Annotated in this window: 86 protein-coding genes, 1 tRNA gene, 1 rRNA gene and 2 pseudogenes (1 of these 90 running past the window's edge); 63 read left to right on the plus strand and 27 right to left on the minus strand. The window is 69.8% G+C overall.

Annotation, left to right across the window (positions count from 1 at the left end; translation table 11 throughout):
- The 3 genes from rrf to IEY95_RS23865 all read left to right on the plus strand — a co-directional run.
- Positions 1–65: ribosomal RNA gene (gene rrf, locus IEY95_RS51075) — 5S ribosomal RNA — on the plus strand; the annotation flags it as partial.
- Positions 66–179: 114 nt separating this feature from the next.
- Positions 180–842, plus strand: coding sequence for a DegT/DnrJ/EryC1/StrS family aminotransferase (locus tag IEY95_RS23860; RefSeq protein ID WP_229703348.1), 663 nt, complete (start codon positions 180–182; stop codon positions 840–842).
- Between the two features lie 84 nt (positions 843–926).
- Positions 927–1,002: transfer RNA gene (locus IEY95_RS23865), tRNA-Thr, on the plus strand.
- A 64-nt stretch (positions 1,003–1,066) separates the two neighbouring features.
- Here the strand turns inward: IEY95_RS23865 and IEY95_RS23870 are convergent.
- The gene (locus IEY95_RS23870; RefSeq protein ID WP_189188161.1) at positions 1,067–3,814 is read right to left on the minus strand and encodes a SpoIIE family protein phosphatase; all 2,748 of its coding nucleotides are present in this window, start codon (positions 3,812–3,814) and stop codon (positions 1,067–1,069) included.
- Positions 3,815–4,135: 321 nt separating this feature from the next.
- Here IEY95_RS23870 and IEY95_RS23875 point away from each other — a divergent pair, with 321 nt between their 5' ends.
- The 10 genes and pseudogenes from IEY95_RS23875 to IEY95_RS23920 form a co-directional block, all read left to right on the plus strand.
- Positions 4,136–9,634, plus strand: coding sequence for a HAMP domain-containing protein (locus tag IEY95_RS23875; RefSeq protein ID WP_189188162.1), 5,499 nt, complete (start codon positions 4,136–4,138; stop codon positions 9,632–9,634).
- A 341-nt stretch (positions 9,635–9,975) separates the two neighbouring features.
- Complete coding sequence (locus tag IEY95_RS23880; RefSeq protein ID WP_189188163.1) at positions 9,976–10,659, plus strand: response regulator; 684 nt, start codon at positions 9,976–9,978, stop codon at positions 10,657–10,659.
- Between the two features lie 229 nt (positions 10,660–10,888).
- Positions 10,889–13,618, plus strand: coding sequence for a DNA translocase FtsK (locus IEY95_RS23885; RefSeq protein WP_229703272.1), 2,730 nt, complete (start codon positions 10,889–10,891; stop codon positions 13,616–13,618).
- A gap of 265 nt (positions 13,619–13,883) precedes the next feature.
- Positions 13,884–14,741, plus strand: coding sequence for a helix-turn-helix domain-containing protein (locus tag IEY95_RS23890; RefSeq protein ID WP_189188165.1), 858 nt, complete (start codon positions 13,884–13,886; stop codon positions 14,739–14,741).
- A 91-nt stretch (positions 14,742–14,832) separates the two neighbouring features.
- On the plus strand, positions 14,833–16,308 hold the full coding sequence (gene rimO / locus IEY95_RS23895) for a 30S ribosomal protein S12 methylthiotransferase RimO (RefSeq protein WP_189188166.1): 1,476 nt from the start codon (positions 14,833–14,835) through the stop codon (positions 16,306–16,308).
- Positions 16,305–17,018, plus strand: coding sequence for a CDP-diacylglycerol--glycerol-3-phosphate 3-phosphatidyltransferase (gene pgsA, locus IEY95_RS23900; protein WP_189188167.1), 714 nt, complete (start codon positions 16,305–16,307; stop codon positions 17,016–17,018). Before rimO ends, pgsA begins: the two co-directional genes overlap by 4 nt.
- Entirely contained in the window at positions 17,015–17,560 is a 546-nt protein-coding gene (locus IEY95_RS23905; protein WP_189188168.1) for a CinA family protein, read from the plus strand. The genes pgsA and IEY95_RS23905 overlap by 4 nt, the downstream gene beginning before the upstream one ends.
- A gap of 109 nt (positions 17,561–17,669) precedes the next feature.
- Complete coding sequence (locus IEY95_RS23910; protein WP_028802355.1) at positions 17,670–18,047, plus strand: helix-turn-helix domain-containing protein; 378 nt, start codon at positions 17,670–17,672, stop codon at positions 18,045–18,047.
- 260 nt (positions 18,048–18,307) lie between these two features.
- A complete protein-coding gene (locus tag IEY95_RS23915; RefSeq protein ID WP_189188461.1) occupies positions 18,308–18,778 on the plus strand; it encodes a Dps family protein in 471 nt (156 codons plus the stop codon).
- 97 nt (positions 18,779–18,875) lie between these two features.
- Positions 18,876–19,073 (plus strand): annotated as a pseudogene (locus IEY95_RS23920) (hypothetical protein); the annotation flags it as partial.
- 248 nt (positions 19,074–19,321) lie between these two features.
- Here IEY95_RS23920 and IEY95_RS23925 read toward each other — a convergent pair.
- From IEY95_RS23925 to IEY95_RS23935, 3 genes are read right to left on the minus strand one after another with little or no spacing between them, the layout of a single operon-like run.
- Complete coding sequence (locus tag IEY95_RS23925) at positions 19,322–20,083, minus strand: SDR family NAD(P)-dependent oxidoreductase (RefSeq protein ID WP_189188169.1); 762 nt, start codon at positions 20,081–20,083, stop codon at positions 19,322–19,324.
- Positions 20,084–20,115: 32 nt separating this feature from the next.
- Positions 20,116–20,958, minus strand: a complete 843-nt coding sequence (locus IEY95_RS23930) for a DNA-formamidopyrimidine glycosylase family protein (protein ID WP_189188170.1) — start codon at positions 20,956–20,958, stop codon at positions 20,116–20,118.
- Between the two features lie 56 nt (positions 20,959–21,014).
- The gene (locus IEY95_RS23935) at positions 21,015–26,021 is read right to left on the minus strand and encodes an ATP-dependent helicase (protein WP_189188171.1); all 5,007 of its coding nucleotides are present in this window, start codon (positions 26,019–26,021) and stop codon (positions 21,015–21,017) included.
- Between the two features lie 331 nt (positions 26,022–26,352).
- Here IEY95_RS23935 and IEY95_RS23940 point away from each other — a divergent pair, with 331 nt between their 5' ends.
- From IEY95_RS23940 to IEY95_RS23955, 4 genes and pseudogenes are all read left to right on the plus strand, one after another.
- Positions 26,353–27,432, plus strand: a complete 1,080-nt coding sequence (locus tag IEY95_RS23940) for an AraC family transcriptional regulator (protein ID WP_189188172.1) — start codon at positions 26,353–26,355, stop codon at positions 27,430–27,432.
- A pseudogene (locus IEY95_RS23945) lies at positions 27,396–28,097 on the plus strand (AzlC family ABC transporter permease); the annotation flags it as partial. The gene IEY95_RS23940 and the pseudogene IEY95_RS23945, both read left to right, overlap by 37 nt.
- Entirely contained in the window at positions 28,094–28,402 is a 309-nt protein-coding gene (locus IEY95_RS23950) for an AzlD domain-containing protein (protein ID WP_189188173.1), read from the plus strand. The pseudogene IEY95_RS23945 and the gene IEY95_RS23950, both read left to right, overlap by 4 nt.
- A 153-nt stretch (positions 28,403–28,555) precedes the next feature.
- Entirely contained in the window at positions 28,556–29,767 is a 1,212-nt protein-coding gene (locus IEY95_RS23955) for a PucR family transcriptional regulator (protein WP_189188174.1), read from the plus strand.
- 3 nt (positions 29,768–29,770) lie between these two features.
- On the opposite strand, the gene IEY95_RS23960 is transcribed toward IEY95_RS23955, so the two are convergent.
- Complete coding sequence (locus IEY95_RS23960) at positions 29,771–30,715, minus strand: hypothetical protein (RefSeq protein ID WP_189188175.1); 945 nt, start codon at positions 30,713–30,715, stop codon at positions 29,771–29,773.
- 80 nt (positions 30,716–30,795) lie between these two features.
- Between IEY95_RS23960 and IEY95_RS23965 the strand changes: the two genes are divergently transcribed.
- Both IEY95_RS23965 and IEY95_RS23970 read left to right on the plus strand, forming a co-directional pair.
- Complete coding sequence (locus IEY95_RS23965) at positions 30,796–30,990, plus strand: DUF3046 domain-containing protein (RefSeq protein ID WP_189188176.1); 195 nt, start codon at positions 30,796–30,798, stop codon at positions 30,988–30,990.
- A 60-nt stretch (positions 30,991–31,050) separates the two neighbouring features.
- Positions 31,051–32,265, plus strand: coding sequence for an AI-2E family transporter (locus IEY95_RS23970; RefSeq protein WP_189188177.1), 1,215 nt, complete (start codon positions 31,051–31,053; stop codon positions 32,263–32,265).
- Positions 32,266–32,268: 3 nt separating this feature from the next.
- On the opposite strand, the gene IEY95_RS23975 is transcribed toward IEY95_RS23970, so the two are convergent.
- A complete protein-coding gene (locus IEY95_RS23975; RefSeq protein WP_229703274.1) occupies positions 32,269–33,069 on the minus strand; it encodes a hypothetical protein in 801 nt (266 codons plus the stop codon).
- Between the two features lie 346 nt (positions 33,070–33,415).
- On the opposite strand from IEY95_RS23975, the gene recA reads away from it, so the two are divergent.
- The 4 genes from recA (at position 33,416) to IEY95_RS23995 (ending at position 38,936) form a co-directional block, all read left to right on the plus strand.
- On the plus strand, positions 33,416–34,540 hold the full coding sequence (gene recA / locus IEY95_RS23980) for a recombinase RecA (protein WP_189188178.1): 1,125 nt from the start codon (positions 33,416–33,418) through the stop codon (positions 34,538–34,540).
- A 3-nt stretch (positions 34,541–34,543) separates the two neighbouring features.
- Positions 34,544–35,395, plus strand: a complete 852-nt coding sequence (gene recX, locus IEY95_RS23985; protein ID WP_189188179.1) for a recombination regulator RecX — start codon at positions 34,544–34,546, stop codon at positions 35,393–35,395.
- A 323-nt stretch (positions 35,396–35,718) separates the two neighbouring features.
- Positions 35,719–36,405 carry an ArsR/SmtB family transcription factor gene (locus IEY95_RS23990; RefSeq protein ID WP_189188180.1) on the plus strand — a complete coding sequence of 229 codons (687 nt, stop codon included), beginning with the start codon at positions 35,719–35,721 and terminating at the stop codon, positions 36,403–36,405.
- Positions 36,402–38,936 (plus strand): FtsX-like permease family protein, encoded by a 2,535-nt coding sequence (locus IEY95_RS23995; RefSeq protein WP_189188181.1) that lies wholly within the window; start codon positions 36,402–36,404, stop codon positions 38,934–38,936. The genes IEY95_RS23990 and IEY95_RS23995 overlap by 4 nt, the downstream gene beginning before the upstream one ends.
- Before the next feature lie 143 nt (positions 38,937–39,079).
- Here IEY95_RS23995 and IEY95_RS24000 read toward each other — a convergent pair whose 3' ends face one another.
- The 5 genes from IEY95_RS24000 to IEY95_RS24015 all read right to left on the minus strand — a co-directional run bounded on the left by IEY95_RS24000 (position 39,080) and on the right by IEY95_RS24015 (position 42,966).
- Complete coding sequence (locus tag IEY95_RS24000; protein WP_189188463.1) at positions 39,080–39,484, minus strand: rhodanese-like domain-containing protein; 405 nt, start codon at positions 39,482–39,484, stop codon at positions 39,080–39,082.
- The gene (locus tag IEY95_RS24005) at positions 39,475–40,002 is read right to left on the minus strand and encodes a cupin domain-containing protein (protein WP_189188182.1); all 528 of its coding nucleotides are present in this window, start codon (positions 40,000–40,002) and stop codon (positions 39,475–39,477) included. The genes IEY95_RS24000 and IEY95_RS24005 overlap by 10 nt, the downstream gene beginning before the upstream one ends.
- 75 nt (positions 40,003–40,077) lie before the next feature.
- Complete coding sequence (locus IEY95_RS50745) at positions 40,078–40,224, minus strand: putative leader peptide (RefSeq protein ID WP_373294527.1); 147 nt, start codon at positions 40,222–40,224, stop codon at positions 40,078–40,080.
- Positions 40,225–40,497: 273 nt separating this feature from the next.
- On the minus strand, positions 40,498–42,171 hold the full coding sequence (locus IEY95_RS24010) for an FAD-dependent monooxygenase (protein WP_189188183.1): 1,674 nt from the start codon (positions 42,169–42,171) through the stop codon (positions 40,498–40,500).
- Positions 42,172–42,336: 165 nt separating this feature from the next.
- The gene (locus IEY95_RS24015; RefSeq protein ID WP_189188184.1) at positions 42,337–42,966 is read right to left on the minus strand and encodes a response regulator transcription factor; all 630 of its coding nucleotides are present in this window, start codon (positions 42,964–42,966) and stop codon (positions 42,337–42,339) included.
- A gap of 395 nt (positions 42,967–43,361) precedes the next feature.
- Here IEY95_RS24015 and IEY95_RS24020 point away from each other — a divergent pair, with 395 nt between their 5' ends.
- Together IEY95_RS24020 and IEY95_RS24025 are read left to right on the plus strand one after the other, a co-directional pair.
- Positions 43,362–43,745 carry a hypothetical protein gene (locus tag IEY95_RS24020; RefSeq protein WP_189188185.1) on the plus strand — a complete coding sequence of 128 codons (384 nt, stop codon included), beginning with the start codon at positions 43,362–43,364 and terminating at the stop codon, positions 43,743–43,745.
- A 62-nt stretch (positions 43,746–43,807) separates the two neighbouring features.
- On the plus strand, positions 43,808–44,251 hold the full coding sequence (locus IEY95_RS24025) for a hypothetical protein (protein WP_189188186.1): 444 nt from the start codon (positions 43,808–43,810) through the stop codon (positions 44,249–44,251).
- A gap of 215 nt (positions 44,252–44,466) precedes the next feature.
- Here the strand turns inward: IEY95_RS24025 and IEY95_RS24030 are convergent, their stop codons facing one another.
- The 4 genes from IEY95_RS24030 to IEY95_RS24045 form a co-directional block, all read right to left on the minus strand.
- A complete protein-coding gene (locus IEY95_RS24030; protein WP_189188187.1) occupies positions 44,467–45,372 on the minus strand; it encodes an amino acid ABC transporter permease in 906 nt (301 codons plus the stop codon).
- Positions 45,369–46,034, minus strand: a complete 666-nt coding sequence (locus IEY95_RS24035; RefSeq protein WP_189188188.1) for an amino acid ABC transporter permease — start codon at positions 46,032–46,034, stop codon at positions 45,369–45,371. Before IEY95_RS24035 ends, IEY95_RS24030 begins: the two co-directional genes overlap by 4 nt.
- A 75-nt stretch (positions 46,035–46,109) precedes the next feature.
- Positions 46,110–46,952: a glutamate ABC transporter substrate-binding protein gene (locus IEY95_RS24040; RefSeq protein WP_189188189.1), complete on the minus strand. Its 843-nt coding sequence runs from the start codon at positions 46,950–46,952 to the stop codon at positions 46,110–46,112.
- An 81-nt stretch (positions 46,953–47,033) separates the two neighbouring features.
- Complete coding sequence (locus IEY95_RS24045) at positions 47,034–47,810, minus strand: amino acid ABC transporter ATP-binding protein (RefSeq protein WP_189188190.1); 777 nt, start codon at positions 47,808–47,810, stop codon at positions 47,034–47,036.
- 285 nt (positions 47,811–48,095) lie between these two features.
- Between IEY95_RS24045 and IEY95_RS24050 the strand changes: the two genes are divergently transcribed.
- On the plus strand, positions 48,096–48,782 hold the full coding sequence (locus IEY95_RS24050; RefSeq protein WP_189188191.1) for a response regulator transcription factor: 687 nt from the start codon (positions 48,096–48,098) through the stop codon (positions 48,780–48,782).
- 9 nt (positions 48,783–48,791) lie between these two features.
- Positions 48,792–50,198, plus strand: a complete 1,407-nt coding sequence (locus tag IEY95_RS24055) for a HAMP domain-containing sensor histidine kinase (protein WP_189188192.1) — start codon at positions 48,792–48,794, stop codon at positions 50,196–50,198.
- A 36-nt stretch (positions 50,199–50,234) separates the two neighbouring features.
- Here the strand turns inward: IEY95_RS24055 and IEY95_RS24060 are convergent, their stop codons facing one another.
- On the minus strand, positions 50,235–51,230 hold the full coding sequence (locus IEY95_RS24060) for a TAXI family TRAP transporter solute-binding subunit (protein WP_189188193.1): 996 nt from the start codon (positions 51,228–51,230) through the stop codon (positions 50,235–50,237).
- Between the two features lie 97 nt (positions 51,231–51,327).
- On the opposite strand from IEY95_RS24060, the gene IEY95_RS24065 reads away from it, so the two are divergent.
- Positions 51,328–51,732 (plus strand): pyrophosphohydrolase domain-containing protein, encoded by a 405-nt coding sequence (locus tag IEY95_RS24065; protein ID WP_189188194.1) that lies wholly within the window; start codon positions 51,328–51,330, stop codon positions 51,730–51,732.
- A 221-nt stretch (positions 51,733–51,953) separates the two neighbouring features.
- On the opposite strand, the gene IEY95_RS24070 is transcribed toward IEY95_RS24065, so the two are convergent.
- A complete protein-coding gene (locus IEY95_RS24070; protein WP_189188195.1) occupies positions 51,954–52,469 on the minus strand; it encodes a PaaI family thioesterase in 516 nt (171 codons plus the stop codon).
- Between the two features lie 72 nt (positions 52,470–52,541).
- On the opposite strand from IEY95_RS24070, the gene IEY95_RS24075 reads away from it, so the two are divergent.
- On the plus strand, positions 52,542–53,507 hold the full coding sequence (locus IEY95_RS24075; RefSeq protein ID WP_189188196.1) for a GlxA family transcriptional regulator: 966 nt from the start codon (positions 52,542–52,544) through the stop codon (positions 53,505–53,507).
- Between the two features lie 63 nt (positions 53,508–53,570).
- On the opposite strand, the gene IEY95_RS24080 is transcribed toward IEY95_RS24075, so the two are convergent.
- The gene (locus tag IEY95_RS24080) at positions 53,571–54,641 is read right to left on the minus strand and encodes a serine hydrolase domain-containing protein (protein ID WP_229703277.1); all 1,071 of its coding nucleotides are present in this window, start codon (positions 54,639–54,641) and stop codon (positions 53,571–53,573) included.
- Between the two features lie 243 nt (positions 54,642–54,884).
- Here IEY95_RS24080 and murC point away from each other — a divergent pair, with 243 nt between their 5' ends.
- From murC to IEY95_RS24120, 8 genes are all read left to right on the plus strand, one after another.
- Positions 54,885–56,333, plus strand: a complete 1,449-nt coding sequence (murC, locus tag IEY95_RS24085) for a UDP-N-acetylmuramate--L-alanine ligase (protein WP_268240503.1) — start codon at positions 54,885–54,887, stop codon at positions 56,331–56,333.
- 2 nt (positions 56,334–56,335) lie between these two features.
- Positions 56,336–57,811, plus strand: a complete 1,476-nt coding sequence (locus IEY95_RS24090; RefSeq protein WP_189188198.1) for a UDP-N-acetylmuramoyl-L-alanyl-D-glutamate--2,6-diaminopimelate ligase — start codon at positions 56,336–56,338, stop codon at positions 57,809–57,811.
- A gap of 147 nt (positions 57,812–57,958) precedes the next feature.
- A complete protein-coding gene (murD, locus tag IEY95_RS24095; protein ID WP_189188199.1) occupies positions 57,959–59,362 on the plus strand; it encodes a UDP-N-acetylmuramoyl-L-alanine--D-glutamate ligase in 1,404 nt (467 codons plus the stop codon).
- A gap of 20 nt (positions 59,363–59,382) precedes the next feature.
- Positions 59,383–60,519, plus strand: a complete 1,137-nt coding sequence (gene alr, locus IEY95_RS24100; RefSeq protein WP_189188200.1) for an alanine racemase — start codon at positions 59,383–59,385, stop codon at positions 60,517–60,519.
- Positions 60,516–62,927, plus strand: coding sequence for a PEP-utilizing enzyme (locus IEY95_RS24105; protein ID WP_189188201.1), 2,412 nt, complete (start codon positions 60,516–60,518; stop codon positions 62,925–62,927). The genes alr and IEY95_RS24105 overlap by 4 nt, the downstream gene beginning before the upstream one ends.
- 79 nt (positions 62,928–63,006) lie before the next feature.
- A complete protein-coding gene (gene miaB / locus IEY95_RS24110) occupies positions 63,007–64,536 on the plus strand; it encodes a tRNA (N6-isopentenyl adenosine(37)-C2)-methylthiotransferase MiaB (protein ID WP_189188202.1) in 1,530 nt (509 codons plus the stop codon).
- An 81-nt stretch (positions 64,537–64,617) separates the two neighbouring features.
- The gene (locus IEY95_RS24115) at positions 64,618–64,857 is read left to right on the plus strand and encodes a hypothetical protein (RefSeq protein WP_189188203.1); all 240 of its coding nucleotides are present in this window, start codon (positions 64,618–64,620) and stop codon (positions 64,855–64,857) included.
- Between the two features lie 19 nt (positions 64,858–64,876).
- Positions 64,877–65,605 carry a class III extradiol dioxygenase subunit B-like domain-containing protein gene (locus tag IEY95_RS24120; RefSeq protein ID WP_189188204.1) on the plus strand — a complete coding sequence of 243 codons (729 nt, stop codon included), beginning with the start codon at positions 64,877–64,879 and terminating at the stop codon, positions 65,603–65,605.
- 237 nt (positions 65,606–65,842) lie between these two features.
- Here the strand turns inward: IEY95_RS24120 and IEY95_RS24125 are convergent, their stop codons facing one another.
- Both IEY95_RS24125 and IEY95_RS24130 read right to left on the minus strand, forming a co-directional pair.
- Positions 65,843–66,106 (minus strand): antitoxin, encoded by a 264-nt coding sequence (locus IEY95_RS24125; RefSeq protein WP_189188205.1) that lies wholly within the window; start codon positions 66,104–66,106, stop codon positions 65,843–65,845.
- A gap of 24 nt (positions 66,107–66,130) precedes the next feature.
- Complete coding sequence (locus IEY95_RS24130) at positions 66,131–66,376, minus strand: hypothetical protein (protein WP_189188206.1); 246 nt, start codon at positions 66,374–66,376, stop codon at positions 66,131–66,133.
- A gap of 183 nt (positions 66,377–66,559) precedes the next feature.
- Between IEY95_RS24130 and miaA the strand changes: the two genes are divergently transcribed.
- The 6 genes from miaA to hflX all read left to right on the plus strand — a co-directional run bounded on the left by miaA (position 66,560) and on the right by hflX (position 75,207).
- A complete protein-coding gene (gene miaA, locus IEY95_RS24135; protein WP_189188207.1) occupies positions 66,560–67,498 on the plus strand; it encodes a tRNA (adenosine(37)-N6)-dimethylallyltransferase MiaA in 939 nt (312 codons plus the stop codon).
- A gap of 107 nt (positions 67,499–67,605) precedes the next feature.
- Positions 67,606–68,133, plus strand: coding sequence for a hypothetical protein (locus IEY95_RS24140; protein WP_189188465.1), 528 nt, complete (start codon positions 67,606–67,608; stop codon positions 68,131–68,133).
- 147 nt (positions 68,134–68,280) lie between these two features.
- Positions 68,281–69,150 (plus strand): diaminopimelate epimerase, encoded by an 870-nt coding sequence (gene dapF, locus IEY95_RS24145; protein WP_189188208.1) that lies wholly within the window; start codon positions 68,281–68,283, stop codon positions 69,148–69,150.
- Positions 69,151–69,722: 572 nt separating this feature from the next.
- Positions 69,723–71,900 (plus strand): RelA/SpoT family protein, encoded by a 2,178-nt coding sequence (locus IEY95_RS24150; protein WP_189188209.1) that lies wholly within the window; start codon positions 69,723–69,725, stop codon positions 71,898–71,900.
- Between the two features lie 118 nt (positions 71,901–72,018).
- A complete protein-coding gene (locus tag IEY95_RS24155; protein WP_189188210.1) occupies positions 72,019–73,515 on the plus strand; it encodes a M1 family metallopeptidase in 1,497 nt (498 codons plus the stop codon).
- A 195-nt stretch (positions 73,516–73,710) separates the two neighbouring features.
- Complete coding sequence (gene hflX / locus IEY95_RS24160) at positions 73,711–75,207, plus strand: GTPase HflX (protein ID WP_189188211.1); 1,497 nt, start codon at positions 73,711–73,713, stop codon at positions 75,205–75,207.
- A 112-nt stretch (positions 75,208–75,319) separates the two neighbouring features.
- Here hflX and IEY95_RS24165 read toward each other — a convergent pair whose 3' ends face one another.
- A complete protein-coding gene (locus IEY95_RS24165) occupies positions 75,320–76,495 on the minus strand; it encodes a trypsin-like serine peptidase (RefSeq protein ID WP_189188212.1) in 1,176 nt (391 codons plus the stop codon).
- 188 nt (positions 76,496–76,683) lie between these two features.
- Positions 76,684–77,913, minus strand: a complete 1,230-nt coding sequence (locus tag IEY95_RS24170; RefSeq protein WP_189188213.1) for a trypsin-like serine peptidase — start codon at positions 77,911–77,913, stop codon at positions 76,684–76,686.
- 295 nt (positions 77,914–78,208) lie between these two features.
- Here IEY95_RS24170 and IEY95_RS24175 point away from each other — a divergent pair, with 295 nt between their 5' ends.
- From IEY95_RS24175 to IEY95_RS24195, 5 genes are all read left to right on the plus strand, one after another.
- A complete protein-coding gene (locus IEY95_RS24175; protein ID WP_189188466.1) occupies positions 78,209–79,705 on the plus strand; it encodes a diaminobutyrate--2-oxoglutarate transaminase family protein in 1,497 nt (498 codons plus the stop codon).
- A 331-nt stretch (positions 79,706–80,036) separates the two neighbouring features.
- The gene (locus tag IEY95_RS24180) at positions 80,037–82,148 is read left to right on the plus strand and encodes an IucA/IucC family protein (protein ID WP_189188214.1); all 2,112 of its coding nucleotides are present in this window, start codon (positions 80,037–80,039) and stop codon (positions 82,146–82,148) included.
- Between the two features lie 39 nt (positions 82,149–82,187).
- Positions 82,188–83,099, plus strand: a complete 912-nt coding sequence (locus IEY95_RS24185) for a GNAT family N-acetyltransferase (protein WP_189188215.1) — start codon at positions 82,188–82,190, stop codon at positions 83,097–83,099.
- Positions 83,100–83,156: 57 nt separating this feature from the next.
- Positions 83,157–85,136 (plus strand): IucA/IucC family protein, encoded by a 1,980-nt coding sequence (locus tag IEY95_RS24190; protein ID WP_373294528.1) that lies wholly within the window; start codon positions 83,157–83,159, stop codon positions 85,134–85,136.
- 88 nt (positions 85,137–85,224) lie between these two features.
- On the plus strand, positions 85,225–87,201 hold the full coding sequence (locus tag IEY95_RS24195; protein WP_189188216.1) for an ATP-dependent DNA helicase: 1,977 nt from the start codon (positions 85,225–85,227) through the stop codon (positions 87,199–87,201).
- A gap of 620 nt (positions 87,202–87,821) precedes the next feature.
- On the opposite strand, the gene lexA is transcribed toward IEY95_RS24195, so the two are convergent.
- Positions 87,822–88,598 (minus strand): transcriptional repressor LexA, encoded by a 777-nt coding sequence (gene lexA, locus IEY95_RS24200; protein WP_189188217.1) that lies wholly within the window; start codon positions 88,596–88,598, stop codon positions 87,822–87,824.
- Positions 88,599–89,117: 519 nt separating this feature from the next.
- Here lexA and nrdR point away from each other — a divergent pair.
- Both nrdR and IEY95_RS24210 read left to right on the plus strand, forming a co-directional pair.
- On the plus strand, positions 89,118–89,681 hold the full coding sequence (gene nrdR / locus IEY95_RS24205; RefSeq protein ID WP_189188218.1) for a transcriptional regulator NrdR: 564 nt from the start codon (positions 89,118–89,120) through the stop codon (positions 89,679–89,681).
- 150 nt (positions 89,682–89,831) lie between these two features.
- Positions 89,832–92,726, plus strand: a complete 2,895-nt coding sequence (locus tag IEY95_RS24210) for a vitamin B12-dependent ribonucleotide reductase (protein ID WP_189188219.1) — start codon at positions 89,832–89,834, stop codon at positions 92,724–92,726.
- A gap of 137 nt (positions 92,727–92,863) precedes the next feature.
- On the opposite strand, the gene IEY95_RS24215 is transcribed toward IEY95_RS24210, so the two are convergent.
- The gene (locus IEY95_RS24215) at positions 92,864–93,397 is read right to left on the minus strand and encodes a TerD family protein (protein ID WP_189188220.1); all 534 of its coding nucleotides are present in this window, start codon (positions 93,395–93,397) and stop codon (positions 92,864–92,866) included.
- Positions 93,398–93,552: 155 nt separating this feature from the next.
- Between IEY95_RS24215 and IEY95_RS24220 the strand changes: the two genes are divergently transcribed.
- From IEY95_RS24220 to IEY95_RS24235, 4 genes are all read left to right on the plus strand, one after another.
- Positions 93,553–94,158 carry a DUF4937 domain-containing protein gene (locus IEY95_RS24220; RefSeq protein ID WP_189188221.1) on the plus strand — a complete coding sequence of 202 codons (606 nt, stop codon included), beginning with the start codon at positions 93,553–93,555 and terminating at the stop codon, positions 94,156–94,158.
- A gap of 104 nt (positions 94,159–94,262) precedes the next feature.
- The gene (locus tag IEY95_RS24225) at positions 94,263–94,922 is read left to right on the plus strand and encodes a histidine phosphatase family protein (RefSeq protein ID WP_189188222.1); all 660 of its coding nucleotides are present in this window, start codon (positions 94,263–94,265) and stop codon (positions 94,920–94,922) included.
- Positions 94,923–94,934: 12 nt separating this feature from the next.
- Positions 94,935–95,864, plus strand: a complete 930-nt coding sequence (locus IEY95_RS24230) for an ADP-ribosylglycohydrolase family protein (protein WP_189188223.1) — start codon at positions 94,935–94,937, stop codon at positions 95,862–95,864.
- Positions 95,865–96,431: 567 nt separating this feature from the next.
- Complete coding sequence (locus tag IEY95_RS24235; protein WP_229703279.1) at positions 96,432–97,904, plus strand: DUF4153 domain-containing protein; 1,473 nt, start codon at positions 96,432–96,434, stop codon at positions 97,902–97,904.
- 131 nt (positions 97,905–98,035) lie between these two features.
- Here IEY95_RS24235 and IEY95_RS24240 read toward each other — a convergent pair whose 3' ends face one another.
- On the minus strand, positions 98,036–99,583 hold the full coding sequence (locus tag IEY95_RS24240; protein WP_189188224.1) for an MFS transporter: 1,548 nt from the start codon (positions 99,581–99,583) through the stop codon (positions 98,036–98,038).
- A 174-nt stretch (positions 99,584–99,757) separates the two neighbouring features.
- Here IEY95_RS24240 and IEY95_RS24245 point away from each other — a divergent pair, with 174 nt between their 5' ends.
- From IEY95_RS24245 to IEY95_RS24255, 3 genes are all read left to right on the plus strand, one after another.
- Entirely contained in the window at positions 99,758–100,381 is a 624-nt protein-coding gene (locus IEY95_RS24245; RefSeq protein WP_189188225.1) for a TetR/AcrR family transcriptional regulator, read from the plus strand.
- An 82-nt stretch (positions 100,382–100,463) separates the two neighbouring features.
- A complete protein-coding gene (gene rnhB, locus IEY95_RS24250) occupies positions 100,464–101,165 on the plus strand; it encodes a ribonuclease HII (protein ID WP_189188226.1) in 702 nt (233 codons plus the stop codon).
- Positions 101,166–101,233: 68 nt separating this feature from the next.
- The gene (locus tag IEY95_RS24255) at positions 101,234–101,860 is read left to right on the plus strand and encodes a hypothetical protein (RefSeq protein ID WP_189188227.1); all 627 of its coding nucleotides are present in this window, start codon (positions 101,234–101,236) and stop codon (positions 101,858–101,860) included.
- Positions 101,861–102,222: 362 nt separating this feature from the next.
- Here the strand turns inward: IEY95_RS24255 and IEY95_RS24260 are convergent, their stop codons facing one another.
- Together IEY95_RS24260 and IEY95_RS24265 are read right to left on the minus strand one after the other, a co-directional pair.
- On the minus strand, positions 102,223–102,858 hold the full coding sequence (locus tag IEY95_RS24260) for a hypothetical protein (protein WP_189188228.1): 636 nt from the start codon (positions 102,856–102,858) through the stop codon (positions 102,223–102,225).
- A gap of 223 nt (positions 102,859–103,081) precedes the next feature.
- Entirely contained in the window at positions 103,082–105,262 is a 2,181-nt protein-coding gene (locus IEY95_RS24265) for a RecQ family ATP-dependent DNA helicase (protein WP_189188229.1), read from the minus strand.
- Positions 105,263–105,767: 505 nt separating this feature from the next.
- Between IEY95_RS24265 and IEY95_RS24270 the strand changes: the two genes are divergently transcribed.
- The 6 genes from IEY95_RS24270 to IEY95_RS24295 all read left to right on the plus strand — a co-directional run.
- On the plus strand, positions 105,768–107,156 hold the full coding sequence (locus tag IEY95_RS24270) for a DUF4192 domain-containing protein (protein WP_373294529.1): 1,389 nt from the start codon (positions 105,768–105,770) through the stop codon (positions 107,154–107,156).
- 359 nt (positions 107,157–107,515) lie between these two features.
- Positions 107,516–109,603: a glycogen debranching N-terminal domain-containing protein gene (locus IEY95_RS24275; RefSeq protein WP_308429336.1), complete on the plus strand. Its 2,088-nt coding sequence runs from the start codon at positions 107,516–107,518 to the stop codon at positions 109,601–109,603.
- Positions 109,604–109,734: 131 nt separating this feature from the next.
- Positions 109,735–110,493 carry an NUDIX hydrolase gene (locus tag IEY95_RS24280; RefSeq protein ID WP_189188230.1) on the plus strand — a complete coding sequence of 253 codons (759 nt, stop codon included), beginning with the start codon at positions 109,735–109,737 and terminating at the stop codon, positions 110,491–110,493.
- A gap of 123 nt (positions 110,494–110,616) precedes the next feature.
- A complete protein-coding gene (locus tag IEY95_RS24285; protein ID WP_189188231.1) occupies positions 110,617–112,377 on the plus strand; it encodes an ABC transporter ATP-binding protein in 1,761 nt (586 codons plus the stop codon).
- Positions 112,378–112,539: 162 nt separating this feature from the next.
- Positions 112,540–113,427 (plus strand): FadR/GntR family transcriptional regulator, encoded by an 888-nt coding sequence (locus tag IEY95_RS24290; protein WP_189188232.1) that lies wholly within the window; start codon positions 112,540–112,542, stop codon positions 113,425–113,427.
- A gap of 428 nt (positions 113,428–113,855) precedes the next feature.
- A protein-coding gene (locus tag IEY95_RS24295) for an RNA polymerase sigma factor (RefSeq protein WP_189188233.1) crosses the window boundary here: on the plus strand, positions 113,856–115,343 show its 5' portion. Its footprint extends 48 nt past the window's final position; the window shows 1,488 of its 1,536 coding nt (coding positions 1–1,488); its start codon is at positions 113,856–113,858; its stop codon lies off the right edge, out of view.

Consider the following 115,343-nt stretch of genomic DNA (forward strand, 5'->3'; position numbering starts at 1 on the left):
CTAAGCCTTACAGCGCCGATGGTACTGCAGGGGGGACCCTGTGGGAGAGTAGGACGCCGCCGAACAATTATTCAAGGAGCTGGTCCCCGAACTTCGGTTCAGGGACCAGCTCTTTTTTGTTTTGCGTCACTTGGCGTTCACATTACGCGACGAGCATCCGCACCATGAGTACTGCTGCAATGCTCAGCGCCGCGGGTGTCCGAGCCGGTGACGAGGTCATCGTGTCGGCGTTCGGGAACGTCGAGGTCGCCGAGGCCGTGACGCAGGCCGGTGCGACGGCCGTGTTCGCCGACATAGACCCGGCGACGTACTGCCTCGACCCGAACGCGGTCGAAGGTGTCATAACTCCCCAGTCGGTGGCTCTGGTTGTCGTCCATCGCTTCGGCCGGTCGGCCGACATGGCGCGGCTGCGGTGGATGGGACAGCGGCACGGGCTCCTGGTTCTGGAGCAGGGCGAGTCCGAGGCACCGTACGACGAGATCGCGCAGCGTAGGGAGCGGGCCGCCTACCTTGACGGGCGGTTGAACGGTGTACGGACGCCCGACGGCGGTGACGGGCACACCTACCAGCAGTATGTCGTGCGGGTGCCGGGCAATGGACGGCCGGACCGGGACGCGTTCGCACGGGCCGTGCGAGCCAGGGGAGTTGAGTGCCGGGTGCCGGTGAAGACTCCCGTGCACCGCATGCCCGCATTCCGTCGGGACGTGCATCTGCCGGAGACCGAGCGGGCCGCGGACGAGACTCTGTCGCTGCCGGTCGACGCCTCTCTGACCAAGCGCGAGATGCAGCGGATAGTCTCCGCGTGCAACGCGCTCGGTGGATTGCTTCAGCCGGCCTTCTGACCCAATGAGCGTGGTTGGGAACATGCTTCTGTTCGGGGTATGATCTATTCCGTTGCCGCGAGGGAAACCTCGAAAAGGCAACTGGCCCCTATAGCTCAGTCGGCAGAGCGTCTCCATGGTAAGGAGAAGGTCAACGGTTCGATTCCGTTTGGGGGCTCCATCAAGAAAAGGCCTCCGCCCTTACGGGCGGGGGCCTTTCTCGTACCCCAAGGCGAAGTCGGGCCTCAGTCCTTGTGGAGGCCGGGAACCCGCATCGCCAGAATCGCCATGTCGTCGGAGGGGGCGTCGGACGCGAAGCGCTCGACGGCGCGCATGATGCGAGCGGCGACCGCGCCCGCCGTGAGGCCCGTGCACGTGGTGAGGACGTCCGTGAGACCGTCGTCGCCGAGCATGCGGGTCCCCTCGCGGCGCTCCGTGACGCCGTCCGTGACGCACAGCAGGACGTCGCCCGGATCCAGCGTGACCGTCTGCTCGTACAGCTCCAGGTCCTCCATGACGCCGAGTAGCGGCTGCGGTTCGGCGGCCGGTTCGACCGTGCCGTCCTGGCGCAGGCGCAGCGGGAGCGGGTGGCCTGCGCACACCACCTTCAGCAGGGCGCTGCCGTCCTCCTGGGGCCACAACTCGCCGTACAGAAGCGTCAGGAAACGGCTGCGGGCGCCCTCGTCGAGGATCGCGGAGTTCAGGCGCTCCAGGACGGCCGGGCCGCCGTAGCCCTCGCGGGCCAGCAGCCTGAGTGCGTGCCGGGCCAGTCCGGTGACCGCCGCTGCCTCCGGGCCCGTACCGCAGACGTCGCCGATGGCGAAGCCGTACGCGCCGTCGCGGATCGGGAAGAGGTCGTAGAAGTCGCCGCCGACCTCGTTGCCCTCGCCGGCCGCTCGGTAGATGACCTCGACCTCGACGCCCTCGATGTGGGGGAGTTCGGGGGGCAGGAGGCTGCGCTGGAGGGACTGGCTGATGGCCATGCGCTCCGAGTACAGGCGGGCGTTGTCCAGCGCCAGGGCGGCTCGGCGTGAAAGGTCTTCGGCCAACTCCAGGATCTCCTGGCGGAAGTGTTCGTCCGACGGCTTGCCGAGCGTCAGCATGCCGATGACGCGGTTGCGGGCGACCAGGGGGAGTACGACTGTCTCGCCGCCGACCGCCGAGGCCGTCGCCAGTGTCGTACCGATGCCGGAACTCACCGGCGGGGACTCGCCCAGGCCCAGGCTGCGCATGGACGTGCGCAGGGCGGCCTCGTGGGCCGCTTCGGCGGGTGCGGACCAGACGCGGGCGCCCGGGGTGGGGACCGGGTCGGGTGGGGCGATCTTGGAGAGCAACGCCTTGAGGCCGTCGATGCGTTCCTCGTCCTCGTGCAGGACGTAGGAGAGATACGGATCCGAGGCCTGGTCGGCGATCGTGTAGACGGCGCACCAGGTGGCCAGGGTCGGGACCGTCATCTGAGCCATGAGGGCCAGGGTCTGGTCGCGGTCCAGGGTGCCGGCGAGGAGGTCGGAGGCCTCCACGAGGAAGGACAGCGAGCCGCGGCGCAGGCGTTCCAGTTCGCCCAGTCGGGCCGATTCCACTGCCAGCGCGATGCGGTCGGCGGCGAACTGGAGGCGCAACGCCTCCTCGTTGGAGTATCTGCTGGGCGACTCGGCCGCGACGCCGAGCGAGCCGGTGAGGCGCCCCTCGACCTTCAGCGGGACCGTGACGACCGAGCGCATGCCGGTGCCGCCCAGCAGCGGGACGGCGCCGGGGACGACCGTCAGGTCCTCGTGTACGGCGGGCATACGGGCCGAGCCGTAGCGACCGGGGCCTGCTTCGACGGGGACGCGGGCGAAGCGCTGGCGGGCGGAGGGCAGGCCCGTCGAGGCTCGTACCTCCAACTCCGTTTCGTCGTCGGTCGCGAGGAGCAGGAAGGCGGAGTCGCCGTCGAGCATGTCGCGGGCGCGCTCCACCGTGCGCTGGAGGAGTCCGTCGAGGTCGTCGGGCGCGGGCGAGCCGATGAAGACCTCGAAGGGGTCGGAGGCCTGGCCCTCGGAGCTGGTGGTCGTGTCGGTGGCGTTGACGCGCAACGGGGTCTGCAGGACCGCGCGTTCGTGGTCGCGTACGAGAAGGCAGACCGTGGAGGGTTCGCCACCGGTGTCACGGACCCGAAGGTGTGAGGCGTAGACGGGGGTTACGCGCCCGTTGGCGCCGCGGATGCCGTAGCTGCCTTCCCAGCGGGAGAGTTGGAGGGCCTCGACGATGCCGGTGCTGGTGCCGGGGGTGTGCGGCCAGGCGGCGAGGTCGGTGAGCGGTTTGCCGGTGACGTGCTCGGCGGCGTACCCGAAGAGCTCCTCCGCGTCCTCGTTCCAGGCGTTGATGGCGCCGGCGCGGTCGATCTGGACGACCGCGACGCGGACGCGGCCGTCGGCGAGGGGGAGGAGATCGGCGGGGAGGGAGGGGCCGGCGGTGCGAGTGCCCACGGGACGCTCGGGGAGGATGAGCTGGAACCAGACCTGCTTGTGGGTGGGCGTGTACTCGACACCCCAGCGGCCGGCCAGCGCCGCGCACAGCTGGAGGCCGCGGCCGCCCTCGCGGTCGGGGCTGCCCATGTTCACAGCCGTCGCCTGGAGTGGAATTTCACGTTCCGGGTAGCGGTCTGCCACCTCGATGCGTACTCCGTCGTCGCTGCGCAGACAGAGAACGTCCGCGGAGGTGCCCGCATGCACAACGGCGTTGGTGACGAGTTCGCTGGTGAGGACCACGGCATCGTCGACGATGTCGGCGAAGCCCCAGCCCTGGAGGGTGTCACGGACAAAGGAGCGCGCGGTCGCGACCGATCGCCCCACGGGATCGAAACTGGCGGCCGCGCGCGCGGTGATCACAGAACTCCTTGTCCGGTTGTCGGCGTGCAGGGCTCCGTGGCCGACCCGCTCCTGCTGCGGCAGAGCGTGGTTCCCCGTCGGCCGGGGATCCTGGGGCGCTCCCCCAGGATGCAGTCCGGTGGTCATGGTGCGGCGCCCCTCCGATGCCTGCCCGCTCGTGCTTGTGCCACCGCCCAGGCCGGACGGGACCGGCACGGCTGGACAGCCGCATGCAAGGTTACTTACCTTCGCCGTCCATGCGGATGCCGGTCGCCTGTGTTTCCGTCCGGAGAGTGTGCGGACGATGTGCGAAGCTGCCGAACTGTTATGGCCTGGTTCAGCCAGGGTGAAACACTGGGCAAGCTCCAAGAGACGGTCCGGGCAGGCTGATGAGTGCCTTCCAGCACGCCGAGCAGAAGTACCCGAGTACGCCGAGCAGTAATGGTCGACCCTTGCGGGAGGGACACAGTGGAGTCTGGCGCAGCGACGCGGGGCACGAAGACGCGCGCGAAAGGCGGACAGTCCCTGAACAACGAGCGCACACCGCGCAATGGCACCACCGAGGTGGACACGGCGGCTCTGAACCGGCTGCTGGCGGCCCTGGTGTCGATGCGGGACGGCAACTTCCGCAAGCGGCTCACGGTTTCCGGCGACGGAGTGATGTCCGAGATCGCGGCGGTCTTCAATGAAGTGGCCGACCGCAATCTCCACCTTACGGGTGAGCTGTCGCGCGTACGTCGCATGGTGGGACGTGAGGGAAAACTCACGGAGCGGCTGGAGGCGGGCTCCTGCGAGGGCTCGTGGGCAGCGGCGATCGACGCCTCGAACGCGCTCGTCGACGATCTCGTACGGCCTGTCTCCGAGGTCGGCCGGGTGCTGTCCGCGGTCGCGGAGGGCGACCTGTCGCCCCGTATGGAGCTGCGGGCGCAGGCGGCCGACGGCAACGGGCATCCGCTGCGCGGGGAGTTCCTCAAGGTCGGACGGACGGTCAACAATCTGGTCGACCAGCTGTCGACGTTCACCGACGAGGTCACGCGGGTGGCCAGCGAGGTGGGCACCGAGGGCAAGCTGGGCGGGCAGGCGCGAGTGCGCGGGATGTCCGGTTCGTGGAAGGACCTCACGGATTCGGTCAACACCATGGCGTACCGGCTGACGGCCCAGGTACGTGACATCGCTCTCGTGACCACGGCGGTCGCCAAGGGTGACTTGTCCCGGAAGGTCACGGTTCACGTGGCCGGCGAGATGCTGGAACTCAAGAACACCGTCAACACGATGGTGGACCAGTTGTCCTCCTTCTCCTCCGAGGTGACGCGAGTCGCGCGCGAGGTGGGCACCGAGGGCGAGCTCGGCGGCCAGGCGCAGGTACCCGGTGTGGCCGGCGTGTGGAAGGACCTCACCGATTCGGTGAACCTCATGGCCGGAAACCTCACGGCCCAGGTGCGCGGGATCGCTCAGGTGACGACAGCGGTCGCGAGCGGTGACCTGTCGCAGAAGGTGACGGTTTCCGCACGCGGCGAGGTCGCGCAGCTCGCCGAGACGATCAATCAGATGACCGAGACGCTGCGGACGTTCGCCGACGAGGTCACGCGCGTGGCCAACGAGGTCGGCGGCGAGGGGCGGCTTGGCGGCCAGGCGAATGTGCCGGGTGCGGCGGGGACGTGGAAGGACCTGACGGATTCCGTCAACACGGTCTTCCGGAACCTCACGACTCAGGTGCGCGACATCGCCGCGGTGACCACGGCCGTGGCCAACGGTGACCTCTCCCAGAAGGTCACCGTCGATGTGGCCGGCGAGATGCTGGAGCTGAAGAACACCGTCAACACGATGGTCGACCAGCTGTCGTCGTTCGGTGCCGAGGTCACGCGCGTGGCGCGCGAGGTCGGTGTCGAGGGTGAACTGGGCGGCCAGGCGCAGGTGCCGGGTGCGGCGGGGACCTGGAAGGACCTGACGGACTCGGTCAACACGGCGTTCCGGAACCTCACCGGACAGGTGCGCAACATCGCGCAGGTGACGACAGCGGTCGCCAACGGCGATCTGTCGCAGAAGGTCACCGTCGATGTCTCCGGCGAGATGCTCCAGCTGAAGAACACCGTGAACACGATGGTGGACCAGCTCTCCTCGTTCGCCGACCAGGTGACCCGGATGGCCCGTGACGTGGGTACGGAGGGCCGCCTCGGTGGTCAGGCCCGCGTGGACGGCGTGTCCGGCACGTGGAAGGAACTCACCGACTCCGTCAACTTCATGGCGGGGAACCTGACTTCGCAGGTGCGGCAGATCGCGCAGGTCACGACGGCGGTGGCCCGGGGCGACCTGTCGCAGAAGATCGACGTGGACGCGCGCGGCGAGATCCTGGAGCTGAAGAACACCATCAACACGATGGTCGACCAGCTCTCCGCCTTCGCCGACCAGGTGACCCGGGTCGCCCGCGAGGTGGGTACCGAGGGCCGCCTCGGCGGTCAGGCGCAGGTGCCCGGCGTCGCCGGTGTGTGGCGCGACCTGACCGACTCCGTGAACGGCATGGCCGGCAACCTCACCGCCCAGGTGCGGAACATCGCGCAGGTCGCGACCGCGGTGGCCCGGGGCGACCTGTCGCAGAAGATCGACGTGGACGCGCGCGGCGAGATCCTGGAGCTGAAGAACACCCTCAACACCATGGTGGACCAGCTCTCGAACTTCGCCGAGCAGGTCACGCGGGTGGCCCGCGAGGTGGGTACGGAGGGCATGCTCGGCGGGCAGGCCGAGGTGCAGGGTGTCTCCGGCACCTGGAAGGACCTCACGCAGTCCGTGAACTTCATGGCCAACAACCTGACCATTCAGGTGCGCAACATCGCCGAGGTCACGACGGCGGTCGCCAAGGGCGACCTCTCGAAGAAGATCACCGTCGACGCCAAGGGCGAGATCCTCGAACTCGTCACCACCGTCAACACGATGGTCGACCAGCTGTCCAACTTCGCCGAGCAGGTGACCCGGGTGGCCCGCGAGGTGGGTACCGAGGGCAACCTGGGTGGTCAGGCGCGGGTGCCGGGTGTCACGGGCATCTGGAAGGACCTGAGCGACAACGTCAACGTGATGGCCAACAACCTGACCAACCAGGTGCGGAACATCTCGCAGGTCGCGACAGCGGTGGCCAACGGCGACCTCACCAAGAAGGTGACGGTCGAGGCGAGCGGCGAGGTCGCCCAGCTGGCCGACACCGTCAACACCATGGTGAAGACGCTGAGTTCGTTCGCCGACCAGGTCACCCGGGTGGCCCGCGAGGTGGGCACGGACGGCATCCTCGGCGGGCAGGCGCGCGTACCGGGCGTGTCCGGTACGTGGAAGGACCTCACCGAATCCGTGAACGGGATGGCGTCCAACCTGACCGGCCAGGTGCGCAACATCGCGATGGTCACCACGGCCATCGCCAAGGGCGACCTGACCAAGAAGATCGACATCGACGCCCGCGGCGAGATCCTGGAGCTGAAGACCACCATCAACACGATGGTCGACCAGCTGTCCTCCTTCGCCGAGGAGGTCACCCGAGTGGCCCGCGAGGTGGGCACCGAGGGGCAGTTGGGCGGCCAGGCGCGCGTGCGGGACGTCGACGGCACCTGGCGGGACCTCACCGAGTCGGTGAACGAGATGGCCGGGAACCTGACCCGGCAGGTACGTGCCATCGCGCGCGTGGCGACCGCGGTGACCCGCGGCGACCTGAACCTGAAGATCGACGTGGACGCCTCCGGCGAGATCCAGGAACTTCAGGACTACATCAACAAGATGATCGCCAACCTGCGCGACACCACCATCGCCAACAAGGAGCAGGACTGGCTCAAGGGCAACCTCGCCCGTATCTCGGCGCTGATGCAGGGGCGGCGCGACCTCGACGACGTGGCCTCGCTGATCATGAGCGAGCTGACGCCGGTCGTCTCCGCGCAGCACGGTGCGTTCTTCCTCTCCATGCCACTGGTCGACGGCAAGGAGGCGAGCGGTCACGAGGACGCGTACGAGCTGCGCATGCTCGGGTCGTACGGCTACTCGATGGGCTCCATGCCGACCTCCTTCCGGCCCGGTGAGGCGCTGATCGGGACGGCGGCCCAGGAGAAGCGCACGATTCTTGTGGAGAACGCGCCGAGCGGCTATCTGAAGATCTCCTCCGGACTCGGCGAGGCGCCTCCGGCGCAGGTCATCGTGCTTCCGGTGCTCTTCGAGGGGACCGTGCTCGGCGTCATCGAACTGGCGTCGTTCACGCCCTTCACGCAGATCCAGAAGGACTTCCTGAACCAGATCGCCGAGATGATCGCGACGAGCGTCAACACCATCTCCGTCAACACCAAGACGGAGGTGCTGCTCCGGCAGTCGCAGGAGCTCACCGAGCAACTGCGGGAGCGTTCGGCGGAGTTGGAGAGCCGGCAGAAGGCGCTCCAGGACTCGAACGCGGAACTTGAGGAGAAGGCCGAGCTGCTGGCCCAGCAGAACCGCGACATCGAGGTCAAGAACACCGAGATCGAGGAGGCCCGCCAGGTCCTGGAGGAGCGCGCCGAGCAGCTCGCGGTCTCCATGCGCTACAAGAGCGAGTTCCTGGCGAACATGTCGCACGAGCTGCGTACGCCGCTCAACTCCCTGCTCATCCTGGCCAAGTTGCTCGCCGACAACGCGGACACGAACCTCACTCCGAAGCAGGTCGAGTTCGCCGAGACGATCCACGGCGCGGGTTCCGACCTGCTCCAGCTGATCAACGACATCCTCGACCTGTCGAAGGTCGAGGCCGGCAAGATGGACGTGTCGCCGACCCGCATCGCGCTCGTCCAGCTCGTCGACTACGTGGAGGCCACCTTCCGCCCGCTGACCGCGGAGAAGGGTCTCGACTTCTCCGTACGGGTCTCGCCGGAACTGCCCGCCACGCTGCACACCGACGAGCAGCGGCTGCTCCAGGTGCTGCGGAACCTGCTCTCCAACGCGGTGAAGTTCACCGACTCCGGAGCGGTCGAATTGGTGATCCGGCCCGCTGGTGCGGACGTTCCGGTGGCCATCCGGGAGCAGCTCCTGGAGTCCGGTTCGCTGCGGGACGCGGACGCCGATCTGATCGCGTTCTCCGTGACGGACACCGGCATCGGGATCGCGGCCAGCAAGATGCGGGTCATTTTCGAGGCCTTCAAGCAGGCGGACGGCACGACGAGCCGCAAGTACGGCGGTACGGGTCTGGGGCTGTCCATCTCGCGGGAGATCGCGCGGCTGCTGGGCGGTGAGATCCACGCGCAGAGCGAGCCGGGACGCGGCTCGACGTTCACGCTGTATTTGCCGCTGCACCCGAGCGAACTGCCGCCGCAGGGCTACGGGCAGCTCGCGCCGGCGCTGGAGGCCGGGGAGCTGCTGGCCTCCGAGGCGGAGCTGTCCGGTGCCGGCATCGAGACGCCGGCCGAGGTGAAGTCGTACCAGGAGACGCAGAATGGGCCCGCCGCGCTCTTCAGGAGGCGCCGCAGGGCGGTGTCAGCGGTCGAGCAGCGCGGCGCGCTGCCGGGGCAGCCGAACGGCGCCGCGGGGACGGCTCAGGAGCAGTGGGCGGCCGCGGGCCGGCAGGACGCGGAGTCGCAGCCGCGCCGCGGCATCCGGTTCGAGGGCGAGAAGGTGCTGATCGTCGACGACGACATCCGCAATGTGTTCGCGCTGACCAGCGTCCTCGAGCAGCACGGACTTTCGGTGCTGTACGCCGAGAACGGCCGCGAGGGCATCGAAGTCCTGGAGCAGCACGATGATGTGACGGTTGTCCTGATGGACATCATGATGCCCGAGATGGACGGCTATGCCACAACGACGGCGATTCGCCGGATGCCGCAGTTCGCCGGGCTGCCGATCATCGCGCTCACGGCGAAGGCGATGAAGGGCGACCGGGAGAAGGCCATCGAGTCGGGTGCCTCCGACTACGTGACGAAACCGGTCGATCCCGATCACCTGCTCTCCGTGATGGAGCAGTGGATGCGTGAGGAGTGACGGACTCATGTCCGGCGAGCCGGTCGTTACGCGGTGTCAGCGACCGGAGCGCCGGGCGTGCGCGCCGAACCAGTGGCGCGACGGGCCCGACGTCGGATAACTGACTGTGGCCGAAGCCGTGTAGAAGCGCGGGATTCGGGGAACCTTCTGGTCTCCCGCTACGTTTCTGCTACGTGCACAGTGACATCGCGGTGACAGGGTGTGGCGACAGGCGGGGTGCGGCTACCATGACCGGCACAAGGACGGGCGGCGCAAGGGAGTCGTCCCCTGGGGATGCGCCCGGTGCTTCCCCAAGTCCTGCGGACAGGGGAGGCCCCATGCCGGGGCGAGGAGGGCGGGCCATGGTGCAGAAGGCCAAGATCCTCCTGGTCGATGACCGGCCGGAGAATCTGTTGGCGCTGGAGGCGATCCTCTCCGCGCTCGATCAGACACTGGTGCGGGCATCGTCCGGGGAGGAAGCGCTCAAAGCACTGCTCACGGACGACTTCGCGGTCATTCTGCTGGACGTCCAGATGCCGGGGATGGACGGTTTCGAAACCGCCGCGCACATCAAGCGGCGAGAACGGACCCGGGACATCCCGATCATCTTCCTCACCGCGATCAACCACGGCCCGCACCACACCTTCCGGGGGTACGCGGCGGGTGCGGTGGACTACATCTCCAAGCCCTTCGACCCATGGGTGCTGCGCGCCAAGGTCTCCGTCTTCGTCGAGCTCTACATGAAGAACTGCCAACTCCGGGAGCAGGCGGCCCTGCTGCGGCTCCAGCTGGAGGGCGGCGGCAAGGCGGCGCTCGGCGACACCAAGGAGCCCGCCGGACTTCTCGCCGAACTCTCCGCGCGGCTCGCGGCCGTTGAGGAGCAGGCCGAGGCGCTGTCCAAGCAGCTCGACGACGACTCGGCCGACGCGGCGGCGGTGGCGACCGCGGCCCATCTCGAACGCAAACTCACGGGATTGCGCAGGGCGCTGGACGCGCTGGAACCGGGCACGGGGAGCGGGGCGCCTTCGGTGCCGTCGCAGAACTGAGCACTGCTCCAGCGGAAGTGAGTGCTGCTCCGCCAGAACTATGCTCCGCCCCGGCAGAACTGTGCTCCGCTCCGGCAGAACTGGGCGCTCCAGTCGCGGAACTCGGCGCCCTCGAACGCTACGTCCCGCGTGAGTCGGCGTCAGTTTCCGTCCTCGGCAAGGGCGACACGAACGGGTGAAGCACTGGGCACACGTGTCCGCTGTCGTCTCCACCGGTAACCTCACACACATGGCCTCACGTCAGTCCGCAGCCAAGAAGCCGCCCGCGAAGAAGGCGGCCGCTCCGACGAAGGCTCCGGCGAAGAAGGCCCCCGCGAAAAAGGCAGCCGCCAAGAAGGCGCCCGCCAAGAAGACCGCGGCGAAGAAGGCCGCTCCCGCGCCGGCGCCCAACCCGACCGCGGGCGTGTACAAACTCGTACGCGCCGTGTGGCTGGGCCTCGCGCACGCCGTCGGAGCGATGTTCCGCGGCATAGGGCGGGGCGCGAAGGGACTCGACCCGGCGCACCGCAAGGACGGTCTCGCGCTCCTGCTGCTCGGCCTCGCGCTGATCGTCGCGGCGGGTACGTGGTCCAACCTGCGGGGCCCCGTGGGTGACCTCGTCGAGTTGCTGGTGACCGGCGCCTTCGGCCGCCTCGACCTGCTCGTTCCGATACTGCTCGGCGTCATCGCGACCCGGCTCATCCGGCACCCCGAGAAGCCCGAGGCCAACGGCCGCATCGTGATCGGCCTGTCCGCGCTCGTGATCGGCGTGCTCGGCCAGGTCCACATCGCGTGCGGGGCGCCCGCGCGCAGCGACGGCATGCAGGCGATAAGGGACGCCGGCGGACTCATCGGCTGGGGCGCGTCCACCCCGCTGACGTACACGATGGGCGACGTCCTGGCGGTACCGCTCCTCGTACTGCTCACGATCTTCGGGCTGCTGGTCGTCACGGCGACCCCGGTCAACGCGATTCCGCAGCGGCTGAGACTCCTGGGGCAGAAGCTGGGCATCGTCCAGGCCGACGTCGACGAGGATGAGTTCGGCGAGGACGACGAGCGTTACGACGAGCAGTGGCGCGAGGCGCTCCCCTCGCGCTCCCGGAGGCGCTCGCGCGCCCCCGAGGGGTACGACCCCGACAGTGCCGAGCAGGAGGCGCTCACCAAGCGCCGGAGCCGCCCCAGGCGGCCCGCGGTGCAGCAACCCGACATGCATCGGCCGATGGACGCGGTGGATGTCGCCGCGGCCGCCGCTGCCGCGCTCGACGGTGCCGTCCTGCACGGCATGCCGCCCTCGCCGCTGGTCGCCGATCTGACGCAGGGCGTCTCCGTGGAGCGCGACGGGTACGAGGAGACGACGCCGGTACCGGCCGCGCGCTCCAAGAGCGCCAAGCCGCCCAAGCAGGAGGCCCTGCCGGTCGAGACCGTCGTGCCCGACCTCACCAAGGCCGCGCCCGACGAGCCGCGCGAGCTGCCCCCACGCGCCGAGCAGCTCCAGCTGTCCGGCGACATCACCTACGCTCTGCCATCGCTCGACCTGCTGGAGCGCGGCGGCCCCGGCAAGACGCGCAGCGCCGCCAACGACGCTGTGGTCGCCTCGCTCCAGAACGTCTTCATGGAGTTCAAGGTCGACGCCGCCGTCACCGGCTTCACCCGCGGTCCGACGGTCACGCGCTACGAGGTCGAGCTCGGCCCCGCCGTGAAGGTCGAGCGGATCACGGCGCTCACCAAGAACATCGCGTACGCCGTCGCCAGTCCCGACGTGCGGATCATCAGCCCGATCCCCGGCAAGTCGGCGGTCGGCATCGAGATCCCGAACACCGACCGCGAGATGGTCAACCTCGGCGACGTGCTGCGGCTCGCGGACGCGGCCGAGGACGACCACCCGATGCTGGTCGCGCTCGGCAAGGACGTCGAGGGCGGCTATGTGATGGCCAACCTCGCGAAGATGCCCCACGTACTCGTCGCCGGAGCCACCGGTTCCGGTAAATCCTCGTGCATCAACTGCCTGATCACGTCCGTCATGGTCCGCGCGACCCCCGACGACGTCCGCATGGTCCTCGTCGACCCCAAGCGGGTCGAGCTGACCGCGTACGAGGGCATCCCGCACCTCATCACGCCGATCATCACCAACCCCAAGCGGGCCGCCGAGGCGCTGCAGTGGGTCGTACGGGAGATGGATCTGCGCTACGACGACCTCGCGGCGTTCGGCTACCGGCACATCGACGACTTCAACGAGGCCATCAGGAACGGCAAGGTGAAGCTGCCCGAGGGCAGCGAGCGTGAGCTTTCGCCGTACCCGTACCTGCTGGTGATCGTCGACGAGCTGGCGGACCTGATGATGGTCGCGCCGCGCGACGTCGAGGACGCGATCGTGCGTATCACGCAGCTCGCGCGTGCGGCCGGCATCCACCTGGTGCTCGCCACGCAGCGACCCTCCGTCGATGTCGTCACCGGTCTGATCAAGGCGAACGTGCCCTCCAGGCTCGCGTTCGCCACCTCCTCGCTCGCCGACAGCCGGGTCATCCTCGACCAGCCGGGTGCCGAGAAGCTGATCGGCAAGGGAGACGGGCTCTTCCTGCCGATGGGGGCCAACAAGCCGACCCGTATGCAGGGCGCCTTCGTCACCGAGGACGAGGTCGCGGCGATCGTCCAGCACTGCAAGGACCAGATGGCGCCGGTCTTCCGGGACGACGTCACCGTGGGCAGCAAGCAGAAGAAGGAGATCGACGAGGACATCGGCGACGACCTCGATCTGCTGTGCGCCGCCGCCGAGCTGGTCGTCACCTCCCAGTTCGGGTCCACCTCGATGCTCCAGCGCAAGCTGCGTGTCGGATTCGCCAAGGCCGGACGGCTGATGGACCTCATGGAGTCCCGCGGCATCGTCGGTCCCAGCGAGGGCTCCAAGGCACGTGACGTTCTTGTGAAGGCCGACGAGCTGGATGGAGTGCTCGCCGTGATTCGTGGGGAAGCTGAAGCGTAAGGAAAACGGGACAGGTCGGTCACGCCACGGGTGAGTCGGCGGCAATAAAATAATCGAACGTGACTCACCCGTAAGTGATCGGCAGGCAACCGTTTCCCGTCGTCGTACGTCAAGTTGAGCGAGGGGACACGTACATGTCCCAGCATCAGGATGACCGGCCATTCTGATGGCGTACAAAGTGCTACCGCCCGGTTGCCCCACCCTTTCGTACCCCCCCTAGACTGAACCTCCAGCACAGGTGGCTACACGCTCGAAAGGCGCCCCCGTGTCCATCGGCAACTCCCCTGACGGCAACTCCCCTGAAGACGAGCGTCCGTTCGAAGACGACCGCGCAGCCGAGGAAAATTCGATCGGCCGTGCCCTGCGGCAGGCACGCGTCGAAGCCGGGCTGACCGTCGACGACGTCAGCAACGCCACCCGGGTCCGCATCGCCATCGTCCAAGCGATCGAGCACGACGACTTCGCTCCCTGCGGCGGCGACGTCTACGCGCGCGGTCACATCCGGACCCTGGCACGCGCCGTGCATCTCGATCCGGCCCCGCTGCTCGCCCGCTACGACGCCGAGCACGGCGGGCGCCCCGCACCGACGCCGGCCGCCCCGCTCTTCGAGGCGGAACGTATCCGCCCCGAGCGGCGCGGGCCGAACTGGACGGCTGCCATGGTCGCCGCGATCGTCGCGGTGATCGGCTTCGTCGGATTCACCGTGGTCAAGGGCAGCGACAGCGGGGACGACACGAAGACGCGGGTCGCCGAGGGGTCCACGCCGACCACCAGCAAGCCCGTGAAGACCAAGCCGACCGAGACCAAGCCCGCCGACCCGAAGCCGGACCCGTCCGACAGCGCCATCGCGGCCGCCCCGCAGGACAAGGTGACCGTGCAGGTCAGCGCCGCGGACGGACGCAGCTGGATCTCCGCGAAGGACCACAACGGCCGCATGCTCTTCGACGGGCTGCTGAAGCAGGGCGAGTCCAAGACCTTCCAGGACAGCTCGAAGATCAACCTCATCCTCGGTGACGCCGGCGCGATCCAGCTGTACGTGAACGGCAAGAAGATCGAGGACGACTTCCAGCCCGGCGCGGTCGAGCGCCTCACGTATACAAAGGGCGACCCCCAGGTCGGATAACGGTCCCAAGGGGTATGCCGGTACGGGGTTGGCCAAGATCGGCCAACCCCGTCGACGTGGGCTGTCAGTGAGACAAAGTAGTCTTGAGCCCATGCCTGAACGCCGTACCGTCGCACTCGTCACCCTTGGCTGCGCCCGTAACGAGGTGGACTCGGAGGAGCTCGCAGGCCGCTTGGAGGCGGACGGCTGGCACCTCGTGGAGGACGCCGAGGAAGCGGACGTCGCCGTCGTCAACACCTGTGGCTTTGTCGAGGCCGCCAAGAAGGACTCCGTCGACGCCCTCCTCGAAGCAAATGACCTCAAGGGACATGGCAGAACCCAGGCCGTCGTGGCGGTGGGCTGCATGGCCGAGCGGTACGGCAAGGAGCTCGCCGAAGCGCTGCCCGAGGCCGACGGCGTGCTCGGCTTCGACGACTACGCCGACATCTCCGACCGCCTCCAGACCATTCTGAACGGCGGCATCCACGCCTCCCACACCCCGCGCGACCGGCGCAAGCTGCTGCCGATCAGCCCGGCCGAGCGGCAGAGCGCAGGCGAGGAAGTGGCCCTTCCCGGTCACGGTGCTCCCTCGGACCTCCCCGAGGGCGTGGCCCCGGTGTCAGGCCCCCGCGCGCCGCTGCGGCGCCGCCTCGACGGCTCGCCCGTGGCCTCGGTGAAGCTCGCCTCGGGCTGCGACCGGCGCTGCTCCTTCTGCGCCATCCCGTCCTTCCGCGGCTCGTTCATCTCGCGCCGCCCCAGCGACGTGCTGAACGAAGCCCGCTGGCTTGCCGAGCAGGGCGTCAAGGAGATCATGCTGGTCTCCGAGAACAACACCTCGTACGGCAAGGACCTGGGCGACATCCGTCTCCTGGAGACCCTGCTGCCGGAGCTCGCCGAGATCGACGGCGTCGAGCGCGTGCGGGTCAGCTATCTGCAGCCGGCCGAGATGCGCCCCGGACTCATCGACGCCCTGACCTCGACGCCGAACATCGCGCCCTACTTCGACCTGTCCTTCCAGCACTCCGCGCCCGACGTGCTGCGCTCCATGCGGCGCTTCGGCGACACCGACCGCTTCCTGGAGCTGCTGGACACCATCCGTGCCAAGGCCCCGCAGGCCGGCGTGCGGTCCAACTTCATCGTGGGCTTCCCCGGCGAGACCGAGGCCGATCTGGCGGAGCTGGAGCGCTTCCTCACGGGTGCGCGCCTCGATGCGATCGGTGTCTTCGGGTACTCCGACGAGGAGGGCACCGAGGCGGCGACGTACGAGAACAAGCTCGACGAGGACATCGTCGCCGAGCGCCTCGCGCGTGTGTCCCGGCTCGCCGAGGAGCTGGTCGCGCAGCGCGCCGAGGAGCGCGTCGGCGAGACCGTGTACGTGCTCGTCGAGTCGATCGACGACGAGGAGGGCGCGGTCGGCCGCGCCGCCCATCAGGCGCCCGAGACGGACGGCCAGGTGCTGTTCACCAGCCGCGAGGGCTTGACCGTCGGCCGTATCGTCGAGGCCAAGGTGGTTGGTACGGAAGGTGTCGACCTGGTGGCCGAGCCGCTCCTGGGCTCGCTCCCGTGTGCTGAGGAGGCGGCCAGATGACCGGAGTCCCGGCATCCGCGGCGGGCGGCTCCCCCAGCGCGAAAGGTGCGGCGGGCGCTCCCGGCGCTCCGGGGGGCGCGAAGCCGGCGCGGGGCGGGAAGCTGGGCGCTGCGGCCGTCAACCAGGCCAGCCTCTGGAACATCGCCAACATCCTGACCATGATCCGGCTCGTCCTCGTGCCGGGCTTCGTAGCGCTGATGCTGGCCGACGGCGGGTACGACCCCGCCATGCGCGCATGGGCCTGGGCGGCCTTCGCCGTCGCCATGATCACCGACATCTTCGACGGCCATCTGGCGCGCACGTACAACCTGGTCACCGACTTCGGGAAGATCGCCGACCCCATCGCCGACAAGGCGATCATGGGAGCGGCCCTGATCTGTCTGTCCTACCTCGGCGATCTGCCCTGGTGGGTGACGGGCGTGATTCTCGGGCGCGAGCTCGGTATCACGCTGCTGCGCTTCCTGGTGATCCGTTACGGGGTCATCCCGGCGAGTCGTGGCGGCAAGATGAAGACGCTGGCCCAGGGCGCGGCCGTCGGGATGTACGTTCTGGCGCTGACGGGGCCGCTGGCCACCCTGAGGTTCTGGGTGATGGCCGTGGCAGTCGTCCTGACCGTGGTCACCGGGCTCGACTATGTGAGACAGGCCATTGTGCTGCGCAGGCGCGGAATCGCCGAGCGGCGGCCGGCGGCCGAGGAGGCGGAGCGGTGAATTCCCTGGCCACTGAAGTGCTGCGACTACTCATGGTGAGGGGCGAGACGCTCGCCGTCGCCGAGTCGCTCACCGGTGGTCTGGTGGCGGCGGAGATCACCGCGACGCCGGGTGCCTCCAAGGTCTTCCGCGGCTCCGTGACCGCGTACGCCACTGAGCTCAAGCACGAGCTGCTCGGTGTCGACGCCACTCTGCTGGCGGAGCGCGGTGCGGTGGATCCGCAGGTCGCGGCTCAGATGGCGGTCGGGGTGCGCAAGGCTCTCGGAGCGGACTGGGGGATCGCGACCACGGGCGTCGCCGGTCCCGAACCCCAGGACGGGCAGCCGGTGGGCACGGTCTTCGTGGCCGTCGACGGGCCGTTCCCAGCATCTTTTCATCCTGCCGGTGGCGGGAAAGTGATACCGCTGAGGTTGAACGGCGACCGGGCGGAAATCCGTATGGAGAGTGTACGGAGCGTACTCGCACTGCTCCTGAAGGGGCTTGCGAGCGAACAGACTGGGAATGAGCGGGCACAGGATACGGAACAGAACGGGGGGTTTTGATGTTTGCAGCCCTGAGTGAACACGACATCGCTCCCCGCACGGCCGCGGCGCGAGGCGGTACGGTGGGGCGTGAAGGATGCGGCTACGCGGTCCGAGGAGGGAGCCACCGATGATTCTGCTCCGTCGCCTGCTGGGTGACGTGCTGCGTCGGCAGCGCCAGCGCCAGGGCCGTACTCTGCGCGAAGTCTCCTCGTCCGCCCGAGTTTCACTCGGCTATCTCTCCGAGGTGGAGCGGGGGCAGAAGGAGGCATCCTCCGAACTGCTCTCCGCGATCTGCGACGCGCTGGACGTACGGATGTCCGAGCTCATGCGGGAAGTGAGCGACGAGCTCGCTCTCGCCGAGCTGGCACAGTCGGCTGCGGCCACCGAACCGGTGCCCGCACCGGTGCGTCGCCCGATGCTCAATTCCGTATCGGTGACCGGTGTGCCACCGGAACGGGTCACGATCAAGGCGCCTACCGAGGCGGTCGACGTCGTCGCCGCCTGACGCTCACGGGTTCGCGCTCATGAGCTGAGGATGCGTAGGAGAAGCCCCGGCCGGGGCTTCTCCGGGGAAACCCGGAGGAGCGCGGCCGGGGTTTTTGCGTTGTACGGGCGTCCCGTATGGGTCCGTTTGCCGGTATCCGGTGTGGCGGCCATGGTGGAGGGGCAGGGCGGGGCCGGCCGGCGCATTGCCGGTTGTCACGTCATCGACTGTTACGTCGCGATCATCGGCATGGTCGCGGTCGTCACCATCGGAGGATGCGGATGTACGTCGTGAAGAGTCCCTTGTCCGACGCGGACCTGAAGGCCGTGGCCGATGCGCTGCAGGGCGCGCTGGTCGACCTGATCGACCTCTCCCTCGTGGCGAAGCAGGTCCACTGGAACGTGGTGGGACCGCGTTTCCGCTCCATCCATCTCCAGCTCGACGAGGTCGTGGACAGCGCGCGGCTGCACTCCGACGCCGTGGCCGAGCGCGCCTCGACTCTGGGTGTCTCGCCGGACGGCCGGGCCGCGACCGTGGCCGCCAAGAGCGGCATCGGGGCGACGCCCGAGGGCTGGGTCAAGGACACCGACGCCGTGAAGACGCTCGTGGACGCCCTGGGTGCGGTGATCACGCGGATGCGGGAGCGGGTGGCGACGACCGCGGACCCGGATCCGGTGAGCCAGGACATCCTCATCGGGATCACGGCCGACCTCGAGAAGCACCACTGGATGTTCCAGGCGGAGAACGGGTGACCGCCCTCGGGTGCTGTCCGCGATGCGCCTGTGTGCCGCTGGTGCGCCCTGCCGGGGCGTGAGGTCGCGGTCTAGCGTCGGGCTGGAGGTGGGCACCATGGCAGGGCGGACAGTGCGCTGGGGGGCCGCAGTTGGGTTCGGTGCGCTGTGGTGGTGGAGCGTGCTCCGGCTCTCGCTGGTGCCCGATGCCGGGGTGCTGGAGGGGGCGGTCGCGGCCGGGGGATGGGGGCTGAGCCTGCTGCCGGTGCACTGCGTGCCGAAGGCCCGGGCCGTGAGGGCCACGGGGTCGGATCGGTGACGCGCGTCCTCGCAGGAGTCATGGCGGCGGAGAGGGCGGCGCGGGGGGCGTGCGCGGGGCGCGGGTAGGGGGTGGGGGCGCGTGGCCGGACGTGGTGGAAGAGAGGCCGGTCAGGAGGCGGAGGCTCCCGGGGATCCCGCGGGCAGGCATGCCGGGGGCTCGGGGGAGCCCAGCAGCAGCGCCCGGATGTACGGGGGCGCCCGGGCGTAGGGGTGGGAGCGGCGGCGCGCGAGTGAAGGTCGGGGCTACCAAGGCATCGCCACACCTCCATTGGGGCGGAGGATCTGGCCAGTGGTGAACGTCGAGGCGTCCGAGGCCAGATGGAGCACGGCGTGGGCGATGTCCTCGGGTTCACCGACCCGTCCGAGCGGTGACAGCCGCGCCATGAAAGCCTCCGTGTTCGCCTGTGCCTCCCCGTGGCGGTTGGTCATCGGCGTACGGATCCAGCCGGGCGCGACCGCGTTGACGCGGATGCCGTGCGGGCCGACCTCGGTCGCCAGGGTCTTCGTCAGCTGCACGACGGCCGCCTTCGCCGCGCCGTAGCAGAACAGGCCGGGGCCGCCGGTGTCTATGGCGCCCGACGCCATCGTGATGATGCTGCCGCGGACACTCTTCGCGATCATGAGCCGGGCGGCTTCCTGGCAGGCGTACAGCACGCCCTTGAAGTTGACGCTCAGCACCCGGTCGAGATCCTCGTCGCGGGTCTCCAGGACCGGGCTGCTGTGCATGATCCCGGCGACCGCCGCCATGACGTCGAGGCGTGCGCAGGAGGCGACGGCCTGTTGGACCTGGTCGCGGTCGGTGACGTCGAGCGGGTGGGTGTGGGCGGTGCCGCCCCGGCCCTTGATCAGGGTCGCCGTCTCGTGCAGGCCCTGCGCGTCACGGTCCGCGCAGTGGACGTCGGCGCCCGCCTCCGCGAGCAGAACGGCGGATGCGCGGCCGATGCCGCTGGCGGCGCCGGTGACGAATGCGGTGCGTCCGGTGAGGTCGTACGCCTTGAGGGGCATGCAGGGACGGTACGAGGAATTCTGACGGGTCGTCAATTAGCCGTACGCCGGGGACCTGTACGGGGTAGGGCGGCACCCGGCGGCGGCGTGGGCCCCCTTTGGCACGTCGGGCACCAGTAGGTGGGGCGCTCGCGGGAACCGTCGCCCTGGTCCGCCGAGCGGATCGGGGTGCGGCAGCGCAGGCAGGGGCGGGGTGTGCGGCCGTAGACGAAGAGGTTCTGGTCGCGGCGGCCCGTGGTACTGCGCGCTGGACGGTCGCGATTGACTTCGAGGAGCTTCTTGGCGAGGGCGGGCAGTTGGGCGGCGCGGTCGGCGGGCAGGTCGCCCACGGGGAGCCAGGGGGTGACGCCGAGCAGGAAGCAGAGTTCGCTCTTGTAGACATTGCCGATGCCGGCGAGATTGCGCTGGTCGAGCAGGGCCTCGCCGAGGGGGCGGGCCCGGTCGCACAGAAGGTTCTCCAGCGCCCGGTCCGGGTCCCAGTCCGGGCCCAGGAGATCGGGGCCGAGATGGCCGACCGCACGGTCCTCGTCGGTGGTGCGGAGCAGCTCCAGCACAGGCAGCCGGTAGCCGACGGCCGTGCGGTCCGCGGTGCCGAGGATGGCCCGGATCTGATGCGTGGGACCGCCGCTCCAGCGCTGGCCGTTCGTGTACACCTTCCACGAGCCGTCCATCCGCAGATGCGAGTGCAGGGTCACTCCGCCCTCGAACCGCGTGAGCAGGTGCTTGCCGCGCGGCGTGACGTCCAGGACCACGCGTCCGGTCAGGTCGGCGGTGGCGTATCTGGGCACCCGCAGGTCGCAACGGGTCAGCACCTTGCCCGCGAGGGCGAGGTGCAGCCGCCTCGCGGCCTGCCAGACGGTGTCTCCTTCGGGCATGGGGTCAAGGGTGGCACGGGTTGTGCGGTACGCGTCGGGCCGCACGTCCCCGGGGCTTACGCGCGAAGGCGCAGTCCGCGGGGTGTCGCGATGAAGCCGGCCGTCTCCAGGAGGGTGCCCAAGGGGGAGGTCAGCGCGGAGGCGCCGTTGACGCGCTCCACCGTGACCGTGCCCAGGGAGCCCGCGCGGGCCGCCCCGGCGAGGGCCTCGGCGGCAGCGCGCAGACGTATGTCCTCCGTGACCGACCCCTCCGGGTCGGAGGGCCAGGCCAGCAGGGTCTTGCCGCCGCGCTCCATGTACAGGGTCAGCTCACCGTCGACCAGCACGACCAGGGAGCCCGCCTTGCGGCCCGGCTTGTGCCCTGCCTCCGTCGGGGGGTCGGGCCACGCCAGGGCCGCGCCGTAGGCGTTGGCGGGGTCGGCCGCGGCGAGGACCACGGCTTGGGTGGTCGCCCGGGTGCGGGGGCGGTTGTTCGAGAAGGCGGGGCTGCCCGGGAAGGCCGGGCCCGGCGGCTCGGCCGAGAAGGCGGAGTCCGCCGCGAACGTGTGGTCGGCCGTGAAGGTGTGGTCGTCGGCGAAACCGGTGCCGCTTCCGAAGCCGTCGTCGGCGAGGTCCGGGCTGTCGGGGAAGCCGTGGGCATGGTCGAAGACGGGGCTGTCCGGGAAGCCGTGGGCATTGCCGAAGCCGGATCCGTCCGGGAAGCCGTGGGCGTGCCCTGGGCCCTGGTTGCCGGGGCGGTCGTTCGGACGGCCGCCGTCGGCCGGGAAACCGTGCGAGCCCGGGAATCCGTTCGTGAGGTCCCGATCGGACAGGGCCTCGCCCCGGTCGCGCGCGTTTGCCGCGGCGCGCAGGCGGTCCACCGCGCCGTCCATCGCGAACTGGGCGGCTCCGAGGCCTTCGACCACATAGCCGCGGCGCGCCTGGCCACTGTCCTCGAAGGCGGACAGGATGCGGTACACCGCCGAGAAGCCGCCCTCGACGCCCTCCGCGGCGACGGCGCCCCGGGTCACCACGCCGTGCCGGTCGAGCAGGGTGCGGGCCAGGGCGTGGGCGCGCACGGTGGAGTCGGGCTCGCGCCCCGGCAGCAGCGACCAGCGGCCCGCCACGGTGGGCGGGCCCGTACGGGACTGGGGGCGCGCGGCGCCGGTCAGGGAGCCGTAGCGCCCGCGTGGGACCGAACGCTTGGCGCGATGGGCCGTGGACCCGGCTGTACGGCCCGAGCCCAGGAGGGAGCGCATCGGCGCGAGCGTGTCGTTCGTGAGGCGTCCTGACCAGGCCAGGTCCCAGACGGCGTCGGCCAGTTGGGGATCGGTGGCGTCGGGATGCGTGGTGGCGCGCACCTGGTCGGCGATCTGGCGGAAGAAGAGGCCGTAGCCCCCGGAGAGGGTGTCCAGGATCGACTGGTGAAGCGCGGTCAGTTCCAGCGGGTGCGGGGCCGGCAGGAGCAGCGGGGCCGCGTCGGCCAGATACAGCGAGACCCAGCCGTCCTTGCCGGGCAGTGCTCCTGCACCGGCCCAGACGACCTCCCCGGCGGCCGTGAGCTCGTCGAGCATCGCCGGGGCATAACCGGCGACCCGGGCCGGCAGGACGAGCTTCTCCAGCGCGGACGCGGGCACGGACGCGCCCTGCAACTGCTCGATGGCGCGCACCAGTCCGTCGATACCGCGCAACCCGTGCCCGCTGCCCACGTGCTGCCACTGCGGCAGGAACTGCGCGAGCGCGGCGGGCGACACCGGCTCCAGCTCATGGCGCAGGGCCGCGAGCGAACGGCGCCGCAGCCTGCGCAGCACCGCCGCGTCGCACCACTCCTGGCCGATGCCCGCCGGATGGAACTCTCCCTGGACGACACGGCCGTTCGCGGCGAGTCGCTGCAGCGCTCCGTCCGTGACGGCCGTACCGAGACCGAAGCGGGCGGCTGCCGTCGTCGAGGTGAACGGGCCGTGGGTGCGTGCGTATCGCGCGAGAAGGTCACCGAGCGGGTCCTTGACCGGCTCGGTGAAGGCCTCGGGGACACCGACGGGGAGCGCCGTACCGAGTGCGTCGCGCAGTCGGCCGGCGTCCTCGATCGCCGCCCAGTGGTCGGCCCCGGCGATCCTGACCCGGATGGCGCGGCGCGCGGCGGCCAGTTCCTGGGCCCACTGCGGCTCCGCGCCCCGCTCGGCCAGCTCGGCATCCGTGAGCGGGCCCAGCAGGCGCAGCAGGTCGGCGACACCTTCGGTGTCCTTGACGCGACGGTCCTCCGTGAGCCACTGGAGCTCCCGCTCCAACTCGGCCAGGACATCGGCGTCGAGGAGCTCGCGCAGCTCTGCCTGGCCGAGGAGTTCGGCCAGCAGCCGCGAGTCGAGCGACAGAGCGGCGGCGCGGCGCTCGGCCAGCGGTGAATCGCCCTCGTACAGGAACTGGGCGACATATCCGAACAGGAGCGAGCGGGCGAAGGGCGAAGGCTCCGGTGTGGTGACCTCGACGAGGCGCACCTTGCGGGACTCGATGTCGCCCATCAGCTCCGTGAGGCCAGGGACGTCGAAGACGTCCTGGAGGCATTCGCGGACCGCCTCCAGGACGATCGGGAACGAGCCGAACTCGCTGGCCACCTGGAGCAGTTGCGCGGCGCGCTGCCGCTGCTGCCACAGGGGGGTGCGCTTGCCGGGGTTGCGGCGCGGCAGCAGCAGCGCGCGGGCGGCGCACTCGCGGAATCGCGAGGCGAACAGTGCCGAGCCGCCCACCTGGTCGGTGACGATCTGGTCGACCTCGCCCTTGTCGAAGGCGACGTCCGCCGCGCCGACCGGCGCCTGGTCCGCGTCGTACTCCGTGCCCGCCTTCATGGGGGTCTGGTCGAGCAGATCCAGGCCCATCAGGTCGGCGTCGGGCAGTCGCAGCACGATGCCGTCGTCGGCATGCATGACCTGGGCGTCCATGCCGTACCGCTCGGAGAGCTTGGCGCCCAGGGCGAGGGCCCAGGGGGCGTGGACCTGGGCGCCGAAGGGAGAGTGCACGACGACTCGCCAGTCGCCCAGCTCGTCGCGGAAACGTTCCACGACGATGGTCCGGTCGTCCGGGATGTGCCCGCACGCCTCGCGCTGTTCGGCGAGATACGACAGCACGTTGTCGGCGGCCCAGGCGTCCAGGCCCGCGGCGAGCAGCCGGAGCCGGGCGTCCTCCTTCGGGAGGGAGCCGACCTCGCGGAGGAACGCGCCGACCGCGCGGCCCAGTTCGAGCGGGCGGCCAAGTTGGTCGCCCTTCCAGAAGGGCAGCCTGCCCGGGACCCCGGGCGCGGGGGAGACCAGCACGCGGTCGCGGGTGATGTCCTCGATGCGCCAGGAGCTGGTGCCCAGCGTGAAGACATCGCCGACGCGGGACTCGTAGACCATCTCCTCGTCGAGCTCGCCGACCCGGCCGCCGCCCTTCTTGGGGTCGGCCCCCGCCAGGAAGACTCCGAAGAGTCCGCGGTCGGGGATGGTGCCCCCTGAGGTGACGGCGAGGCGCTGCGCACCGGGGCGCCCGGTGACCGTACCGGCGACGCGGTCCCACACCACGCGGGGCCGGAGCTCGGCGAAGGCGTCGGACGGATAGCGGCCCGCGAGCATGTCGAGCACGGCGGTGAACGCCGACTCCGGGAGCGACGCGAACGGGGCCGCCCGGCGGACCGTGGCGAGCAGGTCGTCGACCTGCCAGGTGTCGAGCGCGGTCATGGCGACGAGCTGCTGGGCCAGCACGTCCAGAGGATTGGCGGGGACCCGGAGGGACTCGATGGAGCCGGTGCGCATCCGCTCGGTGACCACGGCCGCCTGGACCAGGTCGCCGCGGTACTTGGGGAACACGACGCCCGTGGAGACCGCGCCCACCTGGTGCCCCGCGCGCCCCACGCGCTGGAGCCCGGAGGCCACGGACGGCGGTGACTCCACCTGGACGACGAGGTCCACCGCGCCCATGTCGATGCCCAGTTCGAGACTGGAGGTGGCGACCACCGCGGGCAGCCGGCCCGCCTTCAGGTCCTCCTCGACCAGGGCTCGCTGTTCCTTGGAGACGGAGCCGTGGTGGGCGCGGGCGATGACGGGCGGAGCCCCCTGGGCCGCGCCTGAGCCGCCCATCAGCTGGGCCGGGGTGTGCGCCTCTTCGAGGGGCTCGCCGGTCGCCCGCTCGTACGCGATCTCGTTGAGCCGGTTGCAGAGGCGCTCCGCCAGGCGGCGCGAGTTGGCGAACACGATCGTCGAACGGTGGGACTGGACGAGGTCGGTGATCCGCTCCTCGACATGCGGCCAGATGGAGGGCTTCTCGGCGCCCTCATTGCCATCGGTGACCGGGGAGCCGCCCAACTCGCCCAAGTCCTCCACCGGGACGACCACGGAGAGGTCGAACTCCTTGCCGGACGGCGGCTGGACGATCTCCACCTTGCGCCGGGGGGACAGATAGCGCGCGACCTCGTCCACCGGACGGACCGTCGCGGAGAGGCCGATGCGGCGGGCGGGCTTGGGCAGCAGCTCGTCGAGTCGCTCCAGGGTGAGCGCGAGATGGGCGCCGCGCTTGGTGCCGGCGACCGCGTGCACCTCGTCCAGGATCACCGTCTCGATGCCCGTCAGCGCGTCGCGCGTGGCCGACGTGAGCATCAGGAACAGTGACTCGGGGGTCGTGATCAGAATGTCCGGCGGGCGCGTGGCCAGCGCTCGGCGCTCGGCGGCGGGGGTGTCGCCGGAGCGGATGCCCACCTTCACCTCCGGCTCGGGCAGGCCGAGCCGCGTCGCCTCCTGCCGGATGCCGGTCAGCGGGCTGCGCAGATTCCGCTCGACGTCCACCGCGAGAGCCTTCAGCGGTGATACGTAGAGGACCCGGCAGCGCTTCTTGGGGTCTGCCGGGGGCGGGGTCGAGGCCAGCTGGTCGAGCGCGGCGAGGAACGCGGCCAGGGTCTTGCCGGAGCCCGTCGGGGCGACGACCAGGACGTCCGAGCCCGCACCGATGGCCGCCCATGCCCCGGCCTGGGCGGCGGTGGGCGCGGAGAAGGCCCCCGTGAACCAGCCGCGGGTCGCGGGGGAGAAGCCGTCGAGGGCTCGGTGTGCGGAGCTGACCATGCGTCCATCCTGCACCCGGCCACTGACAAAGCGCCTGACCTGCGGAAACGACTTCGGGCGGGGGGGTGGGGGGTGGGCGGTGTGCCCCGGGGGCTCGCATGTGCGCCGCCGGGAGGTGGGTCGGGGCCGTGTCGGAGCATCCGTCCTCGGTCTGGCGCGGAATGGGTCGGGTTTCAGGGACCGGCGTTGACGCGCCATCCGCTGCGGGCGGACGTTCCGGCACGGCCCCTTCCGTGCGTGGGTGGCTGCGGGCCGGGAGGGGCGCGGGCGCAGGGGATTCGGCTCCGCCACCACGGCCGGGGCGCCGCGCGTCGTGGCGGAGAATGAGGGCATGGCAGGTTCCGGGGAGCGGGCGCGGCATTGGCGGTATGAAGAACTGCCCGGTGTCGATCTGCTGCGGGCCAGCTACGTCGAGAAGATCTTCGTGCGGCACACCCACGAGAACTTCGTCATCGCCGCCATCGCCGACGGCGTCGAGGTCTTCCACCACGGCGGTGCCGATCAGTACGCGGGCCCCGGCGCCCTGGCACTCGTCAATCCGGACACTCCGCACACCGGCCGGGCCGGGGTCCCCGAAGGCTGGCGGTACGGGGCCGTGTACCCGTCGCCGGAACTGGTGGCCGAGATCGCCGCCGAGACGACCACCATCCGCGGCACTCCCGGATTCACCAGTCCGGTGCTCGATGATCCCTACGCGGCGGGCCTGGTCCACCAGGTACTACGAGCCGCGGAGGAGGGCAATGCGCTCGCCGCCGACACCCTGCTGCGCGTGGCCGTGACCCGGCTGCTGCGCCTGAACGGAGGCCCGCTGCCGCAGCGGGCCGTGCGTACGGCAGGAGCTCGCATCGCGGCACGCGCGCGTGCCGCGCTGGAGGAACGGATGGCCGAGCCTCCGACCCTGGAGCGGCTCGCCGCCGACCTCGGCACCAGCCCGTTCGCGCTGCTGCGCGCCTTCCGGGACGCCTATGGCATGCCGCCCCACACCTGGTTGACCGACGCCCGCGTACGCCGGGCACGTCACCTCCTGGACGCCGGCGCCGCGCCCGCAGAGGCGGCCGTCGCCGTCGGCTTCACCGACCAGCCGCACCTCAATCGGCACTTCACCCGGATCGTGGGCGTGCCCCCGGGCGCCTACCAGCGCGAGCGCAAGAACGTACAAGACGGTGACGGGGGACTACTCGTACCGTCCAGGGCGTGGCAGAACAGACAGCTCTCGCAGACATACGCGGTGACGACGGTGAAGGCGGCGGACGCAGTGACGACGGTGAAGGCGGCGGACGCGGTGACGACGGTGAAGGCGGCGGACGCGGTGACGACGGCGGACGCCAAGGGGACGGCGGACGCCAAGGAGACGTCGGACGCCAAGGAGACGTCGGGAAACCCGACGCCGCCGTCGTCCGGGACGCCCTAGGGGTCGGGGTCGCCGTCGGGCTGTCCGGTTTCGCGTTCGGGGTGACCTCGGCCGGCAGCGGGCTCACGCTGCTGCAGACCTGCGCGCTCAGCCTCCTGGTGTTCACCGGTGCCTCGCAGTTCGCCCTCGTGGGCGCGCTCGCGGCGGGGGGCAACCCGTTCACGGCGGCCGCGGGCGCCTTCTTCCTCGGGGTGCGCAACGCCTTCTACGGGCTGCGCCTGTCCCAACTGCTCGCCCTCCCGCGCGTGGTGCGTCCGTTCGCCGCGCAGTGGGTCATCGACGAGACCACGGCGGTCGCGCTCGCCCAGCCCACCCGCCGCAGCGTCCGCATGGGCTTCACCGTCACCGGGCTCTCCCTCTACGTGCTGTGGAACCTCACCACCCTGCTCGGCGCCGTCGGAGCCGAGGCCATCGGTGACACCGACACGTGGGGGCTGGACGCCGCCGGGCCCGCCGTCTTCCTGGCGCTGCTCGCGCCCATGCTGAAGACCACCACAGAGCGCGCGGCCGCGGGTATCGCGGTTCTGCTGGGGCTCGGTCTGCTGCCCGTGCTGCCCGCCGGAGTTCCCGTGCTGGTGGCCGCGCTGGCCGCTCCCGCCGTCCTCTACGCGGAGGGGCGCCGCAGTGTGAAGACAGCCAACGACGCACCAAGGGACGACCGTTGAACATCTGGATCGCCATCGGCGCGACCGCCGTCGGTTGCTACGCCGTCAAACTCATCGGACTGCTGGTCCCCGCCGGCGTACTGGAGCGGCCGCTCGTCCAGCGTCTCGCCGCCCTGCTGCCGGTCGCTCTCCTCGCCGCCCTCACGGCCCAGCAGACCTTCGCCGACGGGCGCGTCCTGGTCGTGGACGCGAAGGCCGCGGGACTGGCCGCGGCGGCCGTCGCACTGATTCTGCGGGCTCCCTTCCTGCTTGTCGTCGCCGCAGCAGTGGTGGTGACCGCGGGGGTGCGGGCGATGACCGGCTGACGTCGGGGCACGCAATCGGTCGGTACGCGCGCGTGCGAACGGAACCCATCGCCCTGTCCGAGGGCGCGCAGCGTGCCTGGGTACGCGGGCGGCACTGCATGCCTGGGTACTGTGACGCGTCACAAGCCGCCCGTATGCCCGTAGGAGCCCGTCGTGACCCTCTCCGCAGCCGCCAGGGCGCTCGCGCTGCGCTGCGAGCCCCGGGCCAACGAACTGGCCCGGCGTATGGCCCGCGACTCCTTCAAGGCGCTCCCCGGCTACGCGGAGCTCCCGGACGACGTGAAGGACCTGGAGATCGCCGCGACGGCCCGGTACGGCATCCGCCTGTTCCTGCGACATGCCGGCGATCCGCACCGCGCGCACACCAACCTGCGCCTGTTTCGCGAGCGGGCCGCTCAGCGCGCCGAGGAGGGCATGCCACTGCACCTGCTGCTGGGTACGCACTCGCTCGGCGCGTACGAGCTGTGGCGGGCACTGCGGGAGGCGGCACAGCCCGGAGAGGAGGCCGCCCTCGTGGAGCTGGTCGACCTCCTTCTGGAGTCGCACCACAGGGTCGTGGGCGCGGTCGCCGAGACGTACATCGACGAGCGCACCGCTCTGGAGGCCGACGCCCGCGCCCACCACCGCTCCCTGGTACGCGGGCTGCTCGACGGAGTGCTCAAGCCCGGCCACATCCTCTTGGACGAACTGCGCCTGGAAGGCCCGGCCCTGGTGCTCGCCCTCGACCTCGGGGCATCCGCCGGGGGTTCCGTAGGCGAACGGCGGCGACGGCGAAGGGCGCAGACCGTCCTGGATCATGCCTTCGGTACAGAGGTGGCGGCGCTCCTGGACACCCGCCCGGGCCGTGCCGTCGTTCCCACGGAGTGCGAGCCGCCGGACGACCTCGCGCAGCGGCTGAGCAAGGCCCTGGGGACACCGGTCAGGGTCGCGCACGTACCGGCCGCCGGGCCCGTCGACATCCCGGAGGCGGCCCGCACCGCGACGGAGATCCTGCGCGTCACGCGCGCGTGCGGGCTGCCGCCCGGACTGCATCGCCTGGAGGACGTCCTTCTGGAGTTCCATCTCTCGCGCCCCGACCCCAGCAGCCACAAGATCGCCGCACTCCTCGATCCGGTCGCCGACCGTCCCGAACTCCTGGAGACCCTGCGGACCCACCTCGCCCACCAGCAGGACCGCAGGGCCACCGCCACAAAGCTGGGACTGCACCCGAACACCGTCGACAACCGGCTCGCCAAGATCGGGGAACAGACCGGCATCGACCTGCCGTCGCCCCGAGGAGCGGCCCTGGCGATCGCAGCGCTGCTCCTCAGAGACACCCGGGACACCCGGGACACTCCGGGCGACGGCCCGTACTCGCGTCGCTGAGCGTCAGCCGATCGGCCGTCCGTACGCCCGGAGCGTGCGCAGCGCCTCGATCGTCACCATGGGGCGGCATTCCAGGGCGGTGCCCGGCGCCCACTGACGCCAGCGGATCGGCCAGCCGCCGTCCTCCTCCTGTGCGTCCGCCAGGTGGTCGAGCGAGCCTGTCATCTCCTCGTCGGTGAACCACGCGCGGGCGAGTGAGCCCGGAGCCTTCGCGTAGTCGTGCGGGAAGTGGTGCTCGCCCGGCGCGTAACCGGGCGCGACCGGAAACGACTCGAGGCGCTTCGGGTCCAGCGCCGCGAGCCTGTGCTCACGCACCAGGCGGCCCAGACGGTCGGCGGCCGCCTCCGCGCGCGGACGGTCGGGCGCGGAGTCCAGGAAGGCGACGGCGGCCTCGATCTCGTACGGATGGGACTTCTCCAGGGACTCGACCGCCTGCCAGCAGAAGTCGGTGGCCCGGAACAGCCACGCGTGCCACACCTCGTTGCGGTGCAGCAGGCCCACCACGGGCCCGGTGGCGAGGAGTTCGCTCGGCGGGTCGTCGACGACCGGCACGAAAGGAGCCGTCGGATAGCCGCGTTGGCCGGGATGGATCGCGGGCAGCGCGCCCTCGGCCGTCGACACGGAGGTCAGATAGCGGCACACGCGCTCCACGCGCTGTCCGCCGCACCGGCCGATCGAGTCCAGTACGCGCAGCGCGTGCGCGGTGTGCAGCGGCTGGCTGACCGGGCCGCGCAGATCGGGTTCGAGTGCGTGACCGTACCCTTCGTCCTCGTTGCGGTAGGCGGCCAGCGCGGTCTCCACCGCGTCGGCGCCACCGCCGAGGAAGTGATATTCGAACCGGCGCTGCTCCAGCACGCGCGCGGTGAGCCAGATGAAGTGCTCGGCGCGAGAGAGCGGGGAGCGCGCCGGGGGCGTCGGGGGGAGTGGGGATGCTCCTGTTTCGGCCATGCGTCAGACCGTAGGACGGAAAGCGGTCTCGGCAAGCGGTCCCGGCTCGGGCCCACTCTCAGGGGCGGGATACTGGAGTCATGCGGTTGACGGTCTTCTGGCAGCGGATGGCGGATCACTTCGGTGCGGGGTACGCCGACACCTTCGCGCGCGACCACGTGATGACGGAACTCGGCGGGCGCACCGTGCACGAGGCGCTGAACGCCGGCTGGGAGGCCAAGGACGTGTGGCGCGTGGTGTGCACGGCCATGAACGTTCCGTACGAAAACCGCTGACGGGTCACGAAGATCCGGGGGCGGGGGTCGATTGTCGGCGACGTGGGCGAGACTTGCACCGTGGCCCCGACAGACGAGACCGCGCAGGTCGCCCAGCAGGCATCACCGTTCGGCACGACGCCGCCCAGCGGCCCCCCGGCCGGGGACACGGCCGTCCCGAGCGGGCGCATGCCGCGCTGGCTACCGCGCGCCATGGTGCTCGCCCTTGCGCTCGTCGCCGTCTTCCAGCTGGGCAGTTGGGCGTTCCACCAGCTCACCAGCCTGCTGATCAACATACTCATCGCGTTCTTCCTGGCACTCGCGATAGAACCCGCGGTGAGCTGGATGGCCTCGCGTGGCATGCGCAGGGGGCTGGCCACCTTCCTCGTCTTCTTCGGCGCGATGATCGCGATCGCCGGATTCATCACGCTGCTGGGCTCGATGCTCGCGGGCCAGATCATCAAGATGATCGAGGGCTTCCCCGACTACCTCGACTCGGTCATCAGCTGGATCAACACCCACTTCCACACCGACCTGAGACGGGTGGACATCCAGGACAGCCTGGTCCACTCCGACTGGCTGCGGAAGTACGTGCAGAACAGCGCCACCGGCGTCCTGGATGTGTCCGCGCAGGTGCTGGGCGGCCTGTTCAAGCTGCTGACGGTCGCGCTGTTCTCGTTCTACTTCGCCGCCGACGGACCGCGGCTGAGGCGCGCGCTGTGCTCGGTGCTGCCACCGGCCCGGCAGGCCGAGGTGCTGCGCGCGTGGGAGATCGCCGTCGACAAGACCGGCGGCTATCTGTACTCACGCGGTCTCATGGCGCTGATCTCCGGCATCGCGCACTACATCCTGCTGGAGTCCCTGGGCGTGCCCTACGCGCCCGTGCTCGGCGTCTGGGTGGGCCTGGTCTCGCAGTTCATCCCCACCATCGGCACCTATCTCGCGGGCGCCCTGCCGATGCTGATCGCCTTCACGATCGACCCCTGGTACGCGCTGTGGGTGCTCATCTTCGTCGTGATCTACCAGCAGTTCGAGAACTATGTGCTGCAGCCCAAGCTGACCGCCAGGACCGTCGACATCCACCCCGCGGTCGCCTTCGGGTCGGTCATCGCGGGCACCGCACTCCTCGGTGCCGTCGGCGCGCTGATCGCCATCCCCGCCGTCGCCACTCTGCAGGCCTTCCTGGGGGCGTATGTGAAGAGGTACGCCGTCACGGACGATCCCCGGGTGCACGGGCACCGGACAAGGGGCCAAGGCCGACTCTTCGCGCGCGTGCGGCGGCTGTTCAGCCGGTGATGTTCACCAGGTGAGGACCGCCCACACACCGGCGCCCAAGACGGCCGCCGCGTAGCAGCCGACCGCGGCGTACATGACCCGCTGCCTGATGCGTTCGCTCCAGGACGTACGGGACAGCAGCCAAGCCAGGGCGGGCAGCACCAGTACGGCGTGCAGGCTCACTCCGTGCAGCGGCTTGAGCGGGGCCGTCGAGTGGTAGGCCGCATCCTGGTGGCCGGTGCGGGTGAGGACCACCCCGCGCGCGATCATCGCGGCGCCCGACGCCAGTGCGACCAGCAGGATCGCGAATCCGGAGCGCAGCGCGAGTGGCATGCCCAGAGGGCCTGTGGGCCGGTTCCGGAACGAGGCGACCGCGAACACGGTGAGCAGCACCACGAGAACCCCGCCGCCCACCGCGAGCGTCATGGACACCGCCGTGTCGAAGCCGGTCTCCATGTTGAGATGCGAGGGCACCCGGCGCCACGCTTGCAGGGTGATCCCGCCGACCTCCACGACACAGTCGGCGGCGAACACGACGAGCAGCTTGGTGCGCAGCCGCGTCCCGACGCGCAGATACGAGGTGACCCACGTGATCGCGATCAGGGTCAGCCCGAAGGAGAGCCCGAAGGTGATGGGCTTGCGCCAGGAGACGGGCCCGTCCCAGGGCCCGCCGTCGACGCCGAAGATCACCAGATGCGCGAGTCCCGAGACGACGAGCAGCGCGCCCGTCGCGTAGCAGAGCCGCTCGGCCGGACGGAGCGTGAGCTTCAAGGGCGTCCGCGTGAGCTTCAAGGGCGCCAGGGACCGGGACCTCGTGGTTTCCATGGCACAAGCCTCGCGGGCAGGCCCCACGCCGTCGTCGTACGGCCGAAGGCCCCCGCCGTACGCCCGGGAGAGTAGCCCGGTGTCGGACCCGTGCCGACGGGAACCCGGGGCGGTGTCAGACCGTGAACGTACTCTCGGAGATGCCGTGTGGTGCGCTTGACACGAAAATCGAACATCCATTCTCATGGAGGTTCCGGCGGGGCTCTCGACGGGGATTTCGTCAGGGTTTTCATGGAGATGTGCCCGAGTTATCCACAGGCCGGACGGGCGTCGGGGCGCATTGTCAGTGGCAGGCGTTAGCGTCTTTGACGTGAAGCGATCGACTCAAGCAAACCGGGTGGAACCCATGGCAGGAACCGACCGCGAGAAGGCGCTCGACGCCGCGCTCGCACAGATTGAACGGCAATTCGGCAAGGGCGCCGTGATGCGCCTGGGCGAGCGGCCGAATGAGCCCATCGAGGTCATCCCCACCGGGTCGACCGCGCTCGACGTCGCCCTGGGTGTCGGCGGCCTGCCGCGAGGCCGAGTGGTGGAGGTGTACGGCCCGGAGTCCTCCGGTAAGACGACGCTGACGCTGCACGCGGTGGCCAACGCGCAGAAGGCCGGCGGCCAGGTGGCCTTCGTGGACGCCGAGCACGCCCTCGACCCCGAGTACGCGAAGAAGCTCGGCGTCGACATCGACAACCTGATCCTGTCGCAGCCGGACAACGGCGAGCAGGCTCTGGAAATCGTGGACATGCTGGTCCGCTCCGGCGCACTCGACCTCATCGTCATCGACTCCGTCGCCGCCCTGGTGCCGCGCGCGGAGATCGAGGGCGAGATGGGCGACTCGCACGTGGGTCTGCAGGCCCGTCTGATGAGCCAGGCCCTGCGGAAGATCACCAGCGCGCTCAACCAGTCGAAGACCACCGCGATCTTCATCAACCAGCTCCGCGAGAAGATCGGCGTGATGTTCGGCTCCCCGGAGACCACCACGGGTGGCCGGGCGCTGAAGTTCTACGCCTCGGTGCGGCTCGACATCCGTCGCATCGAGACGCTGAAGGACGGCACCGACGCGGTCGGCAACCGCACCCGCGTCAAGGTCGTGAAGAACAAGGTCGCGCCGCCCTTCAAGCAGGCCGAGTTCGACATCCTCTACGGGCAGGGCATCAGCCGCGAGGGCGGCCTGATCGACATGGGCGTGGAGCACGGCTTCGTCCGCAAGGCCGGCGCCTGGTACACGTACGAGGGCGACCAGCTCGGCCAGGGCAAGGAGAACGCGCGCAACTTCCTGAAGGACAACCCCGACCTCGCCAACGAGATCGAGAAGAAGATCAAGGAGAAGCTGGGCGTCGGTGTGAAGCCCCAGGAGCCCACCGCCGAGCCGGGCGCGGACGCGGCGGTCTCGGCCGCCTCGGACGACGCCGCGAAGACGGTGCCCGCTCCGGCGGCCAAGGCTGCCAAGTCCAAGGCCACGGCGGCCAAGAGCTAGCCCATGACGCGACGAACCGACTGGGCCGAGTACGCCTACCCTGTCGCCCCGGAGGGGCCGGGGCAGGGGTACGACGGGGGCAACGACGGCTCGGCCGGAGACGGTGACAGGGGATACGGCGGCGCCGGGGCGTACGGGGGTGGGACGTACGGCGCCGACGGGCTCTACGGCGGGGATACGAACGGCGAAGGTTCGCCGGGTGAGGGCCCGCGCCGAGGCGGGGGTCGGCGTGGTGACGGCGGGCCGCGTGGCGGACGAGGGCGTCGGAGGCGTGCCGGTTTCGGCGAGCCGTCGGGCGACCCACAGGACGGAGGCGCCCCTTCCTCGTCGAGGGCCGAGAAGGGGGAGCCCCCAGGGGACCCGGCTGAGCGGGCGCGGGCGATCTGTCTGCGCCTGCTCACCGGGACCCCGCGCACGCGAAAGCAGCTCGCGGACGCACTGCGCAAGCGCGAGATCCCGGACGACGTGGCGGACGAGGTGCTGTCACGGTTCGAGGAGGTAGGCCTGATCAACGACAGTGCCTTCGCGGACGCCTGGGTGGAGTCCCGCCACCACGGCCGGGGTCTGGCCAGACGGGCGCTCGCGCAGGAGCTGCGGACCAAAGGCGTGGACGCGACGCTGATCGACGAGGCCGTCGGGCAACTCGACTCAGAGCAGGAGGAGGCGACCGCGCGCGAGATGGTCGCCCGCAAGCTGCGCTCCACGCGCGGCCTCGACCGCGACAAGCGGCTGCGGCGCCTCGCGGGCATGCTCGCCCGCAAGGGCTACTCAGAGGGCATGGCCCTGCGCGTGGTCCGCCAGGCGCTGGAGGAAGAGGGCGAGGACACGGAGGGGCTCGGGGACGAGGGGTTCTGACCCTCTCGGGGGTGACGCGTTTCTGAACGGCCTCGGAGACAAGAGAGTCTGACCCTACGCATGCCCGGAGAACGTTGGTCGAGAGTTCCCGGCATGTCCCAGAACCCGGGAACCCAGAACCCGGATCGACCGGGGCGCCGTAGTCCGATCGCGGGCCCTGAACACGGTAGACGCGCGGGGGCGCCGATCGCGTTCAGGGCCCGGACGGCTGCCCGGGGCAGAGGGCGGCTCAACTTCCGTTCGCCGGGGTGGGGTTAACCCCCGGCTGAAGACGCCGGGCCGCCGCAATGCACAGACACCTGTGCACAGACGACTGTGTACGCATGGCACAGGAACCCGGCGCGGAAGCGGAAGTCCCCCCGAAGGCGCCGCACGCCCCCATCGAGCTCTCCGAGCTCGCCGCGCTCAAGGCCCTCGCGCAGCCCCGTCGGCAGCGCATGCTCCAGCACCTCACCGTGCACGGCCCCGCCACGTCGGCGACGCTCGCCCGAGCGCTGGGACTGAACACGGGAGCCACCAGCTACCACCTGCGCGAGCTCGCGCGGTACGGCTTCGTGGAGGAACAGGTCGAGGGCGACGGCCACGGCCGGCAGCGCTGGTGGCGGGCCGTCCCCGGTGACCGGCGTTTTCCGCCGCGCAGCCGCCAGAGCCCCGAGATGCGGCTCGTCATGGACGAGCTGAACCACCACGCGTACGCCGCCGACCTCGAACTCTTCGAGCAGTTGCAGCTCCAAGGAGGCGCGGGCGATGACCCCTGGGCCGATGCCTTCCCGTACTCGCGCGGCAGCATCCGGCTGACGCTCCCCGAACTCCGTGCGTTCTTCGAGGAGTACATCGCTCTCCTCAACCGCTACAAACGCCCGGAAGTCGACACCCCACCCGACGCGCGAACGGTACTCACCCGGTTTCTTGCCTTTCCGGCCCCTGACGCAGAGCCCGACAGCCGTCCGGCGCCCCACGACGGAGACCAGAACGCACACCACAACAGAAGAGAGAGCGACCCTTCATGATGCTGCGCTACGCCCTGCAGACCGTCCGAGCCCGCAAAGGCGGCTTCCTCGGTGCCTTCCTCGCCCTGATGTGCGCGGCCGCCCTCATCACGGCCTGCGGCACCCTGCTCGAGACGGGCTTGCGCGGGACGATCCGCACCGAGCGGTATGCCGCGACCCCCGTCGTGGTGTCGGCCGACCAGAACGTCCACCAGACCACCGTCAAGCACAAGAAGGGCAAGACCAAGGTCAAGCACAAGGCCAAACCCATCGCCGAGCGGGCCTGGCTGTCGAGCGACCTGGCCACGCGGCTCCGCCGGGCCCCCGGGGTGGACCGAGTCATTCCCGAACTGACTTTTTTGGCCCAGCCGTTGACGCCCATCGGAAGCGTCGACAAGAACCGGCCCGCCTACGGTCACGCCTGGGACTCCGCCGCGCTGACGCCGTACACGCTCACCACTGGAACCGCCCCCAGGACTGACGGCGACCTCGTCGTCGACCGTCAGTTCGCGGAGCGGGCCCACCTCGAGCCGGGCGATCGCCTCACCGTCCAGTCGACGCAGTCGCCGCGCACCTATCGGGTCACCGGAGTCGCCGAGCCGGCCAGGGCCGTACTCCACCAGACGTCCCTCTTCTTCTCTCCCTCCGAGGCCCGGCGTCTGGCCGCGCACCCCGGGAAGGTCACCGCCTTCGGCGTGCTGCCCACCAAGGGCACGGACATGGCCACCCTCAAGCAGTCCGTGGCCCGGGCGCTGCACGGCACCACCGCGCAGGTCAGCGCGGGAGACGAGCGTGGCCCGGTCGAGTTCCTGGACGCGGCCGCCGCTCGGACGAAGCTGGTCAGTATGGGCGGTGCGATGGGCGGTACCTCGCTGCTCGTGGCCGTGCTGGTGGTCGTCGGCACCTTCGCGCTGTCCGTGCAGCAACGCCATCGCGAACTCGCCCTGCTGCGCGCCATCGCCGCCACGCCGGGCCAGATCCGCGCCCTCCTCGGCAGGGAGGCCCTGATCGTCGGGGCGGCCGCCGGTGCGTTCGGCGCGCTCGCGGGACTGCCGCTGGGCAGTTGGCTGCACAGCCGGTTCGTCGCCATCGGCGCCGTCCCGGCCACGCTTCAGCACACCGTCAGCGTCTTCCCGTTGTTCGCGGCGGTCATCGCCACTCTGCTCGGCGCCTGGGCCGCCGCGCGTATCTCGTCCCGCCGAATCACCCGGATCCGCCCGGCCGAGGCGCTCGCCGAAGCCCAGGTCGAGCGCACTCGCCCCGCATGGGGACGCGTCCTCGCCGGTCTCGCGCTGCTCGCCGGCGGCGCCGTCCTCGTCGCCGTGCTCAGCGTGCTGCGTACCGAGCCCGCCTCAACCCCCGTGACCTTCCTGGCCGTTGTGGTCCTCGCCTCCGCCGTGGCACTGCTCGGCCCGCTCCTGGTCAAGGCGGCCGCGGCCGTACTCGCGGGTCCGCTGCGGCTGACCGGTCCCGGCGGCCGTCTCGCACGCGCCAACCTCCGCGGCAACGCGGCTCGCATGGCCTCCGTCGTCACTCCCCTCACCCTCCTCATCGGCATGACCTGCACCGTTCTCTTTGTCCAGCCGACCCTCGGCGACGCGGCCCGCACCCAGGCACGCGAGGGCATCCGCGCCGACTGGGTGCTCGCCGCCCAGGGCCCCGGCGTCCCGGCCGAGGCCGCGCGGCAGCTGCGTACGCACCACGACGTCGTCACCGAAGTGGTCCGCACGACCGTCCGCGTGGGCCTGGACAAGTACGCGGCCCAGGGCGTCACGCCTGCCGGACTGACCCGCACGTGGGACCCGGACGTCACCGCGGGCTCCCTGAGCGACCTCAAGAACAGCACCGTCGCCGTCAGCGAACTAGCCGCGGACCAGCTCCACTTGAAGCCCGGCAGCACCCTGAAGCTCACTCTCGGCGATGGCACGCCCGCCACGCTCACCGTCGCCGCCGTCTACGCCAAGGGTCTCGGGTTCGGCGATCTCACCTTCGCCTATGACGTGGTCGCCCGCCACGTGGACAATCCGCTCGCCACCTCCGTCCTCGTCAGCACGGCTCGTACACAGACACAACTCGCGACTACTCTCCGTAAGTTCCCGGCGGTCCATGTCCTCGCTCCGGCCGCCGCCGATTCGATCCAGGCCGCGCGTCAGCAGGCGAACGCGGAGGTCAACTACCTCGCCATGGGGCTGGTCCTGGCCTTCACCGCCATCGCCGTCGTCAACACGCTCGCCATGTCGGTCTCCGAGCGGGTGCGCGAGTTCGCGATGCTCCGCCTCGCCGGGGCGACCCGCAGGCAGGTGCTGAGGATGCTGCGGACCGAGGCGCTGTCGGTACTGCTGCTCGCCACCGCGCTCGGCAGCGGAATCGCGCTCGCCGTCCTGACCGCCTTCAGCGTCGGGATGACGGGCAGCGCGGCGCCGGCGGTCACGCCACTGGTGTACGTGACGGTTGTCGCCGTCGCCGGAATGCTCGCCCTCGTCGCCACGGCGCTGCCGGGCCGGGTCGCGTTGCACGTCCGCCCCGTCACGGTGGCCACGGCCAAGGAGTAAGGGGCAGTACGCAAGGGTGGGCGCCCCTTACATCAAGGGGCGCCCACCATCACGTAGGACGTGAAGAACCTTCCGTAAGCGGTGAAGAGCGCTCTGCGCGACTTGAAGGACCCTCCGGACGCCTGAGGAATTCTCTGCGCGGCCTAGCCCGCGGTCACCGGGAAACCGGCCGCCTTCCAGGCCTGGAATCCTCCGACCAGATCGGTGGCGCGTTGCAGTCCCAACTGCCGCAGGGACGCGGCCGCGAGGCTCGACGCGTAGCCCTCGTTGCAGAACACCACGACCCGCAGATCGTGGCTCGTGGCCTCCGGAGCGCGGTGGCTGCCCCGGGGGTCGAGCCGCCACTCCAGTTCGTTCCGCTCGACGACGAGGGCGCCGGGGATCAGCCCGTCGCGCTCGCGCAGGGCGGCGTACCGGGTGTCGACCAGGAGCGCCTCGCCCGCCTGCGCGGCTTCGTAGGCTTCCCTGGCCTCCACACGATCCAGCCCCTCGCGGACCTGTTCCAGCAATTCGTCGATGCTCACGGGGTGTTGGGTGCTCACTGCCAGTCCTCCGGACGTTCGACATGTTCCAGGCGCAGCACCTGGCCCGTACGGCTGTAGCGGCGGATCTGCGGGAGCGGCGGGTAGTAGGCGTGGACCGAGATCGCGTGCTCTTCGGTGGATGCGTTGAACACCTCGTGCACATGGTGGCGGTCGAAGGAGCGGCCCTTGCCCGCCGGTAGTGTCCGCTCACGGTCGACGCCTTCGGCGAGCTCCAGGGTCTTCCAGCCGTCGGCGGGCAACCGGGCGGCGAGCGAGTTCTCGTTCAGTGCGCCCGACGCCGTGAGGAAGGCACCGACCGACTCGGCGTGGTCGTGCCAGCCGGTTCCGGTGCCGGGAGGCCAGCCGATGAGCCAGGCCTCACTGCCGCCCGGGCCTTCGAGGCGCACCCAGGTACGGCCCTCGGGGTCGAGTGGGAGCGAGGCGATCAGCTCGGCGTCGGCGGCCGTACGGCGTACGAATTCGAGCAGGTCGGCCTGGGTGGGAGCTTGTGGGGGTGCGGAGACAGAGGGGGACACAGACACTCGTACCGTCCTGGGGGTTCGCGTGGGAGCGCGCGGCAGAGCACGGGCGGCGCGCGGAGGTGATGGGATGCGAATTCAGCAGGACGGGCGACACACGCAGCCCGCATAGCGGACGAGGTCCATATGGACCCTCCGCCACAGGCGCACACAGGTGTCGGTCACGATCCGGAGTACACCATGGTGGTGCAGACCGGTCAACTCACCGTCACTATGTGGACGCACGGTGACCGTGCGGCCGGCCGATGGCCTTGGGTCCGGCCGGAGCGTCGGGCTTCGACACCCCAGGCTCGGACTGTCACCGCGGCTGGTACGGCCCCGGTCTCAGGCGGTGCCTCCGACAACCCCCACGGGCTCGAACGACGGCGATCCCCAGCGGCGTCCCCGACTGTCGCCGCGGGCTCGGGCGACCCCACCCCCGAACGCCCGGACCGTCACCGCCGGCTCTGCCCGCACTCCGTCACCGCCGGCTCCGCCCGGCCCCCCCTCACGGCGGCCTCAGCCCGTACCCGCAGTAGCCTCCGTCTTCGTCGGGCCGCCGAGCGTTGCCTCGGCCGCCTCGTACAGATCGGCCGGGCGGACCCCGCTGTGCGCGCTGACCAGGTGGCCGTCGGGGCGGACGAGGAGCACGGTGTGCGCGGCCGCGCCCGGGTAGCTCTCGGCGACCAGCAGCTCCGCAGGGTGCGGCAGCGCGGTCACGGCGGCCGCGAGCCGGGGCATGATCCCGGCGGTCACCCAGTGCTTGCGCTCCCACACCCCCGTACCCGGTGCGACGAGCACGACGAGCAGGACCCCGCGCCCGAGCCGTTCCCGCAGTCGGACGAAGGAGCCGTCCTCCGCTGTCACCCGCACATCGGTGACCGGCGCGCCGGGTGCCGTGTCCACCGGGGCGGTCGACTCGACGTAGGGAGGTGAGAGCGGCGAATCGGCGTACGCACCCGGCGCGCCCAGCGGGCCACGCCCCAAGTGGCCGTCAGTGAGGAGTGCGTCGTGGCCGCGGGAGGACCCGGGCATGTACGAGCGCAGGCCTCCGCCGCCGCGCAGCAGCGGCAGCGCCTGGTCGGCGGCGCGCAGCCGGGCGGCGACGACGGCGCGCCGCTCCACCTGGTAGCTGTCCAGCAGCGTCTCGTGCGGCCCGTGGTGCCAGCTCAGCGCCAGTTTCCAGGCGAGGTTGTCGGCGTCCCGCAGACCCTCGTCCAGGCCCTGGCTGCCGAGCGCGCCGAGCAGGTGCGCGGCGTCCCCGGCGAGGAAGACCCGGCCGACCCGCCATCGGCGGGCGAGGCGGTGGTGGACGGTGTGGACTCCGGTGTCGAGCAGCTCGTACGGCGGTGTGGAGCCCCCGCTCCAGCCTGCGAGGGTCTCCCGGATGCGTGACAGCAGCAGGTCGGGCGTGACCAGGTCCTTGCCGGGCGGCAGCAGCCAGTCCAGGCGCCATGAGTCGTCGGCGAGGGGGCGCGCGGTCACCTCCCCTGCCGAGGGGCCCGACGTCCGCCACGGCGGCATCCGATGCAACAACGCCTCGCCGGGCCACGGAAGTTCCGTGCGCAGTGCTGCCACGGCGTGTCGCTCGACGGCCGTGCGTCCGGGGAACCGGATGTCCTGGAGCTTGCGCACCGTCGAGCGCGGTCCGTCGCAGCCGACGAGGTAACTGCCGTGCCACCACGTGCCCTTGGGGCCGCGGGTGTGTGCGGTCACGCCCGACGTCTCCTGCTCGATGGAGTCCAGGCGGCTGTCCACGGCGACCTTGATCAGCCGCTCGTGCACGATGGCGTCGCGCAGGGCACCGGTCAGCGCGTGCTGGGCGATGTGCAGCGGGGCGGGTACGTCGGCGCGTTCGTACTCGGGTGCGCCGCTGTGCGAGCCGTGCGCGCTGTCCCGGGCGCCGTGCGTGGCACCCTGCGAGCCGTCGGCGAAATCGATCTCGCGCATCACCTGCTTGCGACGCATCGACCGCCATCCGGCCCAACGGAAACCGGCCTCGGAGAGGGGAAAGCCCGTCAGCCGCTCGACGAGCGCGGCAGTGTCCTCGCGCAGTACCACCGTCCGCGCGAGCCGCTGTTCATCCTTGCCCGGACCCTCGTCGAGGACCACGGAGGGAACCTCCTGGCGGGCCAGCGCCAGGGCGAGCGCGAGCCCCACGGGCCCCGCTCCGACGATGATCACCGGGTCCACGGCGCGCTGCCCCCTGCCCGGAGCGGTGTCCTGAGGGACGTACGGGAACAGGCAGTTGGAGCGGGGTGCACGATCACAGAACGTATGCAACCCATTGCCGGTGCTTGCGTCAAGTGACGGGGGCAGTGGCGATCGGGCCGCTGCACCCGGGCCGTCCACCCTTACCTACGCCGCGTTTCCGGCTGTCGCGCCGCGTGCGAGCCATGCCACGTGAGCGGCGTGAACTCGCGTGGGGACGCTCAGCTTGGAGCGTATGGCCCGGACATGGTCCTTCACCGTCTCTGGGCTGATGAAGAGGCTGCGCGCGATTTCCCGGTTGGACATTCCACGACCAAGGAGGTGCAGAACTTCCTGCTCTCTGTGGCTCAAGCGGTGAACTCTTTCGCGGGCAGACTGTTCCTGCGGCGTCATCGACGAGGATCCGAGGTATTCGCTGATCATCGATTCGGCGATCTCGGGTGAGAGCGCGCGGCAGCCGTTCGAGATTGCCGGAATAGCCCATGAAACATGCTGTGCAGCGGTCTCCTGGAGGAGGATCCCGGCTGCGCCCATGGTCAGTATTCGGCGAATTTCTCTCTCTGAGACCCGTTCGGCGATAACGAGGACGGGAATTGCGGGATTCGCTTGCGCGGCGACGCGCAGAACTTCGGCGGAGTCGCGCCCGTGAACGTGGCTGCTGACAATGATGTCGAGCTGTGTTCCTTCGACGGCGACGGTCAGGAACGGCTGGGAATCCAGTGCTGCGCGGAGATCCCCGCGGAATAAATTCCCTTTATCAATGATTCCAATTCGCACCTCACACCCCCGGTAGTTTTCTGCGATATGCGGAATCGTTTTGCTCGGCCGCCTGGTCAGGACTGCCGATTCCGCTTATCTTTTCTCTGGAGTCGGTGCGGCGTCAAGGTGTTCATTCTTGGCGGCGGGTGATTTGAGGATTTCTTGAGGTGCGCCGACGATTCCGTGATCGGGTAGCGACCTCGTTTGTCGCGAATGCCCGATTGGATCGTGATGTAGCCCCCCCCGAAAGGGGATACCGAGGGGTGGGCGGCTCGGGTTGAATGATGCGCGGTTCGGCAAGGTGTCGAATCGGATGTGCTCGATACGAAAAATCGTCCCTGGAAGGGTGATGGGGGATGCGCTTGTCAGTCTCGGAAAGTCGGCCACTGAAGTCCTTGGCCCGGCGTGGCTCGATGGTGCTCGCCGGTGCCGTCCTGGTCTCGTCGGCCGCGGTGGCCACAGCGACCCCGGCGGCCGCCGCCGGTTGTGGTCGGCCCCAGCTCAAGGTCTGGTACGACTCCGATCAGTTCGGAACGTACCTGAAGGCCTGGTTCAAATCTCCCGCCGGCTGCAGGACGCAAGTGTTCAGTCTGAAGGGCCAGATCTACTGCGGGGACCCTGTCAAGAAGGTCTATGACAAAACCACCTCTGGAAGGGCGCCCGTCGAGACGGAGACGAAAGCACTGCCGCCCAAGAGCAAGTGCAAGAAATTCGTCGCGACTGCCAAGATCGTTTATTACCCGGACGTTGACTTCACCGACACGTGGACGTGGAAGTGGGGCGACTACCCGGCGTGATCCGACGACGAGGGGTCGCCGCTCCGCGTGACCCATTCACCGTAACGAACAAGGAGTCATCGATGGCCCTCACGCACCGCAAGGCCCGTGCAAGAGTGTTGGCCCTGGGCGCGACCCTGGCGGTGGTCACGAGCGCCCTCGCGGCGGCGCCCGCTTCGGCGGACGACGTCGACGCCATCTACCTCGGCACGCGCAAGGGGAATGTCGACGTTCTTGCGACCCCGACGAAGTGGAAATACGAGGACAAGCAGTACCGCAGCCTGATGATGAGCAACACCCGGAACCACTACATTCACGTGTCTTACAGGGGATGCCAGAAATGGCGCGTGCGCGTCTCGGCGGCCCATCCACAGGGTGGTTACACCGATGACGAGACGACCGTGGAGGGATGCAACAAGACGGCCGTGGTCAGCATAATAGGCAAGTTGCACGCCAACGTCACCCTCTCGGTGACCCTTCCGGCCTCCGGGGACACCCGGAGCGTCTCGATCACGCCCATCAACTGACCGACCGGCTTCACTCCGCTGAAGCCGTGTCAGGCCTCGTCAAAAGGTTGCTCCACTGAGCCGCCAGCCCCGGCGCCGCCCATTCTTTGAGGAGGTGCCGGGGCCGACTCGTGTCAGCTCGAAGCCGGTTAATGGATGCGTAAACCCGGAAACACCGCAAGGGGTGGCGCCATCATGTGCGCCACCCCTCGTGCGAATCCGAGGATCGCTCAAACCTATTCCTTGATGTCGCTCCCCGGCCCAGGCGGTGCATGCCCCACAGTCTCGAGGTCCTCGATCATCTCCACTCCGACCACCGCGCCCGTGCTCTTCTTGCTGCGCCTGAGCCGACCCTCCAGCCAGCCCGCGAAGGTCGTGAGCGAGAAGTTGAGCGCGATGAAGATCACGGCGACAACCGTGAAGCTGGCGATGGTGTTGCCGTAGTAGCCGATCATCGTGTTGGCCGATGCGAGCAGATCAGGGAAGGTGAGCACCGCGCCACCGATGGCGGTGTCCTTCACGATCACGACGAGCTGGCTGACGAGGGCCGGGAGCATCGCGGTGACCGACTGCGGCAGCAGGATGAGCCTCATCACCTGGCCCTTGCGCAGACCGATCGCCATCGCCGCCTCGGACTGGCCCTTCGGCAGGGCCAGGATGCCGGCCCGGACGATCTCCGCGAGAACCGAGGCGTTGTACAGCACGAGTCCCGTGACGACCGCGTACAGCGGACGGTCATCCGAACTGACGTTGGTGTACTTGGCGAACAGTGCAAGCCCGAAGATCATCAGGACCAGCACCGGGATGGCCCGGAAGAACTCCACCACGATCGCGGCCGGTATGCGGATCCAGGCGTGGTCCGAGAGCCGGGCGATGCCGAGGACGGCCCCGAGCGGCAATGCGATGACCATGCTGAGCGCCGCGGCCTTCAGGGTGTTCTTCAGACCCGGCCAGATGTACGTGGACCAGGCCTCGCTGGTAGTGAACGGCTTCCACAGCGCCCAGTCGAGCTGACCCTTGTCGTTGAGTTGGGTGTACACCCACCACAGGACCGCTGCCAGGGCGGCGAGAAAGACTGCCGTGTACAGGAGGTTGCGCCGCTTGGCACGCGGCCCCTGAGCATCGTAGAGAACGGAAGTCATCGCTTAACCGCCACCTTCTTGCCCACCCAGCCGAGGATCAAGCCGGTCGGGAGCGTGAGGATCACGAAGCCGAGGGCGAAGATCGAGGCGATCGGGATGAGTTGGGCCTCCTTTTCCACCATCGTCTTCATCAGGGTCGCCGCCTCGGCGACGCCGATCGCGGCGGCCACCGTGGTGTTCTTCGTGAGCGCGATCAGGACGTTCGTCAGCGGGCCGACCGCCGATCGGAACGCCTGAGGCAGCACGACGAGCCGGAGCACCTGGGTGAAGCTGAGGCCGATCGCACGGGCCGCCTCAGCCTGCCCGACCGGCACCGTGTTGATGCCGGCCCGCAGTGCCTCGCACACGAAGGCCGAGGTGTAGGCGGTCAAACCGAGCACAGCGAGCCGGAAGTTGATTGTCTTGAAGTCGTCCGCGCCGAGGCTGATGCTGAGAGTCTGGTTCAGGCCCAGCGAAGTGAACAGGATGATCACGGTCAGCGGGATGTTCCGCACGATATTCACGTAGGCGGTGCCGAAACCGCGCATCAGGGGCACTGGGCCGACGCGCATGGCAGCCAGCAGGGTCCCCCATACCAGGGAGCCGGCCGCGGCGAGCAGGGTGAGCTGCACCGTCGTCCAGAAGGCCCCCAGCAGGTCATAACCTTCAAGAAAGTCGAACACGATCTCCCGTGCTTCCGCGTGTAGGGATGCCCAGGTGCGCCGCCCCGGGAGACGGCGCACCTTTCAGGCACTGCTTCAGCTCTTGACGTCGCCGATCTTCGGCGCGGGCTCGTTCTTGTAGTTCGCCGGGCCGAAGTTCTTCTCGACGGCCGCCTTCCAGGAGCCGTCGGAGACCATGTCCTCCAGGGCCGTGTTGATCTTGGCCTTGAGGTCGCTGCCCTTCTTCACGCCGATGCCGTAGTTTTCGTTGGTCATCTTGAAGCCGCCGAGCTTGAACTTGCCCTTGAACTGGGACTGAGCGGCGTAGCCGGCCAGGATGGAGTCGTCCGTGGTCAGCGCGTCGATGGCCCCGTTCTGCAGACCGGTGAGGCACGCCGAGTACGTCGGGTACTGCTGCAGATTGGCCTTGGGGGCCAGCTTGTCCTTGACGTTCTGCGCCGAGGTCGAGCCGGTCACCGAACACAGCTTCTTGCTGTTGAGGTCCGACGGCGACTTGATCGAGTTGTCGTCGGCACGGACCAGGACGTCCTGGTGGGCCAGCAGGTACGGGCCGGCGAAGTCGACCGACTTCTCGCGCTCCGGGGTGATCGAGTACGAAGCGGCGATGAAGTCGACGTCACCGCGCTGCAGCATGGTCTCGCGGTCGGCGCTCTTCGACTCCTTCCACTGAATCTGGTTCGCGCTGTAGCCGAGCTTCTTGGCGACGTACGTCGCGACGTCGACGTCGAAGCCGGCGTAGCCCTGGGGTGTCTTCTGACCGATGCCCGGCTGGTCGAACTTGATGCCGATGGTGATCTTCTTGCTGCCGCCCGAAGGGCTGCTGCCGCTGTCCTTGTCGTTGTCCGAGCCGCAGGCCGTGGCGGCGAGCGCGAGGGCGAGCACAGCAGCTGAAGCGGCGGTGACCTTGCGGAGCTTCATGGTGAACATCCTTTGACTGGTGAAGAGATGCGGGCCCGTCAGGGGCGGGTGACGCAGGTCGTCAGAGACGCGAGGGGGTCGTCAGTGGTGCAGGATCTTCGACAGGAAGTCCTTGGCCCGGTCGCTGCGGGGATTGCTGAAGAACTGGTCCGGCACAGCCTCTTCGACGATCCGACCGTCGGCCATGAAGACCACTCGGTTGGCAGCCGAACGAGCGAAGCCCATCTCATGGGTGACGACGATCATGGTCATGCCGTCACGCGCGAGCTGCTGCATGACCTCGAGGACCTCGTTGATCATCTCGGGGTCCAGTGCCGAGGTCGGCTCGTCGAAGAGCATGACCTTGGGGTCCATCGCCAGCGCTCGCGCGATCGCGACGCGCTGCTGCTGGCCGCCCGACAACTGCGCGGGGTACTTGTCCGCCTGATTGGCGAGGCCTACGCGGTCGAGCAGCGCGCGGGCCTTCTCCTCGGCGGCCTTCTTGTCGGCCTTGCGGACCTTGATCTGTCCCAGCATCACGTTGTCGAGCACCGTCTTGTGCGCGAAGAGGTTGAAGGACTGGAAGACCATGCCCACGTCGGCCCGCAGCCGGGCGAGCGCCTTGCCCTCCGCGGGCAGCGGCTTGCCGTCGATCGAGATGTCGCCCGAATCGATCGTCTCCAGGCGGTTGATGGTGCGGCACAGGGTGGACTTCCCGGACCCGGAGGGTCCGATGACCACGACGACCTCGCCACGGGCGATCGTCAGGTCGATGTCCTGGAGCACGTGCAACGCGCCGAAGTGCTTGTTGACGCTCTTCAGGACGACCAGTTCGTCGGTCGCGGCCACGGCGTCCTTGGCCACCGATACTTCGGTCATCGCTCTTTGGCTCCGTCCTCCTCGGTTTCGGAGGACAGTAGTAACCCCGTACGACCAGCGTCATTACATCTGAGGGGAACTTGAGCATCACGATCCGATAGCAATCGGACACGTGTCGTAGCAGCCGGTGCGCGACCGCGTACCGGCTGGATAACGGAAGCCTTCCGCAACCCGAAGGCCCTTGACGCCGTCCTTGTCCATCGGCGTGACTTCCATGGTGCACCCGCGCGTGCACCGCGTTCTACAAGCTGAGACCGTACGACCGATGAACCGGAGGGGGCCGGCATGAGACTGCTTCTCGTCGAGGACGACAACCATGTCGCCGCCGCCCTGTCCGCGGTGCTGGCGCGGCACGGCTTCGAGGTCACGCACGCCCGCAGCGGCGAGGAGGCTCTGCAGGCGCTGGTCCCGGAGAGTGACGGGTTCGGCGTCGTCCTGCTCGACCTGGGCCTGCCCGACCAGGACGGCTACGAGGTCTGCGGCAAGATCCGCAAGCGGACCAGCACTCCGGTGATCATGGTGACGGCGCGCGCCGACGTACGCTCCCGGATCCACGGGCTCAACCTCGGCGCCGACGACTACGTGGTGAAGCCGTACGACACCGGGGAGCTGCTCGCCCGTATCCACGCCGTCAGCCGGCGCAGCGTCCCCGACGACGCCGCGGCCCCCGGCGACACGGCGCTGAAGCTCGGCCCCGTGCACATCGAACTCCCCAACCGGCAGGTCACCGTTGACGGTTTGGTTGTCCAACTGACCCGCAAGGAGTTCGACCTTCTCGCGCTGCTGGCCCAGCGCCCCGGAGTCGTTTTCCGTCGGGAACAGATCATCAGCGAGGTGTGGCGCACCAGTTGGGAGGGGACCGGGCGCACCCTGGAAGTGCATGTCGCGTCCCTGCGCTCCAAACTGCGTATGCCGGCGCTGATCGAGACCGTGCGCGGCGTCGGGTACCGGCTCGTCGCCCCTGCGTCGTAGCGGGCACGGGTGCGCACTCGCCTTCTCCCCCTGCTCATCGTCCTGATGGCCGCGGTGCTGCTCGCGCTCGGACTTCCACTCGCTGTGAGCGTCGCGGCCGCCGAGCAGCAGCGGGTGGTCGTCGACCGTATCGACGACACGGCGCGCTTTGCGGCCCTCGCCCAGTTCGTCACCGATTCGCCGACCGGCTCCCAGACGAACAACACGGACGAGCGCCGCGAGACCCTGAACAAGGAACTCGCCCGCTACTACGGCGTGTACGGCATACAGGCCGGCGTCTTCTACCGCAACGACAAGCCCATGGCCAACGCCCCGACGAACTGGTTCCTGCCCAAGACCGGTGAAGGACGCGACGCGTTCAACGAGGCGCTCTTCAGCCGCCGCAGCCACGACCCGGAGCAGGTCTGGCCCTGGCAGCGCCACCGTCTCGTCGTGGCCTCCCCGGTCATCAGGGACGGCGACGTCATCGCCGTCGTCGTCACCGACTCACCCACCGGGCAGATGCGTTCGAAGACCCTGCGCGGCTGGCTGCTCATCGGCGCGGGCGAGGTCGCGGCGATGCTCATCGCCCTCGGCGCCGCGCTGCGCCTCACCGGCTGGGTGCTCAGACCCGTACGCGTCCTCGACGCCACCACCCACGACATCGCGACCGGACGCCTGAAGTCCCGGGTCGCGGCCGCCGGCGGTCCGCCGGAACTCCGGCGCCTGGCCCGGTCGTTCAACGAGATGGCGGACAACGTCGAAGATGTGCTGGAGCAGCAGCGTGCCTTCGTCGCCGACGCCTCGCACCAGCTGCGCAACCCGCTCTCGGCGCTGCTGCTGCGCATCGAGCTGCTCGCCCTCGAACTGCCGGAGGGGAACGAGGAGATCGCCTCGGTCCGCACCGAGGGCAAGCGCCTCGCCCAGGTCCTCGACGACCTCCTCGACCTGGCGCTCGCCGAGCACGCCGAGGCGGATCTGCGGCTCACCGACATCGGCGCGCTGACGGCCGAGCGCGTGTCGTCCTGGCAGCCGGTCGCCGAGAACAAGGGCGTACGGCTGGCCGGGACCTGCCCGGCCACCACCGCCTGGGCCGACCCGGTCACGCTGTCCAGCGCCCTGGACGCGGTCATCGACAACGCGCTGAAGTTCACGCCCGAAGGGGAGAGCGTCGAGGTGAAGGTCGCCTCGAACGGCGAGGTCTCGACCGTCGTGGTCACCGACGGCGGCCCCGGCCTCAGCGACGAGGACCTGGTCCGCATCGGCGACCGCTTCTGGCGCAGCGCGGGGCACCAGAACATCAAGGGCTCGGGCCTCGGCCTGTCCATCTCGCGGGCGCTGCTCGCGGCGGGCGGCGGCTCGATCGCGTACGCACATCACGAGCCGCACGGCCTGCGGGTGACGGTGACGGTGCCCAGGTCGAGGCCGGCCTCTTGAGCCCCTCAGCGGATAGCGGCCGCGGGGTGCCGGCGGCTACGGCTTGATCGACCGGTAGTAGCGTCGCGCGCCCTCGTGCAGCGGCAGCGGATCCGTGTAGATGGCCGTGCGCAGGTCCACCAGCTGCGCCGCGTGCACCTGGGCGCCTATGTGGTCGCGGCTGGCGATCACCGTCCGGGTGAGCTCCTCGGTGAGCTTCGCGTCCGCGTCCTCCCGTGTGATCAGGTAGTTCGCCACGGCCAGCGTCTGCACGGACGAGCCGCGCTGCGCCCTGGGATAGGCGTCGGCGGGCATCACCGCGGCCCGGTAATAGCGGGAGGCGCCGCCTTGCTCGTGCAGCTTCTTGATGAAGTCGCTGCCGATCGGCACCAGCCTGATGTCGAAGGTCTTGGAGAGCTCCAGCACCGCACTCGTCGGCAGGCCCCCCGACCAGAAGAAGGCGTCGATCTTGTGCTGCTTGAGCAGGCCGGGCATGGTCGCGATGCCGTCGGCCAGCGGCTTGATGTCCTTCTCGGAGTCGAGTCCGGCCGCCTGGAGCACATGGTTCGCTATCAGCCGCACCCCGGAACCACTCGGTCCCACGGCGACCGTCCTGCCCCGCAGGTCCGCCACGGATTTCACGGACGACGAGCGCGGGACCACCAGGTGCACATAGTCGTCGTAGAGCCGCGCGCAGCCGCGCAGCCGCCCCGCTCCCGGCTTGTTCTCCAATATGTACGTCTCCACCGCGTCGGCCGCCGCGATGGTGAAGTCGGCCTTCCCCGTCGCCACACGCCGTACGTTCTCCTGCGACCCGTCGCTGTTCAGCAGCCGTACGTCCACGCGCGGCATGTCCTTGGCGATGGCGCCCTGAAGGAGTCTGCCGTACGTCTGGTAGACGCCGGTCGGCGTGCCCGTGCTGAAGGTGATCGTCCCGCTGGGGGACCCCTCGCTCGGCACCAGCCACCACAACAGCAGCCCGAAGACCGCGAAAGCGGCCGCCGAGCCGAGCAGCGCGTGGCGCCGGCCGATACGGGGGAGTGCCTGGAACATGCGCGCGATCCTGCCAGTTCGGGGGCAGTCCTGACCAGGGCCGGGCTCATCGACCGGGGTCGTCGGGGGACCTCGGCCGATCGATAGGCTTCGGCGGATGCAGCCCTCTCCCGCCTCCCTGGTCCGTCAATTCCACCTCGCTTTCGGCCTCGACGCCCGCACCGTGCCGACAGAGGTCTCCCCGGCGCTGGCGGCCCACCGCGGCGAACTGCTCGCCGAGGAGGCCGCTGAAGTCGCCGAGGTCTCGGTCACGGGCCCGCTCGACCGGCTGGCGCACGAACTGGCCGACGTCGTGTACGTGGCGTATGGGACGGCGCTCGTCCACGGGATCGACCTCGACGCGGTGATCGCCGAGGTCCACCGGTCCAACATGACGAAGCTGGGCCCCGACGGCAGGGTCGCCCGCAGGGCCGACGGCAAGGTCCTCAAGGGGGACCACTACCGTGCCCCGGACGTCTCGGAGGTCCTGCGACAGCAGGGCTGGAGTACGGCTGACGCGTAGCACCGCGTCGCTGTCGCCTTCGGCTGTCGCCTTCGGCTGTCGCCTTCGGCTGTCGCCTTCGGCTGTCGCCTTCGGCTGTCGCCTTCGGCTGTCGCCTTCGGCTGTCGCCTTCGGCTGTCGCCTTCGGCTGTCGCCTTCGGCTGTCGCCCACGTCGTCGCTGCTCGTGGTCCGTCGTCCGCGTGCTGTGGCTCGGCCACGGCGCGCGGACGACCCCGTCGGCTCAGCTTGCCTGGAGGACCGCGCACGTCGTCGTCCCGTGCGCGTACAGCTTGCCGTCATGTGTGCCGATGACCTGCGCCTCGGCGGTGGCCGTCGTCCGTCCGACGTGCAGCGCCCGGCCTTCGCAGCGCAGCGTGGGCGTGTCGGACATGACAGGCCGGACGAGGTGCACGCCCAGCTGGACGGTCGTGTACGCGGCCCCGGCGGGCAGTCCACTCATCACGGCCGAGCCGAGTGCCGAGTCGAGGAGCGTGGCAAGGAATCCTCCGTGCACGGTGCCCATCGGGTTGAGGAGATGGTCACCGGGGTCGCCCTCGAACGCGGTGAAGCCGTCGCCGACATCGGTCAGCCGGAACCCGAGCGTGCTCATGATCGACGCCGGCGGAAACATCCCGTCGAGCGCGCCCTGAAGGATCTCGCGACCGGTCATCGTCAGGATGTCCGGCGTCATCTCGGGGCGGGGCTCCCAGGAGTGGGTGCGGGAACGGGTGGCGGAAGAGGTCTCGTACGTGGTCATGCGACCGACCCTAGGAGGGGGCATCCGCTACGCGCAGGAGTCGGATCCGGCAGGTTCGATATCGTTTCCGACATGAAGGTCGCCGTGCTCACCCTCGACGGAGTCTTCGATTCCGGACTGTCCGCGGTCCTCGATGTCCTGCACTCGGCCAACGCGCTGCGGGACCAGCTGGAGACGCCTCCACCGCTCTTCGACATCGACACGGTGGGGGTGCGCCGACGCGTGCGGACCGGACTCGGCCACGTCGTCGAGACCACCCCCGTGCCGCCCACCGGTGGTCTCGACGGCACAGACCTGCTGGTCCTGCCCGCGCTCGCCGAGCGGCGCCCCGACGCGCTCGTCGCTGGCGTCGCGTCGACGGAACACCAGGCGGCCCGGAAGCTGCTCGCGCGGGCCCGCGCGGAACGGGTCGCGCTGGCCTCGTCCTGCACCGGTACGTTCCTGCTCGCCGAGTCGGGCGTGCTGGACGGGCGGCGAGCCACTACCAGTTGGTGGCTCGCGCCCGTCTTCCGCAGCCGCTACCCCGCCGTCACCGTCGACGACACCCGCATGGTCACGACCTCCGACGGCATCACCACAGCGGGTGCCGCCTTCAGCCATGTCGACCTCGCGCTCGCGATCGTGCGTGCGCACAGTCCGGCCCTGGCCGACGTGGTCCGTCGCTTCCTCGTCATCGACGACCGTCCCTCCCAGGCGGCGTACACGATTCCGAGCGCGCTGGCGGCGTACGACCCGCTCGTGTCGTCCTTCGAACAGTGGGTCCGCGCCCGCCTCGCCGACCCGCTGTCCATCGCCGCGGCCGCACGCGACCTCGGGGTGAGCGAGCGCACCCTCCAGCGCGCGGTCGGCCGGACCCTGGGCTGCTCACCGATCCGCTTCGTCCAGGACCTCCGTGTCGAGCGGGCCCGGCACCTCCTGAGCACCACCGACCTGCCCGTGGCGACGGTGGCCCGCCGCGTCGGCTACGAGAACCCCGGCGCCCTGCGCACCCTGCTGCGGGACCGGGCCGGCTTGACGGCCCGCTCACTACGGGGGTGAGCCCGCACCGGGACAGGACCCATTCCCACTCCCGCTACCGCCTGGCACAGGACCGTTACGGGATCACCGGCCGAATACGAGCGCCTGAAAGGCGTCCCGTATGCGCATGATCGGTTCCCTGTCCCGGGAGAAGTAGACCTTGTTGGTCAGGAGCACGGCCCACAGGCCGTCGGTCGGGCGAAGCCACATGCCGGTGCCGGTGAAGCCGTAGTGCACCCAGAGGCCGTGCTCCGGGGTGGTGTTGAACGGGGGGAACCACAGCAGACCCCAGTCAGGTCGCAGTCGGCCGGTGTGGATGCGCAGCGATTCGCGCACCCAGTTCTGGCCGAATCCGGGACTGCCGTCCGGGACGGCGGTCGGGGCGAGGACGTAGCGCAGGAAGCGGCCGAGGTCGGCGGCGGTGGAGAAGACGCCGGCCGCTCCGCACGAGCTCCCGAGGGCGCGGGCCGAGAAGTCGTGGACGTATCCCTGGAGATGGGAACCGTGCTCGGCGTCGTACTCCGTGGGTGCGCAGCGGGCCCGCTGTTCGGCCGACAGGGGGCCGAAGCGGGTGTCGTGCATGCCGAGGGGCTCCCAGAGCCGGTCGCGGCAGTAGTGCCCCAGCAGGGTTCCGGTCAGGCGCTCCACGAGGAAGCCGAGAATCAGGGCGGCGCGGTCGGTGTACTCGACGGCTTCGCCGGGAGCGCGGCGGAGGGCGTCGTGCAGCACGCCGTGCTCGATGGCCTCGCGGCGGGGACCGTACAGGGGTCGGAGATTGGCACGCAGTGGCAGCCCCGCGGTGTGAGTGAGGAGGTGGCGTACGGAGACCCGGCCGAGGGGGCGGTCGCGGAGGTCGGGCCAGTGGGCGTCCAGGGTGTCGTCGAGGCCGAGGCGCCCGTCCTCGACGAGGCAGCCCACCGCACCCCAGGTGGCGACGATTTTCGTCAGGCTGGCGAGGTCGAACACGACGTCGTCGGTCATCGCACGACCGGCTCCCGACGCGTCCCGATGTCCGCAGGCGCCGGTCACTTGGACACCGTGGACGTCACCGACCGCCCACACCGTCCCCGGGTAGATCTGCTCCGCCACACCCGACCGCACCACGCGCTCGATCCGCTCGACCAGCGCCTCCGACACGCCTGTCGTCATCGTCATGTCCCCCAGCTCCCCACCGAGTTCATGCTGTGCAGGCGACGCACCAACCAAGTCCCCTGGCCTGTGCGGAATCTGATGTCTGATCAATTTAATTGGTGCAGAGCCAAGTGGAATGTCATGTGTATGATCAGTGCTCTATTGGGCGCTGACCAGTACGTCATTGGCTGAACGCTGTCGTGTCGTCCCTGGCTCTGCAGACCGGGGTTTCGACTACCTGACATCCCAGCGCCCCTGCCACCGTTGATGCGTCGCGGTGGACGGCAGCGTTTGCTGAAGCACGGGGGTGCTAGGAAGTTGGTGGACATAGGTCTTCTCCCCAAGGGGAAGACGATCCACTTCGTGGGTATCGGGGGCTCCAGCATGAGTGGCCTGGCCATCATGCTCCATCGGTTCGGCTATCGGGTCTCCGGATCGGACCGCGAGGAGAACGCGAACCTGCGAGCGGTTCGGGAGGCGGGGATCTGCTCAGCGGTGGGACACCGCTCCGGCAACGTCCATGAGGACGTCCGTCTCATCGTGTCGACTCCGGCCATCCGCAAGGACAATCCCGAGCTGCTGGCCGGTCGGACCCGGGGGCTTCCCGTGGTGGACCGCGGTGAGGTGCTCGGCCGGATCATGGGTGGCTACGCGCAGGGTATCGCCGTCGCGGGGACCCATGGGAAAACCACGGTGACGTCGCTGATCACTGCGATGCTGACGGCTGCGGGGCTCGACCCCGGCGCCTCGGTCGGTACCGCGGCCACGTCGGACGGGGGCAACCACCGGATGGGAAGCGGGCCGCACTTCGTGGCCGAGGCGTGCGAATACCACCGCAACTTCCTGCACTTGAGACCGTCGACCGCGGTGGTGCTCAACGTCAAGGCTGAGCACAGCGACTACTTCGCCGGGCTTGACGACACCATGGACGCCTTCCGCGGCTTCGTGGACGGGATCCGCCCCGGCGGCACCCTGGTCGCTTCCGCCGACTGCGCACGCGCCCGGACCCTGACGGTGGGGCCGGGACGGCAACGGGTCAGCTTCGGTGCCGCGGCCGACGCGGACGTCCGGGCGGAGGGTCTGACGTGGGACGACGGCCGTCCCCGGTTCTCCGTCACCTACCGAGGTGAGAAGCTGGGCGACCTCGCGCCGCGCCTGCTGGGCCGGCACAACGTCGACAACGTCCTGGCCGCGGTGGCCGTGGGGCACCTGTGTGGGCTGACGCTCGACGACATGCGCGCGGGCATCGAGTCCTTCGGGGGAGCGCCGCGGCGTGTGCAGGGCAAGGGGACACGGAACGGCGTCCAGGTCTACGACGACATTGCTTGTCATCCAACGGAGATTGCGGCAACGATGGACGCGGTGCGCGGCGCCGCCCGCGGGGGACGGATCCTCGTGGTCCTGCGGCCCAACTCGTACGTTCGCGTACGAGACTTCATGGAGCAGTACGCCGACTGCTTCGCCGCTGGGGAGACCGTGGTCGTCACCGACATCTTCGCCGGCCGGGACACGGAGGAATACGGAGTCCACTCCCGCGATCTTGTCCGCGTCATGCGGTCGGCCGGCCGGGATGTGCGCTATATACAAGATTTACCCGGAATATGCGCCTTCGTGGATGAAGCGCTGCGAGCCGGAGACACCCTGGTGACCATCGGGCCGGGTGACATCGGATCCGTGGGCGAGACCTGGCTGGCCGGTGGATGTGATCGGAGTTGATTGTGAAGCTGAGTGAACTGCTGGACGGATTCGATCACGAAATCGTCCACGGCAATACCGGGGTCGAGATCACTGGTGTCGCCTACGACTCGCGCAAGCTGAACCAGGGGGCGCTGTTCATCGCGGTGCGCGGCTTCAGCGTGGACGGGCACCGGTTCGTCGACCAGGCAGTGGAACGCGGCGCGACGGCGTTGCTCGTCGACCGGGAGATCGGGGACGTACCTGCCGGGGTGTGCGTGGTGCGTGTGGCCGACACCCGGATCGCGTCGCCGGTGGTGGCTTCGCGGTACTTCGGGGAGCCTGGCCGTGAGATGGACGTCGTGGCCATCACCGGCACCAACGGCAAGACTTCCGTGGCCTTCATGCTGGAAGCCGTCCTGCGGCGGGCCGGCGCGCGGGTCGGGGTGGTAGGAACCGCCGGCAACCGCATCGGCGAGGAGCCGATCGCGCTGGAGAAGACGACGCCGACGACGCCGGAGGCGGTGGACCTGCAGTACCTGCTGCGGTACATGCGCGACGAAGGCGCCGTGCACGTGGTGCTGGAGGCGTCGTCCATGGCACTCGAACTGCACCGCGTGGACTGCTGCTCGATCGACGTCGGGGTCTTCACCAATTTCACCCAGGACCACCTGGACGACCACGGCACGATGGAGAACTACAAGAACGCCAAGCTCAAGCTCTTCAAGGGGCTGTGCCGCCATGCGGTGATCAACGCGGACGATCCCGTCAGCGCAGAGATCGCTGCCCTGATGCCGGGCGCGATCACCACGTTCAGCATGGGAGACCCCGCTGCCGACTTCTACTCCTCGGACCTTGAGGTGGACGCCGAGGGCACCCGCTTCACGCTGCACCGCTCGGGTCGGCAGTACCAGGTCTCGCTGCCCGTCCCGGGCCGCTTCGCGGCGCAGAACGCGCTGGCCACGCTGGCGATCTGCCAGTCTCTGGGCCACGACCTCGACGAGGTCGTCGCGGCGCTCGCCGATCTGCCGCCGACGCCCGGCCGGTTCGAAAGCTACCGGACGCCCGCCGGGGTGCCCGTGATCGTGGACTACGCCCACTCGCCGGACGCTCTGGACAATGTCCTGTCCACCATCCGCGACTTCACTCGCGGCCGGGTGATCACGGTCTTCGGGTGCGGTGGCGACCGGGACGCCACCAAACGGGCGCCCATGGGCGAGATCGCCGGCCGGTACTCGGACTTCTGCGTGCTCACCTCGGACAACCCGCGCAGCGAGGACCCGGAGAAGATCCTCGACGACATCGTGCCCGGCATCAGCCCGACCGGCACGTCCTTCGAAAGGATCTCCGACCGGCGCGAGGCGATCCGTGTCGCGCTGAGCACCGCGCGGGAGGGCGACACCGTGCTTGTCGCGGGCAAGGGCAGCGAGAACTACCAGATCATCGGTTCGCGGACCATCCACTTCGAGGACATGGAAACCGTACGCGAGCTCGCGGCGGAGCTCGTCGGCCAGCGGTAACCAGGCGCCGCCGGCGCCCTGTTCGTCACACGATTGCGCCGCCTTCCTCCCGTATCCGCGGGTGGAAGGCGCGCCACCGCACCATGCTTCGCACCCCGGGGCCCGTCGACCCCGGCCGTCGAAGCGTTGATTCACCACGGGGGCTCGATGCTGATACTCGACGATGTCACAGTGCTGGTCATAGGACTCGGCACCAGCGGCGTGAGTGCGGCCGCCTGCTGCGCCTCGCGCGGCGCGGCGGTGACGGTCACCGATCATCGCCCGGCCGACCAACTGGGCGCGGGACGCGACGCGCTGGCGTCCCACTCCATTACGTACGCCCTCGGGGCACAGCCCCCGGACCCGGAGAACTTCGACCTGATCATACGCAGTCCGGGGGTTCCCAACGACCTGCCGGTTCTGGAGTCCGCCCGCCGACTGGACATTCCTGTGTGGAGCGAGGTCGAGCTGGCTTACGCGCTGTGCCCCTGCCCGATCATCGCGATCACGGGCACCAACGGTAAGTCGACCACGACCGTCCTCATCGGCGAACTCCTGCGCGCCGCCGGTCGCACCACGCACGTGGCGGGCAACATCGGCCGGCCGTTCACCTCCGCGCTGACCGGAATGGCGGCCGATGACGTGGCAGTCATCGAGGTGAGCGCCGGCCAGTTGGAGAACAGCCACCGGTTCGGGCCCCTGACCAGCGTGCTCACCAACGTCCGGCCCGAGCACATGGACCTGTACGGCTGGGACTACTACATCTCGCTGAAGTCCCGCGTCGTACGCAACCACACGGCCGACCGGACCACCGTCGCCAACTACGACGACGACCTCTGTCGTTCCATTGCGGCGAACGCCCCAGGCAGGGTCCTGTACTTCACCGCTCACGGTGAACTCCCGGCCGACACTGAGGGGGTCTTCCTCTCCGGCGACTGGATCACGGCCCGGTTCGACGGCATCTGCCGCCCGGTCGCCAGGCTCGACCGCCTGCGGGTGCGGGGCGCCACGGCGAACATCCTGGCCGCCGTCGCCGTCGGGCTGTTGTGGGGCGCCGCCGTCGAGGCGGTCGACGCGCTGATCGCCGGCTACACGGGGCGCGAGCACGTCATCGAGTATGTGGCGACCTTCGACGACGTCGCGTACTACAACGACTCCAAGGCGACCAACCCATGGTCCGTGCTCCATGCCGTCGAAGCGTTTCCCGACCGCCCCGTGGTGCTGATCACCGGCGGCAAGGACGACAAGAACGCTGACTTCGACGGGCTGTGCGCGGCCTTCGCGGACCGCGTCGCGCACGTGGTCACCATCGGTGAGACGGCCCCGAGGATCGCGGCCGCGGCGCGGCAGCACGGCTACACCGCGGTCACCGCCACGCACTCGCTGGAGGAGGCCGTGGCGCTGGCCCGCCGCCTCGCCGTCCCTGGGCACGCCGTCCTGTTCAGCCCCGGTGCGAACAGCAAGGACATGTTCACCGACCACCGCACGCGCGGCGAGCTGTTCAAGCAGGTCGTCGAGCGGCTGCACGCCTCCACCGCCCTCTTCGGTACGGCACCGGGAAGCGATCGGTGAGTCCGGCCAACCGCGTGAGGATGGAGATCAGCGAGGCTGCCGTTCTCGCCAACATCGCCTCCGTCCGTCGTCTCGTCGACCCGGCCACCGTCCTCATGGGCGTGGTCAAGGCGGACGCGTACGGGCATGGTCTGGTGTCGTTCTCCCGGCTGCTCGTCCGGCACGGCGTCGAGCAACTGGCCGTCGCGCACGCAGAGGAGGCGTTCCGGCTCCGGGACGCGGGCATCGACGCTCCCGTCCTCGTCCTCAACCACGCGCCGACCGCCGACCTGCCCGGGCTGCTCCGCGCGGGCATACGGCAGGCGGTGTACGGGGAGGCGCAGGCCCGCGCGGTGAGCCGGGCGGCCCGAGCGCTCGGGTGCCCGGCGCGCATCCACGTCAAGGTCGACACCGGCCTGAGCCGCTTTGGCTTCTCCTCGGGGAACCTGGCCCCCCTGGCCAGGATCGCCGCACTGGACAACGTGGTCGTCGAGGGATTTCACACTCACCTGGCGAGCGCCGAGGAGGATGTGGCCGACCGGCAGCTCTCCCTGTTCGACGACGCGTGCCGCCGCGCGACCGGGCTTCTCGGGTACCGGCCGACGCGACACGCTTTGGCCAGCGCGGCCATCGCCGCGGGACTGCACGGCCGAGCTCCCCTGGAGATGGTCCGCCCCGGCATCCTGCTGTGCGGCCTGCCGCCCTCCTACACCGCCTCGGACGTGCCGGGAGACGCGGGGCGATTTCAGCCGGTGCTGTCGATGACCTCCCGGATCGAGCAGATCCGGAGCGTCGCCGCCGGCACCCGCATCGGCTACGGCGCCGCCCATGTGACGTCAGCGCCCGCCACCATCGCCATCGTGCCCGTCGGGTTCGCCGACGGCCTGCCCCGGGCCCTGGCCGACAGCGGACGGGTCATCGTTGCCCGCCGCTACGCCCCGATCGTCGGCCCGGTCGGCATGGGCCACCTCACCCTCGACGTCACCGGGATCCCCGGCGTCTCAACCGGCGACGAGGTGGTCCTCCTCGGCAGCGACGGCCATCGCCGACTGGGCATCCAAGACTGGGCGGCGGCCGCCGGAACGATCAACACGGACGTCCTCGTACGCCTCGCCTCCGCCGCACCCAGGGTGGTACGGCCACTGTCCGAGGTCATCGAACAGGAATGCTACGTATGAGTTCCCCCACCATCCCCGTACCGCTGGGCACGAAAGCCCAGACCCTGGACCGGCTCCGCTCGCTCGTCACCACCGCCGTGGTGCTCGACCAGATGACCGTGACCTTGGCCGACTGGCGCCGGAACCGCGGGAACTGCCTCCAGCTCATCCGATCCCGCTTCCCCGGGCGGCTCGTCGTGGTCCGCAGCAGTGCCCCGACCGAGGACACCGCCATGGAGTCGGCGGCCGGCGTCTACGACAGCGTCCTGGGCGTGGACACGGACGCCGCCGATGCCCTGGCGGGTGCGCTCGACACCGTGGTGCGCAGCTACGAGAGCAAGCCCGTGAGCCCCGGGTTCGACCTCGGCAGCTTCGAAATCCTGGTTCAGCCGATGCTGCCGGATGTGACGCTCAGCGGGGTCGCCCTGTCCCGCGATCTGCACAAGGAAGGTCCCTACCTGGTCGTCAACTACGACGAGGGCGGGCGGACCGACACGGTGACCGCCGGGACCGGGGACACCCAGCGTGTGGTCCGCGTGCATCACCGTACGCCGAGCTCGGAGCTGAAAGCCCCCCTGGACGCCGTTGTCGCCACCCTGCGTGAGCTGATCACGCTCACCGGACGGGAACACCTCGACATGGAGTTCGCGATCAGCGGCGGCCGGCTGTACGTCTTCCAAGCCCGCCCCTTGGTCCTCCCGGAGAAGGACCGCACCGATGCGGACACCTTCGTGGACACGACCATCAAGCAGGTCAAGCGGGTCATCGAGGACCGCGACCGGCCCCGTGCCGGGCTGTACGGTTCCCGCACGGCCTATAGCGACATGACCGATTGGAACCCCGCCGAAATCATCGGCACCCGGCCGCGACCGCTGGCTGTCTCTCTGTACCGGCGCCTCGTCATGAAGGAGATCTGGCGGGAGGCGCGGGGCCGGCTCGGCTACCACGACCCCTCACCGCACCACCTCATGGTGACCCTGGCGGGCCACCCCTATGTGGACATCCGCAACGACTTCAACTCCTACTTGCCTGCCGACCTGGGCGACGCTCTCTCCCACAAGCTGATCGACTACTACCTCGACCGCTTGCGGCAGTACCCCGAGCTCCACGACAAGGCCGAGTTCGACATCTGCGTGACCTCCCTGGACTTCGACTTTCCGGTCCACGCGGAGCGGCTGGTGGACGCCGCCTTCACGACGGAGGAGATCGCCGAGCTGCGCGAGTGCCTACTCCGGCTGACCACCCGGGTGGTACGGGGTGGCGACGGACAGTTCCAGGAGATGGAGCAGCGGATCCAGCGTCTGGCGGCCCGCAGGTCCTGGCTGCTGTCCCAGGCGGACGTCGAGGACCCGCTGCACCTCGCCGAAGCCCTCCTCGACGACGCCGCCTGCTATGGAACCCTGCCGTTCTCCGTGATCGTCCGCGGCACCTTCATCGCCACCGCGTTCTGGCGATCTCTGCTCAACACCGAGACGATCACAAGGCAGCAGCACGATGACTTCCTCGCCGCGGTCGAGACCGTTTCGACGCACTTCACCGCCGATCTGGAGCGTTGCAGACGGGGCCGGCTGACGCGCGAGGAGTTCCTCGACCGCTACGGTCATCTCAGACCCGGTACATACGACATCACCGTACCGACGTACGCGGACGAACCTGACCGGTACCTGGCCACGCACACCGGCGACCGCACCCGCACGTCGGCGCGGCGTGCCTACTCCCTGCCGGGCGCGGCCAGGGGACGCATCCAGCAAATGCTGGAGGAATTCGGCTTCGATTTCGGCGTGGACGTCCTTCTGGAATTCGTCCGCGAAACACGTGTACTGCGTGAGCTGTACAAATTCGAGTTCACGAAGAACCTGAGCCGGGCCATGGACTTGATCGTCGCCTTCGGGTCACGGCACGGTCTGTCACGGGACGAGTTGTCCTTCCTGTCCGTCGAGGATGTTCTGGCACTCGCGAACAGGGAGATCACCGCAGAGGACGTCGCCCGACTGCGGAGACTCGCCGCGGCCAACCGACAGTCGTACGAGCTGAATGGGCTGGTGCATCTGCCGGACGTCATCACCGGCGAGCGTGACGTGGTGGTGATCGAGAACCAGGTCCGCATCCCGAACTTCGTCACCAGCCACCGGGTGACCGCGCCAGTGGCCTTCGTCGACTGCGTCGCGATGCGGCGGTCCGCTCCCAGCCTGGCCGGACACATCGTATTGGCCGAGAACGCCGACCCCGGTTACGAGTGGCTCTTCTCCCACGATATCGCCGGGCTCGTCACCAGGTACGGCGGAGCGGCCTCCCATATGACCATCAGGTGCGCTGAGTTCGGCATACCGGCGGCGGTCGGCTGCGGGGAGACGATCTTCAACACGCTCGCCCAGGCCGGAACCGTCACCCTCGACTGCGGAGAGAGAAGAGTCTTCGCCCTGGACTGAGCCGGGCGCTGCCGCGCCAGGTGTGCGCCGGACAGGAACGCTTGGCCAAGCGTGTCTGGGGACCGCCTACCCTTGAGACATGACCAGCAGCAGCGACCGGAGCCAGGCAGTGGACGTTCAGGAACCCAGAACCTACGAAGTGCGCACTTACGGGTGCCAGATGAACGTCCACGATTCCGAGCGGCTCTCGGGGTTGCTCGAAGACGCCGGTTACGTGCGCGCCTCCGAAGGTTCGGACGGCGACGCGGACGTGGTCGTCTTCAACACCTGCGCCGTACGGGAAAACGCCGACAACCGGCTGTACGGCAACCTCGGCCGCCTCGCCCCGATGAAGACGAAGCGCCCCGGGATGCAGATCGCCGTCGGTGGCTGTCTCGCGCAGAAGGACCGCGACACCATCGTGAAGAAGGCGCCCTGGGTGGACGTCGTCTTCGGGACGCACAACATCGGCAAGCTTCCGGTCCTCCTGGAGCGCGCCCGCGTACAGGAAGAGGCGCAGGTCGAGATCGCCGAGTCGCTCGAGGCGTTCCCGTCGACGCTGCCGACCCGCCGCGAGAGCGCGTACGCCGCCTGGGTCTCCATCTCGGTGGGCTGCAACAACACCTGCACCTTCTGCATCGTCCCGGCGCTGCGCGGCAAGGAGAAGGACCGCAGGACCGGCGACATCCTGGCCGAGATCGAGGCCCTGGTCGGCGAGGGCGTCTCCGAGATCACGCTGCTCGGGCAGAACGTAAACGCTTACGGCAGCGACATCGGCGACCGCGAGGCCTTCAGCAAGCTGCTGCGGGCCTGTGGCGAGATCGAGGGCCTGGAGCGTGTGCGCTTCACCTCGCCGCACCCCCGCGACTTCACCGACGACGTGATCGCCGCCATGGCCGAGACGCCGAACGTGATGCCGCAGCTGCACATGCCGATGCAGTCCGGTTCGGACACCGTCCTGAAGGCCATGCGCCGCTCCTACCGCCAGGATCGCTACTTGGGGATCATCGAAAAGGTGCGGGCCACCATCCCGCACGCGGCGATCACCACCGACATCATCGTGGGCTTCCCCGGCGAGACCGAGGAGGACTTCGAGCAGACCCTCCACGCGGTCCGCGAAGCCCGCTTCGCGCAGGCCTTCACCTTCCAGTACTCCAAGCGTCCCGGCACCCCGGCGGCCACCATGGAGGGGCAGATCCCCAAGGAGGTCGTCCAGGCGCGCTACGAGCGTCTCGTCGCCCTCCAGGAGGAGATCTCCTGGGACGAGAACAAGAAGCAGGTCGGCCGCACCCTGGAGCTGATGGTCGCCGAGGGCGAGGGCCGCAAGGACGGCGCCACCCACCGCCTCTCCGGTCGCGCCCCCGACAACCGCCTGGTCCACTTCACCAAGCCCGACGAAGAGGTGCGCCCCGGCGACGTCGTCACCGTCGAGATCACCTACGCCGCCCCGCACCACCTGCTCGCCGAGGGCGCCGTCCTGGATGTCCGCCGCACGCGCGCGGGGGACGCCTGGGAGAAGCGCAACGCAGCCGAGGCCGCGAAGCCTGCGGGCGTCATGCTGGGGCTGCCGAAGATCGGAGCTCCGGAGCCGCTGCCGGTGGCCACGGGCAGCGGGTGCGGCTGCGACTGACCGGGCCGAGCGTTGACGACGGGGGACGGGCGAACGGCTCGATGGGCACTGCTGCTGGACAAACCACCCGGTGAGGGGCCGTTGCGCAGGCAGTACGAACTGATGGCGACGGTCGACGGCACGCACGAGGAGGCCGTGACACGGTTCGGTGAGTTCGTACGGCTGTACCGCCCGAAGCACCCGCTCTACCCGGTGCGGATGCGGCGGTACCGCACCGGTGACGGCTGGATGGTCATCGGCGACGGCTCGGCCGGCGGCGTGTTCACGTACCACTTCCTGCTCACCGAGCTGGAGTGGGATTCGGGACAGATCACCTACTGAGCGCGTTACGCTGCCGATCATGCTTGTAGCCGCCGCAGTCTGCCCCTGTCCGCCGCTGCTCGTCCCCCAGGTCGCCGCCGGTGCGGCGCCCGAACTGGATGCCGCGCGCGCGGCATGCACGGACGCCCTGGGCTTGCTCGCCGCCTCCCGCCCCGACCTGCTGGTCGTCGTGGGCCCCGCCGAGCAGAGCGGGCGTGGACCGCACCCACAGGGCACGCGGGGCTCGTTCCGCGGATTCGGTGTCGATCTCGACGTACGCCTCGGGGAAGACAAGCCGGGTCCCGGGGCCGCGGAGCGTTCGGCACGTGAGCTTCCGCCCTCGCTCGCCGTCGCCGCATGGCTGCTGGAACGCACGGGTTGGTCCGACGCTCCCGTCGAAGGTCTCGGGGTGGGGGAACCTCTCGAGGCCGAGCGGTGTATCCACGTCGGAGGGGAAATCGCTGGTCGGGCCGAGCGGGTGGCACTGCTGGTGATGGGCGACGCCAGCGCGTGCCGGACGCTCAAGGCGCCGGGCTATCTGGACGAGCGCGCGGCGGGCTTCGACGCGGAGATCGCTCGTGCGCTGGGCGCGGCGGACGTGGCGGCCCTCGAGGCGCTGGACGCCGAACTGGCCCATGAGCTCAAGGTTTCGGGGCGAGCCCCCTGGCAGGTCCTCGCGGGCGCGGCCGAGGGCGCGGGGCTGGGCGGCGCGCTGCTCTACGACGATGCGCCGTACGGGGTGGGATATCTGGTGGCGGCCTGGTCGTAGCGGGCCTTCTCAAGAAAGTCGCGGCTCTTTGAGCCGTGCGGGTCCGAAGACGGCGAGACGGCCCCAGGCACCGTTCTGGGCCGCTCCGCCCGCATGCGGCCCTGAGCGGATTGGGTCCCGGGCCTGGACACGGTTCGGAGCGGACTCGACCCTCCGGGGCTGCCGGGGACCGGACCTGAGCACGGCGGACGGCCGGGAGCCCTGGATGCTCCGCGGCAGTCCGCCGATGTGTGTCGTTCAGGAGGCCGGAGGCGTTGTCGGCGTGTCCGGCGGAGGCGTGACGCCGTCACTGTCCTTGTGCGCGAGTCGGTCCATGGCGCCCTTCGCCTTGCCCGTGCCCGTCTGGATCTTGTCGCTGTACTTGTGCTTGGTCTTCTCGTCGACCACCTTCGCGGCCTTGTCGAGACCGTGAGTGACCTTGTCGCCGTGTTGCTGCGCGAGGTCCGAGACCTTGTCCTTGGCAGGCGCCAGCTTGGCCTTGAGATTCTCCAGGAGACCCATGGTTCACCTTCCCTCGCGGGGCAGTTACTTGCGGGCGCCTTCGCCGGCCTCGTTGTCGGCGGCCTTCTCGGCGGTCTGCTGCTGAGGGATGTCGACGTCCTCCGTGGTGGCGGCCTCGGCGGTCTCCTCCGCGGTCGCCTCGCCCTCGGTCGGGGACGAACCCTTCGCCTGCTCCGCCACCTCCGCCTCGGTCTCGGCCGTCTGTGCCTCGGCGGTTGACGCCTCCTCCGTAGCCTTCGACCTCCGGAGAAGTCGTGCAAAAACGCCCATATCCACTCCATACGTTACTCGTGAGGGCGAAATCCCGCGTCACCCGGTGCGTCCCATTGCGTCGCCCGGGTCACCGGTCCTGGAAAACCGGCGGCTGGAACCTCGCAACAGGCAACGACGCGGGAAGCGTGCCGTCACGTAACTCGTTCGAGGAGGGGCTGTGGGGTTTGCGAGACTGGGACGGTGAGTAGCGCACCCCCCGCCCCCCGGGTCATCGCAGTCGTCGGACCGACCGCGGCAGGAAAGTCCGATCTGGGCGTTTTCCTCGCCCAACGTCTCGGAGGAGAGGTCGTCAACGCCGACTCCATGCAGTTGTACCGAGGGATGGACATCGGCACCGCCAAGCTGACGCCCGAGGAGCGCGGAGGGATCCCGCATCACCTCCTGGACATCTGGGACGTGACGGTCACGGCCAGCGTCGCCGAGTACCAGCGGCTCGCCCGCGCCCGCATCGACGCGCTGCTCGCCGAGGGCCGCTGGCCGATTCTGGTGGGCGGCTCAGGGCTGTACGTCCGCGGGGCCGTCGACAACCTGGAGTTCCCCGGCACGGACCCCGAGGTACGGGCCCGGCTGGAGGAGGAGCTCACGCTGCGCGGCTCCGGCGCGTTGCACGCGCGTCTGGCGATGGCGGACCCCGAGGCCGCCCACGCGATCCTGCCGAGCAACGGCCGCCGTATCGTCCGCGCCCTCGAAGTCATCGAGATCACCGGCAAGCCCTTCACCGCGAACCTCCCGGGCCACGACTCGGTGTACGACACCCTCCAGATCGGCGTCGACGTGGCGCGTCCCGAACTCGACGAGCGCATCGCGCGCAGGGTCGACCGGATGTGGGCGGCGGGGCTCGTCGACGAGGTGCGCGCCCTTGAGACGCAGGGCTTGCGTGAGGGGCGCACGGCATCACGCGCACTCGGATATCAGCAGGTCCTTGCGGCGCTCGCGGGGGAGTGCACCGAGGAAGAGGCGCGCGCCGAGACCGTACGCGCCACCAAGCGCTTCGCCCGCCGTCAGGATTCGTGGTTCCGGCGCGACCCTCGGGTGCATTGGCTCAGTGGGGCTGCGGCGGACCTCACGGAACTCCCGGAGCTCGCAATGGCGTTGGTCGAACGACCGGTCACAGCCTGATCACGTCATGGCATCGGGACGCTCCGGCCGTCATCCCGGCCTATGGTGGCGTGCCATCATCGAGCTTCGATCGACCAGTGAAGTCCGAGTTGGGAGGGCGCGTGGCGATGGAGGCCGGCCCTCGCGACACTGCACGAGACGCTGAGCACGGTGCCGATCCGGACGGAGATCGTCTGGGCATCGATCCGGGTGACGAGACAGGTCTGGGCGGGGAGCGTCTGAGCTCCGACGGACCCGAGGACACCCCGGGAGGGGTGACCGCCGATGGGCCCGAGCCCGGCGAGATGTCCCCGGGGCCCGAGGTCGAGGTCGAGCTGCGCCCGCAGCGCCGGCTGCGCATCTGGCAGCTGGCGCCCATCGTGACGCTGGCCGCTACCGGCTCGCTGATGTTCGCCTTCCCGTTGGCCTTCGAGTTCGGTGACGGCGGTGCCGTGGTCGCCATGCTCGGCCTGCTGATCTGCTCGTGCGCCGCGGGCTGGGGCATGATGGCCGCCCGCCGGGTCGGCTATACCTGGCCGGGGTTCCCGCAGCGCGGCTCCGGCAGCCGTCCGGACTGGCGCGTGGTGATCGCGTACGTCGTGGTGGTCGCGGCGGTGGCGGTGCTCGCAGTGTGGCGCGTGGCCCGGCTGCGCTGACTCCGAGGCACGGCCCGGCTGTCGTGGCCCCGAGGCAGAGCCCGACTGTGCCGATCCGTCCTCCTGGCCCGATCCGTCCTGGTGGCCGTACTCCGCAGACGCTCCCACGTGGGCCGGAGTGCCCTACTGACCCCGTACGATCGAGGGATGAGCACGCGGATCGCCTTCCTCAAGGGCCACGGGACCGAGAACGACTTCGTGATCATCCCCGACCCCGAGAACGCCATCGACCTGCCCCCGACCGCCGTCGCGGCCCTGTGTGACCGTCGCGCGGGCATCGGTGGTGACGGTCTGCTCCATGTCGTACGGTCCGCCGCGCACCCCGAGGCCAAGGAGATGGCGGCCGAGGCGGAGTGGTTCATGGACTACCGCAACGGCGACGGCTCGATCGCGGAGATGTGCGGCAACGGAGTCCGTGTGTTCGCGCACTACCTTCAGCGTGCCGGTCATGTGGCCGAAGGGGACATCGCGATCGCCACGCGCGGGGGCGTGAAGAACGTGCACCTTGTCAAGGAAGGTGACGTGACGGTCGGTATGGGCAAGGCGCTCCTCCCCGGAGGGGACGTCACCGTGAGTGTCGGCGAGCGCAGCTGGCCCGCGCTCAACGTCAACATGGGCAACCCGCACGCCGTCAGCTTCGTGGACGACCTCGCGCACGCCGGTGACCTGTTCACACCGCCGCCGTTCAGCCCGGCGTCGGCGTACCCGGACGGGGTCAATGTCGAGTTCGTGGTCGATCGGGGTCCGCGTCACGTGGCCCTGCGCGTCCACGAGCGCGGCGCCGGAGAGACCCGCTCGTGCGGCACGGGCGCGTGTGCCGTGGCCGTCGCCGCGGCCCGCCGCGACGGCGCCGACCCTGCCGTGACCGGGGTTCCTGCGACGTACACGGTCGACGTACCCGGCGGGCGCCTGGTGATCACCGAGCACGCGGACGGCGAGATCGAGATGACGGGACCCGCGGTGATTGTCGCCGAGGGCGAGATCGACGCGGAGTGGCTCGACGCCGCGCGCCACTGAGCGTTTCCGGGGCACGGCGCCGCGCACCCCTGGGCGCTCCCGCTTGTCGCGCCGGGCATTCCTGAGCGCTCCCGGTGTGGCGTCGCGCGCTCCTGATCGTTGCCGGTGTGTGGCGTCGCGCGCTCCTGATCGTTGCCGGTGTGTGGCGTCGCGCGCTCCTGATCGTTGCCGGTGTGTGGCGTCGCGCGCTCCTGATCGTTGCCGGTGTGCAGCGCCGCGCACTACTGAGCCTCCGCCAGATTCGGCGCGCACCTTCCGGCCCACGATGCGGCCCGCGCCCGAGCCCCGCGGTTTTGACGCCGCGCACCCCTGAGGTTCTGTGGCGTCGTACCCCGCTTCACCTCCCCCGAGCCAGGTGTGGGCCCTCCCGCCCGTTCCAAAAGTTCGAAACCGTAAACCCCAGAACCTTCGCTCGAATGGGTGATCCGTTTCACGCTCGGCGAGAGGCGGTCAGCCGAGCGTGGTGGGCTCGGTAGCATCAAGCACCGGCCCGGACGGGGGATCGACGCCATCCCCTGAGCCGTGTTCGCCATGGGGCACCCGTCCGCCGGTCTACGCAGCCGGAGGTGCCCATGAGTGCGGAGGCGACGAATCCCGCGACGCCAGGTCCTGCCACGCCCTCCCCCAAACTCTCGGGCTCGCGCGAGCAGGGGGTACCCCCATCGCATCGCAGGAAGGGCCTTCCGCGGATCGATCTGCGCCGTCTGGGCCGGGCCGCGCTGCTCGGCCCCGCGGCACGCGACCGGCTGCCCGACGCGATCGGCCATGTGGTCGAGGCCCACCGCGCCCATCACCCCGACGCGGGCCTGGAGCCACTGCGCCGGGCGTACGTCCTGGCCGAGTCCTCGCACCGCGGCCAGATGCGCAAGAGCGGCGAGCCGTACATCACGCACCCCCTCGCCGTGACCCTGATCCTCGCCGAACTCGGTGCGGAGACCACGACATTGACCGCCTCCCTGCTCCACGACACCGTCGAGGACACGGAAGTGACGCTCGACCAGGTGCGCGAGGAGTTCGGCGACGAGGTCTGCTACCTGGTGGACGGCGTCACCAAGTTGGAGAAGGTCGACTACGGGGCCGCCGCCGAGCCGGAGACGTTCCGCAAGATGCTGGTCGCGACCGGCAACGACGTCCGCGTGATGTCGATCAAACTCGCGGACCGGCTGCACAACATGCGGACCCTCGGCGTCATGCGCCCCGAGAAACAGGCGCGGATCGCCAAGGTGACCCGGGACGTCCTGATCCCGCTCGCCGAACGGCTCGGCGTCCAGGCGCTCAAGACGGAGCTGGAAGACCTCGTCTTCGCGATCCTGCACCCCGAGGAGTACGAGCACACCAGGGAGCTGATCGCCGACAACGCGGCACGCCAGGACGATCCGCTCGCGGAGATCGCCGAGGAGGTGCGCACGGTTCTGCGCGACGCCGGGATCCAGGCCGAAGTCCTCATAAGGCCACGCCACTTCGTCTCCGTGCACCGCGTGTCGCGCAAACGCGGCCCCATGCGCGGGGCCGACTTCGGACGGCTCCTCGTGCTGGTGAACGAGGACGCCGACTGCTACGGAGTCCTCGGCGAACTGCACACCTGTCTCACGCCGGTGGTCTCGGAGTTCAAGGACTTCATCGCGGTCCCCAAGTTCAACCTGTACCAGTCGCTGCACACGGCCGTCGCGCGCGGCGACGGCGAGGTCGCCGAAGTCCTCATCCGCACCCACCAGATGCACAAGGTCGCCGAGGCCGGGGTCATCGCGCTCGGCAATCCCTACGCTCCTCCTTCGGAGGAGCCGGCGGACGGCGACGGGGAGCGCCCCTTCGACGGCGAGCGCGCCGACCCCACCCGTCCCGGCTGGCTCTCCAGGCTCCTCGACTGGCAGGAAGGCGCCCCGGACCCGGACACGTTCTGGTCCACACTGCGCGAAGACCTCGCCCAGGACCGCGAGATCACCGTCTTCCGCGCCGACGGCGGCTCGTTGGGCCTTCCCGAGGGCGCCAGTTGTGTCGACGCGGCGTACGCGCAGTACGGCGAGGACGCCCACGCCTGCATCGGCGCCCGCGTCAACGGCCGCCTGGCGACGCTCAGTACGGTCCTGCGGGACGGTGACACCGTGCAGCTCCTGATGGGTCAGGACCCCGCCTCCGAGCCCTCCAGGGAGTGGCTGGAGCACGCGCACACACCCGCCGCGCGGATCGCCATCCAGCGCTGGATCGCCGCGCATCCCTCGCCCAGCGGCACCCCGGCCCAGGAGGCCCCCGCCGCGACTCCTCGGCGTGCGGTCGACGTGCGCGCCGCACGGCCCGCGGCGAACGCCGTCGTCGACCAGCCCGGCGCGACCGTACGGCTCGCGGGCTGCTGTACGCCCGTACCGCCCGACGAGGTGACCGGCTTCGCCGTGCGCGGGGGAGTGGTGACCGTCCACCGCGTGGAGTGCGCCGGAGTGGCGCGCATGAAGAACGCTGGGCGCGCGGAGGTCGGCGTGCGCTGGGGTGAGACCACCGAGTGCCGCGTCACGCTGGTCGCCGAGTCCTTCGGCCGCCCGCATCTGCTCGCCGACCTCACCGAAGCCATCGCCCTCGAGGGTGTCGCCATCGTCTCGGCGACCGTCGAACCCCCCAGTCAGCAGCGCGTACGCCACACGTACACGCTCCAACTGCCGGACGCGGCACGCCTTCCCGGGCTGATGCGGGCCATGCGCAACGTGCCGGGGGTGTACGACGTGAGCCGGGCGCAGCATCAGGCGGCGGCCGCCCACTAGGCCTCCCTGGGCTTTCCCCCGTCTCCCTGTCGACCCGTTGGCCGCCCTGGCGACCCGTTCGGGTGGGCCCGGCGCGAGTCGTCACCGCTGGAGGGGCGCGCGCTGGTAGCGGTGGTCCATGCTGCTCATCCCCCGCCCAAGGCCCCCACGCCCCCGGACTCGCCGTACCAAGGCGGCCCTCCTCGCCTCGGCCGCCTCGGTCTGCCTGATCGCCGCGAGCGCTCCCAACCCGGCCGCGTCCCTCGGCATCGGTGACCGCCTCTTCCCGAACCTGGGGAACCCCGGATACGACGTCGAGTCCTACGACCTCGCCTTCACCTATCCCGGCACCAACACCAAGCCGCTCACCGCCGTGACCACCATCGACGCCGTGACGTCCTCCCGGCTCGAACGCATCAATCTCGACTTCGCACGCGGAACGGTGGGATCGGTCCAGGTCAACGGGGCACCCGCGGCGTTCACCCGCGACGGTGAGGACCTGATCGTGACGCCGGAGAAGCCGGTGCCCGTCGGCAACTGGATGCGCATCACCGTGCACCACACCAGCGACCCGGTCGCCGCCAAGGACCAGGACGGCGGTTGGGTGCAGACCAAGGACGGCCTCGCGATGGCCAACCAGGCCGACGCCGCGCACCTGGTCTTCCCGTGCAACGACCACCCCTCCGACAAGGCGAAGTTCACCATCCATGTCACCGCGCCCAGCGGGTACACGGCCGTGGCCAACGGACTGCCGGCCGGAGCGGAACGGGCCCGCCGGTCCACCACCTGGACGTACCGCACCGAGCACCCCATGGCCACCGAGCTGGCCCAGGTGTCCATCGGACGCTCCAGCGTGCTGCACCGGACCGGGCCGCACGGTCTGCCCGTACGCGATGTGGTGCCCACCAAGGACCGTGAGCAGCTCGAGCCGTGGCTCAAGAAGACGCCCGACCAGATCGCCTGGATGGAGGGGAAGGTCGGCCGGTACCCCTTCGAGACCTACGGGCTGCTGATGGCCCAGGCCCAGACCGGCTTCGAACTGGAGACACAAACACTCTCGCTCTTCGAGAAAGGGATCTTCACCGAGCCCGCATACCCGAAGTGGTACGTCGAGTCGATCATGGTGCATGAGCTCTCCCACCAGTGGTTCGGCGACAGCGTCAGTCCGCACACCTGGTCCGACCTGTGGCTCAACGAGGGGCATGCCACCTGGTACGAGGCTCTGTACGCCGAGGAGAAGGCGCACAAGCCCATGGAGGACCGGATGAAGGCGGCCTATCGCGCGTCCGACTCCTGGCGGGCGGCGGGAGGGCCGCCCGCGGCGCCGAAGGGGCCGAAGCCCGGCCAGAAGATCAGCATCTTCCGGCCGAACGTCTACGACGGAGCGGCGCTGGCCCTGTACGCGCTGCGTCAGGAGATCGGGCGCCCCGCCTTCGAGCGCCTGGAGCGGACCTGGGTGAGCGTCCACCGCGACGGCGTCGCCTCGACGACCGACTTCGTGGACCTCGCTTCCGCCGTCGCCGCTCGCGATCTGAGCGGGTTCTTCCAGGCGTGGCTGTACGGCGAGAAGACACCGCCGATGCCGGGGCACCCGGACTGGAAGAGCGACCCCCCGAAAGCGCGCAAAGGCTCCTGACGAGCGCGTACGGGCCCGGCGGTAACTCGCGTGACGAGACGGGCCGTGCCGTGCGACCATCTTCGGGTCGGCGGCGCGGCCCCTCGGGGGGTTGGCCCGGCGGAATCCGGGAATCTCCCGGAGGCCTCGGACGTTGTTCCGATTGGCGGTGGCATCCGTCGCCGCACTGCTGTCCCCCATCGACGTAAGGATCCAATGACCTCCTCTTCTTCCCCTTCCCAGGACGCGCAGAGCTTCGCGCAGAACTACCCCGAAGGTCTTCGGGCCGATGCCCTGATGGAAGAGGACGTCGCCTGGAGCCACGAGATCGACGGAGAGCGGGACGGCGAGCAGTTCGACCGCACCGAGCGTGCGGCGCTGCGCCGTGTGGCGGGCCTCTCCACCGAGCTCGAGGACGTCACCGAGGTCGAGTACCGACAGCTCCGCCTGGAGCGCGTGGTGCTCGTCGGTGTCTGGACCACGGGAACCATCAGGGACGCGGACAACTCGCTCGCCGAGCTGGCGGCCCTCGCGGAGACCGCGGGCGCGCTCGTCCTCGACGGCGTCGTCCAGCGCCGCGACAAGCCCGACGCGGCCACGTACATCGGATCCGGCAAGGCCTATGAGCTGCGGGACATCGTCCTGGAGACCGGTGCCGACACCGTGATCTGCGACGGTGAGCTGAGCCCCGGCCAGCTGATCCACCTCGAAGACGTCGTCAAGGTCAAGGTCATCGACCGTACGGCCCTGATCCTCGACATCTTCGCCCAGCACGCCAAGTCCCGAGAGGGCAAGGCACAGGTCGCGCTCGCGCAGATGCAGTACATGCTGCCGAGGCTGCGCGGCTGGGGTCAGTCGCTGTCGCGTCAGATGGGCGGCGGCAAGGGCGGCGGCCTCGCCACCCGTGGTCCCGGTGAGACCAAGATCGAGACGGACCGGCGCCGTATCCGCGAGAAGATGGCGAAGATGCGCCGGGAGATCGCGGACATGAAGACGGGCCGCGAGATCAAGCGCCAGGAGCGCCGACGCAACAAGGTGCCTTCGGTCGCCATCGCCGGTTACACCAACGCCGGCAAGTCTTCCCTGCTCAACCGCCTCACGGGCGCGGGCGTGCTGGTCGAGAACGCGCTGTTCGCGACCCTGGACCCGACCGTCCGCAGGGCCGAGACCCCGAGCGGGCGGCTGTACACGCTGGTCGACACGGTCGGTTTCGTACGCCACCTGCCGCACCACCTGGTCGAGGCCTTCCGCTCCACCATGGAGGAGGTCGGCGACTCGGACCTGATCCTGCATGTGGTGGACGGTTCGCACCCGGCGCCCGAGGAGCAGCTTGCCGCCGTGCGCGAGGTGATCAGGGACGTCGGCGCCACCGACGTACCGGAGATCGTCGTGATCAACAAGGCGGACGCTGCCGACCCGCTGGTGCTCCAGCAGCTGATGCGGATCGAGAAGCGTTCCATCGCGGTCTCGGCCCGAACCGGCCAGGGCATCGACGAGCTGCTCGCGCTCATCGACAACGAGCTGCCGCGCCCCTCGGTCGAGATCGAGGCGCTCGTGCCGTACACGCACGGCAAGCTGGTCGCCCGTGCCCACACCGAGGGCGAGGTGATCTCCGAGGAGCACACCCCGGAGGGCACGCTGCTCAAGGTGCGGGTGCACGAGGAACTGGCGGCGGATCTCGGACCGTACGTTCCGGCGCCGGCACTTCGGTAGCGACACACGTACGCACTCGTACGACGCGGGAAGGCCCGCCCCCTGTCGCAGGGGGCGGGCCTTCCGCACGCGTACGTGCGGGCCTTCCGCACGTGTACGTGGACGACGGTGCCTACTGGCCGCCGTACTCCTTGCTCATGTTCTGGTAGAGCGCCTCGGCGCCCTTGCCCAGCTGCGGTCCCGCCAGCCAGGTGTTGTCGGACGGGCCGATCGACGTGTTCGAGACGAGCTTCGTCTCGCCGTCGACGACACGGAACCAGCCACCGCCGGACGAACCTCCGGTCATGGTGCATCCGATGCGGTACATCGTCGGCAGGGTCGGGTCCAGCGACAGACGGCCCGGCTTGTCGACGCACTTGAACATGCTCAGACCGCTGTACGGCGGTGCGGCCGGGTAGCCCCACGCTCCCATCGTGCTGACGTCCTGGGCGGACGGCGCGGAGAAGTCCACGTCCAGTGCGTTGCCGACCGTCTCCTCCAGCGATTTGCTGCCCTGCTCCGGCTTCACGTGCAGCACGGCGTAGTCGTACGGAGCGCCCGCGCCGCCCGTCTCGTCGCCGCCCGAGATCCACTCGTTGGAGGTGGCGGCCCAGTCCGCCCACCACTGACCGTACGGGGCGATCTCCGACGCCGCGGCGTTGCCCAGCTCGGACTCGGACTTGCCGAGGTCGTTGTAGGACGGGACGAACGCGATGTTGCGGTACCAGCCTCCGCTGCCGCCGGCGTGCACGCAGTGGCCCGCGGTCCACACGAGGTTGGACTTGCCGGGGTGGTTCACGTCCTTGATGACCGTGCCCGAGCAGACCATCGAGCCCTCGGGGGAGTCGAAGAAGACCTTCCCGACCGGAGCGGCGTGGTCGTGGTACGGGGTCTTCTCGGCCTTGGCCTCGACCGGCGCCGGTTCCGGGTCGCTGACGCCCTGGTCGGCCGCCGCGTCCTTCGCGGAGATCGTCTTGTCCGGGTCCTTGGCGGACTTCATCCGCTCGGGCTTCCACAGCCCCTCGATCACCGGGTTGACGAAGTCCTTGGCCTCACTGAGCCACTTGTCCTTGTCCCAGTTCTTCCAGCCGCCGTTCGCCCACTGGTCGACATCTATGCCGTGGTCTTTGAGCTTGTCCTTGATGTCGTCCGGGATCTTGATCTTGTCGTCGCCGCCCTGCGACGCGGAGGCGGTGGACTCGTCGCTCGCCTTGTCGTCGCCCGAGTTGCAGGCGGTGGCGGTCAGTGCCAGAACCGCCACCAGGCCGGTGGCGGTGAGGAAGGTGCGCCGGCTTCTTGAGGAACGCATGGTGGTGTAACCCCCGTTGGAGCTCTTGTGTCATGTGCTTGTCAGGCGTGGGGCGGCTCTCCGTGAAGCCCGCCCGGACGCGACACCCCACTATGCCTGCGCAGTTGGGGACGAACGACGGTGGGCCGGTGAAGGTTCCTGTGACCAGGCCCACCGTCGTCTGTCCGAACCCTGTTACGTCGCGTGCATCACTGTCCGGCGAACTTCTTGCTCACCGAGGCGTACACACCCTTGGCCACATCACCCAGGCGCGGGCCCGCCAGCCAGCCGAACTTGACCGGCCCGATCGAGGTGTTGGACACCAGCGCGGGCTTGCCGTCCGACCCCGTGGCCACCCAGCCGCCACCGGACGAACCACCGGTCATGGTGCACCCGATGCGGTACATCGTCGGGTCGGACTGCGCCACCGACAACCGTCCCGGCTTGTCCGTGCACTGGTACAGCTTCTGACCGTCGAACGGCGCCGCGGCCGGGTAGCCGGTCGCCGTGATGCTCGACACCTTGGGCACGGCCGGAGCGTTGAAGTTCACCGGAAGCGCCGAACCGACCGTCTCCTCCAGCGACTTGCCGCCGCTGCCCTTCTCCGGGGTCACATGCAGCACGGCGAAGTCGTACGGGGCTCCCTGGCCGCCTGTGGAACCGCCCTGCTCGATCCACTGGTCCGAGGTCTGCGCCCAGTCGCTCCACCAGACACCGTACGGAGCGACCTCCTGGCGGGTGGCCTTCTCCAGCTGGGCGGCCGTCTTGCCCGAGTCGTTGTACGAGGGTACGAAGGCGATGTTGCGGTACCAGCCGCCCTTCTTGCCGGCGTGCACACAGTGGCCCGCGGTCCACACGAGGTTGGACTTGCCCGGGTGCGCCGGGTCCTCGACCACCGTCGCCGAGCAGACCATCGTGCCCTCGGGGGAGTCGAAGAACACCTTGCCGGCCTCGGGCACATTGGCGTGGTACGCGGTCTTCACGGCCTGTGCGGTCACGGGAGCCGGCTCGGGGTCGGTGACGCCCTGGTCACCGGAGAGGTCGTTGTCGTCGACGCCCTTGTTCTTGTCCGGGTCGTCGGCGCCGCGCATCCGATCCGGGTCCCACAGCCCCTTGATGATCGGGTTGATGAAGTCGTCGGCCTCGCGCAGCCAGTCGTCCTTGTTCCAGTTCTTCCAGGCGCCGTTCTTCCACTTGTCGACGTCGATCCCGTGCTGCTTGAGCTTGTTCTTGATGTCGTCCGGGATCTTGATCTTGTCGTCGCCGCTCTGGGTGGCGGACGCGGTGGGCTCACCGCTCGCCTTGTCGTCGCCCGAGTTGCAGGCGGTGGCGGTCAGAGCCAGCGCCGCCGTGAGGCCGACGGCGGCCAGCACGGGGGAGGTTCTGCGGCGCGCGCTCCTTCCTCGGCGAGCGGCGAAGGGCGGGCGTATGGATCGCATGGTGTAACTCCCCCTGGGCGTATGAGAACTGTGCGCTGATGGGCGCCGATCAGCCTTGATCGATCGGTACGGCTGAACGGCACCAAAGACTATGCGGTCGCTGTGGGGGACATCCGACGGAACGGCAACGGTTCCGTCACGGCAAGGATCTTCGACTCACCCGCTTCCCCGTGCGATCCGCGTCGTTGGTACGTACGGGGGACCTGCCGCCTGCGTTCAGAGCCCCTTGCCAACTCGCCTCTGGACAGCGGGAGGACCTGAAGTCGTGGCCGTGACCGAGTCTGCGGTGGTGCCGGTGGGGGCGCCCGGGGTGTTCGAGGGGGCGCGGGAGGCTGTTCCTGGCGCTTCTGAAGGGGCGCGCGCGGCGCACGAGGGGATTCTGCGCCGCCAGTCGGCGCGTGAGTCGGCGGCGCGCACCTACGCGCGTGCCCTTCCGATCGTTCCGGTGCGGGCGCGCGGGCTGACGATCGAGGGCGCCGACGGGCGCCGCTATCTCGACTGCCTCTCGGGTGCCGGAACGCTGGCCCTCGGGCACAACCATCCAGTGGTCCTGGAGGCGATCAGAAAGGTCCTCGACTCGGGGGCGCCGCTGCACGTCCTCGACCTCGCCACGCCCGTGAAGGACGCCTTCACCACCGAGTTGTTCCGTACCCTGCCGCCCGGGTTCGCCGACCGCGCGCGGGTCCAGTTCTGCGGACCGGCCGGGACCGACGCCGTCGAGGCCGCGTTCAAGCTGGTGCGCGCGGCGACCGGACGCACAGGGATGCTCGCCTTCACCGGCGCGTACCACGGGATGACCGCGGGGGCGCTCGAAGCATCCGGGGGCGCGACCGAGGTACGTGTCGCGCGCCTGCCGTATCCGCAGGACTTCCGCTGTCCGTTCGGTGTCGGCGGCGCGCGGGGCGCCGAACTCGGCGCGCGCTGGACCGAGACGGTGCTCGACGACAGCAAGTCCGGTGTGCCGCGTCCCGCCGGAATGATCCTCGAACCCGTGCAGGGAGAGGGCGGGGTGATTCCCGCGCCCGACGCCTGGATGCGCCGGATGCGTGAGATCACCGCGGCACGTGACATCCCCCTGATCGCGGACGAGATCCAGACCGGAGTCGGCCGGACCGGCACCTTCTGGGCCGTGGAACACAGCGGGATCACACCGGACGTGATGGTCCTGTCGAAGGCCATCGGCGGCAGCCTGCCGCTGGCCGTTGTCATCTACCGCGACGACCTGGACGTGTGGCAACCCGGCGCCCACGCCGGCACGTTCCGCGGCAACCAGCTCGCCATGGCCGCGGGGGCGGCGACCCTCGCGTACGTCCGCGAAAACAGTCTTGCCGAGCGTGCGCAGACGCTGGGTGCCCGGATGTTGGCCCAACTCCGCAAACTCGCCGACGAGTTCCCCTGTGTCGGCGACGTACGCGGCCGAGGATTGATGATCGGCGTCGAACTCGTCGACCCCGAAGCGCCCCCGCATCCCGCGGCCGAGGGCCCCCGACCTGCCGCCCCCGAACTCGCCGCCGCCGTCCAACGAGAGTGCCTTCGCCGCGGCCTGATCGTGGAACTGGGCGGCCGCCAATCGAGCGTGGTGCGTCTCCTCCCTCCCCTGACCATCAGCGACGAACAGACAACCGCGGTGCTCGACCGGCTGGCGGACGCGGTGGGGGCAGTGGCCGGTGGGGACTTGGGACGTGGCGGAAATGAGCCTCGTGTCGGTGAGCCTCGCCGTGCCGATGGGGGTCGCGGTGAGGGCGAGCTTCACGGCGACGGACGGGAGCCGGGGCGCCGGCGGACGCCGTAGTGCCGGAGGGCCGGTCGGTGAGCGCCGCGCTGAAGGGCGTCAGGCGGGTGTCGGCTCCGGAAGTCCGGCGCACGGCCTCGGGCCGCGGGGCCCTTGCCTTCACCCAGCGGAGACCGCCCGGTCAGGCACATCCGACGTGAGCCGCATTCGCCCGCTCGGCTCCAGCCCGGTCGACACCCTCTCACGCATGGGGGTCAAGCCCTTACATACAGTCAACGACCCCTATCCGAAGCATCCCGCTCCCACCCGAATCAACCAGGAACGCCGAAGGCCCCACGTACCGACCCGGTTCGTCCCCGCACGAGCCGGAACGACCCCACAAGGAACTCCCGTGAACGCCACTCCCGCACCCGACGGCCGACCCCACATCCACGAGCGAGCGGCCCGTGGCACGCAGACCCCGCTCGTGTCGGGGGCCGAATCGGTCCCACGGCAGAAGGAAGGGGCCCGGGAGTCAGAGCGGCTGCGCGGCGCCACTGCCGACCTGCTGGAACACCCCGATCCGCAGACCGCAGCCCAGGCGGCGGCCGTGGAGAACCTGCTGCGCTGCTGGGTACGGGAGAACAACCTGCCCGTCCCCGACGACGGCACCCTCCGCATCCTCCTTCCCGCCAGCGGCATGACCCTCCTGGCCCGCGTGCACTACTGGTCCGCCACCGGCTGGCACCGCTTCGGCCTGCCCTACCTCGCCGATGGCCCGGACGAGGCGCCGCCCGCCGACGCGGTCACGGTGGCGGCGCTGCTCTCACGGCAAACGGCGACCGGCAGCTCGACAGCCGCGCATGGCGACTCGGCTCTCTCCGCTGTCGACCAGGGTCCCAGCACCGTCGGCCTGGCTCCCCCCACCGCTCACACGACGCCCAGCACCGTCGACCCGGTGGCCACCACGTCCCGCGCAACCGGGCCCAGCGGAACGCTCCTCGACGCCGCCGCGATGCGCCCCGAACCTCCGATGGCCCCGCACAGCCCGGCCGGTGACGGCTCCGACCTCGTCGGGCGCGTCGCCGACTCCGTACGGCGCACCGCCGTGTTCATCCGCGATCGCAGGGAACACCCCGCCGACGAGCCCGACCTCTTTCTCGCCGCCGAGCAGGCCCTGCTGCTGGGCCACCCGCTGCATCCCACACCTAAGGGCCGCGAGGGACTCTCCGAGGCCGAAGCCCGCCTGTACTCACCCGAGTTGCGCGGCTCCTTCCCCCTGCACTGGATGGCGGTCGCACCCTCGGTGCTGGCAGCCGACTCGGCGTGGACGGAGCGCGGCCGTCCTGTCGCGGCGGAGCAGCTCACCGCACGGCTGGCCGACGCGGTGCTGTCGCTGCCCGAGGGCTATGCCGCCCTGCCGCTGCACCCCTGGCAGATGCGCGAGGTGCGCCACCGTCGGGAGGCCGCGGCCCTGATGGATGCCGGGCTGCTCCAGGACCTCGGCCCACAGGGCTCCCCGTGGCACCCCACCTCCTCGGTCCGCACCGTCTACCGCTCCGGTGCCCCCGCGATGCTCAAGCTCTCGCTGGGCCTGCGTATCACCAACTCCCGGCGTGAGAACCTCCGCAAGGAACTCCACCGTGGTGTGGAGGTCCACCGTCTGCTGCGCAGCGGCCTGTTCAAACAGTGGCAGGCCGTCCACCCGGGCTTCGACATCGTCCGCGACCCGGCCTGGCTCGCTGTCGACGGCCCGGACGGCAGCCCTCTGACCGGGCTCGACGTGATGATTCGTCACAACCCGTTCAGCCCGACGGACGACGCCGGTTGTGTGGCCGGACTGGTCTCGCCCCGGCCGCACGCCCAACCCGGCGCACGGAACCCCGCAAACGGCCGGCCCCTCATGCGGTCCCGGCTCACCGAGATCGTCACAGGTCTCGCCGGACGCACCGGCCGCTCACGCGGCGCGGTCGCCACCGAGTGGTTCCTGCGTTATCTGGAGCAGGTCGTACGCCCCGTGCTCTGGCTGGACAGCGAGGCGGGCATCGCTCTGGAAGCGCACCAGCAGAACACCCTGCTTCTGCTGGACGCCGAGGGCTGGCCGAAGGGTGGCCGCTACCGCGACAACCAGGGCTACTACTTCCGCGAGTCACGGCGCGCGGAACTCGACGCGCGGCTGCCCGGCATCGGCCAACACAGCGACACCTTCGTCTCCGACGAGGTCACCGACGAACGCTTCGCCTACTACCTGGCCATCAACAACGTGCTCGGCCTCGTCGGCGCGTTCGGCTCCCAACGCCTGGCCGACGAACGGCTGTTGCTCGCCGCCTTCCGCCGCTTCCTCGTCGATGTGGCCACCGGCCCGGCTCAATTGCGTACGTCTCTGCCCGCCCACCTGCTCGAATCACCCGTCCTGCGGTGCAAGGCCAACCTGCTGACCCGGCTGCACGGCCTCGACGAACTCGTCGGTCCCGTGGACACCCAGTCCGTCTACGTCACCATCTCCAACCCCCTTCATTCCTGAGGAACATGACCCACCCCGTCTCCTGAGAGGAGCGTCGCCGTGCCTCCCACCGATGCGAGCACCGACGCCGGTACCGCCCCCGCCACCGAACTCGCCACCGACACGGGGCCCTGCTCGGGTCCCGGTTCGGGTTCCGGCACGAGCACCGACGGCGAGGACACCCTTGACCTGCGCCTCCCCGACGAGCTCATCGCGCTTTTCGCCGGGGAAGCCGGGACACGCGGCGGGACGACCGGTGACGCCACGCGGGAGGACGTGATCGACGCCCTGGGAGGAGACGTGATCGACGCCCCGGGAGGGGACGTGGGTGACGCCTCGGGAGGGGGCACGGGAGAGCGTCGGCACGTGGCGGAGAACCCCACCGTCGCTCCGGCCGACGACGACCTGCTCGACCGCGTCGGTGGCTGGGGGCCCACCGCTACGCCCGTCGGTGTCTTCCACCTCGTCCCCGTACGCATCGAACGCGATCTCCCGCTCATCGCTCGCTGGATGAACGACCCTGCCGTCGCGGCGTTCTGGGAGTTGGCGGGGCCCGAGTCCGTGGCAGAGGAGCATCTGTGCCGCCAGCTCGACGGGGACGGCCGGAGTGTCCCGTGCCTCGGAGTGCTGGACGGCACGCCGATGAGCTATTGGGAGATCTACCGCGCGGATCTCGATCTCCTGGCTCGCCACTACCCCGCCCGACCGCACGACACCGGAATTCACCTCCTCATCGGCGGTGTCGCCAACCGCGGGCGTGGCCTCGGCTCCACCCTGCTCAGAGCTGTCGCCGACCAGGTACTGGACAAGCGCCCGTCATGCGCTCGCGTCGTCGCGGAACCCGACCTTCGCAACACCCCCTCCGTCTCCGCCTTTCTGAGCGCCGGCTTCCGGTTCTCCGCCGAGGTCGATCTGCCCGACAAGCGGGCAGCCCTCATGGTCCGAGACCGGGCCCTGCGCGATCTGTTGTAGCGCTGTCACTCTTGGTACACCGCTCGTCCCGATCCGGTTCCCTGTCGAGGAGTCCCCGTGTCGAATCCGTCCGCCGCCCCGGCATCCGGAGAGCCGCCCAGCCTCTACGATCCGCCTGAGCTGCGCAAAGAGCGGTGGGATCGGGCCGGTCGCCGCCTGCTCGCCAAGATGATCGGTGAGTTCGCGTACGAGGGGATCATCGAGCCGGAGCCGGAGCCGGAGCCGGAGCCGGAGCCGGAGCCGGAGCCGGAGCCGGAGCCGGAGCCGGAGCCGGAGCGGGACGTCATTCGGGCCTCGGCATCGGCAGTCCCAGAAACGGACCTGTCCTCGGTCCCCTGCGCGAACACGGAGAGGAAATCGACTGCGGCCGACAGCCGTCGAGCCCACTACATCCTCCGCCTCGACGCCGGCGGCAACCTGTCCTTCCGCGCCCGCCGTACCGCGTACGGCAGTTGGCGCGTGGATCCTGATTCGCTCACCCTCACAGAGGGAGGGGCGGAGCCCCGGCCCTTCACCGACCCGGTCGGCTTCCTCACCCGTGCCCGGGGCACGTTGGGGCTCGACGGAGCGACGCTCGGTCATGTCATCCGCGAGCTGAGCACCACGATCGCCGCGGACGCGCGCCTCGACCACAATGCCGTCTCGGCCGCCGAGCTGGCCGAGCTGGGATACGCGGAACTGGAGGGCCACCAGACCGGGCACCCCTGGATCGTGCTCAACAAGGGGCGCCTCGGCTTCTCCGCGAGGGACGCCGCCCACTGGGCGCCGGAGGCCCGCCGAGCGACGGCTCTTCCGTGGATCGCGGTGCACACCACGCTCGCCGCCTACAGGGGTGTCCGGGGCCTCGACACCGCGGAACACCTTTACGCGCGCGAGCTCGCCCCCGCCACGAGGGAATCCTTCGACGAGGTACTCCGCGCGCGCGGGCTCACGCCGGAGTCGTATCTCTATCTGCCCGTTCACCCCTGGCAGTGGGACGACGTCGTGTTGCCCCTCTTCGCGCCCCACGTCGCCGTGGACCTGATCGTGCCGCTGCACTCGGACGGAGATCTGCGCCTGCCTCAGCAGTCGATCCGTACGTTCCTCAATGTCTCGCGGCCGGACCGGCACGCCGTGAAGCTGCCGCTGTCCGTCCTGAACACGCTGGTGTGGCGTGGCATCCCGACGGAACGGACCCTCGCGGCCCCCGCCGTCACCGCCTGGATGCACGGCTTGCGCGACGCCGACCCGTTCCTGCGTGACGCCTGCGGAGTGATCATGCTCGGCGAGGTCGCGTCGGTGACCGTCGAACATCCGGTGTACGACGGCCTCCCCGAGGTGCCCTATCAGTACAAGGAGCTGCTCGGAGCGATCTGGCGCGAGCCCATCTCCCGACATCTGGCCCCTGGCGAACGCGCCCGCACTCTGGCCGCACTCCTGCACACCGACCCGGAGGGGCGTGCCTTCACGGCGCAGCTGGTCGCCCGCTCGGGGCTGACACCGAAGGTCTGGCTGCGCCGTCTCTTCGCGGCGCTGCTGCCACCCTTGCTGCACTGTCTCTATCGCTACGGCACTGTGTTCAGCCCACATGGAGAGAACGCGATCGTTGTCTTCGACGGCCACGACGTACCCGTGCGGCTCGCTGTGAAGGACTTCGTGGACGACATCAACGTGAGCGCGGAGCCACTGCCCGAGCATGCCTCCATGCCGGAGGGCGTGCGGCGTGTGCTGCTCACCGAGCCGCCCGCGTTCCTGACCCAGTTCATCCATTCCGGGCTCTTTGTGGGAGTTTTCCGCTATCTCGCACCACTCTGCGAGGAGCAACTGGGAGTTCCTGAGGGCGAGTTCTGGTCCCTCGTACGAAAGGAGATCGTCCGTCACCAGACGCGTTTTCCCGAGCTCAAGGAGCGTTACGAGATGTTCGACCTGCTCACTCCCCGTATCGAGCGCCTATGTCTGAACCGCAATCGACTGCACCTCGACGGTTACCGCGACCGCCCCGATCGCCCGCACGCCGCTGTGCACGGCACCGTCCCGAACCCCCTTCACCAGCCTTGATCACGCGGCCGGTACTCGTCTTGATCACGCCCGTCGCCCCCACCTTGATCGCCCGATTGTCGGTGGCGCCCCGTAGGGTGGCAGCGCTATGACAAAGCCCTCACTCCCCGAACTCCTGCATGCCGCTGTCACCGCCGTCGGCGGCACGGAGCGCCCTGGCCAGGTGACCATGGCCGAAGCCGTCGCGGACGCCATCGACGACAGCTCCCACCTGCTGGTCCAGGCGGGCACCGGCACCGGAAAGTCGCTCGGATACCTGGTGCCCGCGCTCGCGCACGGGGAGCGCGTGGTCGTGGCGACCGCGACCCTGGCGCTGCAGCGCCAGCTCGTCGAGCGTGACCTGCCGCGCACTGTCGACGCGCTGCATCCGCTGCTGCGCCGCCGCCCCGAGTTCGCGATGCTGAAGGGCCGGTCGAACTATCTGTGCCTGCACCGCCTGCACGAGGGCGTGCCGCAGGACGAGGAGGAGGGCCTCTTCGATCAGTTCGAGGCGGCCGCGCCGACCAGCAAGCTGGGCAAGGACCTGCTGCGGCTGCGGGACTGGTCGGACGAGACCGAGACCGGCGACCGCGACGACCTCACGCCCGGCGTCTCCGACCGTGCCTGGGCCCAGGTGTCCGTGTCGTCCCGGGAGTGCGTCGGGGCCACCAAATGCGCCTACGGGGCGGAGTGCTTCGCCGAGATGGCCCGCGAGCGCGCCAAGCTTGCCGAGGTCGTCGTCACCAACCACGCGCTGCTCGCGATCGACGCCATCGAGGGCGCGCCGGTCCTTCCGCAGCACGAAGTGCTGATCGTCGACGAGGCCCACGAACTGGTCTCCCGGGTCACCGGCGTCGCGACCGGCGAACTCACCCCGGGCCAGGTCAACCGCGCCGTCCGCCGCGCCGCGAAGCTCGTCAACGAGAAGGCCGCCGACCAGCTTCAGACCGCCGCCGAGGGCTTCGAGCGCCTCATGGAGCTGGCGCTGCCGGGGCGCCTGGAGGAGATCCCCGAGGACCTCGGGTATGCCTTGATGGCGCTGCGCGACGCCGCTCGTACGGTGATCTCGGCGCTCGGCTCCACGCGCGACAAGTCCGTCCAGGACGAGGACGCGGTACGCAAGCAGGCCCTGGCCTCCGTGGAGACCGTGCACGACGTGGCGGAGCGCATCACCAACGGCTCCGAGTGGGACGTCGTCTGGTACGAGCGCCACGACCGCTTCGGCGCATCGCTCCGCGTCGCTCCCATGAACGTGTCCGGACTCCTCAGGGAGAAGCTTTTCGCCGACCGCTCCGTCGTCCTGACCTCCGCGACGCTGAAGCTCGGGGGCGACTTCAACGGTGTGGGAGCATCGCTGGGGCTCGCGCCCGAGGGTACGGAGGGCGAGGATCTCCCGCAGTGGAAGGGCGTCGATGTCGGTTCGCCCTTCGACTACCCGAAGCAGGGCATTCTCTACGTCGCCAAGCACCTGTCGCGCCCAGCGCGGGACGGCGACCGCGGGGACATGCTGGACGAGCTCACCGAGCTGATCCGGGCTGCCGGTGGGCGCACGCTGGGACTGTTCTCCTCGATGCGGGCCGCTCAGCTCGCGGCTGAGGAGCTGCGCACGCGCATCCCCGAGTACCCGATCCTGCTGCAGGGCGAGGAGACGCTCGGCGAGCTGATCAAGAACTTTGCGGCCGATCCCAAGACCTGCCTCTTCGGCACACTCTCGCTCTGGCAGGGCGTGGACGTCCCGGGCCCCAGCTGCCAGCTGGTCGTCATGGACAAGATCCCCTTCCCACGCCCCGACGACCCACTGATGAGCGCCCGCCAGAAGGCGGTCGAGGACAACGGCGGCAACGGCTTCATGGCGGTCGCCGCCACCCACGCCGCCCTCTTGATGGCCCAGGGCGCCGGCCGCCTCGTACGAGCCTCGGGTGACCGGGGCGTGGTCGCCGTACTCGACCAGCGTCTGGCCACTGCCCGCTATGGCAGCTACCTCAAGGCCTCACTGCCCGAGTTCTGGTACACGACGGACCGCAATCAGGTCCGCAGGTCACTCGCGGCGATCGATGAGGCGGCGAGGAAGACGGAGGAGGCGTAGCGCCTGGGCGGCGGCCCCGCGGGGGTGGATCGGCCTGGCCCAGAGTGCGCCGGCCACGTTCGCCCGCGGTGCGGCGTCAGTCGTGCGCGGGCCGGGAGCGAGGTGTCGTGCCCGGGCGACCCGGGCAGGCGCTCCGCAAGCAGGGCGTCCGACCCGTCGTGTTCATCCGTTTCGGCGCGCGCCCAGGTCTGCTCCTTCGGAGCGCGCCGCCCATTCGGCGGGCGAGCCCCGCAGTCCTCCGCAGGACGGCCCAGCGTGCGCTCACATCGGGCGAGCGGCATGCCAATCGGCGGGGGTTGCCGGTCACTTCCGTCGACCGGGGAAGCCAGCGTGTTCCCGAACCGGTCACCGGAGTCCGAGATCCCCGACCCGGGAATCGCACCCCCACACAAGGCCCCCATCGTGTGGAGCGCACCCCACGCAGAGCCGTTGCTCCAAGAAGCGCACCCCATACCCAAGGCCCCAGCCCAGGAAGCGCACCCCTTCGCAAAACCCCAGCCGAGCAACCCCATATCCCCGCCAAGGCCCCTGGCCAGAAAAACGCAGGGCCCCGGAACCGGCGCAGTTGGTCCCGGGGCCCGGTCAGGGGCGGGGCGGCGTGTCCCGCCCTTCGCAGGTGGTCAGACCCGCCGCAGCACTGCCACGACCTTGCCGAGGATGGTCGCCTCATCGCCGGGGATCGGCTGGTACGCGGAGTTGTGCGGCAGCAGCCACACGTGCCCGTCCTCGCGCTTGAAGCGCTTCACCGTGGCTTCGCCGTCGAGCATCGCGGCCACGATGTCGCCGTTCTCCGCGACCGGCTGGCGGCGGACCGTCACCCAGTCTCCGTCGCAGATGGCGGCTTCGATCATCGAGTCGCCGACGACCTTGAGGACGAACAGCTCGCCGTCACCGACCAGCTGGCGGGGGAGGGGGAAGACGTCCTCGACCGACTCCTCGGCGAGGATCGGGCCTCCGGCGGCGATCCGGCCGACCAGCGGGACGTACGACGCGGCCGGCTTGCCCGCCGTGTCGGTGGGCTGCACCGAGGACTGGTCGGAGCCCCGGACCTCGTACGCGCGCGGGCGGTGCGGGTCGCGGCGCAGGAAGCCCTTGCGCTCCAGCGCCATCAGCTGATGCGCGACCGAGGAGGTGCTGGAGAGGCCGACCGCCTGTCCGATCTCCCGCATCGACGGTGGGTAGCCGCGTCGCTGCACCGAGTCCCTGATCACCTCGATCACCCGGCGCTGCCGGTCCGTGAGCCCGGAGCTGTCCGCCCGGATGCCTGGAGGTCGGCCCGGCAGGGAGCGCTTGGGTCCCTCATGATTCACGGCTTCGTTCATCGCATGCACCGGCTCGAGTCGGCCCTGGGAGCGGTCCTGGGCAGTGATGGTGGCACTGTCTGCGGTGGTGGTCACGTCGGCCCCTCTCGATGGTCTCCCTGCTGGACAACGGTAGTTGCTTTCGAAAGGTTGCGCCAAACACACGTTCGAGTGAAAAAACGCGGATTGCCTGCCGTGATCATGTGTCTGGGTGTATGGCTAACGCTGCACCTGGCGGACAAAGGGGCGTATTGCTGTACTCTTCACCGCCGGAGCGATGACCGTGCCGACAGATGTGGGCCGCGACCCAGTCTGCCATCCGGCACCCGGTCAACCGGGTACCGACCCCCCAATCTGCACGGCCACCACGGTATCTCCGTGTGTCGGGGATCGGTATGGCCGTGCGGCACATGCCAATACGTGTGCGACACGCGCTTCGTGGGTCAATTTTCGCGCCGATCCCCACATCTAGTGGTTGGATTGCAACAGCAGCCCAAGTGTTGTGGTCCCCCGGGTCTTCGGGCCTCCGGCCATCGCCTATGCTTGGGGCTGCTTCGAGGGGCCCAAGGGGTCTCGCGAGGCCTATGAGTCGTGCTGTGAAGGAGGGTTGGAGCCATGCACTGCCCCTTCTGCAGGCACCCCGACAGCCGCGTCGTCGACAGTCGTACGACCGATGACGGCACGTCGATCCGCAGGCGCCGCCAGTGCCCCGACTGCTCCCGTCGTTTCACGACCGTGGAGACGTGCTCGCTGATGGTGGTCAAGCGCTCCGGCGTGACCGAGCCCTTCAGCCGTGCCAAGGTCATCAACGGCGTGCGCAAGGCGTGCCAGGGGCGGCCTGTCACCGAGGACGCACTCGCCCAGCTCGGCCAGCGGGTCGAGGAGGCGGTGCGGGCCACCGGAAGCGCCGAACTGACCACCCATGACGTGGGGCTGGCCATACTCGGCCCGTTGCAGGAACTCGACCTCGTCGCCTATCTGCGGTTCGCGTCCGTCTATCGGGCGTTCGACTCGCTCGAGGACTTCGAGGCCGCCATCGCGGAACTCAGGGAAGAGACGAGGCAGCGGCCCACCGCGGACGAGGCGGACGACGAAGACGCCGCCGCGGAGCGCCCGGAAAGTGACCGCGGGTCCGGAGAGACCGTCCAGGTCCCCGTGCCCGCCAGCGCCGCCGACTGAGGGGAAGGCCGACTCGAGTCGGCTCATCGGCGGCGACCACAGACCTGCTGCGGGCGGTCGCGCACACGACGCGCGCAGCACCAGACACACACCGTGCCACGGGAAGAACGAGGCACTTCAGGGCGTTTTAGCCCGATACAGGGAGGCGGCATGACAGAGACGGCGAGCGGTCCGGCACGAGGTTCCCGCGCCAAGGGCACCAAGGCCAGCAAGGGACTGCGCATCGAGCGCATCCACACCACCCCCGGCGTGCACCCGTACGACGAGGTGGAGTGGGAGCGCCGTGACGTCGTCATGACCAACTGGCGCGACGGCTCGATCAACTTCGAGCAGCGTGGCGTCGAGTTCCCCGGCTTCTGGTCGGTGAACGCGGTCAACATCGTCACCAGCAAGTACTTCCGCGGTGCTGTCGGCACCCCGCAGCGCGAGGTGAGCCTCAGGCAGCTCATCGACCGCATTGTGAAGACGTACCGGAAGGCCGGCGAGGACTACAAGTACTTCGCCTCGCCCGCCGACGCCGAGATCTTCGAGCACGAGCTGGCGTACGCCCTCCTGCACCAGATCTTCAGCTTCAACTCCCCGGTGTGGTTCAACGTCGGCACGCCGCAGCCCCAGCAGGTCTCCGCCTGCTTCATCCTGTCCGTCGACGACTCCATGGAGTCGATCCTCGACTGGTACAAGGAAGAGGGCATGATCTTCAAGGGCGGCTCCGGCGCAGGCCTGAACCTCTCCCGCATCCGCTCCTCCAAGGAGCTCCTCTCCTCGGGCGGCAACGCCTCGGGTCCCGTCTCCTTCATGCGCGGTGCCGACGCGTCCGCAGGAACGATCAAGTCGGGTGGCGCCACGCGCCGCGCGGCCAAGATGGTCATCCTCGACGTCGACCACCCCGACATCGAGGACTTCATCGAGACCAAGGTCAAGGAGGAGGAGAAGATCCGCGCCCTGCGTGACGCGGGCTTCGACATGGATCTGGGCGGCGACGACATCACGTCCGTCCAGTACCAGAACGCCAACAACTCGGTCCGTGTGAACGACACGTTCATGAAGGCCGTCGAGTCGGGCGGCAAGTTCGGCCTGACGTCCCGCATGACCGGCGAGGTCATCGAGGAGGTCGACGCCAAGGCGCTGTTCCGCAAGATGGCCGAGGCCGCCTGGGCCTGCGCCGACCCGGGCATTCAGTACGACGACACGATCAACCACTGGCACACGTGCCCGGAGTCCGGCCGTATCAACGGCTCGAACCCGTGCAGCGAGTACATGCACCTGGACAACACGTCCTGCAACCTCGCCTCGCTGAACCTGATGAAGTTCCTGAAGGACGACGGCAAGGGCCACCAGTCCTTCGACGTCGAGCGCTTCTCGAAGGTCGTCGAGCTGGTCATCACCGCGATGGACATCTCGATCTGCTTCGCGGACTTCCCGACTCAGAAGATCGGCGAGAACACCCGCGCCTTCCGTCAGCTGGGCATCGGCTACGCCAACCTCGGCGCCCTCCTGATGGCGACCGGCCACGCCTACGACTCCGCCGGTGGCCGCGCCCTCGCCGGTGCCATCACCTCCCTGATGACGGGTACGTCGTACAAGCGATCCGCCGAGCTCGCCGCGGTCGTCGGCCCGTACGACGGCTACGCCCGCAACGCGCAGCCCCACCAGCGCGTCATGAAGCAGCACGCCGACGCCAACACCACGGCCGTCCGCATGGACGACCTGGACACCCCCATCTGGGCCGCTGCCACGGAGGCCTGGCAGGACGTGATCCGCCTCGGCGAGAAGAACGGCTTCCGCAACGCGCAGGCTTCGGTCATCGCCCCGACCGGCACGATCGGTCTCGCGATGTCCTGCGACACCACCGGTCTCGAGCCCGACCTCGCGCTGGTCAAGTTCAAGAAGCTGGTCGGCGGCGGCTCGATGCAGATCGTCAACGGCACCGTGCCGCAGGCCCTGCGTCGCCTGGGTTACCAGGAGGAGCAGATCGAGGCGATCGTCGCCCACATCGCCGAGCACGGCAATGTCGTCGACGCCCCGAGCCTCAAGCACGAGCACTACGAGGTCTTCGACTGCGCCATGGGCGAGCGCTCCATCTCCGCGATGGGTCACGTCCGCATGATGGCCGCGATCCAGCCGTGGATCTCCGGCGCGCTCTCCAAGACGGTCAACCTGCCGGAGACGGCGACCGTCGAGGACGTCGAAGAGGTCTACTTCGAGGCGTGGAAGATGGGCGTCAAGGCGCTCGCGATCTACCGCGACAACTGCAAGGTGGGCCAGCCCCTCTCCGCGAAGACCAAGGAGAAGGAGAAGGCCGAGGTCACGGCCAAGGCCGAGGAGACCATCCGTACGGCGGTCGAGAAGGTCGTCGAGTACCGCCCGGTCCGCAAGCGTCTCCCCAAGGGCCGTCCCGGCATCACCACCTCCTTCACGGTGGGCGGCGCCGAGGGCTACATGACCGCCAACTCCTACCCGGACGACGGTCTCGGCGAGGTCTTCCTGAAGATGTCGAAGCAGGGCTCCACCCTCGCGGGCATGATGGACGCCTTCTCGATCGCCGTCTCGGTGGGTCTGCAGTACGGCGTGCCCCTGGAGACGTACGTCTCGAAGTTCACGAACATGCGCTTCGAGCCGGCCGGTATGACGGACGACCCGGACGTGCGGATGGCGCAGTCGATCGTCGACTACATCTTCCGTCGCCTGGCGCTGGACTTCCTGCCCTTCGAGACCCGCTCCGCGCTCGGTATCCACTCCGCCGAGGAGCGTCAGCGTCATCTGGAGACGGGTTCCTACGAGCCCGCCGACGACGAGGTCGACGTCGAGGGTCTGGCCCAGTCCGCGCCCCGCGCGCAGGAGCTGAAGGCCGTCGCCGTCCCGAAGGCCGAGGTCGAGGCGGCCAAGCCCGCCCCGAAGCAGGCCCACACCAGTGCCGAACTGGTGGAAATGCAGCTGGGCATCCAGGCGGACGCCCCTCTGTGCTTCTCCTGCGGTACGAAGATGCAGCGGGCTGGTTCCTGCTACATCTGTGAGGGCTGCGGTTCCACCAGCGGTTGCAGCTGATCCGAAGCCCTGAAGGGCGGCACGGCCACCGGCCGTGCCGCCCTTCGGCGCTTTCAGGCCCTACGGAGAGTCGGATTCGGGTGTCACGGTGCTTCGGGGAGGCCCGTTTCCGGAATGCGGTCTCCAGGGAGTGCGATTCAGGCGTCCTGAGGGCTGCCCATGACCCTGGCGAAGGTCGCCGGGTCCGTGTCGTAGCCGTGGATGCCCGGGTGGAAAGTCCACTCGCCCGAGTCGTCGCGCACGAACTCCCCGACGGTCGCGGCGGTGGCCCCCAGCACGTCGTCGAATTCGTCCTCCGCCAGGACGGTGTAGCCCTCACGCATACGGAAGGCGGGGTTGAGCACACCCACGAACGTCTTGTGACCGGCGCGCTGTTGGATCAGGACGCCGACCACCACGCGCGCGTAGCGGCTGTCCAGGCGGTCGAGCTCCAGTGTCATGACCTCGTCCCAGCCGAAGCCCTTGCCGTCCTTGCTGTCCCGGTTCAGATAGATGGTGCCGTCCGGGGAGCGGCTGTCGAAGTGGACAACGTAGGCCGGTTCTTCGCCCGGGGCGGCCGCCAGATAGGTCGCCGCGATGATGTCGAGATCGGTCGCGGGCTGCCCCACGGGACTCGGATCCCACTTCACCGCCAGCTCGACCTTGCGGATGCCCTTGTTGAGACCGTTCACCAGATCTCCCCTCCCCGTTCCCCATCTGCTTCCTGGCCCAACAACCCTGCGGTCAGGGCCGGTTGTCCATCGTGCCATGCGCGCCGGGGCGCTCGCGCGGATGTACTCTGCCGGAGCGTGACCGGCGCCACGCTCCGTGGCCTTACGATGGCGCGGTGCTGGTCAAGTGGATTCGCTGCACCGCGGTGGACCGCCGCGGTTTCGAGCGGGGGCAGCGAAAGTGGGCGGGGCTTCTGGGGGAGCCGGGATTCCGGGGACAGGGCGGGGGATGGAGCCGGGGGCGGTCCGGCGTCGCACACATCTTCGCCTTCTGGGAAAGCCGTGCCTTCTACGACTCCTTCATGGCCCGCTCCCACGACCGGCTCGCCGCCGCTCAGTCGGGCACCTTCAAGGACTCCCAGGTCAAACTGTTCGATCATCGCTTCGACGTGAAGACCGGCTTCGAACCGCGCTTCACGGACGCCGACCTGGTGCGCGTGGCCCACTGCCGGATCCACGAGGAGCGGGCCGAGCACTTCGCCTTGATGCAGGAGAAGGTCTGGAACCCCGCGATGGCCGGCTCGCCCGGCATGGTGCGCGGCCTGTTCGGCGAGGCGCCCGGACATGAGTTCCTGATCCTGTCCATGTGGCAGTCGGCGGCCGAGCACGGCAAGTACCGTGCCGAGCGGGTGGAACGGCTCGCGTTGCGGGCCCAGATCGAGGCCGACGTCGCGGCCCTCGCGGGTGACATCGTGGAACTGGAGCCCGGCTGGACGGTCTGATCGGGCCACGTGACGTGGTTCTGTGCGCGGGGGCTGTGTGACCTACACCGTATGGAGCCCGTACGAGTGCTCGATCAGCCGCGAGACGATCTAGGGTCATTGGCATGGCACGACCACGGCGCATCGTTCTTGTCCGGCACGGCGAGTCGGTGGGCAATGCCGATGACACCGTGTACGAACGCGAGCCCGACCATGCTCTGGCGCTCACGGAGAAGGGGTGGCAGCAGGCGGAGGACACGGGCAAACAGTTGCGGGAGCTCTTCGGACGGGAGCGCGTAAGCGTGTACGTGTCCCCGTACCGCCGCACGCACGAGACGTTCCGCGCCTTCCACCTCGACCCCGAGCTCATACGGGTGCGCGAGGAGCCGCGACTGCGCGAGCAGGACTGGGGCAACTGGCAGGACCGTGACGACGTACGCCTCCAGAAGGCCTACCGGGACGCGTACGGGCACTTCTTCTACCGCTTCGCGCAGGGCGAGTCCGGGGCCGACGTGTACGACCGCGTCGGTGGCTTCCTGGAGAGCCTGTACCGCAGCTTCGAGGCCCCCGATCACCCGCCGAACGTGCTCCTGGTGACCCATGGCCTGGCCATGCGGCTGTTCTGTATGCGGTGGTTCCACTGGACGGTCGCGGAATTCGAGTCGCTGTCGAACCCGGGGAACGGGGAGACGCGGATGCTCGTTCTGGGGGAGGACGGCAGGTACACACTTGACCGGCCTTTCGAGCAATGGCGTGATCCGGAATCGTACGGAGTCACCGGATAGAGTGGCAGGGCGATGACCGCTGACTCCTCTCCCGACAGGCGCCTGGACCGCGCCCTGGCCGGCCTGCGTGGACTCGCGGTGGGGGACGCGCTGGGCTCGCAGTTCTTCGTGCCCGCGAACTACCCGCTGCTCAAGCGCCGTGAGCTGCCGCCCCGCCCCTGGCAGTGGACCGACGACACCGAAATGGCCTGCTCCGTCGTGGCCGTTTTGGCCGCGCACCACCGCATCGACCAGGACGAACTGGCCCGCTCCTTCGCCGAGCACCACGACTTCGACCGGGGCTACGGGCCCGCGGTCAACAGACTGCTGCGACTGATCAGGGAAGGCGGCGACTGGCGCGAGCTGGCATCCGCCCTCTTCAAGGGGCAGGGCTCGTGGGGCAACGGCGCCGCGATGCGGATCGCCCCCCTGGGTGCCTGGTACGCCGACGACCCGGAGCAGGCGACGCACCAGGCGGAGATCTCCGCGTACCCCACGCACCAGCACCGCGAGGCCGTGGTCGGCGCCATGGCCGTCGCCGCGGCCGCAGCGCTGGCGGCCGACCCGGCGGGCCCACCGAGCGCCGAGGCGCTGCTCGACGGCGTCGTCGCGCTCGTACCGCGCAGCGCCGTCGGCGCGGGTCTGCGGCGCGCCCGGGACATGCTCGACTACGGGGACGCCGCGACCGTGGCCGCCGTCCTGGGCTGCGGACGACGTACGTCGGCGCACGACACCGTGCCGTTCGCGCTCTGGTCGGCGGCCCGGGCCCTCGGCGACTACGAAGAGGCCTTCTGGGTCACCGCCCAGGTCGGCGGCGATGTGGACACCACCTGCGCCATCGTGGGCGGGGTGGTCGCCGCAGGAAGGGCGGGAGCGCCACCGGCTGCCTGGGTGGAGCGTACGGAGGGGCTGCCGGACTGGGTGCCGGGTCCCGCGTACGGGCGTACGGCGAGCGGCGCGTAGGGCGGCCGCGTGGGGCGCGCTGCCCCGCGTGAAGTCCCGGAGGTGTGTCTCGGGAGCGGGCGGCCGCCGGTCATGCCGGTCGCCTCTGTCACAGGCTTGCTACAGCACGGCCGCCACTCCCTGAGGCGCCTTGCCCATGCATACCCTGTCCGCCACGCCGCCTGTTGATCACTACGGGCGTGCGCCGACGAGACACCGGTCAGCAGCCGTCCGCCACCGTGGCGTGTTGTGGGCTGCCCAGGGGCCGGCTGGGAGGGGGTGCCCGTGTCCGACATACCGTCCGCGTCCGAGCCGAGAGGCCAGAGACCGGCGAAGCCGAGGGATCCGGAGGCCAAGGAGCCGAGGGAGGGGGAGGAGCCAAGGCAGGCCACGGGGCGGCCGCAGGAGGCGACGGAGCCGACGGCTCCCACCGATCCGACAGAACCCACGGCCTCGCAAGATCCGGGGGAACCGGAATCGACGGGGCCCAGCCCCGAATCCGGCTCCAGGGGGGATGCAACCGAGGCGGAAGAGGAAGCGAAAGAGGAATCCGACCGGGCCTACCCGTCGCCCGCTCCCGTCCCCGGGTTGTCCGGGCTTCAGGTCCGGTCACCCGCCCCGGTGCGTACGGCCACCCTGTGGGCCGCGCTCGCCACCGGCGTGCTCAGCATGCTGCTCCTCGATGACGGCCTGGCGCTCAATCTCCTGTTGGTCGCGATCCCCGCCGCGCTCGCCGCGTACTTCGCCGCCCAGGCCGCGGGACGACGCACGCGCGCGTGGACGCTGGTATGGGGCATCGGTGGCATCGGTCTGCTCATCGTGCCTGCCCTGCGCGACGCGGACTGGCCTTCGTTCCTCGCGATCGTCGCCGCGGTTGCGCTGGGCTCGCTCGCGCTGCACGGCGGCCGCACCTGGCCCGCCGTCCTGCTCGGCCCCATCGGCGTGTTCAACGCCCTGGTCACCGGCCCCACCTGGGGCTGGCGCGGGCTGCGCGAACGGTTCGGCGGCGCGCGCCGCCGCGTGGGTGCGGGGCTGCGTGCGCTCGCCGTGACGGCTGTCCTGCTGCTGGTCTTCGGAGCGCTGTTCGCGGGGGCCGACGCCGCCTTCGCGGATCTGCTCGGCGAACTGATGCCGGACGCGTCCGTCTCCGGCGGTCCCTGGCGCGTTGTGCTTCTGGCCCTCGGCCTGGTCGGAGCGCTCGCGGCGGCTCACACGGCCGCCGCGCCCGTCCAGTGGGACCGGGTCGAAGTGCCCAAGGGCCGCCCGCGTGGCCGCTTGGAGTGGGCGCTGCCGCTGATCGTGCTCACCGTGCTCTTCGCGGCCTTCAACGCAGTCCAACTGGCCGTGCTGTTCGGCGGATACGACGCCGTACTGAAGAAGACCGGCCAGACGTACGCCGAATACGCCCGTCAGGGCTTCTGGCAGCTGCTGCTTGTCACCCTTCTGACCCTGCTCGTCATCGTGTTCGCGCTGCGCTGGGCGCCGCGCGACGAGGCGCGCGACCAGAAGTTGGTGCGGGGTGTGCTGGGAACTCTGTGCGCGCTGGCGCTCGTTGTCGTCGCATCGGCGGTGCGGCGTATGGACATGTATGTGGAGGCCTACGGGCTGACGCGGCTGAGGGTCTCGGTGGTGGCCGTGGAGCTCTGGCTCGGCCTGATCATCGTGCTCATCATGGCGGCCGGGGTCTGGGGCGCCCGCTGGCTGCCGCGTGCCGTCGCGGCCAGCGCGGCGGCGGGAGTGCTCGCGTTCGGACTGATGTCGCCCGACGGTCTCATCGCCGAGCGCAATGTTCAGCGGTACGAGGACACGGGCAAGTTCGACCTCGAGTACGCGCGTAGCCTGTCCGCCGATGCCGTACCAGCCCTCGACAAGCTGAAGGAGCCGTTGCGTTCCTGCGCGCTGGGCTCGGTCGCAACCGAACTCGGGGAGGACGAGGGCCCCTGGTACGCCACCAGTTGGGGCGAGGCACACGCGCGGGACATCCTTCGTGACCGGCCGCCGTCGAAGGACCCGGACTGGAGCGCCTGCAGCCGGGTGGTGGACGACCAGATGTACCGGTGAGCGCCCGTTCCCGCCCTTCGGTCCAGGGGCGCGCCCTGGCTGTCGTATAGGTGTGTACTGCGGATGGCCGGACCGGCGACCTCGCCGTCTCGGGTCCCCCGGACCCGGTCCGGCCATCCGCAGCGCCCCCGTCAGCCTGCGGCAGGGCCTGATGTGCCGGCGAGGGCGTCCAGGTCGCTCTTGCGGACCCGGATCACCAGGGCGGCCGTGATCAGGGCCAGCACGGCCATCGCGGCCGCCGGTATGAAGGCGGTCGAGATGCCCTCGGCGAGCACCTGATGGCCCCAAGGGGCGGGCAGCTGGTGCGTCTTGGCGAACTCCGCCTTCTGCTCGGCCGACCCGTCCGTCAGGAACTTCGGCATCTGCTTCTCCGCCTCGTCACGGCTGGCCGAACCGAAGACCGTGGTGAGGATGGAGAGGCCGAGTGAACCGCCCACCTGCTGGGTGACGTTGAGCAGCCCGGAGGCCGCGCCCGCCTCGTGCTGGGCCACACCCGAGACCGCGGTGACTGTCAGCGTCACGAAGTTCAGGCCCATGCCGAAGCCGAACAGCAGCATCGGGCCGAGCACTCCACCGACGTACGAATTGTCCGAGCTGATGAAGGTCAGCCAGAAGAGCCCGAGTGCGACGAGCGTCGAGCCGACGACCATGAACGGCTTGGGGCCGAGCACCGGCAGGAACCGCTGCGACAGACCCGCGCCGACCGCGATCGCGACCGTCACCGGGAGGAACGCCACACCGGCCGAGATCGGGCTGTACCCCAGCACGTTCTGCACGAAGAGCACGATGTAGAAGAACATGCCGAACATCGCCGCGGCGAGGGTCAGCATGATCACATACGTGCCCGAGCGATTGCGGTCGGCGAACATCTTCAGCGGGGTGATGGGCTCCTTGGCCCGGGTCTCGATGACCCCGAAGGCCAGCAGCAGCACCACGGCCGCGCCGAACGACCCGATGGTGAGGCTGTCCCGCCACCCCTCCTCCGCGGCGCGGATGAAGCCGTACACCAGGGACGCCATTCCCGCCGTCGAGGTGAGCGCGCCCGCGATGTCGAAGCGCCCGGGATGGCGTTCGGACTCGCTGATGTACATCGGTGCGAGCACGGCGATCAGGACACCGATGGGCACGTTGACGAAGAGGACCCACCGCCAGTCGAGCCACTCCGTGAGCATGCCGCCGGCAAGCAGACCGATGGCACCGCCACCGGCCGATACCGTGGCGAAGACGGCGAATGCCCGGTTCCGCTCCGGGCCCTCGGGGAACGTGGTGGTGATGAGCGCCAGTGAAGTGGGCGACGCAATCGCGCCACCTACGCCCTGCAGGGCCCGTGCGGCCAGCAACTGCCAGGGTTCCTGGGCGAGTCCGCCGAGCAGCGAGGCGAAGGTGAAGAGCAGGATGCCGGTCATGAAGATCCGGCGCCGACCGAGGATGTCACCGGCACGGGCGCCGAGAAGCAGCAGGCCACCGAAGGTGAGGGTGTACGCGCTGATCACCCATGTCAGGTCGGTCGTGCTGAAGTTGAGCGCGTCTTGAATGTGCGGGAGCGCGATGTTCACAATCGTCGCGTCGAGTACCACCATGAGTTGGCAGGCCGCGATGACGGTGAGCGCGATGCCGGGATGCCCCTCCCGGCGGGCCGCTCCTGGCGTTGGGTCCTTAATCAACTGAGAGGTTGTCACTATGGGTCCCCCACAAGTGCGTTAGTGAACGCTCGCGTTCACTGTCGCGTCAACGGTAGTGAGTCCCCGACAGTGAACGCAAGCGTTCACTGAAGTCGCTGCCGCGTGGCGTCGAACGCGATCGCTCGTTCCTCCCCGAAAATCCCGCTCCCCCTGCACAACGGAGACACTCAGATGGTTACTTCGCGTTGGACGACCGCCCCCGCTCAGGCGGCCTCCTCGCGCCGACGCGGTGCCGTACTCGAGCGCGCGATCCTGGAGGCCGCGCTGGAGCAGCTCGGCACGGTCGGCTGGAACGGGCTCACGATGGAGGGTGTCGCCGCGCGCGCCCAGACCGGCAAGGCCGCGGTCTATCGTCGCTGGCCGTCCAAGGAGGATCTTGTCGCGGATGCGCTCCAGGCCGGACTCCCGAGCCCGGTGGAGGCGCCCGACCTCGGGAGCGTCCGGGAGGACCTCCTGGAGCTGTGCCGACGGGTGCGTGATGCGATGTTCTCGCAGCCCGGATTCGCTCTGCGTTCGGTGCTTTACGAATGCGACGCGGTCCAGGCCGAACGTTTTCATCGGGTGATCCTCGGCGGGGTCATCGAGCCGAACATGCGTCTGCTCAGAGAAGTCATCGACCGCGGAATCGAGCGGGGGGAAGTCCGTCCCGACGCCGCGAACGCCTATGTCTTCGACGCCGTCCCGGCGATGATGATGTACCGCTCCAAGGTGTGCGCGAGTGAATGGAGTGAGCGGGACCTGGCGGAGATGATCGACCACCTGATGGTCCCGCTGCTGCGGCGGTGGCCCGCCTGATCGACTCCCGCACGGACACCCTGGTTGCTCCGGGAAACCCGGGTGTCGCGAGGGACTCCGGGCGGCGTAGGCTGAGGGCGCCATGCCGTACGAACCACCCACACACACCGTCGAGCGCTCCCTCCGCGCAACGACCGGAGCGAAGATCATTGCCGGTGTCGACGAGGTGGGCCGCGGCGCGTGGGCCGGCCCGGTCACCGTCTGTGCCGCCGTCACGGGACTGCGCCGTCCGCCCGAAGGGCTCACCGACTCCAAGCTCCTGACCGTCAAGCGGCGTACCGCTCTCGCCGCGGAGTTGGAGAAATGGGTGACGTCATACGCCCTGGGGCATGCCTCTTCGGAGGAGATCGACGACCTGGGGATGACCGCAGCGCTGCGCCTGGCGGCCGTACGCGCCCTGGAGGCCTTGCCGGTCCGCCCCGACGCGGTCATTCTCGACGGGAAGCACGACTATCTCGGCGCTCCCTGGCGGGTCCGTACGGTGATCAAGGGCGACCGGTCCTGTGTCGCCGTCGCGGCGGCTTCGGTGATCGCCAAGGTTCAGCGCGACAAAATGATGGCCGAACTGGGTATCGACCATGCAGACTTCGGTTTTGCGGCCAACGCCGGGTACCCGTCACCGGTCCACAAGGCCGCGCTGGAGGAGCGGGGCCCCACCCCGTACCACCGGTTGTCGTGGGCGTATCTTGATGCGCTGCCCCAGTGGCGGCACCTCAAGAAGGTCCGCAGCTGGGCGGACGGAAGCGTTCCGGAGATCGAGGGTCAGCTCGGCTTCGATTTCTGACGATTCCGCTCGCACTCATGTGCCACCCGCCGACGCGAGTCGCACCGGCGTTTGATAAATATCAGCTCATGCCTCTCATTCCCGAGGAGCCTCAGATTCACGAGAGTGCCCAGGGTCCCCGCGCTACTCCGGCCAGTGGCCGCACCGCGCCGACCCCCCGCCCCGTACCCGGCCCCCGTCCCGCGGCTCCGCCGCGTCCCGGCCGTCCGGGTCCTGTCCGGCCGATGCCGACCCAACGCACCCCGCGCGAGCCGGTCGTGGCCTCGCCGGGACCTTCCGCACCGGCTGCCGCACCGGCTGCCGTCACCCCGCAGATCCAGTTGATCCCGGCCTCGGCCCAGGGCGCGCTGGACGCTGCCGAAGAAGCCGTCGACTTGCTGTTGGAGTCGGGCCGCGCCCCTGGTGAGGTGCTGGTGATCACCACCGGCGAACCGCACCCGTGGGCCGCGCACGAACTCTCCTTCGGCGAGGCCGCGTATTGGGCGCAGCACGACGTGGGCGACGACGTCTTCTACGCCGATGCCTCCGTCGCGGGCCGGGCCGCGTCCCGTCCCGTGGTCCTGGTCGCCGTCAACGGCGGTCCCGACGCTGCCGCCGCCTCGGCCCTGCCCCTGGCCCTCAGCCGGGCCGGCGCCCTGCTGATCGTCTGCGGCGACCCGCGGCAGATCAACTCGGTGCTGGGCGCGGGCGTCTGAGCGGGCTCCGGACACCGTCCGGGATTCGTTCGGCGGAACGCTGAGGGTGCCGCTGCGGCGGCACCTGCACGGCGGTCACCTCGGCATGCCTGCAGTGCGTCCGCGTGCGCGCAGCGCCTTCGTGTGTTCCTGCTGCTGTGCGCGTCCGCTGTGCGTGTCTGCTGCCTGCGTCCTATGTCTGTCGTACGTTCCCGGGGTGGGCGTGATGCGCGAGGCCGGCCCACCGATCGTTGGATCACCGCTGCGTTGTCTCACCCTTGCTCGGCTGCTCGGCTGCTCGGCTGCTCGGCTGCTCGGCGTGAGGTGGCACTGCCGTGTGAGCGGGCTGCCCCAGCCTGCGGCGGCGCCTTGGGGCGGGCGTCTCAGCGGGCGGCTGCCCGGCGCAGTACCTCCGACGTGGCGCCCCCAGCGCGCGGCAGCGGTGGCGGCGCCTCGGCCGTGGCGAAGGGCTCCGGCAGCGACTCCGAGTTGGGACGGCGTCCACCGCGGCCCTCGCCGAGGACCTGCCAGCCGTCACGCGTCAGGGTGATGTACGCCCCACAGCGCAGCCCATGGAGTGTGCAGGCGTCCCGCAAGCCCCACATCCACGCCCCGTCCTCCTCGGTCCAACGCGCATCGCCGTCGCGACAGTAGAGCAGCACCGCCGTACGCACCGGAGTGCGGCGCCGCAGGTCGTGCGGGATGACCCGGCGCAGCTGCGCGAGCAGCGCGTTGCGGAACAGCCAGCCGTCGGCCGGGGCGGGACGCCGGATGAAGGAAGCGCTCGCCGCCAGCCGCTCGTCCTGGTCGAGGACAGCCACGACCGCGGTGGAGGGCCTGGGCCGGTGCCGTGCGTGGAGGCCGCTGACGACTTCCCGAGGATTGCGCAGCAGCGGAATCCCGGCCGAGGCCCACTCTGCGGGTTCGAGCATCCGAGCCACTGGGTTGGCGGAAGCGGCGGACAGGTCGGCTGACGTCGACAAGGATGCCGCCGAGGACGGAGCGAATCCGAAGGTCACGGTCCTCCCTTCGGCTACGCGCCCACACTGCGGGCGGGGTCGGACTTGGGGGAGCGCACGCCGCAGCAGAGCCCTACCGGACCACGGGCGAACCGTGCGGGGAGCGGACCTCAATTCTTCCTGTCGAACTTGGTTGCGGCAACGAGCAATTGGGGCCACAGACCGGTTTCGGGCGATGCGTCGGCTATATCCCTGCCCAGAGTTTCGCTCGGCGATGCGTGAGTCACGACTGTACGGCCAGGACCAGCGGCAACACCCCCTGTGCACCGGCTCGGCGAAGCATGCGGGCGGTCACGGCGAGCGTCCAGCCCGTCTCGGTCGCGTCATCCACGAGCAGGACCGGACCGCCCGCTTCCTTCAAGACGGCGGCCAGCTCAGGGGGGACGGTCAGGGCGCCGTCGAGCGCCTTCAGCCGCTGGGCGCTGTTGCTCCGGGAGATCGGTGACCCCTCGCCGACGTACTCCACGGAACCCAGCAGCGGCAGCCGGCCGATCTCCGCGATCCGCGCGCCCAGCGACTCGATCAGCCGTGGCCGCGTACGGGAAGCCACGGTCACGACGCCGACCGGGCGCGGCTGCGCGTCGGGCTGTCCGGAGGCCCAGCCGCCGGGTCCCTTGGCCCAGTCGGTCAGTACGCCGATCACGGCCTTGGCGACATCGTCCGGTACGGGTCCGTCCGGGGCCTGGGGTGCGAGCATCGGTCGCAGCCGGTTGCCCCAGCCGATGTCCGAGAGCCGCCCCAAAGCGCGCCCCGGAGCGGCCTGCTCACCGGCCGGAATACGTCCCTTCAGGTCGACTCCGACCGCCGGCAGACCGGTCGGCCACATCTTCCGGGGCTCGACCTCGACGCCCGCTCGGCCCAGCTCGCCGTTGGCCGCGTTCAGCGCCTCGGGGGACACGGACGCCTCGAACCGCGCTCCCGCGCAGTTGTCGCAGCGCCCGCACGGTGCCGCCCCCTCGTCGTCCAGCTGCCGCCGCAGAAACTCCATCCGGCAGCCGGTCGTCGTGACGTAGTCCCGCATCGCCTGCTGCTCGGCAGCCCGCTGCTTGGCGACCCAGGCATAGCGCTCGGTGTCGTACGTCCACGGAGTGCCGGTGGAGATCCAGCCGCCCTGAACCCGGCGCACCGCCCCGTCCACGTCGAGCACCTTGAGCATGGTCTCCAGACGTGATCTGCGCAGCTCGACCAGTGGTTCCAGCGCGGGCAGCGAGAGCGGCCGTTCGGCCCTGGCAAGGACGTCCAGCGTGCGGCGCACCTGCTCCTCCGGAGGGAAGGCGATCGAGGCGAAGTACTCCCAGATCGCCTGGTCCTCCTTGCCCGGCAGGAGCAGCACCTCGGCATGCTCCACGCCGCGGCCCGCGCGCCCCACCTGCTGGTAGTAGGCGATGGGGGACGAGGGCGAACCCAGGTGCACCACAAACCCCAGGTCGGGCTTGTCGAAGCCCATGCCCAGCGCGGACGTGGCGACCAGGGCCTTGACACGATTGGCGAGGAGGTCCTCCTCGGCCTGCTGGCGGTCCGCGTTCTCCGTCTTCCCCGTGTACGACGTCACCGTGTGCCCGCTCTGGCGCAGGAAGGCCGTGACCTCCTCGGCGGCTGCCACCGTGAGCGTGTAGATGATGCCCGAGCCCGGCAGGTCCTTCAGATGCTCGGCCAGCCAGGCCATCCGGTGGGCGGCGTCGGGCAGCCGCAGTACGCCGAGGCTCAGGCTCTCCCGGTCCAGCGGCCCGCGCAGGACAAGGGCGTCCGTGCTGGCTCCGGTGCCCAGCTGCTCGGCGACATCGGCCGTCACGCGCGCGTTGGCCGTCGCTGTGGTGGCCAGGACGGGCACGCCGGGCGGGAGGTCGGCGAGCATGGTGCGCAGCCGGCGATAGTCCGGCCGGAAGTCGTGGCCCCAGTCGGAGATGCAGTGCGCCTCGTCGACCACGAGCAGGCCGGTCGCCGCTGCCAGCTTGGGCAGCACCTGGTCGCGGAAGTCCGGATTGTTGAGCCGCTCCGGGCTCACCAGGAGAACGTCGACCTCGCTCGCGGCGACCTCGGCCTGGATCGTCTCCCACTCCTCCGTGTTGGAGGAGTTGATCGTCCGCGCGTGGATTCCGGCCCGGGCGGCCGCCTCAACCTGGTTGCGCATGAGCGCGAGCAGCGGCGAGACGATCACCGTGGGCCCGGCGCCTCGCTCGCGCAGCAGCGCGGTCGCGACGAAGTACACCGCGGACTTGCCCCAGCCGGTGCGCTGCACGACCAGGGCTCTGCGCTTGTCGGCCACCAGCGCCTCGATGGCGCGCCACTGGTCCTCGCGGAGCCGGGCCTGGCCGGCCTGGGCGCCGACGAGACGGGCCAGTACGGCATCGGCCGCGGTACGGAGGTCTTCGGTGACTGTGGGTCGCGGGTCTTCGTTGGTCATGGCCCCATGCAACCCGATGGCTCGGACATTGCGCGAACGAGCCGGTCGAGCTGTGGACAACTTCTGACGTGGTCATGGTCGTGGTTATCCACAGGGCGAAGCGGAATTCTGCGATCCGCGGGATGGTCACGGCATGACGAATCACGACGAAGCGGCCGGCAGGTCCGGCGACGAGGACATCTGCGGGCTCGGTCGGCAGGACGGGCAGGGCGGACACGACAGCTGTGGCGGAGGCGGTGAGCGCGACGGGCGGAGCGGGCCGGGCGGTCGGTCCGGGCCCGCCGGGCAGGACCTGCCCGGCGGGCTTCCCGGGCAGAGCGAGTTCGGCGGGTGCGTAGGACGTGATGCGCCTGCGGATCGGGCGGGACGGGGCGAGCTCATCGGGCAGGTGGGGCGTGATGGCGACGGTCACGTCGGCCATGGCCGGTCAGAACGGTACGTGGGTCACGGCGTCCCCGGTACCCCCGGTGGTCCGGGCGGTCCCGATGGCGAGCATCAGGTCACGTTGCGCACACCGGCCGAACTGGCCGACGCTCTGCCGTACTTGCTCGGGTATCGGCCCGAGGACAGCATTGTGCTGGTCGCCCTGCACGACCGGGAGCGGCGTGGGCGGTTCGGCGGCCGTGCGCGGATCGGTATCCCCGCCCAGGCGGGGGATTGGCCGTCGGTGTCCGAGCAGCTGGCACAGGGGCTGGTCAGGGGTAGTGAGCGCCGAGGCGCCCGGCCGGAGAGCATGGTGGCGTACCTCTGCCAGGAACCGGGGAGCGGTGAATCGGCGCGGGAGGTCATGGAGCGTCTGCGCCCGCTCGCGCAGCTGCTGCGCAGGGCGTGCGGTCGCCTCGACGTCCCCGTGATCGAGGCCCTCTGTATCTCCGACGGCCGCTTCTGGTCGTACACCTGCCCGGGTCAAGGGTGCTGTCCGCCCGAGGGTGAGGCGATGGGGCTGCCCGGGACGTCCGTCCTCGCCGCCGCCGCGACGTACGCGGGCATCCAAGTGCGTGGATCCCTACGGGAATTGACGGCCAGGTTCCTTTCCTGGGAGACGGCGGCCGCCGTGGAGCAGGAGGTCGCGCTCGATACGGCGAGCATGGCTCTGGTCCCGAGGATCCTGGACGGCGAGAGCCGTGCCGATGTGGCCGAGGAGGCTCTCGAACTGGCCGGGCGGATCATGGGACGCCTCGCCGACGCCCCACCGGTGTCCGGCACACGTCCGGCGGACCTGCGTGACGATGGACTCCTCGAACACGAGGAAGCCGCCATGTTGATCCTCGGCCTCCAGGACCGCACGACCCGCGACCGTGCCGCTGAGTGGATGGAGGGCGCGGAGGCAGGCCCCGCCCTGCGTCTGTGGCGAGCGCTGGCCCGCCGCTGCGTCGGCCCCTACCGCGAGCACGCCGCCGCACCCCTCACCCTCGCCGGGTGGGTCGCCTGGTCCACGGGCGACGAACTGGAGGCCCGGGAGGCCCTCGCCATGGCGCTCGGTGCCGATCCCGACTATCTCTTCGCCCGCCTCCTGCACCAGGCGTGCAACGAGGGCCTGGACCCGGAGTCCATCCGCCGTTGCCTACGTGCGGAGCGCACCGGCCGTGCCCCCGCGGAAACGGAGCAAGCCACCGGTCTCGAGGCGCCACTCGGATCGGTCGCACCTACGCCGGACCCTCGGCTTCCGGGCGCCGGGACCGCCACCCGGCGCCGACGCCGTACGCGCCCGGCAGGGAACGGAGCAGGTCGTCCAAGCCGACGAGGCCCAGGGACAGCGGGCGTCCGCCGACGCCGACCCGCCGACGAGGCCTCGCCCGCCGGGGAAGGACCGGTCCGCGCCGCCGAGGGCACGAGCCGTCGGCCACGAGCACGCCGCGAAGCCAATCGGCACGGGTTGGGGGAGGACACGTGAGTGTCGGGACCGGGCTGGTGCGGGGCGGATCGAATCGGGTGAGGTGGGGCCTGGACCTGGCGCGGGGTTTGGCTTCGGGGCGGTCGAGCGAGCGTGCGCCCTGGGCGAAGGGGGCTCCGGCCGACCCGTCACCCCACCGCCATCCGGTCGGCTTCCCGGGCCGAGGGCGTGACCCCGGGCAGGGCCGCTCCGTTCACCTGAGTGGCGGAACCCGTGACCGGGCCGCGCCGCCGCAAAGGCCCCGACCCTACGGAGCCCCCCACCCGGCGCCGAGCGCGCTCCAGACGCATCGAGCGCGGAGGAAATGCCTCATGCCCTTGCCCAGCCCGTCTTCGGCCCCCGATGGCGACCATCCGCACGTGCGCAGGACCGTGCAGTCCGTCATGTGCCCGGGCGACCCGCCGGCCCCGCTCCCGGGACTTGACAGCTCCGCGTCCCCCTTCGGGGGACTGGGCGGCCTCACGGCTTCCCAACCGTCGCTTCTGACACCGCGCCGGACCGTGGACCTGCCGCCCGCTCACACGGCCCTGATCTGCGTTGCCCTGCCGGGGCTGGCGATCTCGACGGAGCAGGGGCAGTTGACCGGCCAGGGGCTGGAGGGGTTCTACCGAGCGGGGCGACGCATGCTCTCCCGCTGCCAGGTGAGGGTCGCCGGCCGGGAACCGCTCGCTGTGCAGGCCAGGATGGTCGCGGCCGACCGAGCGCGCTTCGTGGGGACGCTGCGTGCGTCCCCCCACGCGGGCCCGGATCCGGACGTGGTCGTCGAACGGACGCGGTACGCGGACGGCACCGAGCGGATCACCCTGCAGAGCGCGGCCCCTCGTACCCTGCGCCTGCCCGTCGAGGTCGCGCTCGGCACGGATCTTGCCGGACTGGGTGCGGTTGCCTCGGGCCGGGCCGGACCCGAATTGCCTGCCAGCGTCCACGACTCCGGCCTGCGGTGGTCCTGCCCTACGGGGCACTCGGCCGTCACCGCCGACCCGCCGCCCAGCGACGCCCTGGCCTCCGCGGGGCTGCTGCGCTGGGAGCTCGAACTGCCGCCGGGTGGTACCCGGAGCGTGGAGCTGCGCGTACGGCCGGACGGTGCCGGGCCCATCGGCGTGCTGGGACGCGGCGCGGCGAGCCCGTTCGCTCCGGCCCGGGCAGCGGGCGACGACCCCAGAGTCGGCGCATTCCTGCGCACCTGCGTCGAGGATCTCCAGGCGCTGCTGCTGCGCGACACCCGGCACCCGTCCGACACACACCTCGCGGCGGGGGCTCCCTGGCGGTGTGGCCTGGCGCCGGGGGAGGCGCTCGCGGCGGCGCGGATGACGCTGCCGCTAGGAACTCGCCTCGCCGCGGGCACCCTGCGGACTCTCGCCCGCACTCAACTCGCCGGTCCGGGACCGCGATCCGGCCTGATTCCAGGACCGCGCCGGGACGGAGGGCCGCATCTGCCGCCGGGCTGCACGGCGACCGAGGCGACGCTGCTCTTCCCCGTGCTGCTCGCGGAGGCCCGCCGTTGGGGGCTTGCGGAGCAGGAGGTCGAGGAGTTGGTGCCCGCGGCCGAGCGGTGCCTCGAGTGGCTGCGGACCACCGTCGGCGACGGCATCTATCTTCCCGATCCACACCCCGGCGGGCCGCTCCGCTGCGAGACACAGGCTCACGCCCACCGGGCGGCACTGCTGGGCGCCGATCTGCTCGACGCGCATGGCCGGCCGGGGGGTGCGGGGCTGCGGCAGTGGGCCCAAGAGCTACGGACGGCGTTCCGTGACGACTTCTGGGTCGAAGACCGGGGAGGCGGCAGACCGGCGGGCGCCCGGGCTCCGGACGGGCGGCTCGTGCCACACCTGGGCTCCGGCACCGCCCACCTCCTCGACACCGGTCTGCTGGGTTGCGGAGTGCTGGCTCCCGGCCTGCTCGACAAGGTGCAGACCGAGCAGTTGGCGCGGCTGTTCGGCGGCCCGACCATGGACTCGGGCTGGGGGTTGCGCAGCCTGGAGACGAAGGAGGCGGCGTACAACCCGTTCGGTCATCGCGGTGGCGCCGTGCGCGTTCAGGAGACGGTGGTCGCCGTGGCGGGGCTGGCCGCCGCGGGCTACGAGAAAGAGGCGAACTCGCTGCTGCGCGGCGTGCTCGCGGCGGCCGAGGCCTTCGGCCATCGGCTGCCCGAGATGTACGCGGGGGAGCCGCGCACGGAGGGGAGCGTCCCGCTGCCTCATCCCGCGGCCTGCCGACCGGCGGCCGTGGCCGCGGCCGCCGGGGTGCTGCTGCTCACCTCCCTGGCCGGGATCCGCCCCGACGCCCCGGCCGGAACGGTGACGCTGTGCCCGGTCCGTGGTGCGCCGCTGGGCGAGATCGGGCTGACGGGACTGCGGATCTCGGGCGCGCCCTTCTCCGTACGCGTCAGCAGGCTCGGCCTCGCCATGGTCGAGGAGGCGGCCGACGGACTGCAGTTGGGGGTGTGACCTTGTGAGACGCGTCCTCGGACCGCGACCCGCGGCAGCTGGTGCGCTCCGTACCGGGCGGAAGTGGATCAACTCTGGGAGCGGCTGACGAAAGGAGTGTTTATCGTCAGGCAGACGACTATGATCGCGACATGCCCTACGACCCGTCGGCCTTTCCGCCCTTTGCCGTGACCGTGGACCTGGTCGTGCTGACCGTGCGCCGCCATGCCCTGTGCGCGCTGGCGGTGCGGAGGGGTGAGCAGCCCTTCCAAGGGCGCTGGGCGCTGCCGGGCGGCTTCGTACGGCCCGACGAGGATCTGGCCCAGGCGGCGGCGCGTGAGCTGGTCGAGGAGACCGGGCTGTGTGCCCACGACCCGTCCGCCCCCGCGCAGGACAACGGCGCGCACCTGGAGCAGCTCGCGACGTACGGCGACCCCAAGCGTGACCCGCGGATGCGGGTGGTCAGCGTCGCTCATCTCGCGCTGGCTCCCGATCTGCCGGCGCCCCGGGCGGGTGGCGACGCCAAGAGCGCGCGCTGGGCGCCCGTCGAGGAGCTGCTGCAGCAGGGTGGTTACGGACGCGACGGGGAGCAGGCTGCGCCGCTCGCCTTCGACCACGCGCAGATCCTCTCGGACGGTGTGGAGCGTGCTCGGTCCAAGATCGAGTACTCGTCGCTGGCCACCGCCTTCTGCCCGACCGAGTTCACCGTCGGCGAGTTGCGCCGCGTGTACGAGGCGGTATGGGGCGTGGCGCTCGACCCGCGCAACTTCCACCGCAAGGTGACGGGCACGCCGGGCTTCCTGGTGCCCACGGGCGGCACGACCACGCGCCAGGGCGGCCGCCCCGCCCAGCTCTTCCGCGCGGGCGGCGCCACGCTGCTCAACCCGCCGATGCTGCGCCCCGAGGTCTGACCTGGGCGGGATCACCGGTCGCGGCCGAGGCGGCCGGGATCTGCTCACCAGAGGTGTGAGGCCTTCCCGAGGCGAGCCCCGAGGTGCCCGGAATTCCGGAAATATCGCGCTATCTTGCTTCGGGTGATCCAGGCCATCGGACTGACCAGCAACCCTCGCAAGGAGCTTCCGCCCGCTGTCGACGACGTGTCCTTCGAGGCGCGCGCGGGCCACGTCACCGCGGTCCTCGGAGTCCCGGGCGCGGGCAAGACGACTGCGCTGAAGCTCATGCTTGAACTCCAACAGGGCCGCGGAATCACCTACTTCAGAGGCCGCCCGCTGCATCGGATCGCCCATCCGTCGCGTGAAGTCGGGGTGCTCCTGGGGGAGGTGCCCGGTCACCCGGCGCGGACGGTCCGCGGCCAACTCCGCATGCTGTGTGCCGCCACTGGTGTGCCCGTGGGACGCGCGGACGAAGTACTCGATGTTGTCGGGCTCGTCAGCCTCCGCGACGAACGCCTGGGCACGCTCTCGCGCGGTATGGATCGCCGCCTCGGCCTGGCGTGCGCACTCCTGTCCGACCCGCACACCCTCGTCCTCGACGCCCCTGCCGAGGGACTCTCCGCCGGCGAAGGCCGCTGGATGCACGGAATGCTCCGCGCGCACGCGGCCCAGGGCGGCACCGTGCTGTTCACCACGGACGACCCCAAGGAGGCCGCGCGAACCTCCGACCGGGTCGTCACGCTGGAGGAGGGGCGGCTCGTCGCGGACCAGGAGGTCGCGGAGTTCGCCCGCACCCGGCTCCGCCCCCGGGTCGCGGTCCGCAGTCCGCACGCCGTCCGGCTCAGCGCCCTGCTGGCCAAGGAGGCACGCACCGCACAGCGCTCGATCGAGGTCGTCCGCGAGGACGGCAACCGGCTCTTGGTGTATGGCAGCACATGCGCCGACGTCGGCGAGACCGCCTTCCGGCACGGCGTCCTCGTACATCAACTCGCCGACGAGACCGGCGACATGGGGCCCGCCGCTTCGCCGTCCGCCGAGGGGGACGCACACGCGGCGGAAGGGCCTCGTCCGGCCGAGACCCTGGCCTCGACCACCCTGCCTCCCCTCCCGCCCCCCATCGCCGTACGTCAGGCCCCGAGCCCGCTGCGTCCCCTGCGCTATGAGCTGCGCCGCGCCGCCGGAGTGGGCACCGGCTACCTCACGGCGGCCGCCGTTCTCGTCACGTCGGCCCTCCTGTCCGTCCTCCTGGCCAGAATCGGTCACACGCCCCAGCCGCGTCTCCTTGCCGCCTGGCCGCGGGAATTTCCGCTGCCGCCCGCCGCGCTCGGCGCGGGTCTGCTCGGCGCCATCGCCTTCGGTGACGAATTCCGCCACCCTGCTCTGGCCGCGGACCGCGGGACTGTCCCCCGACGCATGGGACTGCTCGCCGCCAAACTCCTCGTCGCCTCTGCCACGGCGCTGACGCTGGCCTTCCTCACCGTGGGATGCGACCTCGAAATGCTGTACCTCGTCTACGGACGGGAGCTCACCGATGTTCCCGCGGACTGGCTTGCTCTGAGTGCGAGTTGGATCGGCCTCGTGGTGGGCTGCGCCTGGGCAGGTGTGCTGGCCGCGGGAACCTTCCGGTCCACGACCGCCGGGCTCGCGGCGGTGGTCGCGGTGCCGGTCCTCGTCGTACCGCTCGTACAGAAGACCTTGGAGGGGCCGTCTGTGCGGACCGCGGCAGGGTTCCCCCTGAGGCTGCGCGAGCTGGTGCTGATGCAGTGGCCGTTCGGGGGCGAACGCTATCTGGCGGCCGTCGTGCGGGTGATCGCCCAACCCGTGGGCGGTGCACTGATGTTGTCGCTGACCGCCCTGCTCTGCGCATATCTGCTCACGACCCTGCGGAGCAGGGTCCGATGACGACCGTCCGGACCCTTCCGTTCCCGCCGTGTGCACAACTCCCCGAAGAAAGCCCATTTCTTTCCGATAAGGCGTCAATTGCGACGGGGTGAGCGATCACCCTTTCGTGTGCTTTTCACCAAAGACCTCAAGGGAGTTGGAGCCAACGCCGACAAAGGATCCGTGAGTACCCTTGCGCAGACCATGATGACCGCCGCCCGCTCCGCCGACTCCGGCCTGGCCGGCCCGGGCGAACTCGACCGCTACCCCTATGCCGAGGCCTCTGGTGCCGACCGCGTGGGCGCCCCCGCGTGGGAGAGCGCGGACCCGGAGCTCGGCCGTGTGGGCCGACGCGCCGCGGGCAGCCGCGGACGCGGGCTGCACGGCCAACTCGTCCAACAACTGGGCCAGATGATCGTCTCCGGCGACCTGGGCGCGGACCGCCCACTCGTCCCCGAGGAGATCGGCCAGCGGTTCGAGGTCTCCCGCACCGTCGTCCGTGAGTCTCTCCGGGTCCTGGAGGCGAAGGGGCTCGTCAGCGCCAGGCCGAACGTCGGCACGCGCGTGCGCCCCGTCAGCGACTGGAATCTCCTAGACCCGGACATCATCGAATGGCGGGCCTTCGGGCCGCAGCGCGACGATCAGCGACGTGAGCTGAGCGAGCTGCGCTGGACCATCGAGCCGCTCGCTGCGCGCCTCGCGGCCGGGCACGGCCGCGAGGAGGTCCAGCAGCGGCTCAGCGACATGGTCGAGATCATGAGCCATTCCATGGCGCAGGGTGACTCGCTCACCTTCTCGCGGGCCGACGCTGAATTCCATTCGCTGCTCATCCAGCTCGCGGGCAACCGGATGCTGGAGCACCTCTCAGGGATCGTGTCGGCGGCCTTGCAGGTCTCCGGCGGCCCCGTCACCGGCTGTGACCGGCCCAACGACGTCTCCCTGGCGCACCACGCGCGCATCGTGGACGCCCTCGGCGCGTCGGATGGCGCGGCGGCGGAGACGGCCATGCGTCAACTGCTCACCGTGCACCCCGAGGTGGAGCGCGTGGTGCCCGCGCCGCGCGAACACTGACCGCGCACCGAGGGCGGCGCGGTCGGGGGCGTATGCCCTCTGGTGCCATCGCTTGGCCGGCTGGTGCCATCGCTTGGCCGGCGAACCATCTCCCGTCGGACCCCTGTCGGATCCTTCGTGGACCCGGCGGGGTCCGGGGGCGCGATGTGGCGGAGGCCATCGACTGACCCCTTTCTTCCGTATCTGCCTGCTTTTGGGCGCTTACGGGGTGTGACTCGGGCCACGCAGATTGGGCGTAACGCTCTTCGGAACAGCGCGATGACCTAAGAGGTGACAGCCGAGGAGGGAATACGGACGCCGTTTACGGCGCTGTGTATCTTCCCGGCCCCCGCCCGCGCCGTCGGCCCATCCCCAAGCCGGCGGTCGTCGGTTCCTGTCCACGGTGGACGGGGCCGGAAGCCGTTTTCCAACGTTCCGAGAGGTTGTTCGTGTCGGCCAGCACATCCCGTACGCTCCCGCCTGAGATCGCCGAGTCCGTCTCTGTCATGGCGCTCATTGAGCGGGGAAAGGCTGAGGGGCAGATCGCCGGCGATGACGTGCGTCGGGCCTTCGAAGCTGACCAGATTCCGGCCACTCAGTGGAAGAACGTACTGCGCAGCCTCAACCAGATCCTCGAGGAAGAGGGTGTGACGCTGATGGTCAGTGCCGCGGAGCCCAAGCGCACCCGAAAGAGCGTCGCAGCGAAGAGTCCCGCCAAGCGCACCGCCACCAAGACCGTGGCGGCGAAGACGGTGACCGCCAAGAAGGCCACCGCCACCGCTGCTCCGGCAGTGCCTGTCGCCGACGATCCGGCTGAGGACGCGTCCGTCCAGAAGGCCCCTGCCAAGAAGGCGACCGCCAAGAAGGCCGTCGCCAAGAAGACGGTCGCCAAGAAGACGGCGGCCAAGAAGACCACCGCCAAGAAGGACGACGTCGAGCTGATCGACGACGAGGCGGTCGAGGAGACCCCGGGCAAGCCCGGTGCCGAAGAGCCCGCCGAGGACGGCGCTCAGGGCTTTGTGCTGTCCGACGAGGACGAGGACGACGCGCCCGCGCAGCAGGTCGCTGCTGCCGGTGCCACCGCCGACCCCGTCAAGGACTATCTCAAGCAGATCGGTAAGGTCCCGCTGCTCAACGCCGAGCAGGAGGTGGAGCTCGCCAAGCGCATCGAGGCCGGTCTGTTCGCCGAGGACAAGCTGGCCAACGCCGACAAGCTCGCCCCCAAGCTCAAGCGCGAGCTGGAGATCATCGCCGAGGACGGCCGCCGCGCCAAGAACCACCTCCTGGAGGCCAACCTCCGTCTGGTGGTCTCCCTGGCCAAGCGCTACACCGGCCGCGGCATGCTCTTCCTGGACCTCATCCAGGAGGGCAACCTCGGTCTGATCCGTGCGGTCGAGAAGTTCGACTACACCAAGGGTTACAAGTTCTCCACGTACGCCACCTGGTGGATCCGCCAGGCGATTACCCGCGCCATGGCCGACCAGGCTCGCACCATCCGTATCCCGGTGCACATGGTCGAGGTCATCAACAAGCTCGCGCGCGTGCAGCGTCAGATGCTTCAGGACCTGGGCCGCGAGCCCACCCCGGAGGAGCTGGCCAAGGAACTCGACATGACCCCGGAGAAGGTCATCGAGGTCCAGAAGTACGGCCGCGAGCCCATCTCCCTGCACACCCCGCTGGGCGAGGACGGCGACAGCGAGTTCGGTGACCTCATTGAGGACTCCGAGGCCGTCGTCCCTGCCGACGCGGTGAGCTTCACGCTCCTTCAGGAGCAGCTGCACTCCGTTCTCGACACCCTGTCCGAGCGCGAGGCGGGCGTCGTCTCGATGCGCTTCGGTCTCACCGACGGTCAGCCGAAGACCCTCGACGAGATCGGCAAGGTGTACGGCGTGACCCGTGAGCGGATCCGCCAGATCGAGTCCAAGACGATGTCGAAG

Source organism: Streptomyces albiflavescens, assembly GCF_014645835.1.
GTDB classification, from domain to species: Bacteria; Actinomycetota; Actinomycetes; order Streptomycetales; family Streptomycetaceae; genus Streptomyces; species Streptomyces albiflavescens.

What these genes read in the sequence shown, in the direction of transcription:
- IEY95_RS23860 (WP_229703348.1), top strand. Translation starts at nt 180, where the DNA reads ATGCTCAGCGCCGCGGGTGTCCGAGCCGGTGACGAGGTCATCGTGTCG.
- IEY95_RS23870 (WP_189188161.1), bottom strand. Translation starts at nt 3,814, where the DNA reads ATGACCACCGGACTGCATCCTGGGGGAGCGCCCCAGGATCCCCGGCCG.
- IEY95_RS23880 (WP_189188163.1), top strand. Translation starts at nt 9,976, where the DNA reads ATGGTGCAGAAGGCCAAGATCCTCCTGGTCGATGACCGGCCGGAGAAT.
- IEY95_RS23885 (WP_229703272.1), top strand. Translation starts at nt 10,889, where the DNA reads ATGGCCTCACGTCAGTCCGCAGCCAAGAAGCCGCCCGCGAAGAAGGCG.
- rimO (WP_189188166.1), top strand. Translation starts at nt 14,833, where the DNA reads ATGCCTGAACGCCGTACCGTCGCACTCGTCACCCTTGGCTGCGCCCGT.
- pgsA (WP_189188167.1), top strand. Translation starts at nt 16,305, where the DNA reads ATGACCGGAGTCCCGGCATCCGCGGCGGGCGGCTCCCCCAGCGCGAAA.
- IEY95_RS23910 (WP_028802355.1), top strand. Translation starts at nt 17,670, where the DNA reads ATGATTCTGCTCCGTCGCCTGCTGGGTGACGTGCTGCGTCGGCAGCGC.
- IEY95_RS23915 (WP_189188461.1), top strand. Translation starts at nt 18,308, where the DNA reads ATGTACGTCGTGAAGAGTCCCTTGTCCGACGCGGACCTGAAGGCCGTG.
- IEY95_RS23925 (WP_189188169.1), bottom strand. Translation starts at nt 20,083, where the DNA reads ATGCCCCTCAAGGCGTACGACCTCACCGGACGCACCGCATTCGTCACC.
- IEY95_RS23930 (WP_189188170.1), bottom strand. Translation starts at nt 20,958, where the DNA reads ATGCCCGAAGGAGACACCGTCTGGCAGGCCGCGAGGCGGCTGCACCTC.
- IEY95_RS23935 (WP_189188171.1), bottom strand. Translation starts at nt 26,021, where the DNA reads ATGGTCAGCTCCGCACACCGAGCCCTCGACGGCTTCTCCCCCGCGACC.
- IEY95_RS23940 (WP_189188172.1), top strand. Translation starts at nt 26,353, where the DNA reads ATGGCAGGTTCCGGGGAGCGGGCGCGGCATTGGCGGTATGAAGAACTG.
- IEY95_RS23960 (WP_189188175.1), bottom strand. Translation starts at nt 30,715, where the DNA reads ATGGCCGAAACAGGAGCATCCCCACTCCCCCCGACGCCCCCGGCGCGC.
- IEY95_RS23965 (WP_189188176.1), top strand. Translation starts at nt 30,796, where the DNA reads ATGCGGTTGACGGTCTTCTGGCAGCGGATGGCGGATCACTTCGGTGCG.
- IEY95_RS23975 (WP_229703274.1), bottom strand. Translation starts at nt 33,069, where the DNA reads ATGGAAACCACGAGGTCCCGGTCCCTGGCGCCCTTGAAGCTCACGCGG.
- recA (WP_189188178.1), top strand. Translation starts at nt 33,416, where the DNA reads ATGGCAGGAACCGACCGCGAGAAGGCGCTCGACGCCGCGCTCGCACAG.
- recX (WP_189188179.1), top strand. Translation starts at nt 34,544, where the DNA reads ATGACGCGACGAACCGACTGGGCCGAGTACGCCTACCCTGTCGCCCCG.
- IEY95_RS23990 (WP_189188180.1), top strand. Translation starts at nt 35,719, where the DNA reads ATGGCACAGGAACCCGGCGCGGAAGCGGAAGTCCCCCCGAAGGCGCCG.
- IEY95_RS23995 (WP_189188181.1), top strand. Translation starts at nt 36,402, where the DNA reads ATGATGCTGCGCTACGCCCTGCAGACCGTCCGAGCCCGCAAAGGCGGC.
- IEY95_RS24020 (WP_189188185.1), top strand. Translation starts at nt 43,362, where the DNA reads ATGGTGCTCGCCGGTGCCGTCCTGGTCTCGTCGGCCGCGGTGGCCACA.
- IEY95_RS24025 (WP_189188186.1), top strand. Translation starts at nt 43,808, where the DNA reads ATGGCCCTCACGCACCGCAAGGCCCGTGCAAGAGTGTTGGCCCTGGGC.
- IEY95_RS24030 (WP_189188187.1), bottom strand. Translation starts at nt 45,372, where the DNA reads ATGACTTCCGTTCTCTACGATGCTCAGGGGCCGCGTGCCAAGCGGCGC.
- IEY95_RS24040 (WP_189188189.1), bottom strand. Translation starts at nt 46,952, where the DNA reads ATGAAGCTCCGCAAGGTCACCGCCGCTTCAGCTGCTGTGCTCGCCCTC.
- IEY95_RS24045 (WP_189188190.1), bottom strand. Translation starts at nt 47,810, where the DNA reads ATGACCGAAGTATCGGTGGCCAAGGACGCCGTGGCCGCGACCGACGAA.
- IEY95_RS24050 (WP_189188191.1), top strand. Translation starts at nt 48,096, where the DNA reads ATGAGACTGCTTCTCGTCGAGGACGACAACCATGTCGCCGCCGCCCTG.
- IEY95_RS24060 (WP_189188193.1), bottom strand. Translation starts at nt 51,230, where the DNA reads ATGTTCCAGGCACTCCCCCGTATCGGCCGGCGCCACGCGCTGCTCGGC.
- IEY95_RS24065 (WP_189188194.1), top strand. Translation starts at nt 51,328, where the DNA reads ATGCAGCCCTCTCCCGCCTCCCTGGTCCGTCAATTCCACCTCGCTTTC.
- IEY95_RS24070 (WP_189188195.1), bottom strand. Translation starts at nt 52,469, where the DNA reads ATGACCACGTACGAGACCTCTTCCGCCACCCGTTCCCGCACCCACTCC.
- IEY95_RS24075 (WP_189188196.1), top strand. Translation starts at nt 52,542, where the DNA reads ATGAAGGTCGCCGTGCTCACCCTCGACGGAGTCTTCGATTCCGGACTG.
- IEY95_RS24080 (WP_229703277.1), bottom strand. Translation starts at nt 54,641, where the DNA reads ATGACGATGACGACAGGCGTGTCGGAGGCGCTGGTCGAGCGGATCGAG.
- murC (WP_268240503.1), top strand. Translation starts at nt 54,885, where the DNA reads ATGCGTCGCGGTGGACGGCAGCGTTTGCTGAAGCACGGGGGTGCTAGG.
- murD (WP_189188199.1), top strand. Translation starts at nt 57,959, where the DNA reads ATGCTGATACTCGACGATGTCACAGTGCTGGTCATAGGACTCGGCACC.
- alr (WP_189188200.1), top strand. Translation starts at nt 59,383, where the DNA reads ATGGAGATCAGCGAGGCTGCCGTTCTCGCCAACATCGCCTCCGTCCGT.
- IEY95_RS24105 (WP_189188201.1), top strand. Translation starts at nt 60,516, where the DNA reads ATGAGTTCCCCCACCATCCCCGTACCGCTGGGCACGAAAGCCCAGACC.
- miaB (WP_189188202.1), top strand. Translation starts at nt 63,007, where the DNA reads ATGACCAGCAGCAGCGACCGGAGCCAGGCAGTGGACGTTCAGGAACCC.
- IEY95_RS24120 (WP_189188204.1), top strand. Translation starts at nt 64,877, where the DNA reads ATGCTTGTAGCCGCCGCAGTCTGCCCCTGTCCGCCGCTGCTCGTCCCC.
- IEY95_RS24125 (WP_189188205.1), bottom strand. Translation starts at nt 66,106, where the DNA reads ATGGGTCTCCTGGAGAATCTCAAGGCCAAGCTGGCGCCTGCCAAGGAC.
- IEY95_RS24130 (WP_189188206.1), bottom strand. Translation starts at nt 66,376, where the DNA reads ATGGGCGTTTTTGCACGACTTCTCCGGAGGTCGAAGGCTACGGAGGAG.
- IEY95_RS24140 (WP_189188465.1), top strand. Translation starts at nt 67,606, where the DNA reads ATGGAGGCCGGCCCTCGCGACACTGCACGAGACGCTGAGCACGGTGCC.
- dapF (WP_189188208.1), top strand. Translation starts at nt 68,281, where the DNA reads ATGAGCACGCGGATCGCCTTCCTCAAGGGCCACGGGACCGAGAACGAC.
- IEY95_RS24150 (WP_189188209.1), top strand. Translation starts at nt 69,723, where the DNA reads ATGAGTGCGGAGGCGACGAATCCCGCGACGCCAGGTCCTGCCACGCCC.
- IEY95_RS24155 (WP_189188210.1), top strand. Translation starts at nt 72,019, where the DNA reads ATGCTGCTCATCCCCCGCCCAAGGCCCCCACGCCCCCGGACTCGCCGT.
- hflX (WP_189188211.1), top strand. Translation starts at nt 73,711, where the DNA reads ATGACCTCCTCTTCTTCCCCTTCCCAGGACGCGCAGAGCTTCGCGCAG.
- IEY95_RS24165 (WP_189188212.1), bottom strand. Translation starts at nt 76,495, where the DNA reads ATGCGTTCCTCAAGAAGCCGGCGCACCTTCCTCACCGCCACCGGCCTG.
- IEY95_RS24170 (WP_189188213.1), bottom strand. Translation starts at nt 77,913, where the DNA reads ATGCGATCCATACGCCCGCCCTTCGCCGCTCGCCGAGGAAGGAGCGCG.
- IEY95_RS24195 (WP_189188216.1), top strand. Translation starts at nt 85,225, where the DNA reads ATGACAAAGCCCTCACTCCCCGAACTCCTGCATGCCGCTGTCACCGCC.
- nrdR (WP_189188218.1), top strand. Translation starts at nt 89,118, where the DNA reads ATGCACTGCCCCTTCTGCAGGCACCCCGACAGCCGCGTCGTCGACAGT.
- IEY95_RS24210 (WP_189188219.1), top strand. Translation starts at nt 89,832, where the DNA reads ATGACAGAGACGGCGAGCGGTCCGGCACGAGGTTCCCGCGCCAAGGGC.
- IEY95_RS24225 (WP_189188222.1), top strand. Translation starts at nt 94,263, where the DNA reads ATGGCACGACCACGGCGCATCGTTCTTGTCCGGCACGGCGAGTCGGTG.
- IEY95_RS24230 (WP_189188223.1), top strand. Translation starts at nt 94,935, where the DNA reads ATGACCGCTGACTCCTCTCCCGACAGGCGCCTGGACCGCGCCCTGGCC.
- IEY95_RS24245 (WP_189188225.1), top strand. Translation starts at nt 99,758, where the DNA reads ATGGTTACTTCGCGTTGGACGACCGCCCCCGCTCAGGCGGCCTCCTCG.
- rnhB (WP_189188226.1), top strand. Translation starts at nt 100,464, where the DNA reads ATGCCGTACGAACCACCCACACACACCGTCGAGCGCTCCCTCCGCGCA.
- IEY95_RS24255 (WP_189188227.1), top strand. Translation starts at nt 101,234, where the DNA reads ATGCCTCTCATTCCCGAGGAGCCTCAGATTCACGAGAGTGCCCAGGGT.
- IEY95_RS24265 (WP_189188229.1), bottom strand. Translation starts at nt 105,262, where the DNA reads ATGACCAACGAAGACCCGCGACCCACAGTCACCGAAGACCTCCGTACC.
- IEY95_RS24280 (WP_189188230.1), top strand. Translation starts at nt 109,735, where the DNA reads ATGCCCTACGACCCGTCGGCCTTTCCGCCCTTTGCCGTGACCGTGGAC.